The organism is Chromobacterium sp. FG22 (assembly GCF_057809415.1).
The window spans coordinates 169,324-284,666 of record NZ_JBMDJX010000003.1; the positions used below are offsets into that span (position 1 = coordinate 169,324).

Annotated in this window: 94 protein-coding genes and 2 tRNA genes (2 of these 96 only partly in view); 28 read left to right on the forward strand and 68 right to left on the reverse strand. The window is 61.6% G+C overall.

Going from position 1 to position 115,343, the window contains the following annotated elements; translation table 11 throughout:
- The 21 genes from ACODSD_RS04390 to gltB all read right to left on the reverse strand — a co-directional run.
- Nucleotides 1–85, reverse strand: the beginning of a protein-coding gene (locus tag ACODSD_RS04390; protein WP_488876849.1) for a glycosyltransferase family 4 protein. The gene continues 1,049 nt to the left of window position 1, outside the view; 85 of the gene's 1,134 nt are visible here — the first part of the coding sequence; it begins with the start codon at nucleotides 83–85; its stop codon lies off the left edge, out of view.
- A 70-nt stretch (nucleotides 86–155) separates the two neighbouring features.
- Nucleotides 156–1,292 carry a UDP-N-acetyl glucosamine 2-epimerase gene (locus ACODSD_RS04395; RefSeq protein ID WP_488876850.1) on the reverse strand — a complete coding sequence of 379 codons (1,137 nt, stop codon included), beginning with the start codon at nucleotides 1,290–1,292 and terminating at the stop codon, nucleotides 156–158.
- Nucleotides 1,293–1,294: 2 nt separating this feature from the next.
- On the reverse strand, nucleotides 1,295–2,428 hold the full coding sequence (gene wbjC / locus ACODSD_RS04400; protein ID WP_488876851.1) for a UDP-2-acetamido-2,6-beta-L-arabino-hexul-4-ose reductase: 1,134 nt from the start codon (nucleotides 2,426–2,428) through the stop codon (nucleotides 1,295–1,297).
- Between the two features lie 4 nt (nucleotides 2,429–2,432).
- Entirely contained in the window at nucleotides 2,433–3,461 is a 1,029-nt protein-coding gene (locus tag ACODSD_RS04405) for a polysaccharide biosynthesis protein (RefSeq protein ID WP_488876852.1), read from the reverse strand.
- A gap of 173 nt (nucleotides 3,462–3,634) precedes the next feature.
- A complete protein-coding gene (locus tag ACODSD_RS04410; RefSeq protein WP_488876853.1) occupies nucleotides 3,635–4,918 on the reverse strand; it encodes an O-antigen ligase family protein in 1,284 nt (427 codons plus the stop codon).
- Nucleotides 4,919–6,691: 1,773 nt separating this feature from the next.
- Entirely contained in the window at nucleotides 6,692–7,588 is an 897-nt protein-coding gene (locus ACODSD_RS04415) for a glycosyltransferase family 9 protein (protein WP_488876854.1), read from the reverse strand.
- Nucleotides 7,585–8,586 (reverse strand): glycosyltransferase family 2 protein, encoded by a 1,002-nt coding sequence (locus ACODSD_RS04420; protein WP_488876855.1) that lies wholly within the window; start codon nucleotides 8,584–8,586, stop codon nucleotides 7,585–7,587. The genes ACODSD_RS04415 and ACODSD_RS04420 overlap by 4 nt, the downstream gene beginning before the upstream one ends.
- A 132-nt stretch (nucleotides 8,587–8,718) precedes the next feature.
- Entirely contained in the window at nucleotides 8,719–9,729 is a 1,011-nt protein-coding gene (locus ACODSD_RS04425) for a glycosyltransferase family 2 protein (protein WP_488876856.1), read from the reverse strand.
- A gap of 5 nt (nucleotides 9,730–9,734) precedes the next feature.
- Nucleotides 9,735–11,054, reverse strand: coding sequence for a polysaccharide biosynthesis protein (locus ACODSD_RS04430; protein WP_488876857.1), 1,320 nt, complete (start codon nucleotides 11,052–11,054; stop codon nucleotides 9,735–9,737).
- Nucleotides 11,055–11,259: 205 nt separating this feature from the next.
- Nucleotides 11,260–12,351, reverse strand: coding sequence for an NAD-dependent epimerase/dehydratase family protein (locus ACODSD_RS04435; RefSeq protein WP_488876858.1), 1,092 nt, complete (start codon nucleotides 12,349–12,351; stop codon nucleotides 11,260–11,262).
- Complete coding sequence (gene dmpG, locus ACODSD_RS04440) at nucleotides 12,344–13,378, reverse strand: 4-hydroxy-2-oxovalerate aldolase (RefSeq protein WP_488876859.1); 1,035 nt, start codon at nucleotides 13,376–13,378, stop codon at nucleotides 12,344–12,346. Before dmpG ends, ACODSD_RS04435 begins: the two co-directional genes overlap by 8 nt.
- Entirely contained in the window at nucleotides 13,375–14,268 is an 894-nt protein-coding gene (locus ACODSD_RS04445) for an acetaldehyde dehydrogenase (acetylating) (protein WP_488876860.1), read from the reverse strand. Before ACODSD_RS04445 ends, dmpG begins: the two co-directional genes overlap by 4 nt.
- Before the next feature lie 32 nt (nucleotides 14,269–14,300).
- A complete protein-coding gene (locus ACODSD_RS04450; RefSeq protein WP_488876861.1) occupies nucleotides 14,301–15,350 on the reverse strand; it encodes an NAD-dependent epimerase/dehydratase family protein in 1,050 nt (349 codons plus the stop codon).
- Between the two features lie 11 nt (nucleotides 15,351–15,361).
- Nucleotides 15,362–17,179: a thiamine pyrophosphate-binding protein gene (locus ACODSD_RS04455; RefSeq protein WP_488876862.1), complete on the reverse strand. Its 1,818-nt coding sequence runs from the start codon at nucleotides 17,177–17,179 to the stop codon at nucleotides 15,362–15,364.
- Between the two features lie 19 nt (nucleotides 17,180–17,198).
- Nucleotides 17,199–18,554, reverse strand: a complete 1,356-nt coding sequence (gene rfbH, locus ACODSD_RS04460; protein ID WP_488876863.1) for a lipopolysaccharide biosynthesis protein RfbH — start codon at nucleotides 18,552–18,554, stop codon at nucleotides 17,199–17,201.
- Complete coding sequence (gene rfbG, locus ACODSD_RS04465) at nucleotides 18,551–19,633, reverse strand: CDP-glucose 4,6-dehydratase (protein WP_488876864.1); 1,083 nt, start codon at nucleotides 19,631–19,633, stop codon at nucleotides 18,551–18,553. The genes rfbH and rfbG overlap by 4 nt, the downstream gene beginning before the upstream one ends.
- Nucleotides 19,618–20,397: a glucose-1-phosphate cytidylyltransferase gene (gene rfbF, locus ACODSD_RS04470; protein WP_488876865.1), complete on the reverse strand. Its 780-nt coding sequence runs from the start codon at nucleotides 20,395–20,397 to the stop codon at nucleotides 19,618–19,620. Before rfbF ends, rfbG begins: the two co-directional genes overlap by 16 nt.
- Nucleotides 20,398–20,416: 19 nt before the next feature.
- A complete protein-coding gene (locus tag ACODSD_RS04475) occupies nucleotides 20,417–21,421 on the reverse strand; it encodes a 2Fe-2S iron-sulfur cluster-binding protein (RefSeq protein ID WP_488876866.1) in 1,005 nt (334 codons plus the stop codon).
- A gap of 332 nt (nucleotides 21,422–21,753) precedes the next feature.
- Nucleotides 21,754–22,122, reverse strand: a complete 369-nt coding sequence (locus ACODSD_RS04480) for a MarR family EPS-associated transcriptional regulator (RefSeq protein ID WP_488876867.1) — start codon at nucleotides 22,120–22,122, stop codon at nucleotides 21,754–21,756.
- Nucleotides 22,123–22,477: 355 nt separating this feature from the next.
- Nucleotides 22,478–23,890 carry an FAD-dependent oxidoreductase gene (locus tag ACODSD_RS04485; RefSeq protein WP_488876868.1) on the reverse strand — a complete coding sequence of 471 codons (1,413 nt, stop codon included), beginning with the start codon at nucleotides 23,888–23,890 and terminating at the stop codon, nucleotides 22,478–22,480.
- Between the two features lie 98 nt (nucleotides 23,891–23,988).
- Nucleotides 23,989–28,437, reverse strand: coding sequence for a glutamate synthase large subunit (gene gltB / locus ACODSD_RS04490; protein ID WP_488876869.1), 4,449 nt, complete (start codon nucleotides 28,435–28,437; stop codon nucleotides 23,989–23,991).
- Between the two features lie 282 nt (nucleotides 28,438–28,719).
- Between gltB and ACODSD_RS04495 the strand changes: the two genes are divergently transcribed.
- From ACODSD_RS04495 to ACODSD_RS04505, 3 genes are all read left to right on the forward strand, one after another.
- On the forward strand, nucleotides 28,720–30,240 hold the full coding sequence (locus ACODSD_RS04495; protein WP_488876870.1) for a phospholipase D-like domain-containing protein: 1,521 nt from the start codon (nucleotides 28,720–28,722) through the stop codon (nucleotides 30,238–30,240).
- Between the two features lie 433 nt (nucleotides 30,241–30,673).
- Nucleotides 30,674–32,929, forward strand: coding sequence for an Orn/Lys/Arg family decarboxylase (locus tag ACODSD_RS04500; RefSeq protein ID WP_488876871.1), 2,256 nt, complete (start codon nucleotides 30,674–30,676; stop codon nucleotides 32,927–32,929).
- Between the two features lie 105 nt (nucleotides 32,930–33,034).
- A complete protein-coding gene (locus ACODSD_RS04505) occupies nucleotides 33,035–34,468 on the forward strand; it encodes a sensor histidine kinase (RefSeq protein WP_488876872.1) in 1,434 nt (477 codons plus the stop codon).
- Nucleotides 34,469–34,624: 156 nt separating this feature from the next.
- On the opposite strand, the gene ACODSD_RS04510 is transcribed toward ACODSD_RS04505, so the two are convergent.
- Complete coding sequence (locus tag ACODSD_RS04510) at nucleotides 34,625–35,254, reverse strand: LysE family translocator (protein ID WP_488876873.1); 630 nt, start codon at nucleotides 35,252–35,254, stop codon at nucleotides 34,625–34,627.
- A 62-nt stretch (nucleotides 35,255–35,316) separates the two neighbouring features.
- On the reverse strand, nucleotides 35,317–35,706 hold the full coding sequence (locus ACODSD_RS04515) for a DUF488 domain-containing protein (protein ID WP_107800619.1): 390 nt from the start codon (nucleotides 35,704–35,706) through the stop codon (nucleotides 35,317–35,319).
- 107 nt (nucleotides 35,707–35,813) lie between these two features.
- Here ACODSD_RS04515 and ACODSD_RS04520 point away from each other — a divergent pair, with 107 nt between their 5' ends.
- A complete protein-coding gene (locus ACODSD_RS04520; protein WP_486635891.1) occupies nucleotides 35,814–36,425 on the forward strand; it encodes a LysE family translocator in 612 nt (203 codons plus the stop codon).
- A gap of 5 nt (nucleotides 36,426–36,430) precedes the next feature.
- Entirely contained in the window at nucleotides 36,431–36,880 is a 450-nt protein-coding gene (locus ACODSD_RS04525; RefSeq protein ID WP_253313698.1) for a GNAT family N-acetyltransferase, read from the forward strand.
- Nucleotides 36,881–36,899: 19 nt separating this feature from the next.
- On the opposite strand, the gene ACODSD_RS04530 is transcribed toward ACODSD_RS04525, so the two are convergent.
- From ACODSD_RS04530 to ACODSD_RS04540, 3 genes are all read right to left on the reverse strand, one after another.
- Nucleotides 36,900–37,682 (reverse strand): ferredoxin--NADP reductase, encoded by a 783-nt coding sequence (locus ACODSD_RS04530; RefSeq protein ID WP_253313697.1) that lies wholly within the window; start codon nucleotides 37,680–37,682, stop codon nucleotides 36,900–36,902.
- Nucleotides 37,683–37,762: 80 nt separating this feature from the next.
- On the reverse strand, nucleotides 37,763–38,818 hold the full coding sequence (locus ACODSD_RS04535) for an NAD(P)H-dependent flavin oxidoreductase (protein ID WP_488876874.1): 1,056 nt from the start codon (nucleotides 38,816–38,818) through the stop codon (nucleotides 37,763–37,765).
- Between the two features lie 55 nt (nucleotides 38,819–38,873).
- Nucleotides 38,874–40,019, reverse strand: coding sequence for a trans-sulfuration enzyme family protein (locus ACODSD_RS04540; RefSeq protein ID WP_488876875.1), 1,146 nt, complete (start codon nucleotides 40,017–40,019; stop codon nucleotides 38,874–38,876).
- Nucleotides 40,020–40,253: 234 nt separating this feature from the next.
- On the opposite strand from ACODSD_RS04540, the gene ACODSD_RS04545 reads away from it, so the two are divergent.
- The gene (locus tag ACODSD_RS04545) at nucleotides 40,254–42,008 is read left to right on the forward strand and encodes an AMP-dependent synthetase/ligase (RefSeq protein WP_227105015.1); all 1,755 of its coding nucleotides are present in this window, start codon (nucleotides 40,254–40,256) and stop codon (nucleotides 42,006–42,008) included.
- Between the two features lie 52 nt (nucleotides 42,009–42,060).
- Here the strand turns inward: ACODSD_RS04545 and ACODSD_RS04550 are convergent, their stop codons facing one another.
- From ACODSD_RS04550 to ACODSD_RS04600, 11 genes are all read right to left on the reverse strand, one after another.
- A complete protein-coding gene (locus ACODSD_RS04550) occupies nucleotides 42,061–42,723 on the reverse strand; it encodes an amino acid ABC transporter permease (protein WP_488876876.1) in 663 nt (220 codons plus the stop codon).
- Between the two features lie 77 nt (nucleotides 42,724–42,800).
- Nucleotides 42,801–43,574 (reverse strand): transporter substrate-binding domain-containing protein, encoded by a 774-nt coding sequence (locus ACODSD_RS04555; protein WP_231580992.1) that lies wholly within the window; start codon nucleotides 43,572–43,574, stop codon nucleotides 42,801–42,803.
- A 139-nt stretch (nucleotides 43,575–43,713) separates the two neighbouring features.
- Nucleotides 43,714–44,691 carry a Wzz/FepE/Etk N-terminal domain-containing protein gene (locus ACODSD_RS04560; RefSeq protein WP_488876877.1) on the reverse strand — a complete coding sequence of 326 codons (978 nt, stop codon included), beginning with the start codon at nucleotides 44,689–44,691 and terminating at the stop codon, nucleotides 43,714–43,716.
- 113 nt (nucleotides 44,692–44,804) lie between these two features.
- The gene (gene ychF / locus ACODSD_RS04565) at nucleotides 44,805–45,896 is read right to left on the reverse strand and encodes a redox-regulated ATPase YchF (protein WP_227105018.1); all 1,092 of its coding nucleotides are present in this window, start codon (nucleotides 45,894–45,896) and stop codon (nucleotides 44,805–44,807) included.
- 76 nt (nucleotides 45,897–45,972) lie between these two features.
- The gene (gene pth, locus ACODSD_RS04570) at nucleotides 45,973–46,554 is read right to left on the reverse strand and encodes an aminoacyl-tRNA hydrolase (protein ID WP_107800629.1); all 582 of its coding nucleotides are present in this window, start codon (nucleotides 46,552–46,554) and stop codon (nucleotides 45,973–45,975) included.
- 90 nt (nucleotides 46,555–46,644) lie between these two features.
- Nucleotides 46,645–46,932: a 50S ribosomal protein L25 gene (rplY, locus tag ACODSD_RS04575; RefSeq protein WP_043589895.1), complete on the reverse strand. Its 288-nt coding sequence runs from the start codon at nucleotides 46,930–46,932 to the stop codon at nucleotides 46,645–46,647.
- Nucleotides 46,933–46,992: 60 nt separating this feature from the next.
- Complete coding sequence (locus ACODSD_RS04580; RefSeq protein ID WP_043589892.1) at nucleotides 46,993–47,976, reverse strand: ribose-phosphate pyrophosphokinase; 984 nt, start codon at nucleotides 47,974–47,976, stop codon at nucleotides 46,993–46,995.
- Between the two features lie 88 nt (nucleotides 47,977–48,064).
- Nucleotides 48,065–48,139 (reverse strand) — tRNA-Gln (locus tag ACODSD_RS04585).
- 7 nt (nucleotides 48,140–48,146) lie between these two features.
- Entirely contained in the window at nucleotides 48,147–49,004 is an 858-nt protein-coding gene (ispE, locus tag ACODSD_RS04590; RefSeq protein ID WP_488876878.1) for a 4-(cytidine 5'-diphospho)-2-C-methyl-D-erythritol kinase, read from the reverse strand.
- Between the two features lie 52 nt (nucleotides 49,005–49,056).
- Nucleotides 49,057–49,596, reverse strand: a complete 540-nt coding sequence (lolB, locus tag ACODSD_RS04595; RefSeq protein WP_488876879.1) for a lipoprotein insertase outer membrane protein LolB — start codon at nucleotides 49,594–49,596, stop codon at nucleotides 49,057–49,059.
- Nucleotides 49,596–51,353: a tetratricopeptide repeat protein gene (locus tag ACODSD_RS04600; RefSeq protein ID WP_488876880.1), complete on the reverse strand. Its 1,758-nt coding sequence runs from the start codon at nucleotides 51,351–51,353 to the stop codon at nucleotides 49,596–49,598. The genes lolB and ACODSD_RS04600 overlap by 1 nt, the downstream gene beginning before the upstream one ends.
- 78 nt (nucleotides 51,354–51,431) lie before the next feature.
- Here ACODSD_RS04600 and mutM point away from each other — a divergent pair, with 78 nt between their 5' ends.
- Together mutM and ACODSD_RS04610 are read left to right on the forward strand one after the other, a co-directional pair.
- Nucleotides 51,432–52,247, forward strand: coding sequence for a bifunctional DNA-formamidopyrimidine glycosylase/DNA-(apurinic or apyrimidinic site) lyase (mutM, locus tag ACODSD_RS04605; RefSeq protein ID WP_107801968.1), 816 nt, complete (start codon nucleotides 51,432–51,434; stop codon nucleotides 52,245–52,247).
- A gap of 40 nt (nucleotides 52,248–52,287) precedes the next feature.
- Nucleotides 52,288–53,103 (forward strand): lysophospholipid acyltransferase family protein, encoded by an 816-nt coding sequence (locus tag ACODSD_RS04610; RefSeq protein ID WP_107800633.1) that lies wholly within the window; start codon nucleotides 52,288–52,290, stop codon nucleotides 53,101–53,103.
- Nucleotides 53,104–53,176: 73 nt separating this feature from the next.
- On the opposite strand, the gene ACODSD_RS04615 is transcribed toward ACODSD_RS04610, so the two are convergent.
- The 4 genes from ACODSD_RS04615 to ACODSD_RS04630 form a co-directional block, all read right to left on the reverse strand.
- Entirely contained in the window at nucleotides 53,177–54,331 is a 1,155-nt protein-coding gene (locus tag ACODSD_RS04615) for an SGNH/GDSL hydrolase family protein (protein ID WP_488876881.1), read from the reverse strand.
- Nucleotides 54,328–55,365: an SGNH/GDSL hydrolase family protein gene (locus ACODSD_RS04620; protein ID WP_488876882.1), complete on the reverse strand. Its 1,038-nt coding sequence runs from the start codon at nucleotides 55,363–55,365 to the stop codon at nucleotides 54,328–54,330. Before ACODSD_RS04620 ends, ACODSD_RS04615 begins: the two co-directional genes overlap by 4 nt.
- A 79-nt stretch (nucleotides 55,366–55,444) precedes the next feature.
- On the reverse strand, nucleotides 55,445–56,650 hold the full coding sequence (locus tag ACODSD_RS04625; RefSeq protein WP_486635901.1) for an MBOAT family O-acyltransferase: 1,206 nt from the start codon (nucleotides 56,648–56,650) through the stop codon (nucleotides 55,445–55,447).
- Nucleotides 56,651–56,954: 304 nt separating this feature from the next.
- The gene (locus ACODSD_RS04630) at nucleotides 56,955–57,776 is read right to left on the reverse strand and encodes a symmetrical bis(5'-nucleosyl)-tetraphosphatase (protein ID WP_107800637.1); all 822 of its coding nucleotides are present in this window, start codon (nucleotides 57,774–57,776) and stop codon (nucleotides 56,955–56,957) included.
- Nucleotides 57,777–57,905: 129 nt separating this feature from the next.
- Here ACODSD_RS04630 and ACODSD_RS04635 point away from each other — a divergent pair, with 129 nt between their 5' ends.
- Nucleotides 57,906–59,921 carry a UvrD-helicase domain-containing protein gene (locus ACODSD_RS04635; protein WP_227105030.1) on the forward strand — a complete coding sequence of 672 codons (2,016 nt, stop codon included), beginning with the start codon at nucleotides 57,906–57,908 and terminating at the stop codon, nucleotides 59,919–59,921.
- A gap of 520 nt (nucleotides 59,922–60,441) precedes the next feature.
- Here the strand turns inward: ACODSD_RS04635 and ACODSD_RS04640 are convergent.
- Complete coding sequence (locus tag ACODSD_RS04640) at nucleotides 60,442–61,053, reverse strand: c-type cytochrome (protein WP_488876883.1); 612 nt, start codon at nucleotides 61,051–61,053, stop codon at nucleotides 60,442–60,444.
- Nucleotides 61,054–61,322: 269 nt separating this feature from the next.
- Here ACODSD_RS04640 and ACODSD_RS04645 point away from each other — a divergent pair.
- Nucleotides 61,323–61,399, forward strand: a tRNA-Arg gene (locus tag ACODSD_RS04645).
- A 177-nt stretch (nucleotides 61,400–61,576) separates the two neighbouring features.
- Here the strand turns inward: ACODSD_RS04645 and ACODSD_RS04650 are convergent.
- The 8 genes from ACODSD_RS04650 to ACODSD_RS04685 all read right to left on the reverse strand — a co-directional run bounded on the left by ACODSD_RS04650 (nucleotide 61,577) and on the right by ACODSD_RS04685 (nucleotide 73,700).
- Complete coding sequence (locus ACODSD_RS04650) at nucleotides 61,577–63,439, reverse strand: ABC transporter ATP-binding protein (RefSeq protein WP_107800640.1); 1,863 nt, start codon at nucleotides 63,437–63,439, stop codon at nucleotides 61,577–61,579.
- A gap of 192 nt (nucleotides 63,440–63,631) precedes the next feature.
- On the reverse strand, nucleotides 63,632–63,823 hold the full coding sequence (locus ACODSD_RS04655) for a hypothetical protein (protein ID WP_048409471.1): 192 nt from the start codon (nucleotides 63,821–63,823) through the stop codon (nucleotides 63,632–63,634).
- A gap of 368 nt (nucleotides 63,824–64,191) precedes the next feature.
- Complete coding sequence (locus tag ACODSD_RS04660; protein ID WP_107800641.1) at nucleotides 64,192–65,079, reverse strand: NUDIX hydrolase; 888 nt, start codon at nucleotides 65,077–65,079, stop codon at nucleotides 64,192–64,194.
- A gap of 176 nt (nucleotides 65,080–65,255) precedes the next feature.
- Complete coding sequence (gene recD / locus ACODSD_RS04665; protein ID WP_488876884.1) at nucleotides 65,256–66,953, reverse strand: exodeoxyribonuclease V subunit alpha; 1,698 nt, start codon at nucleotides 66,951–66,953, stop codon at nucleotides 65,256–65,258.
- A 64-nt stretch (nucleotides 66,954–67,017) separates the two neighbouring features.
- A complete protein-coding gene (locus ACODSD_RS04670) occupies nucleotides 67,018–67,746 on the reverse strand; it encodes a substrate-binding periplasmic protein (protein ID WP_253313687.1) in 729 nt (242 codons plus the stop codon).
- Complete coding sequence (gene pap / locus ACODSD_RS04675; RefSeq protein ID WP_486635905.1) at nucleotides 67,721–69,205, reverse strand: polyphosphate:AMP phosphotransferase; 1,485 nt, start codon at nucleotides 69,203–69,205, stop codon at nucleotides 67,721–67,723. Before pap ends, ACODSD_RS04670 begins: the two co-directional genes overlap by 26 nt.
- A 113-nt stretch (nucleotides 69,206–69,318) precedes the next feature.
- Nucleotides 69,319–72,912, reverse strand: coding sequence for an exodeoxyribonuclease V subunit beta (gene recB / locus ACODSD_RS04680; protein ID WP_488876885.1), 3,594 nt, complete (start codon nucleotides 72,910–72,912; stop codon nucleotides 69,319–69,321).
- A gap of 71 nt (nucleotides 72,913–72,983) precedes the next feature.
- Entirely contained in the window at nucleotides 72,984–73,700 is a 717-nt protein-coding gene (locus ACODSD_RS04685) for an SDR family NAD(P)-dependent oxidoreductase (protein WP_488876886.1), read from the reverse strand.
- Between the two features lie 136 nt (nucleotides 73,701–73,836).
- Between ACODSD_RS04685 and ACODSD_RS04690 the strand changes: the two genes are divergently transcribed.
- Complete coding sequence (locus ACODSD_RS04690) at nucleotides 73,837–74,532, forward strand: S4 domain-containing protein (RefSeq protein WP_488876887.1); 696 nt, start codon at nucleotides 73,837–73,839, stop codon at nucleotides 74,530–74,532.
- Here the strand turns inward: ACODSD_RS04690 and ACODSD_RS04695 are convergent.
- Entirely contained in the window at nucleotides 74,505–75,671 is a 1,167-nt protein-coding gene (locus ACODSD_RS04695) for a glycerate kinase (RefSeq protein WP_488876888.1), read from the reverse strand. The two genes, ACODSD_RS04690 and ACODSD_RS04695, sit on opposite strands and share 28 nt — an antisense overlap.
- A gap of 37 nt (nucleotides 75,672–75,708) precedes the next feature.
- Nucleotides 75,709–77,028, reverse strand: a complete 1,320-nt coding sequence (locus ACODSD_RS04700) for an MFS transporter (protein ID WP_227105050.1) — start codon at nucleotides 77,026–77,028, stop codon at nucleotides 75,709–75,711.
- 184 nt (nucleotides 77,029–77,212) lie between these two features.
- On the opposite strand from ACODSD_RS04700, the gene ACODSD_RS04705 reads away from it, so the two are divergent.
- From ACODSD_RS04705 to ACODSD_RS04735, 7 genes are all read left to right on the forward strand, one after another.
- Nucleotides 77,213–78,349 (forward strand): sugar diacid recognition domain-containing protein, encoded by a 1,137-nt coding sequence (locus ACODSD_RS04705; RefSeq protein WP_107800650.1) that lies wholly within the window; start codon nucleotides 77,213–77,215, stop codon nucleotides 78,347–78,349.
- Between the two features lie 251 nt (nucleotides 78,350–78,600).
- The gene (locus ACODSD_RS04710; RefSeq protein WP_488876889.1) at nucleotides 78,601–81,165 is read left to right on the forward strand and encodes a hypothetical protein; all 2,565 of its coding nucleotides are present in this window, start codon (nucleotides 78,601–78,603) and stop codon (nucleotides 81,163–81,165) included.
- 93 nt (nucleotides 81,166–81,258) lie between these two features.
- Complete coding sequence (locus tag ACODSD_RS04715; RefSeq protein ID WP_486635909.1) at nucleotides 81,259–81,492, forward strand: DUF485 domain-containing protein; 234 nt, start codon at nucleotides 81,259–81,261, stop codon at nucleotides 81,490–81,492.
- On the forward strand, nucleotides 81,489–82,991 hold the full coding sequence (locus tag ACODSD_RS04720; protein WP_488876890.1) for a sodium:solute symporter family transporter: 1,503 nt from the start codon (nucleotides 81,489–81,491) through the stop codon (nucleotides 82,989–82,991). Before ACODSD_RS04715 ends, ACODSD_RS04720 begins: the two co-directional genes overlap by 4 nt.
- A 5-nt stretch (nucleotides 82,992–82,996) precedes the next feature.
- Entirely contained in the window at nucleotides 82,997–83,620 is a 624-nt protein-coding gene (locus ACODSD_RS04725; RefSeq protein ID WP_227105058.1) for a glutathione S-transferase family protein, read from the forward strand.
- 19 nt (nucleotides 83,621–83,639) lie between these two features.
- Complete coding sequence (locus tag ACODSD_RS04730) at nucleotides 83,640–84,155, forward strand: cupin domain-containing protein (RefSeq protein ID WP_107800656.1); 516 nt, start codon at nucleotides 83,640–83,642, stop codon at nucleotides 84,153–84,155.
- A gap of 1 nt (nucleotide 84,156) precedes the next feature.
- The gene (locus ACODSD_RS04735; protein WP_488876891.1) at nucleotides 84,157–85,539 is read left to right on the forward strand and encodes an FAD-binding oxidoreductase; all 1,383 of its coding nucleotides are present in this window, start codon (nucleotides 84,157–84,159) and stop codon (nucleotides 85,537–85,539) included.
- An 18-nt stretch (nucleotides 85,540–85,557) separates the two neighbouring features.
- On the opposite strand, the gene ACODSD_RS04740 is transcribed toward ACODSD_RS04735, so the two are convergent.
- The 5 genes from ACODSD_RS04740 to ACODSD_RS04760 form a co-directional block, all read right to left on the reverse strand.
- A complete protein-coding gene (locus ACODSD_RS04740; RefSeq protein ID WP_488876892.1) occupies nucleotides 85,558–87,417 on the reverse strand; it encodes a tetratricopeptide repeat protein in 1,860 nt (619 codons plus the stop codon).
- A 278-nt stretch (nucleotides 87,418–87,695) separates the two neighbouring features.
- Nucleotides 87,696–89,573, reverse strand: coding sequence for a methyl-accepting chemotaxis protein (locus tag ACODSD_RS04745; protein ID WP_488876893.1), 1,878 nt, complete (start codon nucleotides 89,571–89,573; stop codon nucleotides 87,696–87,698).
- Nucleotides 89,574–89,971: 398 nt separating this feature from the next.
- On the reverse strand, nucleotides 89,972–91,600 hold the full coding sequence (locus ACODSD_RS04750) for a 3-(methylthio)propionyl-CoA ligase (RefSeq protein WP_264372987.1): 1,629 nt from the start codon (nucleotides 91,598–91,600) through the stop codon (nucleotides 89,972–89,974).
- A gap of 204 nt (nucleotides 91,601–91,804) precedes the next feature.
- Nucleotides 91,805–92,329, reverse strand: coding sequence for a response regulator transcription factor (locus ACODSD_RS04755; protein ID WP_107800663.1), 525 nt, complete (start codon nucleotides 92,327–92,329; stop codon nucleotides 91,805–91,807).
- Nucleotides 92,329–93,606: an ATP-binding protein gene (locus tag ACODSD_RS04760; RefSeq protein ID WP_227105070.1), complete on the reverse strand. Its 1,278-nt coding sequence runs from the start codon at nucleotides 93,604–93,606 to the stop codon at nucleotides 92,329–92,331. Before ACODSD_RS04760 ends, ACODSD_RS04755 begins: the two co-directional genes overlap by 1 nt.
- A 120-nt stretch (nucleotides 93,607–93,726) precedes the next feature.
- Between ACODSD_RS04760 and ACODSD_RS04765 the strand changes: the two genes are divergently transcribed.
- Together ACODSD_RS04765 and ACODSD_RS04770 are read left to right on the forward strand one after the other, a co-directional pair.
- Complete coding sequence (locus tag ACODSD_RS04765) at nucleotides 93,727–95,703, forward strand: TonB-dependent copper receptor (RefSeq protein ID WP_488876894.1); 1,977 nt, start codon at nucleotides 93,727–93,729, stop codon at nucleotides 95,701–95,703.
- Between the two features lie 224 nt (nucleotides 95,704–95,927).
- Nucleotides 95,928–96,329 carry a hypothetical protein gene (locus ACODSD_RS04770; RefSeq protein WP_107800666.1) on the forward strand — a complete coding sequence of 134 codons (402 nt, stop codon included), beginning with the start codon at nucleotides 95,928–95,930 and terminating at the stop codon, nucleotides 96,327–96,329.
- Between the two features lie 261 nt (nucleotides 96,330–96,590).
- Here ACODSD_RS04770 and ACODSD_RS04775 read toward each other — a convergent pair whose 3' ends face one another.
- Both ACODSD_RS04775 and ACODSD_RS04780 read right to left on the reverse strand, forming a co-directional pair.
- On the reverse strand, nucleotides 96,591–97,943 hold the full coding sequence (locus ACODSD_RS04775; RefSeq protein ID WP_227105077.1) for an ATP-binding protein: 1,353 nt from the start codon (nucleotides 97,941–97,943) through the stop codon (nucleotides 96,591–96,593).
- Nucleotides 97,940–98,602: a response regulator gene (locus ACODSD_RS04780; protein WP_107800668.1), complete on the reverse strand. Its 663-nt coding sequence runs from the start codon at nucleotides 98,600–98,602 to the stop codon at nucleotides 97,940–97,942. The genes ACODSD_RS04775 and ACODSD_RS04780 overlap by 4 nt, the downstream gene beginning before the upstream one ends.
- 219 nt (nucleotides 98,603–98,821) lie before the next feature.
- On the opposite strand from ACODSD_RS04780, the gene ACODSD_RS04785 reads away from it, so the two are divergent.
- On the forward strand, nucleotides 98,822–99,652 hold the full coding sequence (locus ACODSD_RS04785; protein ID WP_107800669.1) for a UDP-2,3-diacylglucosamine diphosphatase: 831 nt from the start codon (nucleotides 98,822–98,824) through the stop codon (nucleotides 99,650–99,652).
- On the forward strand, nucleotides 99,640–100,680 hold the full coding sequence (locus ACODSD_RS04790; protein WP_107800670.1) for a glycosyltransferase family 4 protein: 1,041 nt from the start codon (nucleotides 99,640–99,642) through the stop codon (nucleotides 100,678–100,680). The genes ACODSD_RS04785 and ACODSD_RS04790 overlap by 13 nt, the downstream gene beginning before the upstream one ends.
- Nucleotides 100,681–101,188: 508 nt before the next feature.
- Here the strand turns inward: ACODSD_RS04790 and ACODSD_RS04795 are convergent.
- Nucleotides 101,189–101,362, reverse strand: a complete 174-nt coding sequence (locus tag ACODSD_RS04795; protein WP_158274344.1) for a hypothetical protein — start codon at nucleotides 101,360–101,362, stop codon at nucleotides 101,189–101,191.
- Nucleotides 101,363–101,406: 44 nt separating this feature from the next.
- Here ACODSD_RS04795 and ACODSD_RS04800 point away from each other — a divergent pair, with 44 nt between their 5' ends.
- On the forward strand, nucleotides 101,407–102,189 hold the full coding sequence (locus ACODSD_RS04800; RefSeq protein WP_019104206.1) for a ferredoxin--NADP reductase: 783 nt from the start codon (nucleotides 101,407–101,409) through the stop codon (nucleotides 102,187–102,189).
- A gap of 109 nt (nucleotides 102,190–102,298) precedes the next feature.
- Here ACODSD_RS04800 and ACODSD_RS04805 read toward each other — a convergent pair whose 3' ends face one another.
- From ACODSD_RS04805 to xth, 4 genes are all read right to left on the reverse strand, one after another.
- A complete protein-coding gene (locus ACODSD_RS04805) occupies nucleotides 102,299–103,426 on the reverse strand; it encodes a pyridoxal-phosphate-dependent aminotransferase family protein (protein ID WP_488876895.1) in 1,128 nt (375 codons plus the stop codon).
- Nucleotides 103,427–103,643: 217 nt separating this feature from the next.
- Nucleotides 103,644–104,177, reverse strand: a complete 534-nt coding sequence (locus ACODSD_RS04810; protein WP_488876896.1) for a hypothetical protein — start codon at nucleotides 104,175–104,177, stop codon at nucleotides 103,644–103,646.
- Between the two features lie 157 nt (nucleotides 104,178–104,334).
- Complete coding sequence (rquA, locus tag ACODSD_RS04815) at nucleotides 104,335–105,042, reverse strand: rhodoquinone biosynthesis methyltransferase RquA (RefSeq protein ID WP_107800673.1); 708 nt, start codon at nucleotides 105,040–105,042, stop codon at nucleotides 104,335–104,337.
- A gap of 112 nt (nucleotides 105,043–105,154) precedes the next feature.
- Nucleotides 105,155–105,928 carry an exodeoxyribonuclease III gene (gene xth / locus ACODSD_RS04820; protein ID WP_107801970.1) on the reverse strand — a complete coding sequence of 258 codons (774 nt, stop codon included), beginning with the start codon at nucleotides 105,926–105,928 and terminating at the stop codon, nucleotides 105,155–105,157.
- 220 nt (nucleotides 105,929–106,148) lie between these two features.
- Between xth and ACODSD_RS04825 the strand changes: the two genes are divergently transcribed.
- Entirely contained in the window at nucleotides 106,149–106,325 is a 177-nt protein-coding gene (locus ACODSD_RS04825; protein ID WP_158274345.1) for a hypothetical protein, read from the forward strand.
- Nucleotides 106,326–106,535: 210 nt separating this feature from the next.
- Here ACODSD_RS04825 and ACODSD_RS04830 read toward each other — a convergent pair whose 3' ends face one another.
- Nucleotides 106,536–108,569: a M3 family metallopeptidase gene (locus ACODSD_RS04830; protein ID WP_107800674.1), complete on the reverse strand. Its 2,034-nt coding sequence runs from the start codon at nucleotides 108,567–108,569 to the stop codon at nucleotides 106,536–106,538.
- Between the two features lie 59 nt (nucleotides 108,570–108,628).
- Between ACODSD_RS04830 and ACODSD_RS04835 the strand changes: the two genes are divergently transcribed.
- The 3 genes from ACODSD_RS04835 to ACODSD_RS04845 all read left to right on the forward strand — a co-directional run bounded on the left by ACODSD_RS04835 (nucleotide 108,629) and on the right by ACODSD_RS04845 (nucleotide 110,416).
- Nucleotides 108,629–109,174, forward strand: coding sequence for a gamma carbonic anhydrase family protein (locus ACODSD_RS04835; RefSeq protein ID WP_107800675.1), 546 nt, complete (start codon nucleotides 108,629–108,631; stop codon nucleotides 109,172–109,174).
- Nucleotides 109,175–109,176: 2 nt separating this feature from the next.
- Entirely contained in the window at nucleotides 109,177–109,704 is a 528-nt protein-coding gene (locus ACODSD_RS04840) for an RDD family protein (RefSeq protein ID WP_488876897.1), read from the forward strand.
- A 244-nt stretch (nucleotides 109,705–109,948) separates the two neighbouring features.
- A complete protein-coding gene (locus ACODSD_RS04845) occupies nucleotides 109,949–110,416 on the forward strand; it encodes a DUF1842 domain-containing protein (protein WP_043589836.1) in 468 nt (155 codons plus the stop codon).
- Between the two features lie 811 nt (nucleotides 110,417–111,227).
- Here the strand turns inward: ACODSD_RS04845 and ACODSD_RS04850 are convergent.
- The gene (locus ACODSD_RS04850; RefSeq protein WP_227105086.1) at nucleotides 111,228–111,497 is read right to left on the reverse strand and encodes a hypothetical protein; all 270 of its coding nucleotides are present in this window, start codon (nucleotides 111,495–111,497) and stop codon (nucleotides 111,228–111,230) included.
- Nucleotides 111,498–111,821: 324 nt separating this feature from the next.
- Between ACODSD_RS04850 and ACODSD_RS04855 the strand changes: the two genes are divergently transcribed.
- Complete coding sequence (locus ACODSD_RS04855) at nucleotides 111,822–112,229, forward strand: hypothetical protein (protein WP_107800679.1); 408 nt, start codon at nucleotides 111,822–111,824, stop codon at nucleotides 112,227–112,229.
- A 58-nt stretch (nucleotides 112,230–112,287) separates the two neighbouring features.
- Here ACODSD_RS04855 and ACODSD_RS04860 read toward each other — a convergent pair whose 3' ends face one another.
- Both ACODSD_RS04860 and ACODSD_RS04865 read right to left on the reverse strand, forming a co-directional pair.
- Nucleotides 112,288–115,098, reverse strand: a complete 2,811-nt coding sequence (locus ACODSD_RS04860; protein ID WP_488876898.1) for an ATP-binding protein — start codon at nucleotides 115,096–115,098, stop codon at nucleotides 112,288–112,290.
- Nucleotides 115,098–115,343, reverse strand: partial view of a hypothetical protein gene (locus ACODSD_RS04865; RefSeq protein ID WP_488876899.1) — the 3' portion only. The gene runs 516 nt beyond the window's last position; 246 of the gene's 762 nt are visible here — the last part of the coding sequence; its start codon lies off the right edge, out of view; the stop codon is at nucleotides 115,098–115,100. Before ACODSD_RS04865 ends, ACODSD_RS04860 begins: the two co-directional genes overlap by 1 nt.

A 115,343-nucleotide genomic window follows, 5' to 3' on the forward strand; every position in this document is an offset into this window, starting at 1 on the left:
GCCAGGCCTCTTGTTGCCCTGCTGACGGTAGAATCACTGTTAAAACGTGGCCCTGCCGCGCAAACTCTCTGGACAAGTCTCGCAACTGTACCGCTCCAGAGGTTCGAAGCGGGGGAAAAGTATCTGCAATTAGTGCAATTCGCATTGATCTGGGTTCAATATTTTTTCCAAACCACGCGGTTCACGTAGTCTGTGTAGCTATGAATGATCCGCACCACCTTGTCACTAACGTTGGGCATGCTGTAATCAGACACTTGACGCAAGCTGCGAACAACTCCACGTGATTGGCCCTGCAAAATCGACAAACCTTGCCGCACTCGTTCCACTTCCAGGCCCACCATCATCACCGCAGCTTCTTCCATACCTTCGGGACGTTCATGTGCTTCGCGAAGATTAAGCGCCGGAAAATTGAGGATAGAGGACTCCTCATTGATAGTACCGCTATCTGAAAGCACTACCCTCGCCTGCATTTGAAGACTCACATAGTCGAAAAAGCCCAAAGGCTTCATCAGCCGTACCAAGGCATGAAATTTGGCACCGGTAGCATCTACCCTTTTTTGCGTTCTAGGATGGGTCGACACCACCACTGGAAGGCCATAATCTTCGGCGACCGCATTCAACACGGCGACTAACTTGGCGAACGATTTTTCAGACTCGATGTTTTCTTCACGATGCGCACTTACTACGAAGTACTGCTCCGGCAACAAATCGAGGCGATTCAGTACGTAAGATGCCTTTATCTGTGGCATGTAGTAGTGCAAGACTTCATGCATTGGACTACCGGTCTTGATGACCTGATCAGGGGGCAACCCCTCACGAAGCAGGTAGTCACGTGCGATGGCGCTATAAGTGAGATTGATATCTGCAGTGTGATCAACAATCCGGCGGTTGGTTTCCTCAGGCACACGCTGGTCAAAGCAGCGATTACCCGCCTCCATATGAAAAATCGGCACTTTGCGTCGCTTAGCAGGAATTACCGACAAACAACTATTGGTGTCACCCAACACCAACATAGCCTCGGGCTGGACCTGAGCCAGCACACTGTCAACAGCAGTTATGAGGTTGCCGATGGTGTTACCCGCACCGGTGCTGCCATCAGCACTATTCAGGAAAAATTCTGGCTTACGCACACCCAACTCATCAAAAAATACTTGATTGAGTTCGTAGTCGTAATTCTGACCTGTGTGCACCAGCACATGTTCACAATGTGTATCCAGTGCAGCTAGAACGCGCGACAAACGAATGATTTCCGGCCGCGTCCCTACAACTGACATGACTTTAAGTTTTTTCATATTCAAATTTTGCTTGCAACCGTATCAGGTTTCTCACGATCAAAATTCTCATTTGCCCAAAGCATTACCACCATCTCATCACTTCCTATATTCGTAATATCGTGCACCCAACCTGGAATTGTATCGACCACTTGCGGCTTGGCGCCACTTGTCCGCAGTTCAAACAACTCATTCGTTAACAAATGCCGAAAGCGAAACAACGCCTTCCCCTTGATAACAAGAAATTTTTCTGTTTTGGTATGGTGATAATGTCCACCGCGCGTAATACCAGGATGAGCCGTAAAATAGCTGAATTGACCACTATCCGGTGTTTTAAGCATTTCGACAAACATTCCACGCGAATCAGTGTATTGCGGCACTTCATAAGAAAACTTCTCGTTTGGAAGGCTGCTAACGTAGGTGGCATACAGCGCTCGAATTAAGCCCGTACCAACACGCTCAGTCATAAGTGTAGAACGGCAATTACCAAAAGCAGCAACCAGAGTCGCCAATTCACCCAATGTGATGGTGTATTCAGGGTTGACGGTAGCCTGTACATAACCCGATGCAGGAGCCTCTAATGAGGCCAACAAAGCAGTCACCACATCATCAACGTACACCAACCGTAAGTTGGCTGCAGGGTCGTTGATCCAGATAGGCAAGTCACGCGCAATGTTGTGGCAAAACGTGGCAACTACCGAGTTGTAATTGGGCTTGCACCATTTGCCGAACACTCCAGGAAGCCGAAAAACCACGCAGGGATTACCGATTGTCTGACTAAGCGTATGAACTACCCCTTCTGCGGCTAACTTGCTACGCCCATAAGGGTTATCATATTCAGCTTGTATTGAGGATGCCAATACTAAAGGCAAACGACGACCAGTTCTCTTGTATTCTGCCCGTAAAGCACCACAGAGTGCCGCGGTCAATTCCGTGTTTCCTTGAGTAAAAGCGGAAACATCAACGGGGCGGTTCTCTCCTGCCAAGTGAATAACAGCATCAGACTGCTCAATCAGAACAGACAAACTAGCAGTACTGTCGCCACGAACAAATGTACTGATTTCAACATCTGGCAGCTCCCTCATTCGAGCAACAAGGTTCTTACCAATGAATCCATTGGCACCGGTGACTAGAATCCGGCGCTTAATCTTCTTCATCTCATCACTCCTCTGCCTCTGCCTGCTCGCCACTCAACGTAGCTTGAAGGAATCGTAGCTTCATCAACAGCGCCTGCATACCAAGAACATCAAGACGAGTGGTATTATGAGAGTTGTATTCAACCGCTTCAGAAATTTTTAGCTCACCTTGCTCCACAAACTTGCCATAGTTCAAGTCACGTAAATCTGGAGGCACACAGTAATACCCCCCGAGATCCTGAGCCGCAACCATCTCCTCACGGCTAAGCAAAACCTCGAATAACTTTTCACCGTGACGGGTACCAATAATGTTGATAGGGTAATTCGGAACATTAAGCACCTCGGTCAGTGCTTTTGCTAGCAGCTCAATAGTAGCAGCAGGCGCTTTTTGGACAAATATCTCACCTGGCTGGCCATGCTTAAAGGCAAACAAAACCAAGTCAACTGCATCATCAAGCGTCATCATAAACCGGGTCATAGCCGGATCAGTGATGGTAATAGGAAGACCAGCGCGGATCTGATTAGTAAAGAGCGGAATTACCGAGCCACGCGAACACATCACATTGCCATAACGGGTGACATTGATAATAGTTCCACTGCTGCTACGAGACTTAGCTACTGCAACCTTCTCCATCATCGCCTTGCTAATACCCATGGCATTGATGGGGTACACTGCTTTATCAGTACTAAGCACCACCACTCGTTTAACAGCACAGTTGATTGCAGCCTCTAATACGTTTTCAGTTCCCAGTATATTTGTTTTGACAGCTTCAAGCGGGTGAAACTCACAGGAAGGAACCTGCTTGAGTGCTGCTGCGTGGAAGATAAAATCAACACCACGCGTCGCATTCAAAACAGATTGGTAATCACGCACATCTCCAATGTAAAACTTCAGCTTTGAGTTACTGAACTTCTTGCGAATATCATCCTGCTTTTTCTCATCACGACTAAAAATACGAATTTCACGCAATCCAGAATCAAGAAAGCGGCGTAGCACCGCATTACCAAATGAGCCGGTACCACCAGTGATAAGCAACGTTTTGTCGTTAAACATTTAGACCTTTCGATTAGATACACCATGTCGAATGATCGACACACTCAATTAAGCAACGCTTCTATCTGAAATGACTGTTATTTGCAAAACCCAAAAACAATGCATCACCATCACTCAAAAAAAACACCCAAAAAATATCTTAAACCTCTATTTGACAGCGAATACAAAGCCCACTAATGCCTTGCACCACGAGACAAAAAAAAGATACTTAGAATTAAGAAAGCTGACGAGGTACCGATAAATAAAGAACTTTGCATGGGCGTCACCAACCAAGCCATTACCCCCACCACCACCACCAAGTGCAGGTCTTTTTCATAGTTTGAAAAAAACATTCGCACAACATAAAAAACATAAGTCACTACGATCAATAAAAATCCCAAAAACCCAAATTGCATAAGCATTGCCAAGTATTCCAACTCATAATGCCAAAGAAGCCCCGGGTCTCTTACATAATTATATATATATCCACCCATTCCAATACCCCAAAATGGATGATCAACAAAAATCCTCAAAATATATTGAGATTGCTCAATTCTGATACCATCGGACTCGGACTGAACCTGCCCTACGAATCTTTCAGTTAAATTCAAAAAAATATTTTCAATAGATATAATATTCGCACTCACCAGAATTAACATCAACGCACCCAAACCCAAAATTGTACTTCCTGGCTTTTTTCTAATGGCACGCCACACCATATACGCACTAATTAATGCAAAAAACATCATAAAATACCGACTATATGATACCAAAACAAATACAAGGGCAAGCAGCCATGCCAAGGCAACCTTTAACCCAGAATGTTTTCTTACATAAAAGAGAAAAATCACCAAAAAACTCACATCACCAGTATTCTGTATTCGAGGCAACACCCCCATAAAACCACCGAACACATTAACATCATAAGATGCAGAACCAAAAAAATTCTGCATTGTATCATTAATAAAACCGGCTGAGAACACACCAAGCATTGCAGAGATAGCAATAACGACCTTAATCAAAAATCCTAACATGGCGGTAATATAAACCACTCTCTCCAATCTTTCCGACCTAAGCAGCCCATTGTCGTAAAGCACAAAAGCCACTACAACCACTAGAAAAGAAGAAACCATAGATCCCGCTTGACTTAGAACTGACGAATCAAAACCATTAAATACTCCGATCAAACAAGACAAAAAAACCCCAAAAGACAAAACAATCAACGACCATGCGTATCTAACTACAATATAATTTTTAATCAACAATGCAAATGTAGATATAAAAATAAAAAATATCAATACTGTACTCTTTACAGGCACAGGCCCAATATACGCAGCACCCGCTGCAAAGAACAACATCCAAATACATAGCACAAACTCAATCAACAACGGCAATAAATTATTATTCTTACTCACCATTGACCCATCATAACACCTATCGAAATCTCCAGAGTGAGTCTGGACAGCTTCTGAGTTCATACAATCCATCCTATTATGAACAATTCATTTTATGTAGGAATACCTAACATAGATTATACGATTACTCGAAAAACATACTTCCACAGCATGCACCGAATTTAACAAGAAAGACCTTCAGATACTTTCACGACAACATTGAATCTCTTTGGGCGACAAATTCTCGCTTAAAGCACTACTGCACGCATCAGAAGACAATAACCTCACCCCAAACACTCCAAAATCACCATCATCGCAAAATACTCGCACAGTTGAAATTACATACAGAACATCGCGAGCACATCCAGATGTGGGCAAGCCCTTTAGCGATGATGTGATTGTGCTGCAGCAGATACCCAATTAGCACCTTCTTCACTCCGGCTTCTGTACTAGAGTCCGATCTTGCTCAAGTTATGCTTTGCAAGCTACTGATTGATAGCTCTTATCACGAAAACGCCCTGACTCATATTGCAAACATAGAAATACTATCGAAATACTAGCAGTCATACGTGCCGCTGGCCTCAACCCCAAGCTTGCAGATCAGCTTGAATCTGTTGTCTACATTCAAGTCTGATTTGCCATGTATCGCGGCCCAAATCACACCAAAGCCCTGACAACATTTCTTAAGCCCCCACCCAAGTCGGCAGCATGGTTCCAAAAAATTCGAACCTTTGCTAACACAATTCTTGAGCAGTTCAGACCTCAATTTTACCAATCGGTGCCCCACCCACCTGCCATTAAAGCATCCGGCATTCTACTTGTCTGCGAGTTGTCAAGCAGTACTCAAACAGCGCTCAACACACACCTAATCGCCCCCTCTCACTACAAGCATACTTTTACTTATTGCACAGTGTGGCCTGCGAACTTACGACATTGCCTATCAAGCTTCCCTGTAAGTATCATCTGGTATCGCTTTCCGTAACACACTCAAGATCACGTGGGCCGCAATCCCATTTTAGGGCCTTGCTTTGCACAAGCCCCTACACCTCGCCAGTTGATGGTTACTAACAGATGACTCTATCCTGGATTTCCAGCAAGTACTTGCCGCCAAGATAGACATTTTACAAATCCTAAGCATTGAAAGATGTTAGTATTAGTGTGAACTGCTGACTCAAAATCACACAAACTACTAACACCATGACGCCTCGAACAATAAACTAAGTTCGACTAAGGAACTTCAGTGTTCAGAGAATCACCGACCGACACCAACCAATAAGTCAACTAACCTAACCTTAAATCTTGCGTAGTTCAATTGCATTGAATTTTTTGGCAGGCATCTGAGTGGTTGACGTGCGGTGTACTTGCATAAGCAAACGTCAATTCCTTATCAACGCTTTGGCTCAAAGATAAACGTCCAGAAAGTTACCCAAATCTTCTCGAACCAGAGCAAGCACCCAAAATTTTTACAGAGATGGCTCCCCGATAGGATATCTAGCAATATCTAATTTCCGCCCTACTTCCACTGCGTAACCAACATTTACCGACTTACCTGATGTGGAAATTCTAATTTGAAAACTACTCGCATCGCCTACCCCTACACCTCAGAGGGAAAACACGCCGTCTGATGAGTAGAGGCTCCCGATACAGACAATGCAGAAGGGATCAGTTGGTAGAGAAAGTAGTTTATACTCTGGCAGCAAAGTACGGCTGCTCACTAACAGCAATATCATTAGAGCGGCCCCTCTCGCCGCCGCATACACTTATAAATCAGTTATGCTCACCACCGGGGAGAATGCCAAAAGCAATCCTTCTTCAAAAGCACAAAGCATTTCCTAAATTACACAAGAACATGCTTCCTCACATCTTTAGGGCATGAAAAAAGCATTGCAATCTCAAAAGCAATTTCGGCACCTCACCAAAGACACCCCAACAGTTATTTTTATATGCCCCAGCTGGCAACCAATATATGTTTGGCACTGGAGAAACAACGAATGCTGGCGTACCTACATACTCTGAAAGATGTGCCGGCAAACTATCAGCAGATATCACGCCAACATAACTCGCCAACTCCATCGCAAGCACCTCAAATCGTCTCGGGATTACCCGCACAGACAGTCCCAAGCTGGAGTCTATAATCTCACCTTCCAATAGCAGTATCTCATAATCCACATTTGATTTTGAACAGGCATTAGTTATTTCCTTAAGCAAGGTTGCAGGAATATTTTTTTCAGCTACTCGACTAAATGGGCAAATCGCAACACGAAACACTCCATTGCCTCCGGAGCGCTTCTTAGAAACACTCCCGACATCAGACACAGGAATATGCTGACAAAACAAACGCTCATAGGCCGTATATATATTATCGGCACTCGGCAAATATAATGCGTCCCGTCCGCCCACAATAAACAATTCCCTCCAAGCTAGTTTCGGCATGACGAGCGTTGAACTCTGGTGAGCACTCTTCAGCGCTTTGCGTAAATTCCAAGCGCTGAATAGACCCGCAGAAAACCCACGCTTCTTTAAGTCAAACAATGCAGGGACATTCCCATCATTTATGCAAAGCACATCAACACTGCAAGATGGCTCCAGCGCTTGACAAAGGTCTTGTAGATAGGGACCAATTAACAAGCGGCACTGGGACTGCACACTAGCCGGCAAACGACGCACTGATGCAACAGCAATAGTCAGATCACCATAACCTTTAATTTGCACGAACGCATAACTTGGCTTTGAAATCATAAGCGTAGCACTCATGATTTTGGTATATAGCGCATTCGCCGGTAAGCGCTTACAAGGGGCCTGAAGATTGCTGGAGGCGCAATAGCAATCAGATAAAAAGCAAATCTCTTAAAATGATTTTTGATACGAAATTTTAAATATCGCTTATATTGACCAAGATCATAGCCCAATTCCGATCGCAACCTCATCGCCAAACGAAGCGATAGCCAGCGATATCGACGCTCCATTCCTAAAGCAGCTTTCTTCATAGACAAAGCAATTGATGGGCATTGAAATACGACAGCATCACACATTGCGCAAAACCCAAAGAATACACCGTATGAATCCCGCTTCCACGTAAAGGTATCGACCCCTTCAACTCGGTTGGCCACACAAGGCCTTGCAATGATCAAAACATCGTCACCGCTCTTGGCCAATATTTCACATATCCGGCCAACGTGGGAGTAGTAACTCCCCTTGTAAGGAATAGATGAACTTCCCGACCAAGCAGATCGATTAATTATGCATGAACCGATGAAACCGACTGCCCACAGGTAGCGCTGTATAAATTCAGCGCTATTCATCATGCCATCAGGTTCATCGAGAGCTTGTCCAAGACGTTCATTGTCCCCAACAAACGAGTAGTTAGCAAAGAGAAATGGAGAGATTTCATGCTGGAGTCTATCATAAACAAGCTGAATCGCCCCGGGCAGAAAATAATCATCTTCACCGACTAACCAGGCATAGTCACAACTGCAAATATCAACTGCTTTTTGGATATTATCGTCAATACCTAGGTTAGTTAGGTTACGATTAATGACCACTCGCTGACAAAGTGTCCGCAATTCCTCATAAACTGCTTCGTTGGTGTTATCTACCGAGTCATCTGATATGAAAATATGCACTGGGCGATCACCAGCTGAACTCAGCACAGATATAACACACCGTTTTAAAAATTCTGGCCGCTTATAGGTTGGAATACAGATACCAAGAGTTTTCATATTATTAAATTTCAAAATAAACGTTACGCCCACTTACCAATTCTTGATCAGCTCAGTCCAACTTCAAAATATACGGAATAGTGCTTACGTGAAAAGGATCTAGGACATTAAAGCTAAACATTCAACCAAGCCACACGCCGAACCAATAGAAAACCCTTCGAAATACTAATAAGCCAATACGCCCACGTGCTTACGCCATTCTCGATGAATCCGATTGATCACACGCCATGTCTGGTAAAAAGGTTGGGCGAACAAGACAGGGAAACGGCCTAATGGTACAAGCAATATCCAGAACAGCAACCTTGACCCCAACTGCCCCCTCATTGCCGGCCATGGATTTTCGGCAGTGTATGCAGTATTTTCTGCTTTTCTCGCCCCCCATATCCTGCCAGGAAGATATCGGGCTACAGCACCATCTATCAGAGCATGGGACAGTGGGCTTTTATCCCCCAAACACTCCTTAACAATCCGAGGAAAGTTAACTGAGAAAACTGACAACAATGGGTAGCCACCACTATTTTCAGTAGTTGCTAACACGCAACGATCTCTTACAAATAGAAAGGGCCCTTCCGTCTTAAGTGCTGGCAGAACCCAACCCAATTGAACAAGTGCACTTCCGTTAAAGCGGTCAAATGATTGTCCTTGAAGAACTGAATTGAGATGTTCGCGATCAATCACCATGCCCGAGATAAAGGTTACCCATATATGTAAAGCCTTCGCGAATGAGAGAGCATCGAGATCAGCAACGCGCAGTTCGCCAACCGACTCCCCCTGGTCAACGCCGCATACAGGGCTCATCCACTCGCTTTGCATGTAAACAAGGGCTGGTTGCCGCGTGCGTAGCAGATTCACAATACGGGCAATGACACCACGCTTGGGAAGATCATCATCTCCAATGATCCAGAACCAGCGGGTGTCCACCTTCTCGACGCAATGACAGAAGTTGCGTTCGGCACCTACATTGGTAGCGTGTCGGTAACTACGCAGTTCCGGCCAAGTCTCTGTGATGCGTGCAACAACTTGAGGAGTATCATCGGGCGAACAATTGTCCGAGACTTGCACGATAACATCTGCGGCAACTACGGCAGTTTCTTCACGTAACGCTCTTAAAAGAATCTCCAAATTGGCGCTGCGTTTGTATGTTGGGACAATAATCGTCAGCAGGGGCGTGGACATGGGAATCAGACTCGAGTTTGTAGATTCGCGTTGTGGCGTGCGCGGTATCGTTTGAACAGTAGAAAAGTCCATGGCAAAGCAACGCATGCACTAATTGCCGCATAACCAAACATCATCCGCGATACGTCTTCACGCAGAAACGATACCATGGCTACCGTCAACATCGCCGAAACCACAGACACTGGCAGCATGGGCTCCTCCCTGTGCGCACGCATATAGACCGCAGCGGCATACACCACCGTGTTGATGGTCGCAGCACAGGCAATCCAGAACAGTGTGGCCGGTGCTGCAATGCGATGGACCGCAGTAATACCAAGCTGAGAGGCAATGTACGTCATCAGCACGATCGTGAAGCCCAATAAACCCGTAGCGGCGGTGGAACGCAGCGCTACAGCCCGGAAAAGCTGGTTTAGTGCAGCAGATTCGCTGCGAGAAACGTACATGGCAAAGGCGGGCGTCTTAGCATTGATCCAGCTTAAACCAAGCGTTGTCACGGCGGAAAATACAGACATGGCCATACCGAGCCGGCCTGCTTCCGCAGCCCCGTGAGTAGAAAAGACTATTGGCGTGAAGATACTAAAGATCAAGTAGCCACAGGCCCAACTAACGGCAATGCGCCACTGCAATGGAAAAATATCGCGACGCCAGCAAATTGGAGACTCTCGCGGAGCGGGGAGCTTAAGCCACCCTCTCCTAGCACGCAACCAAAGTGGCGTACCGCAGGCAGCGGCAAGAGGAACAGTGATGGCAGCCCAAAGACCAGCTCCACTCATGAGTAAAACCCAGAGCAAACCATAACCGCACACAGACTGAAGTAGCCGCAGGTGAGCGACTTGCCCGACCTGCCCGACCCCCTCAATAACGGCCAGTTGCGGACTGAAATATAGGTTGATGGCGGTCAACACAACGGCACTCCCCCAGATCGGCCCCCACTCTCCAATAGGCAGAGCTTCACCGTTGTGCCCAAAGAACAACACTCCTGCGAGCCCACCAAAAATAACGAATAGCGCAGCCGCAACCGCATACCAACGACGCAGTAACGCGATGATGCCAGTCAGGCGTGCCAACCGGTCCGGGGCCCCACTAACTTTACCATTGTCATGGAAGGTAAGATGGGCCGCCTCATGCCCGACTAGCTGGATGATCACCTGACCGAGGCCAAGCTCGAAAAATACCTGCAGGGCCAACAGACTAGCAAAGGTATAGTAATAGCCCTGCTGAGCAGGACTCAGCCAAAGCGGAAGCAGAACCAGCGTAATGGCACCCGCCAGAATGCCCCAGCCCCGAAACAGAACCGTCCGGAACACGTGCATGTCGACGCCCACCAGCGCTCTCAGACGAGACCAAGCCCCTACAGGGGGGGAGGCCGATGGCGAAGCGTGGGACTTCAACGCGCTTCCCCTATCGCTCGCCAAAAACCATCAGCCAAAGATAACGTACCCTTCCGACCGTACATGACAACCCACGACAGATCGTGCAGCAGAGTGCGGACAACTTCTTCCACAATGATCAGATTAGCGACGTAATTCACTATGCACCGATCTCCTGACGCACACGACGCATTACACCTAGACGACGAGCATGCCACAGCATGGCACGCTCAAGAGCAGCCTCGACCTCGAAGGCCTGTCGCAGCCCAAATTCCCTCTGCACTTTTCCCAAGTCAGGGAAGAAGTCGTGACGACGGCCAGTAGCGGCTGGCTGGCTCTTGTAAACAAGTGACGGAGTCGGTACGGTGCGGGCAGCCACCATACCCGCAACTGCGGCGTGACTGATGGGTTGAGCTCCACCAAGGTTGTAAATTTCTCCATCTTGTCCATCAACAAGAATTCGCAGCAGCCAACATGCCGCATCACTTCCATAGAGATAGCTGCGACGAGTGGCACCGTCTCCATGGAGCCTGATATCGTTGCCAGAGAGTGCATCGCGTATGAAATCGTTAGCCGCCCAAGGAGCACCCAATGGCTGATACGGCCCTAAGAAGGTAAAAGCACGGGCAGTACTGACTGGAATCCGGCATTGACTCGCATAGATGCTCACAAGATTCTCAGCGGCTCGTCGCGACTCAGCATATACATTATGTGCGCGGGTAAAATCCAAGACCCCAATATCCTCCTCACCCAAGGCTTGATCTTGCATCTGCCCACCCCGCACCAAGCCAGAGCTGAGATTGACGAAGCGCTGCAACAGTTCCAAACGCGCAGAGGCCGCCAATGAGTACGACATGCCACTTTGTATGGTTTCGTAAACCCGGAGTGGTTCCGATGCATGCACACGTGGATCAGCAATACCCGCTGCGAACAGCACCAACGTTGTCTCCCGCGAAAGTTCGAAGGAGGACCGCACATCCGCAGTTTGTACTCGCACGTCATCCCGACTGGCCAAGTGGGGATGAGCCTGACACCAAGCAGCAGCCGAGCGACCTAACAGATCCACTCGGACTCGCCCCCCTTGTTCGTCGTTCAATGCTGCAACGACTTCTGCGATCCACGTACCGATAAAACCAGTTCCACCAATTACGGCGATTCTGTGCTCGGCTAAGCGAGATACCAAATCCTCCTGGAGCCTTAAAGAGTCCAAACAGTCCCCACGGATACTCTGCTGCAAAACATCGTCATTCATGTTGCCCCCCCTGCTTACGGGACTGTCCAGCTTTAAGCGCCAGCGCCACTTCAAGGATCAAACTCTCCTGCCCTGCCACGGCCTTACGGCGACCTAACTCGAAAAAGATGTCTCGGGGATCGACGCCATGCTCGGCACCGATATGGTTGACCTGTTTAATGAAACCCGAGAACACCCCTGACATGCCGCTGACAATGCTGGTCGATGAGATGTACGGCATCGACTTGACCATCGTCTTCTCAGCCAAGTCGGCCGCATCAAGCATCTTATACAAGTCGATGCCCGTTTCGAATCCCATTTGCTGGAACACGGCCACCAAAACCTCAAGTTGTGCATTACCCGCGCCGGCACCAAAACCACGCGCACTACCGTCGATAATAGTCGCGCCAGCCTCCACAGCCGCAACTGAATTAGCTATACCCATGCCAAGATTATTATGCGCATGGAAGCCGACTGGAATGTTCAGCGCATCCACCAACGTGGAAATGCGACGTGTGACATCGCCGGGTAGATATGCTCCTGCCGAATCCATGATGACTAGCGCTTCGGCACCGTAGGCTTCCATTTTTCGAGCCTCATCCGCCAGAGTCTCAGGTGAAGCCATGTGACTCATCATCAACACGCCGTAGACTTCCTTGCCATGCCTGCGCACATATTCAATATGACGCTGAGTAATATCGGCCTCTGTACAATGAGAAGCAATACGGAACACATCAACGCCCAAATCCATCGCCATGGTAACGTGCCGATGGATTGTACAAAAGCCAGGGATTGCGTGAACCGCCATCTTGGAGCGTGTGAGGTGCTCACGAGCCGTTTTAAGAATGGTCTCATCGCTCAGGGCACACTCACCTACTAGCAGTGATGAGGCCCCAAGACCATTGCCATGTCCCACTTCGACAATCGGTACCCCAGCAGCGTTAGCTGCAGCACAGTATGTCGCAAAATGCTCTTGTGAGATCTGGTGGCGCACAGCATGGTTACCATCCCGTAGCGTCGGGTCGCTGATAAGAATCTTTTTGCTCATGACATTGACTCCATCTGCTGTCGAGCAATACGCTCGGCAATTCCAATGGCCGCACAGTTGATAATGTCTAGATTACCTGCATAACGCGGCAAGTAGTCACCATTACCAAGCACCTTAACAGTGGTCATGATCTTGCCTCCCTCAAGCGTGGGCGGAACAATCAACTGGTAACCAGGTACGTACTGGGTGATACGCTTCATCATCTCCTCAACCGAAGCCTGGATTGCAGGCAGATCGGGGTTAGCGATTTTTGCATAAATCGTGGTCTGCATATCGATGGGGGGATGCGCCGGGTTCAAAATCAAAATTGCCTTGGCCTGGCGAGCGCCACTGAACTTGATCAGAGCCTGTTCCGTTGTCTCAATATACTCGTCCAAGTTGGCGCGAGTAGCTGGACCAGCACTGCGAGAAGCAATGCTCGACACAACCTCTATGTACCCAATGTCATCCTGTACCGCCGCGATCGCGTTGGCTATCGGCACAGAGGCCTGCCCTCCGCAAGTGATCATGTTGATATTCTGCGTATGGCTGCCAATGATCTGCTCGGTATTGATCGCAGGCACACACAGTTCACCTAGCTTAGCGGGGGTCATATCTATGACAACCTTACCGAGTTTTTTTAGCACAGGCCAATGTTCTAAATGAGCTGCGGCCGAAGTGGCGTCGAATACGATATCAATATCATCGGCACGCTGGATAATAGCATCTAGGCCCCGATCCGAAATTGTCACACCCAACTGACTAGCCTTCTGCATACCATCAGATCGCAAGTTACGACCAACGAATAGCACACATTCCAATGCATTCGAGCGCATTACCTTAACCAGCAAGTCGGTGCCGATATTGCCGGTACCAAGAATGGCCACCCGCTGTTTTTTTGATGGGATCATAAGTTTCCGCCCGTGAAAAAAGGCTGCTATATTCAATCCAAAAGAAAACTTTCCACCGTACGGGCAAACCCTACCTCCAAAGAGATATCCGGTTGCCACCCCAGGTGTCTAGCTCGACTAATATCAGGTGAAGCTCTCGATAGCTGGCTGACAAGATACCCCGTATTGCCGACCTGACGTGGTTCGTGATGGACTTTTTGAACTCGTGATGGAAATAACTTCATTAACAGATGAGCCAAGCCCGCAATGGAAATCTCGGCATCAGGATTTCCAATATTATAAGCTGTACCTGTCTGACCCAGCAGCAATATGGAAAAAAAGCCTGCAACAGCGTCACTAAGATAGCAAAAGGGCCGGATAGCAGTTCCATCACTCTTGAGCACAATGTCACGCCTTGAGACAACGTCTGAAACGAAATCGGCGAAAACGCGTCCATCAGTCAGATCCATGCCAGGACCGTAGGTGTGAAATGGACGGACGATTTTTGCGGCAACCCCATATTGATGTGCCCACGAAACACACATGGTTTCCCCCAAACGCTTACTCTCTCCGTAGCAGGCCCTAACAGTGGTCGGATCAAGAAAACCATAATCACTTTCTGCCAGCAATCCATCCCCGCTACGGGGAACGCCATACACCTCACCACTGCTGAAAAACAAAAAGGATTCACTACTGCTCTTATACGCATGTTCCAGCATATGGGCTGTGCCAAAAGTATTGGCCCCCAAAGTCCCAACAGGATCGCTTCCATAAAATTTTGGACTCGCCTGGCTTGCCGCATGAATAACAAAATCAGCTTTAGCCAAGGACTCCGGCAACTGATTGACAATGTCGTGCGCAATCAGTTCCAGCCCTAAATTTTGCAAATGTCCCAAACGACTCATAGCGCGTTGCGGTGAACGCACCAATCCCGTTATTCTAGTACCTGCACCATTTCTATTACGTGCAGCCAGAACTTCCACCATATAAGCAGGAAGGAACCCTCCTGCACCAGAAATCAACACATGCTTACCATCGAATTGATCCCACGGTAACGGGTGCATCAATATCGACTCAATATCTTCTTGAATGATTCGACTCATCTCGAATCTCTTCAACGTAGTGACTCGGACTTCGGGTGAATGCCAACTAGCATTGCCGACCTCAACTCCGAAAGCGTGATGAGCGGCGACAGGTCCTCCAATGGCGGCGACACCAATGCGCCTTGCTGTGTCGATGCCACGGATAACTTCGGAACAAAAGGCTGTTCGGGGTGCATAAACACCTCACAAATCACCGGACCGTCAAAGGCTTGAACTTGAGTTAGCACATCATCGCACTCCTCCCACGTTCGAATCTGAAAGGCAGGTATATCGAATGCGGCGGCAACTTTGCTGAAATCTGGGCACGAAACGCCGGAGCTTTTACTTGTACCGACATAACCTGCCTTACTGAATAGGGCATTCTGGGTGTGCTTAATCATCAAATAGCCATCATTATTGAAAATGAATAGCTTGATCGGTAGATGATGATGTGCAATAGTTTGCAACTCTTGTAAATTCATCATCATTCCACCATCACAGTTCAAGCACATCACTTCGCCACGGTTGTTCGCAAAAGAGACTCCTATCGCGGCAGGTAACCCATACCCCATCTCGCCCAAACCCGTACTTGTCATCAGCCGCTGCCCCGGCTTGAACTTGAGCACTTGATGTCCGCATAACAGTGCAGTGCCCATATCCGTAACTACCACCTGATCTTCTTTGAAGAAGTGATTCAGACGCTCCATAAAGCGATAGGAGTTGATATAACCCTCGGAGTCTGCGTGCTCAGGACCAACCCACGGAAACTGTTCCTGATATTGAGCGCATTGCGCAAGCCACTCAGGCTTGATACCTATACCGCCCATAGCGGCCCGTCGAAGAGCATCGATAAAGGCACCGGCATCAGCATGAATGAATTCGCGCGCACGAGCCCCCAGCTTCGCGCCCTCGGCCTCATCAATGTCTACTACGTCGATCTGTGCACCTCGCGCGAGTTCCGACAGGTCATATCCCACCTGCGGAATTGCCATGCGGTTACCGATGGACAGAACGTAGTCGCTATTCTGCAAGACGAAATTGGCTGAACGCTGGCCATAAACACCCGCTCGACCGATAACTCGAGGATGATGAGAGTCGAGCATGTCAATGCCGGCCCAACTGACCAAGACCGGAATGTCTAGCTCATCGATCAGCGCGATCAACTGCTGTGTGGCTCCGGCCAAGCGGATGCCGTGGCCGAGCCACAACACTGGACGCCTCGCTGCACGTAGCGCCTCAACCACACGAGCCACTGCGTCATCCTTGGGCGCAAGCCTCTCCGATTGGTCGGGTTCGAAACGAGCCAACGACGCTATATCTATGCGGGTCGATTGAACACTCATGGGAATCTCAACCCATACCGGGCCAGGCCGACGATCCAGTGCGATATGGGCAGCCTTTTCAAGCTCATATAACACGTGCTCAGGCTCAGTCACACGAGTAGCATACTTGGTCACCTTCTCGACCATCTGCACTGAATCGTACCCCTGCACCCCCCACATCCGCAGAGGGTTCTCGGGAAAGCAGAATTTACCGTTCTCATTGCCCGCAATCACCAAACCGGGGATGGAGTCAGCCCAAGCCGAAACAACCCCAGTCACACCATTGGTGGAGCCCCCACCAGTGGTGAGCAACGCCGCAGCCAGCTTGCCGTGCGTACGGTAGTAAGTTTGCATCGCCATCGTAGCCGCCTGCTCATGGTGGACGCAGACTATCTCGGTGTACCCCCGTCGAGTGATCGACTCAAACAGGTGAACATTGCCAGCACCAATAATACCAAACGCATGTCGAATGCCCATCTGTTCCAACAACAGGGCAATCTGATCACTGACCTTAGCTTCGTCAATCATGTCTTGTCTCGCTCTATTGTTAGAAGTTAACGCCGAAGAACTCTTCCAGCTTGTCCGCGATGTAATCCAGTTGCTCTTGACCCAGCGCTGGGAAAGTACCCAACCAGAAAGTCTGATTCATTACGACATCTGTATTGAACAAATCACCACTCACCCGGAAGTTGCGACCAGCCATATAAGGCTGTTTCGTCAAATTGCCTGCAAACAGCAAACGCGTGCCAATCTTGTTCTCCTCCAGAAAGTTGATCAGGTCGGCGCGTTTCACCCCTGCGCTATCCTTCACGATCAGAGGAAAGCCAAACCAAGACGGCTCACTATTTGGCGTTGCTTCCGGCAGATGCAGGAACTGCTCGACGCTAGCCAGCCGGTTTTTCAGATAGGCAAAGTTGGCGCGGCGTTTGGCGATGAATTCTTCTACACGATCCATCTGCGCCAGCGCGCAGGCAGCCTGCATGTCGGAAATCTTCAGGTTGTAACCGAGATGGCTGTAGGTGTACTTGTGGTCATAACCATCGGGCAGATCCCCGCCGAGGTCTTTTTTCGTCCAACAGAAGCGCTTATCGCAGGTATTGTCTTTGCCAGGTGCGCAGTAGCAGTCGCGGCCCCAGTCGCGGAAGGACTCTGCAATCAGCTTGAGATCGGGGTTATTGGTGAATACTGCACCGCCCTCACCCATCGTAATGTGGTGTGCGGGGTAGAAACTCAACGTGGCGATATCGCCGAAAGTGCCGACCAGTTGGCCATTGTAGGTTGCGCCCAAGGCATCGCAGCAATCCTCCACCAGCCAAAGATTGTATTTCTTGCACAGAGCCGTCACCACTTCCAGATTGAAGGGATTGCCCAAGCTATGGGCCAGCATGATGGCTTTGGTCTTGGAGGTGATGGCTGCTTCAATCTTGCTGGCGTCAATGTTGTGCGTGGCAAGATCCACATCAACAAACACCGGGACGGCACCAAACTGGAGGATAGGGTTGACCGTTGTCGGGAATCCGGCTGCCACGCCGATGACTTCGTCCCCCTGTTTGATGGCACGATCTCCCAGCTTGGGACTGGTCAGTGCCGAGAATGCCACCAAGTTGGCAGAGGAGCCGGAGTTCACAGTAATCAGATACTTCACTCCCAGAAACTTGGCCAGCCGCTCTTCAAACATGGCATTGAAACGACCGGTCGTCAGCCAGCCATCGAGTGAGGCATCCACCATCAACTGCAGTTCTTTTGCACCGATGACCTTGCCCGAAACCGGAACTGCACTTTGGCCGGCTACAAAGGGTTTGGGCGCGTGGGCGATTTCAGCGTATTGCTGCACTAGCTCACTAATTTGCGAGCGGAGTTTATCGAGTTGCGGCTGGAAATTAACGGTAGATGCTGTACTCATTTTTTACTCTGATATTGTGTGATTTGATCAAGGCAACAAGCGCGCATATCTGCGCCGGACAACCAGGCCTGATGCCAGTCAGTAATGCGGGAAAGCGCCATTTGCAACGGCCATAGTGGCGACCAACTCAGGCGTTGCCGTGCTTTGGAAATATCCAACTTAAGGTAGCTGGCCTCATGCGGGTGATCACCCGCCTGCAAAGACCATGTCGCGCCCCGCCCCCAAGTTTCGCAGAGTTGCTCGACTATCCATTGAACGGGACGTGCATCTTCATCGCAGGGACCGAAGTTCCAGCCCTCCGCATCTGCTTGACCATTTTCGTACAACCGCTCTGCCAGCAGGAGGTAGCCCGACAGCGGTTCCAGCACATGCTGCCAAGGACGAATGGCATGTGGATTGCGAATCTGAACGGGTTGCTGTTTTTCCAAAGCACGAAGGATGTCCGGCACCAGCCTATCCAATGCCCAATCGCCACCACCAATGACATTGCCTGCTCGCGCCGTCGCCATGGCAATGCCTTCATTCTTGAGAAAGGACTTTCGATAGGCACTACTCACCAGTTCAGCACAACCCTTGCTATTCGAATACGGATCATAACCGCCCATCGGCTCATCTTCTCGATAGCCCCAGAGCCATTCCTTGTTCTCGTAGCATTTGTCAGTGGTGACATTGACGATTGCCCGAACACTGCCAGCCTTACGTGCAGCCTCTAAAACATGCACGGTGCCCATGACATTTGTGGCATAGGTTTCAACAGGCTGCTGATACGACAGACGAACCAAAGGTTGTGCTGCCATATGGATCAGAATTTCGGGCTGAAAGTCTGCAACTAACGCACAGATTTTTTCATAGTCGCGGATATCTACGACCTGATGATCCATGCCCTCAGCCACTCGGGCTACATCAAACAGTGCAGGTGTCGTGGGAGGCTGAAGCGCGATACCTCGCAGTTCGGCGCCCATAGCCTGAAGCCAGAGAGAGAGCCAACTACCTTTAAAGCCAGTATGCCCCGTCAACAGTACGCGTTTGTTACGCCAGAACTCCGGCCTGGTTTGCTGCGATATCACTTCGAACCCCATTTTTTCCAGGGGGCCTTGCCACTTATCCAGAGTTCTTCCAGCAAGTGCTTGTCCCGCAGCGTATCCATAGGCTGCCAGAAACCCTGGTGTTCATAGGCCATAAGCTGCCCATCCTCAGCCAGCTGCGTCAACGGCTCTTGCTCCCAGACGGTACTATCGCCTTTGATATATTCCAGCACTTTAGGACTCAAAACAAAGAATCCCCCATTAATCATGGCGCCATCACCCTTCGGCTTTTCCTTGAAGCTCATGACTTGATTGCTCTGAATGTCCAGTGCGCCAAACCGTCCCGGCGGATAGGTCGCCGTCAATGTGGCAGCTTTTCCATGCTGACGATGGAAAGCAATCGTCGCTGAAATATCAATATCACTGACACCATCACCGTAGGTAAAACAGAAGGCTTCTTCGTCCTTCACATAATCAGCCACCCGGCCAAGGCGACCACCTGTCATGGAATCATCCCCGGTGTCAACCAGTGTCACTTTCCAGGGTTCGGCACGCTTTTCATGAACATGCATGCTGTTAGCTTGCATATCAAACGTCACATCCGACATATGCAAGAAGTAGTTCGCAAAATACTCTTTAATAAAGTAACCCTTATAACCACAGCAAATAATAAAATCATGTATGCCATGATGAGAATACATTTTCATGATATGCCAAAGAATCGGCTTACCACCCACCTCCACCATTGGCTTAGGACGAACAGATGTCTCTTCGCTCAGTCTCGTGCCGAGCCCACCTGCAAGAATCACTGCCTTCATTTTAGCCCTTTCTATTCGATCAATTACTTGCCGAGCACACAAAGGCATCGGAGTAAAACCGCTTAGCTGGTAATCCAGCATCTGTAAGCATTTTTTTGGCGCCGTGGATCATTGCATCAGACCCACAAGCATAGAGTGCCACGTTACTCCAATCAGACACCAAATCAAGCACCACATTTTGGATGTAGCCTATTTTACCGGCCCAGCCTTCATGCACACGAGACAGCACAGGAATATAGTTGTGCTCTCCTGCAATATTGGACATATCCAGATAAAAATCGTTGAGTTTACGCCCACCCCATAGCACCGTCACAGAATTAGGCTTTCTTTCAATCGGCAAATATGTAATTGACTCCAGCATAGCCTTAACTGGAGCAATGCCCGTACCAGTAGCGAGGAAGTATATATCGATATCCGCGATATCTCTTAACAAAAAGGTACCAAGCGGGCCATTAAGACGCAGAAGATCCCCCACCTTAGCCTGATTGAACCAGTATTGGCTCAGCACCCCCCCATCAACCTCGCGAATATGGAGCTCTAGCAGTTTTTCAGAAAAATTGGAATTGGCTAACGAATAGCTACGCCGCACACCACCAGGACCAATCACATCAATATACTGCCCCGGAATGAATTCAAAGTTTGCTGCAGGAGGGAGACGTAACAAAACCTTGACAACATCTGTGGCAAGTCTTTCCAGGAGAAATATACGGCAAGGCAAGGTCTTGGGTACGGGAAAAGCAATACCACCTAGATCATCAACTTCAAGCTCGATATCTGATTGAGCAGATCGCGCACAAGTCAAAATCCACCCTTCTTCCAACTCCTCAGGAGTAAGACCTGCTTCATCCAGCAAAGGAAATGTTGAGCCACTCAGGACCTTTGCCTTGCAAGTACTACAACGGCCAGTTCGACAGCTATAGGGAAGTCTTAACCCGGAGGCCGTTGCAGCATCCAATAGTGAAGTATTTCCCTCAACTTGAAACTGACGCCCATCTACTAGTTTAGCGGTTGTCACAGCAGCCATTTACTCCACACTGACATTGACGTCGTAACCATTTATATTAATCAACATATACTTTTGCATATTTTCACACCATCCAAAATCTGAACTCCACGTACAATAGCCCCCCTCCGCGCCCCGGCAAGCTAAGATGTATATTTTCTGCGAATTCAACATTGGCACCTACTCCACAATAACCTTAAAACCAAACAATACCATCTCACTCTGATATAACAACCTAACTTCGCTCAAATAATTGCAGTCCGAATGGCCGCCAAATTTAGACAGAAAAGCCAGTTCGAGCAAGCAATCACAAACAAATACCTGAAACACAAAAAATAGTAGCCGCTACAATATTAACCATGTTTCTTGTGCACTTTAATCATTTGAATTTCGACTTCTGACTTAAGCACTTCAATTTCAGCCCTCAGCGCCTCATACTCCTCAATCTTGCGCTGCAAGAAACCATGCGCAATAGCAGCCTTTTCAGCAATACCACTTGGCGTAAGAATATAGACGTAACCAAATTTATTCTTTGAATGACCAAAGTTCTTCATTTTCACCAAGCCCTTTTCAATCAGAGCCTTCAGGCAATAATTCAGCCCACCTACACTGATGCCTAGTCTATCTGCCAGCTCTCGCTGAGTGAGGTCCGGATTTTCTTGCAGGATACGCATAACTCTAAAATAGGTATCTTCCTGCAATCTTGCTTGGCGGCTGGTCATACAATCTAGACGTCTATCCAATATGAAAAAAACAATTCCAAATACGCGCCCATCATATCCCACTCTAAAAAGGCAATTTTTGACACGTCGAAAGTATGTTCTGTAAGAACTTGAACATTGTACTCAATATCATACTAAGGAGGCTACATTATTAGAGCTCCCCCACAAAGAGTTGACACGGATCTAGGTTCATTGCTCATTACGAGCCTAATGGACGATCACAAGCAAACACAAGGCATAACGAAAATAGTCTGAAGCCGCACCCGTTGCCACAAGCGAATATCTCAATGATGTTCATAACACAACATTATCAATGCGCAGCAAATCATGTACTCTCAGTCACTACTTCCTGCGACTAAACATCTAGGTATCCCAACATCCCTTCCGCCGCCTGTCGCCCGTCAAATACTGCTCTAACCACCAAGTCTGCACCACGAACCATGTCACCACCGGCAAAGATCTCGGGGTTTCCAGTCTGGTATTTATATGCACCATGCGCAGCAGCAAGGACACGAGCATTGGGAGCGGTGGCGATGCCCTGCCTTTCCGCCCATGATGCTACTTCCACTTGGAAACCGAAAGCGATGATAACTTGGTCGCATTCTACGATTGCTTCACTACCGGGCACAATCTCGGCGATACGGCGGCCTTTGAGGTCGGGTTCGCCCAAGTTGGTTTCGACCAAAGTCACAGCTAGGGCTCCACCTATCGTCGCTTTGATGGAAACCGGCTGCCGATTCCACAAAAACTCTACACCTTCTTCGCGCGCGTTGGCGACCTCGCGCTTGGAGCCCGGCATATTCGCCTCATCTCGACGGTAGGCACAAATCACGCTTTTCGCGCCCTGGCGTATCGCGGTGCGATTGCAGTCCATCGCGGTATCCCCCCCACCCAACACCATGACGCGTTTGCCTTGCATCGTGATCGGCTCTTCGCCATCCGGCAGCGTGCCCAGTCCTTGGCGCACATTATTGATCAAGTAAGGCAGGGCTTCCAACACTCCGGGCAAATCCTCTCCAGGAAAGCCGCCCTTCATATACTTGTACGCGCCCATGCCCATGAAGATGGCGTCGTATTGTTCCAGCAACTCTTCTATCTGGATATCCTTGCCGATCTCGGTGTTGAGCACAAACTCCACCCCCATGCCCTCCATGATCTCGCGGCGGCGCTTGATCACGGATTTTTCCAGCTTGAACTCCGGAATGCCAAAGGTCAGCAGGCCGCCGATTTCCTCGTAGCGGTCAAACACCACCGCCTTGACGCCATTGCGCACCAATACGTCGGCACAGGCCAGGCCGGCCGGGCCGGCGCCGATTACTGCGACTTTCTTGTCCGTCCACACCACCTTGGACATATCCGGCCGCCAACCAGCTTTGAAGGCCTCGTCGGTAATGTATTTCTCGATGCTGCCGATGGAAACCGCCCCGAAGCCGCCCTGGTTCAGGGTGCACGCGCCTTCGCACAGACGGTCCTGCGGGCAGACCCGGCCGCAGATTTCCGGCAGGCTATTGGTTTTGTGCGACATTTCCGCCGCCTCGAACAGACGCCCCTCTTCCACCAACTTCAGCCAGTTGGGGATGTAGTTGTGCACCGGGCACTCCCATTCGCAGTACGGGTTGCCACAGGACAAGCAGCGGCCGGCCTGGTCGGCCGCGTCCACGCTGTGCAACGGCTGATAGATTTCTTTGAATTCGATCTTGCGCACCGTGGCGTCCACCTTGTCGCCGGGGTTGCGCGAAAGCTTCATGAATTGGAAAACATCGCTCATGGTTGTTTCCTGTCTTGCTGGGCCCGTCGCCCGCAGGCGCCCGGGTTTTGAATGAGGTATCGGCGGAACGGCGCCAGGGCCGCCCCGCTCTGCGCGTCTTAGTCCTTGAGCAGGCTGTCTAGCTTGGCCGCCTTGGGTTTGACCAGCCAGAAGTAATCGACGTAATCGTCGAAGTTCTCCAGCATCGCTTTGGCCGTCTCGGAACCGGTCAACTCAACGTGCTTGGCGATCTTTTCCAATAGATAGGCGCGATACATGCCCATGGCTTCGCCGTTGATCAGGTGGATGTCGATCAGCTCGTTGTTATAGCGATAAGCGAATTTCTCATTCGGGTCGTAGACGAAGGCGAAGCCGCCGGTCATGCCGGCGCCGAAGTTGTAGCCGGTTTCGCCCAGCACGATAACGCTGCCGCCGGTCATGTATTCGCAGCAATGGTCGCCGGCGCCTTCGATGACGGCCAGCGCGCCGGAGTTGCGCACGCCGAAACGCTCGCCCGCCACGCCCGCGGCGAACAACTGGCCGCCGGTAGCCCCGTACAGACAGGTATTGCCGATGATGATGGACTCGCCCGCCCGGTATCCCGCGTTCTTGGGCGGATAGATGGTCACCCGGCCGCCGGCCATGCCCTTGCCCACATAGTCGTTGGCGTCGCCTTCCAGTTCCAGATGCAGACCGGACGCGTTCCATACGCCGAAACTTTGCCCGGCGCTGCCGCTGAACTTGATCTTGAGACAGCCGAACGGCAGGCCCGCCGCGCCGTGCACGCGGGCGATCTCGCCGGACAGGCGCGCGCCGATGGAGCGGTGGGTATTCTCGATCGGATAGCTCAGCTCCAACATCTGTTTATTGTGGATGGCGGACAAGGCGTCCTGCAGAATGGCTTCCGCCAGCTCGCCCTTGTCGAAGGAGGGATTGCTGGCGCTGACGCAGAAACGCGGCTCGCTGTCCGGCACCCGGCCTTGCGACAGCAGCGGCGACAGGTCCAGCTTCTGCTGCTTGTCGGTGTCGCCGGCCGTCAGGCTCAGCAAGTCCATCCGGCCGATCAGTTGCTCCATATTGCGCACCCCCAGCTTGGCCATCCACTCGCGGGTTTCGCGCGCGATGAACAGGAAGTAGTTCATCACCATTTCCGGCAAGCCGGTGAAGTACTTGGAGCGCAGCTTGATTTCCTGAGTGGCCACGCCGGTGGCGCAGTTGTTCAGATGGCAGATGCGCAGGTATTTGCAACCCAACGCCACCATGGGGCCAGTGCCGAAGCCAAAGCTCTCCGCGCCCATCATCGCCGCCTTGATCACGTCCAGGCCGGTCTTCAAACCGCCGTCGGTCTGCACCCGCACCCGGCCGCGCAGGCCGTTGGCGCGCAGCACCTGCTGGGCTTCGGACAGGCCCAGCTCCCATGGGGAGCCGGCGTATTTGACCGAGGTCAGCGGCGAGGCGCCGGTGCCGCCGTCGTAGCCGGAGATGGTGATCAGGTCGGCGTAGGCCTTGGCCACGCCTGCGGCGATGGTGCCGACGCCGGGTTCGGCCACCAGCTTGACCGACACCAGCGCGGACGGGTTGACCTGCTTGAGATCGAAAATCAGCTGCGCCAGGTCTTCAATCGAGTAAATGTCATGGTGCGGCGGCGGCGAGATCAGGCTGATGCCTTCCTTGGCGTGGCGCAGCCGCGCAATCAGGCCGGACACCTTGTCCCCGGGCAGCTGGCCGCCCTCACCCGGCTTGGCGCCTTGCGCCACCTTGATCTGTAGCACTTCGGCATTGACCAGGTAATGCGGCGTGACGCCGAAGCGTCCCGAGGCCACCTGCTTGATCTTGGACATCTTCTCGGTGCCGTAGCGCGCGGCGTCTTCGCCGCCCTCGCCGGAGTTGGAACGGCCGCCCAGGCGGTTCATCGCGATCGCCAGCGCTTCATGCGCCTCAGGCGACAAGGCGCCGAGCGACATCCCCGCGGAATCGAAGCGCTTGAGGATGGCCTCCACCGGCTCCACTTCGTCGATGGAGATAGGCTCGCCCAGCGGCTGCACCTGCATCAGGTCGCGCAACATCGCCACCGGGCGCTGGTTCACCGCCTCGGCGTATTGCTGATAGGCCTGGTAATCGTCGTTCTGCACCGCTTTTTGCAGCAGGGTCACCACATCGGGGTTATAGGCGTGGTATTCCTCGCCGTGCACGTACTTGAGCAAGCCGCCCTGGGAGATCGGCCGCATCGGGTTGAAGGCGAAACGCGCCAGCTTGCGCTGATCGTCCTCGAAGTCGGCGAAACCCGCGCCGGACACCCGCGACACCGTGCCCTTCAGACACAACTCCACCACTTCCTCGTGTACGCCTACCGCTTCGAACAGCTGCGCGCCGCGATAGGAGGCGATGGTGGAAATGCCCATCTTGGACAACACTTTGAGCAAACCCTTGTTGATGCCCTTGCGATAGTGCTGCAAGGCTTCGTTGAGCTTGAGTTTGACCTCGCCGCTCTGCACCAGCTCGATGATGCTTTGATAAGCCAGATAGGGGTATACCGCGGTGGCGCCGTAGCCGATGATGCAGGCCATCTGGTGCGCGTCGCGCACCGTGCCGGTTTCCACCAGGATATTGGTCTTGCAGCGCAAGCCGCTGTCGATCAGCGCGTGGTGCACCGCGCCGGTGGCGAACAGCGCCGGGATGGGCAGGCGCTGAGGCGTCACATGGCGATCGGACAGCACCACGATGACCGTGCCCTCCTTGACCGCGTCCACGACATGCCGGGTCAGCGTCTCCAGCGCCTGGCGCAAGTCGGTTTCGCTGGGGTCGTAGCACAGGTCGAAGGTCGTCGCCTTCAGATAAGGCTCCGGCCGCGTGGTGACGCGGGTGAATTTCTCGTGCGACAGCACCGGGGAGCGCACTTCCAGCCGCTTGGCGTGCTCGGCGCTCTCCTCGAACATATTGCGTTCCGGTCCGAACACCGTGTTCAGCGACATCACCACCGCTTCGCGGATCGGATCGATAGGCGGGTTGGTCACCTGGGCGAATTGCTGGCGCAGATAGTCGAAGGGCGAGCGCACTTTCCGGCTCAGCACCGCCATCGGCGTATCGTCCCCCATCGAACCCACCGCCTCCTGGCCGTCCTCGGCCAACACGCGCAGGATTTGGTCTCGCTCTTCAAAGCTGATATTGAACAGCTTTTGCAAACGCGCCAGTTCGTCCTTGGACAAAGGCTCGACACCGGCGTCGTCCTCGATCGACAGCTCCAGGTATTTGGCGCTGTCCTTGATCCATTGCCGATACGGCTTGGCGCTCTTCAATTGGGCGTCGATTTCCTCCGGCAACAAGAGCTCGCCGGTGGCCAAATCCGCGGCGAACAGCTGACCCGGCTTGACCCGGCCCTTGCGCACCACATTTTCGGGCTGGTAGTCCCACACCCCCACTTCGGAGGCAATGGTCAGCACATTGTCCCGGGTCAGCACCCAGCGGGCCGGCCGCAGGCCGTTGCGGTCCAACATGCAGGCGGCGTAGCGGCCGTCGGTGAGCACGATGCCGGCCGGGCCGTCCCACGGCTCCATATGCATGGAGTTGAATTCATAAAAGGCGCGCAAGTCCTTGTCGGTGGAGTCGACGTTCTGCCAGGCCGGCGGCACCAGCAGACGCAGGGCGCGGAACAGCGGGATGCCGCCCATCAGCAGGCCTTCCAGCATATTGTCCAGCGACATCGAGTCGGAGCCATCGGTCTGCACGATGGGGCGCACCGCGTCCATGTCCAGATGCGGAGACGCCATGATGCGCTCGCGCGCGCGCGCCCAATGGCGGTTGCCCTGCACGGTGTTGATTTCGCCGTTGTGGGCAAGGAAACGGAAAGGCTGCGCCAGCTTCCACTGCGGCCAGGTATTGGTGGAGAAGCGCTGGTGGAATACGGCCAGGCTGGACTCGAAGCGGGGATCGTTCAAATCCAGGAAGAACTTGGATAGGTTCTCCGGCGTCACCAGGCCTTTGTAGGACAGAGTATGCGGCGACAAGGTCGGCAGATAAAAAAACGGGTCGTCCGCCTTATTGGCTTTCTCAGCCTGGCGACGACCCATGTACAAACGGCGCTGGAACATTAATTCATCCATGCCGAATGGACAGTTAACAAAGACCTGGACCATGGCGGGAAGCGAGGCCAAAGCCGCCTCCCCACAGGCGCTGTCGTCGGTGGGAACCTGTCGGAAACCTGACACCTCCAAACCCTGGGACTCCAGAAACTCGCGCAGGCGGCGCAAGCTGCGCTCTCCCTGTTCCGGATCGGGATGGTGGAACACCAGCCCGGCGGCGTACACTGGCTTCAGCGTCAATCCAGCCGCAGCGGCGACTTCGCGCAAAAAACCGTCCGGCTTGCGAAACAACAGGCCGCAGCCGTCGCCGGATTTGCCGTCGGCGGCCACCGCGCCGCGGTGGGTCAATTTGGCCAGCGAGGAGATGGCGGTTTCCACCAGCCAGTGACTGGGTTTGTCGTCAAGCTGGGCGATCAAGCCAAAACCGCAGCTATCCTGCTCGAAGTCCGGATGGTACAGGGTGCCCTGTAGCCAGCGTTGTCTGTCCATAGCTTTGTCCTGCTTATAATGTGAAACGAATGTTTCGATTCTAAGGGCAAGGAGCTTGACCCTGCAACCGGTTTTTGTGCACCGCATTAGACGATAAAAATCATCATGTTACAGTGATTTTTTTGATTTTTCGATGTCGAAAAATCGTGTTTTCACGGCGGATTAATTGTGATTTTGTGACGCGAACGTTCAATAAAACGACTGTCAAGCCGCCTTGTCAAGGACATCCAAAATGGCGATTTCAACCAAATTCAGTATATTGTCAAACAATAGCCAAATATAATGCCCATTCTGTCCCCCCACCCCGCCAATCAGGAGCTGATCCGTCACCTGGCCGAGCAGGCGTTTTCCCGCTCCGCCGGCGCCCCGCTGGTGGGCGGCAATCAGCTGGAACTGCTCTACGACAGCGTGGAGAACTTCCCGGCTTGGGAACAGGCCATCGCCGACAGCCGGGAATCGATCTTCATCGAGATGTATATCTTCGCCAAGGACGCGTTTGGCCTGCGCATACGGGATCTGCTGATTGAACGCGCGCGCGCCGGAGTGAAGGTCTGCCTGCTTTACGATTGGCTGGGCAGCTGGAAAACGCATCTGGGCAGTTTCTTCAAGCCCTTGCAGGCCGCGGGAGCGGAATTGCGCGCCTACAACCCGCCGTCTCTGACCGCCGGCCTCAGCATGCTGGGGCGCAATCATCGCAAGCTGATCGTGATCGACCGCCGGACCGTCTTCGTGTCCGGCCTGTGCATCAGCTCCAGCTGGGAAGGCCGTCCGGAGCGCGGCCAAGAGCCCTGGCGCGATACCGGCGTCAAATTCAGCGGACCGCTGGCGGCCGACGCGCTGGCGGCCTTCGCCGACAGCTGGGCCAGCTGCGGCGGCCCGCTGTCCGCGGAATGGCTGACGCCGCCGCCATTGGAAAACTGCGGCGCGGTGGCGGCGCGCCTGATCGCCACCACGCCCGCCACCGCGCAAATGATGCGGCTGGACTTGCTGATCGCCTGCTTCGCCCGACGCACCCTGTGGCTGACCGACGCCTACTTCATGGGCACCAGCATGTATCTGACCGCGCTGAAACAGGCCGCGCGCGACGGCGTCGACGTCCGCTTGCTGGTGCCGCGCTCCAGCGACATCGGCTGGATCGCCACGGTGTCGCGTACCCAGTACCGCCCGCTGCTGGAGGCCGGCGTGCGCGTCTTCGAATGGGACGGCCCGATGATCCACGCCAAAACCGCGGTGGCGGACGGCCGCTGGGCGCGCATCGGCTCCACCAACCTCAATCTGTCCAGCTGGCTGGCCAACCGCGAACTGGACGTGGCGGTGGAGGACCAGGCCTTGGCGGAAAAGCTGGCCGAGCGGTTCCTTCAGGATCTGGACCACGCCACCGAAGTGATCCTGGCCGGCCAGCGCCGCCGCCCGACGCTGACCAAGCCGCGGCCCAAGGACTATCACGGCCTGCTGCTGCCGCCGCATACCGCCGCCCTCAGCGGCGCCAGCGCCGCCGCGCGGCAAGCGGCGCGGATCGGCGACGCGCTGGGCGTGGTGGTGCGTGGCACCCGCAATGTCGACGCCAGCGAGGCGTCCGCCTTCCTGACCATAGGCATGGCGCTGCTGATCTTCGCCGGACTGATCGCCTTCTTCCCCTGGCTGGTGGCCGCGCCCTTGCTCTTTTTGCTGCTGCTCAGCGGCGGCGCCATCGTCGCCAAGGCTCTGGGCTTGTACTGGGCCAGGCGTGGCAAAAAACAACAGCCGCCGCCGGCCGCGCCGGCTGGCGAGCAAGATGGCTCGCCCCAGGACAAATTCGATTAAAAACAATCCGTTGACTTGGGCTGATGTCCCCAAGACATCGCCGCCGCATCGCGCCTGGCCGCCGTCAGGCGTTTTTTTCGCGGAAAAAATTTTGCTGCGCAACAACATGACAAGCAAAAGGTCTAAAATGCGCGCTTTCTTGGGATGTTCTCCAGGCCGGCAGACGTGCCGCCCGCGCAGACAGCACAGCGCGAGCCGACTACGGACCGCGGCGCAAAGCGCCCTGTTTTTATTCGCGCCTCAAGGCCAGCCTCCATGGCGGCGGCGGACCCCGGTCTGCCCGTGCGTACAGAACTGCGCCCCAACGCGCACCGAGTGACACCGCAAAGGGTTACAGGTGCCCGCGGCTTCGGCCCTCGCCCACGGCGAGCCGACGGCCCATCCGCGTCCCGCCCCCGCGCGTGTCCGAGTTAACAGCAACAAGGACTCAGGTATGCGTTTTCATTTCCCCATCGTGATCATCGACGAGGACTTCCGCTCGGAAAACACCAGCGGCTCCGGCATCCGCGAACTCGCCGCCGCTATGGAGGCGGAAGGCATGAGCGTGATCGGCTACACCAGCTACGGCGACCTGACTTCCTTCGCCCAGCAGCAAAGCCGCGCCGCCGGCTTCATCCTGTCGATAGACGACGAGGAATTCCACACCGAGGACGCGGCGCAGGAAGCGCTGGGCAAGCTCTACGGCTTCGTCGCGGAAATCCGCCGCCGCAATCCGGACATCCCGGTCTATCTATACGGCGAAACCCGCACCGCGCGCCACATTCCCAACGACATCCTGCGCGAGTTGCACGGCTTCATTCACATGCACGAGGACACGCCGGAGTTTGTCGCCCGCCACATCATCCGCGAGGCCAAGAGCTATCTGGACAGCCTGGCGCCGCCGTTTTTCCGCGCGCTGGTGGATTACGCCCACGACGGTTCCTACTCCTGGCACTGCCCCGGCCATTCCGGCGGCGTCGCCTTCCTGAAGAGCCCGGTGGGCCAGATGTTCCACCAGTTCTTTGGCGAAAACATGCTGCGCGCCGACGTCTGCAACGCGGTGGACGAACTGGGCCAGCTGCTGGACCACACCGGCCCCATCGCCGCTTCGGAACGCAATGCCGCGCGCATCTTCAACGCCGACCACCTGTTCTTCGTCACCAACGGCACCTCCACTTCCAACAAAATCGTCTGGCACAGCTGCGTGGCGGCCGGCGACATCGTGCTGGTGGACCGCAACTGCCACAAATCCAATCTGCACGCCATCATGATGACCGGCGCCATCCCGGTGTTCCTGATGCCGACGCGCAACCATTACGGCATCATCGGCCCGATTCCTAAGTCCGAATTCCAGCTCGACAACATCAAGAAGAAAATTCAGGCCAACCCCTTCGCCCGCGAAGCGCTGGCCAAAAACCCGCAAGCCAAGCCGCGCATCCTGACCCTGACCCAGTCCACCTACGACGGCATTATCTACAACGTGGAGGACATCAAGCATCTGCTGGACGGCGAGGTCGATACCCTGCACTTCGACGAAGCCTGGCTGCCGCACGCCGGCTTCCATGATTTCTACGGCGACTTCCACGCCATCGGCGAAGGCCGGCCGCGCTGCAAGGACAGCCTGATCTTCTCCACCCAGTCCACCCACAAACTGCTGGCCGGCATCAGCCAGGCCTCGCAGATCCTGGTGCAGGACCCGGAGCAACGCCAGTTGGACACCGCTTGGTTCAACGAAGCCTATCTGATGCACACGTCCACCAGCCCGCAGTACTCCATCATCGCCAGCTGCGATGTGGCGGCGGCGATGATGGAACAGCCGGGCGGACAGGCACTGGTGGAAGAATCGCTGGTGGAGGCGCTGGACTTCCGCCGCGCCATGCGCAAAGTGGACGAGGAATACGGCCGCGACTGGTGGTTCAGCGTCTGGGGACCGGACGATCTGTCCGACGACGGCATCTGCGACCCGGCCGAGTGGCAACTGCGCCCGAACGAGCGCTGGCACGGCTTCGTCGGCATTGAGGACGGCTTCAATATGCTGGACCCGATCAAGGCCACGGTGCTGACTCCGGGCCTGGATGTGGACGGCAGTTTCGAAGAGATGGGCATTCCCGCCGCCATCGTCACCAAGTATCTGACCGAACACGGCGTGGTGGTGGAAAAGACCGGGCTGTACAGCTTCTTCATCATGTTCACCATCGGCATCACCAAGGGCCGCTGGAACACGCTGATCTCCCTGCTGCAGCAATTCAAGGACGACTTCGACAAAAACCAGCCGATGTGGCGGGTGATGCCGGACTTCATCGCCCAGCACCCGCAATACGAGCGCGTCGGCCTGCGCGATCTGTGCCAGCGCATCCATCGGCTCTACAGCAAACACGATGTGGCCCGCATCACCACCGAGATCTATCTGTCGGAAATGGAGCCGGCGATGCGTCCGGCCGACGCCTTCGCCAAGATGGCCCACCGCGAGATCGAACGCGTGCCGGTGGAGCAGCTGGAAGGCCGCGTCACCGCGGTGCTGTTGACGCCCTACCCGCCGGGCATCCCGCTGCTGATTCCCGGCGAGCGCTTCAACAAGACCATCGTCGACTACCTGCGCTTCGCCCAAGACTTCAACCGCGAGCTGCCCGGCTTCGAAACCGATGTGCACGGGCTGGTGGCGACGGAACTGGACGGCCGCAGGGTCTACTGCGTCGACTGCGTGAAATGAGAAAGGGCGGCGGCGCTCCGCCGGCGCGCCGCCGCACAATTTCTACACAATAATCCTTAACACACCAGGCTGGCGCGCTCGCGGCGGCGTGCGATAATCGCCGCCATGATGTCATTGGACCGCCGCTACGCCCTCACCGCCTGGCTCTTGCTCAGCCTGGCGGGTTGCCTATGGCTGGGCTGGCGCCAGTTTGGCGCATTGGAACAGCGCTTCCGCCAGGAATCCTTCATTACCCTGCGCCTGCTGAGCCAGAAAGCTTCGCAACACGATGCGGTGCTGGCCACCCTGGCCGCCTCGGAACAAAGCCGTTTGCCCGCCGACATGCTCAAGCGCCTGCAAACCGCCATGCCTCAGCTGAGCGCCATCGGTTTTTGGCGACAACAGCAATGGCATGGCGATCCCAGCGGCCTGCGTCCGCCGCTGGCCTTGCTGTGGCAAGCCCAGCAACAAGGCCAGACCCTGCTCGGCTTCGACGCGCAACAACGCTACTGGCTGCAAAGCCCGGACGGCTGGGCGCTGTTGATCGACCCGTTGCGCATGCTGGTCCAAGCCGAACTGCCCGAGCCGCTGGAAAACATCTCGCTGCAATTGCGCGGCCACCGCATCGAACTGCTGCAACGCAAGGCCGGCGCGTCTGCCAATGATTGGGATCTGAGCCTGGACCGCAAGCTGCCCAGCGCCAGCCAACCCTTCCGCCTGTCCAGCCGCACCGCCTTGAGTTGGGACAGCTTGCCCTGGATGGAAATCCTGCTGTGGAACGCGCTGCTCGCCGCCGTCGCCGTCGCCCTGTACGCCAGACATAGGCAACGCGCTTCTCAACAGCGCCAGCAACAGCAGGACCGTCTGGCCGCTCAAGCCCGGCTCAATACCCTGAATGAAATGATGGCCGGGCTGGCGCAGGAATTGAATCCGCCGCTGACCGCCATCATCGCCAATACCCGCCAGCTGGAACGGACGCTGGACGAGCCCTCGCAACGCGAAGCCGCGCGCGACACCCTGCTCGCCACCGGCGCGCAAGCGCGCCGCGCCGCGGCCCTGATCAGCCGGCTCAGCCGCCTGCTGGCCCATCCCAAAGCGACGGACACCACGCCGCTGGATCCCGACGCGCTGGTGAACTCATTGCTGTTTCTGCGCCAGGCGGAATTGGCGAACCAGAACATCACCCTGGAATGGAATAATTTAAGCCCGGACGAATGGCCGCGCGCGGAACGCACCGCGCTGGAACAGATTCTGCACAACCTGGTGCAGAACGCCTGCGACGCGCTGCAGGAACAAGGCGGCCGCATTGTGATCAGCGGCGAAAGCGACGGCCACAACTACCGTTTCAAGGTCATAGACAACGGCCCGGGCATTCCCGAAACCATCCTGTCCAAGATCTTCCTGCCCTTCTTCACCACCCGCTCGCGCGGCATGGGCCTGGGGCTGCCGCTCTGCGAGACCTTGGCGCGGGCCCAAGGCGGCAAGCTGCACGTGCAAAACGCCGCCAACGGCGGCGTCATCGCCCAACTGATACTGCCCTGGGCCAAGCGCGGCGCCTGAGGCGGCGCGCGTCAAACCCGTTCAAAAATCTGCTGCGCTTCGGCGAGACGGATGGAGCAGGCCGTTAAAAACAAGCTCACAATGCTCATGAGCGCTCGCACATTTCGCTTGCGTTCTCTTCGCCTCGCCCCTGCCCGCAAGGTTTTGAACAGGCTCTCAGCTCTTGCTCGCCAGCGCCAGCCGCAAAGCCAGCCCGCCGAACACCGAAGCCAGCAGCCATTGCGGCAGCCGGCTGTTCCCCAGCCTGTCGCCAAGCGCGCGTCCGAAACGGCTGGCCGCCAGGATGATCGCCCCATTGATCAGCAGGCCGATCGCGTTCAACAAGGTCGCCAACACCATGATCTGCAGCGAGACCGGCCCCGCGGACGGATGCACGAACTGGGGAAACAAAGCCAACACGAAGAGCGCCATCTTGGGATTGAGCAGATTGGTAAGCAGGCCCTGGGCCACGATGCGCGGCATAGACTGCGCGCCCGCGGCGCCCGGCACGCTCAACGCGCTGCGGCTGCGCAGCGTCGTCCAGGCCAGATAGAACAGATAGGCGGCGCCGGCGATGCGCACCGCGTCGTAGGCCAGCGGCGCGTGCACGAACAACTGCGCCAAACCGAAGGCCGCCGCCAGCGCATGGCAATACGTGCCCAGTTGAATGCCCGCCAGGGTGGCGAAGCCGGCCTTGCGTCCCTGGCTGGCGCTGCGGCTGGCGATCAGCAACATATCCGGCCCCGGCGTCGCCGCCAGCGCGACGCAGGCGAGACTGAACAGTAAAAGCGTGGACAAATCAGGCATGGCGGACATTCCGGGCAAATACAAAGCGATATGATACAAGCCGGCCCGGCGGAGTCAAAGCCTCACTCCACCAGCGCCGCGCCGCGCTCCCGCAACAAGGCCCGCAACACCGAGCGGTGACAGCGCGCCTCGTCCTGGCAGTAACAGCCTATGGAAAAGTGGCTGCCGTGCGACAAAGCCGCCAGCAAGTCCAGCTCGCGGCTTTGCTCCGGCGCCTTCATCTCCGCGCGATACGCCCGCTCGAACGTCTGCCATTCGGCTGCGCTCTGCGCCGCCTGCGCCTGTTTCACCAATTCCGCGCTGGGCGCCAGGTTGGGAAACCACACATCGTACCAATCGCCGCTGGCGAAGGCCTCCTTGGGCACGCCGCGCGGCGGCCGCCGCACCGTGCCGATGCGCGTGCCCTCCTGCGGGTGACGCGGACTGCCCAATTGCACCACGCGTATCGTCATCGCTCGTTCTCCAAAACGGCGCGGCCCATGCGCCGCGCGCAACAACATTGTCATCGATGGCCAAGCCTGCGTAGACTAAGGGCCCGCCCCCTACGCGAACAATCCTCATGCAACACTATTCGCTTTATCTGCTGATGGCCGCGGCCACCGTGCTCAGCCCCGGCCCCGGCATTTTGATGACCCTGACCAATTCGCTGCGCTTCGGCCTGCGCGGCACCCTTGGCGGCATTCTCGGCACCGCCTGCGGTTCCTTCATCGTCGCCGGCGTGTCGGCCACCAGCCTCGGCCTGTTGCTGGCCGCGTCGGCGCTGGCCTTCACTGTGATGAAATGGATAGGTGCCGCTTACCTGTTTTATCTGGGCGTCAAACTGCTGCGCGCGCCGGCTTTTCGCTTCGATGAGATCCCAAGCCAGCCGCTCGGCTTTGCCCGGCGCTTTGGAGAAGGCATGGCGGTACAGCTGACCAACCCCAAGTCCATCTTCTTCTTTCTGTCCATCTTTCCGCAGTTCATCGACACTCAGGGGGCCTACGCGCCGCAATTCCTGCTGTTGGTCGGCACCTTCAGCGGCCTGATCATCCTGATCCACACCGTGTACGCGCTCACCGCGCAACGCGCGCGCCGTTGGCTGGCCAGCGACCGCGGCGGCAAATGGGTGAACAAGGCCGGCGGCGCGACCTTCCTGCTGTTCGGCGCCCTGCTCGCCAACTCCAACAGGTAAACGCCATGCGTCTGCAACTGGAGTCGCCGCGACAAGCCGATGTGCTGGCCTTGATAAGCCAGCTGGACGCATACCAGGCCGCGCTCTATCCGGCGGAAAGCAATCATCTGATGGACCCGGCGGCGCTGGAACCGCCACGGGCGCATTTCATCGTCGCTCGCGACGAGAAGCTCGCGGCGGTCGGCTGCGCCGCGCTAGTGCCGCATGAGGATTACGGCGAGATCAAGCGCATGTTCGTGGCGCCGTCTCAACGCGGCAAGGGCGTGGCCCAGGCGCTGCTGGCGCGCCTGGAGCGGGAAGCGCGCTCCGCCGGCCTGTCCGCGCTGAAACTGGAGACCGGCGTGTCCCAGCCTGAGGCGATCGGCCTATACCAGCGCGCCGGTTTCAAGCCCTGCCCGCCCTTCGGCGCCTACCAGCCCGACCCGCTCAGCCTGTTCATGAGCAAGGTTTTATAGGCCGCCCTGGGCGCGTCGGCTACCAACCGTTTTCCAACACCAGATGACCCGGCGCGCTCTGCCGGCTCATCCGGTAGCCCATCTTCATCAATTGCCGGTGGGTATCCTCCACCATGGCCGGGTTGCCGCAAATCATGAAGCGCGAGTTTTCCGGCGACATCGCCAGCCCCGCCGCCCGCTCCAAACCGCCATTGGCCAGCAAGGCCGGGATGCGCTCGTTCAACACGCCCTCCGGCGCGTCGCGCGTGACGATGGGCAAGTATTGCAACTTGTGGCCGTGCTCGTCCCACAAGGGGTGTTCGCTCAGCTCGGCGATGAAATCCTGATAACTGAGCTCAGCGGCATGCCGCACGCAGTGCGCCAGCACGATGCGATCAAAACGTTGCCACTGAGCGGGGTCTTGCAGAATCGACAAATACGGCGCCAAACCGGTACCGGTGGCCAACAACCACAAATCCTTGCCCGCCGGCAAGCGGTCCGCCAGGAAGAAGCCCATCGCCTTCTTGTCCAGCATCACTTCCGCGCCCACCTGCAGCTGCGCCAGACGCGAACTGAACTGGCCGTCCGGCACCACGATGGAATAGAACTCCAGATACTCGTCGGTCACTGCCGAACACATCGAATACGCCCGCCACACCTGACCGCCGTGTTCGCCCAACGGCAGGCCCAGCCTCGCGAACTGCCCCGGCTCAAAACGATAGGCGTCCGGCCGCCGCAAGCGGAAGCTGAGCAGATTGTCCGCCCAGCGCCGCAGCCACAAGATGGGTTGAACCGTGTACTTTTCTTCGATCGCTGTATCCATTGCTCGCCAATACCCAAGTAAATTACTCAAGTATTGTGCTCCAGATCGACGCCGGCTTCAAGCCTGCGCCGCGGCGGCGCTCAACGATAGGCGGCCAGCCATTCCTCGTGCAGCGTGGCGACCAGTTGCCCCGCCGCCAGCTCGCGGCCGGCCGCCACGTTTTCCCCGGCCCACAAGGACAGAAAATCGCTCAGCCCGGCCTTGGCCGCCGCGGCGCGCAAGGGCCCGGTCAAGGCGTTCATCACCGGATACGCCGGCACCAGGTCTTCCTTGTCGGCCATCAACTGCATATAACGGTTGTTCAGGCCGCGCGCGTAACGGCCGGAAAACGCGCGAGTCAAACGGGTGCCGCCGGGCGCGGCCTTGGCCAGCTCGCTTTTCCACAAGGCGGAAATGCCGGACTCCGGGCAACGCAAAAACGCGGTGCCCAACTGGCAGGCTTGGGCACCGTGGCGCATCGCTGCGGCGATATCGCGTCCATGCATGATGCCGCCGGCGGCGATCACCGGCAGCGGCTGGTTCTGCGCCAACTCATAGACCAGCGACAAAGTGGGCCGCAGGCTGTCCTGGGGCCGTCCGATGAAGGTGCCGCGATGGCCGCCGGCTTCCCGACCTTGGGCGCAGATCGCGTCCGCGCCCAGTTCGGCCCAAGCCAGCCCTTCCGCCATATTGGTGGCGGTGCCGATCACGTCTATCTTGGCCTGCTTCAAGAGCTTGAGCTGATGGCGATTGAGAATGCCGAAGGTGAAGCTGGCCGCCGCCGGCTTGGCCTCCAGCAGCGCTTCGAACTGGCGCGCGAACGGCTCGCAGAAGCGCTCAGGGATCTGCGGCGCCGGCAGCCCTAGCTCCCGGTGCAGCGGCGCCAGCCATTCCAGCGCCTGCCGCAAGGCCTCCTCGCTGGGAGCGGGATCGTCCTGCACGAATAGATTGATGCCGAAGGGCTTGTCGGTGAGGCGCCGCACCGCGGCGGCTTCGCTGAGCAGGCGTTCGGGCGGCAGCAGCGCCGCCGCCAGAAACCCCAGGCCGCCGGCCTGGCTGACCGCGGCCACCAAGGCCGGAGAGGTGGCGCCGCCCGCCATCGGCGCCTGAATCAAAGGGGTGTGCAACTGCCAGCGACGGCACAAAGCGGAAGCCATATATTTCCTCGATTACGCCCGCGCGGGCGTCGGTTGAAAGAATAGCGCAGTCAGCTCAGTCCGCCAGAGCCTGCTCCAGATCGGCCAGGATATCGTCGATATCCTCTATGCCTATCGACAGCCTCACCCCGCCTTCGCGAATGCCCAATTGAGCCTTCTGCTCCGGCGGCATGCCGCCGTGCGACATGGTGTAGCTGTGGTTGATCAGCGATTCGACCCCGCCCAGCGATTCGGCCAGCGCGAACAGCCTCAACCGCTCGGCCAAGCGGCTGGCCGCCGCGCGGCTGTCGTCCTTCAGCCAGATGCTGACGATGCCGCCGAAGCGACGCATCTGCCGGCAGGCCAGTTCATGGCCCGGGTGCTCCGGCAGCCCCGGAAAGAACACCCGCTCCACCTTGGGATGAGATCGCAGATAATCCGCCACCCGCTCCGCGTTGTCGCAATGGCGATCCATGCGCAGATGCAGGGTCTTGATGCCGCGCAGGGTCAGGAAGCAATCCTGAGGCCCCGGCACCGCTCCCGCCGCGTTCTGAATGAATTTGATCTCGCGGTGCAGCGCCTCGTCGTTGACGGCCGCCAGGCCCAGCAACACGTCGGAGTGGCCGGCCAGATACTTGGTGGCGGAATGCACGACGACGTCGGCCCCCAAGTCCAGCGGGTTCTGCAGATAAGGCGTGGCGAAAGTGCTGTCCACCGCCACTCGGGCGCCGTGCGCGTGCGCGATCCGGGCCAGTTCCGCGATGTCCACCATGCCCAGCAAGGGGTTGGTGGGCGACTCCAGCCACAGCAGCTTGGTCCGCGCGCTGATCAGCGCCGTCAGGTTCCGGCTATCGCTCAAATCCGCGAAAGTGACCTTGACGCCCGCCGGTTCCATCACCTTGCTCAGCAGCCGGTAAGCGCCGCCATAAAGGTCCGCCACCGCGATCACCTCGTCGCCCGGCTTCAGGCAGGCGCGCAGCACCGCGTCGATGGCCGCCATGCCGCTGGCGAAGGCCAGGCCGTGGCGGGCGTTCTCCAGGCTGGCCAGGCAGGCCTCCAGCGCCGCCCGCGTGGGATTGCCGGTACGGGCGTACACAAAGGGCATGGATTCGCCGACATGGCCGTATTCGAACACCGAAGTCTGGTACACCGGCGGCATCACCGCCTTGCCATGCTCTGCGTTGTCATAGCCGGCATGAATGGATCTGGTTGCAAATTTCACGACTTTTCCTCAAAAAATCATTCACTTGTCCGCCTTGTCGGACAAACCGACCGCAATCAAGCTTCTAGCGCGCCGCAGCCATGACTCTTTCATCATTTTTCGAAAACTTCAAGGAAACCGCCGTTAAAACGGCGACTACTCCCTTGATCTTGACTAAATTTTTAGCAGCTTTGGCTTTACATCCACGCTCTTTAGGACTATTTTGCAGCGTTTCGCATTCAAACAATTGTACGAATGAAGCTAGAACGCGTATTTGACATCCTGCCCCGCCAACTCGAACGCCACCCGCGCACCGACTGCCTCGCCGCCAAAACCGGCAAGGAATGGCGCAGGTTGTCCACCGAGGAAGTCGCGGACAGCGTCAACCGCTTCAGCCTGGGTCTGCTGGAGTTGGGCATCGCCAACGGCGACAAAGTCGCCCTCGCCGCCGACAACTCCATAGAATGGGTGCTGGCCGATCTGGCGCTGCAGCAAATCGGCGCCGTCAGCGTGCCGCTCTATCCCACCATGACCCTTGATGATGCACGCTATATCCTGACTCATGCCGAGGTCAAGCTCGCTTTCGTCGGCAATGCCGCATTGCAACGCAAATTGCATGAGGCGCTGGGCAAATTCAGCTGCCCGATCTACGGCCTGAGCCAGATCGACGGCTGCCCGTCCTGGACCGAAATCCTGGCCCTGGCCAAACCGGAGCGGCAGGCCGAGCTGGAACGCCGCCGCGACGCGATCCAGCCGGACGACGTCTACACCATCATTTACACCTCCGGCACCACCGGACGCTCCAAAGGCGTGATGCTGTCGCACCGCAACGTGCTCAGCACCGTGGTCGCCACCGCGGAATTCACCCGCCTGCCGCACGGAGAATGCCGCGCGCTGAGCTTTTTGCCGCTGTCGCACATCTTCGAGCGCGCCGGGGTCTTCTACTATATGTACAGCAGCGCCGGCGTTTACTTCTCCAGCGTAGAATGCCTGTCTTCCGCGCTCGCCGACATCCGTCCGCACACCTTCAGCGCGGTGCCGCGCGTGCTGGAGAAAGTGCACGACAAACTGGTGGGCAAGGCGCGCGAACTCAGCGGCTTCAAACGCCGTCTTTATCTGTGGGCCGTGGAGCGCGCCGAGCGCTTCGACCCCAACGCCCGCCGCTCGCCGCTGGAAGCCGCCAAGCACGCGCTGGCCGACAAGCTCGTTTACCGCAAGTGGCGCGCCGCGATGGGCGGCGAGCTCAAATGGATCAATGTCGGTTCCGCCGCGCTGCAACCGCGGCTGGCGCGCCTGTTCTGGGCCTGCGGCGTGTCGGTGGCGGAGGGCTACGGCATGACCGAATCCGCGCCGGTGATCTCCGCCAACCCGTTCAACGCCCGGGACACTCGGATCGGCAGCGTGGGCCTGCCCTTGCCCGGCGTGGAAGTGCGCCTGGCCGACGACGGCGAAATCCTGGTGCGCGGCGACAATGTGATGCTCGGCTATTACAAGGAGCCGGGACTCACCGCCGAAGCGCTGAACAACGGCTGGCTGCACACCGGCGACATCGGCGTGCTGGAACACGGCTATCTGCGCATCACCGACCGCAAGAAGGAAATGTTCAAGACCAGCAACGGCAAATACATTGCGCCGCAAGCGCTGGAGAACAAGCTGAAGGAATCCGCCTTCATCGACCAGATCATGGTGGTGGGCGACGGTCAGAAGTACGCGGCGGCGCTGATTGTCCCGCTCTTCGAGAAACTGAAGGAATGGTGCGCCGAACACGGCATCGCCTACACCACCGACAGCGAGATGAGCAGCCACCCCAAGATCGTCGAGTTGATTGACCGCGAGATCAAGCGCTTCAACCGCTACTTCGGCAACTGGGAACACATCAAGAAATTCACCCTGATCGACAAGCCCTGGTGCGTCGACGCCGGCGAATTGGCGCCCACGCTGAAGCTGCGCCGCAAGGTGATCGCCGAACGCTGCCGCGCAATGATAGAAAACCTCTACGCCCCGGCCTGAGCCGGATGCGACAAAGCCCCGCAACGCGGGGCTTTTTGCTTGGAGACGGCGGTCAACGCTTATGGGCCAATTCCAGCCGCCGCTCCACATAACCCTGCACCCGCTCGAAGCTGGCGCTCAGCACCCAGTAGATCGCCGCCGCCGCCAGATAGAGCGGCAAGGGCTGAAAGGTCTGGGCGATCACTTCCTTGGTCGCCAGCATCAATTCGGTCACGGTGATCACCGATACCAGCGAAGTATCCTTGATCAGGCTGATCAGCGAATTGGACAGGCTGGGCACCGACAAGCGCAAAGCCTGCGGAGCGATGATGTGGCGCATGGTCTGCCACCAGCTCAGGCCCAAGGACAGGCCGGCGTCCCACTGGCCGCGGTGCACGCCGGCGATGCCGCCGCGCAGGCTTTCCGACAAATAGGCGGCCACATTCAGCGTCAAGGCCAGAATGCCCGCCGTCACCGGCCCCAACTCGATGCCCGCGCCGGGCAAGCCGTAATAGATGACGAAAATCTGCACCAAGAGCGGAGTGCCGCGCATCGCGCTGACATAGAAGGCGGCCAGTTGCGCCAGGACCGGCACTTGCGCCACTCGCAGCAAGGCCACGACGAAGCCCAGCGCCAGCCCCAGGATCATGGAAACCGCCGCGAACATCAAGGTATAGCCCGCGCCTTGCAATAGCACCGGCAGCGCCGATTCGAACAGGACGATCCAGTCAGTCATTCACGTTTTTCCAAAAAACCGACGCCCCCGCGCAAGCAGGGGCGTCTTGCCCTATCCACTCTGAAATCAACTGCCGCTTATTTCTTGGCCGCCGCAGGCGCTTTCGACACGTCGATGCCGAACCATTTGACCGAGATCTTCTTGAAGCTGCCGTCGGCCTTCATATCGCCCAGCGCCTTGTCTATCGCCGCCTTGAACTGCGGATTGTTCTTGGCGAACGGGATAGCCATCGTTGCCACCTCGCCCACCGGCGCGCCGGCCTTCAAGGGCAACTTGGCCTGCTTGATGGCGAAGGGAATCAGCAAGCTGTCGTTCAGCGCCGCGTCCACGCGGCCGCTGGCCAGATCCTGCAGGTATTCGGGCGCGCCGGGATAGGTTTTCACCTCGATGCCGGCCACGGCCTTGGCCATATCGGCGTAATTGCTGCCCTGGCCCACGCCCAGCTTCTTGCCTTTCAGGTCCGCCAGGCTCTTGAAAACGCGGCTCTCGTTCTTGCGTACGATCAACTGCGCGCTGGAGTAGGTGTAGGGCTGCGAGAAGTCGAACACGTCCTTGCGTTTGTCGGTCACGCCCACCTGATTGACCACGATGTCGAACTTGCCGGCCTGCAAGCCCGCCAGCAGGCCGCTCCACTCCGCCGTGGTGAATTCCGGCTTCACTTTCAGACGCTTGGCGATTTCAGTGGCGATCTCGACATCGAAACCCGTCAGCTGCTGTTTGGCGTCCTTGAAGTTGAACGGCGGGTAAGTGCCTTCCAACGCGATTTTCAGGCTGCCGCGCTGCTTGACCGTATCCAGCAAGTCCGCCGCGAACACCTGGCCAGCCAGGCCCGCCATTACGAGAAGCGTCATCAGCTTGCGCATATCAATATAACCTTTGGTAATTTTGAAAAACAAAATAGTCAAAAGCGAGAATATCACTAGCCGTTGGCGCTGCCAAGTTCTAGATAGAACAATGGCCGCGAAAAACGGCCATGATGTCAACTCATCCTTACTCAGCGTCTTGAAGACGTTTACGCAAAAAAGCCCCCAGCTTACGCCCCAGACCGATCAAGACTGCCAAGGCAAAGCCGCTCAGACCTGCCATCAATACGATCATAGTCCGTTTGGGCCCGGCCTTTTCCAGAGGGGGACTTGCCGGCAACACCACCTGCACATCTTGCGACATCAACGCCCTGGCCACCAAAGCCTGCTTCTGCAACTCAGCTAACGTGGCCTGATAGAAGAACAAATCACGCATCGTAGCCAACTGCCTCGGAGAGATGGACTTGACCTGCGGATTGCTGCGCTCCAATTCCGCGCGCAGTTGCAATAAAGACGACTGTACCGGGCTATTCCCTTCCATTTGCTGAGCGTTCATTTGCGCCTCTAAACGCGCAAAACCCTCAATTACCCGTGCCGACTCACTATTCAGAAAGCCCTCCGCTACTGCGCCCAACTGCTTCTGCTCGCGCCTCGTCTCCAACACTTGGCCTTGCACCACCTTGATCCGCTCCTGCAACACCAAGTATTTCTTGCTCTGTTCCGTCACGTGCAGGCCCAGAATCCGCTGCCGGGTCTGCTCCACCAGGTAGTTGGCAAGCCGGGCGGCAAATTCCGCATCTCCATCTAGGACCGAAACTTCAAGCAAACCGTCTTTGCCCGCCGAGACTCTGAGATTGTCCAACAGGCTGAGCTTGGCCTTGTCCGCGCCAGCTACATCGTAATACTTGGCCAATTCAAAATGAGCCGCCGCCGCGCCCAACATCGCATTGTCCTTCAACACGCTGGCGCCGCCCTGAGGGCCCAGCGGTGCAGGCACTAGGAGTAGGGATGTCGCCGCATACCTGTCTTCCATGTTCAACACGACAGCCACCGCCGCCAGCGCGGCGATGATGGGTAGGAAAACCATCAAACGCCATTGTTCTTTACAGAAACGAACAAGATCAATCAAATCAATGTCATCAACACTTTCAGCTTGGCGTTCCAAAACTTATTCCCTTTTATTTACATCCAGTCGGCACTATTTTGCCGCATCTCAGTAGACTTACAAAAATAAAGGCATGAGCCAGAGCTGCATGCCTTTATTTCAATCCGATAAGATCACACATTAAATAAGAAGTTCATCACATCGCCGTCCTGGACCACGTAGTCCTTGCCCTCGGCCCGCATCTTGCCGGCCTCCTTGGCCTTGGCCTCACCGCCCAGCGCGATGAAATCAGTATAGGCGATGGTCTGCGCGCGGATGAAGCCGCGTTCGAAATCGGTGTGGATCACGCCGGCCGCCTGCGGCGCGGTGTCGCCGATATGAATCGTCCAGGCTCGCACTTCCTTAACGCCTGCGGTGAAGTAGGTCTGCAGACCCAGCAGCTTGTAACCCGCGCGGATCAGACGATCCAGACCAGGCTCTTCCAGACCCAGCGTCTCCAGGAATTCGGCCTTGTCGGCGTCGTCCAGCTCGGCGATTTCGGACTCGATCGCCGCGCACAAGGCCACCACCGGCGCGCCTTCCTTGTCGGCCAGTTGCTGCACCCGCTCCAGCAAGGGGTTGTTGCTGAAGCCGTCTTCAGCCACGTTGGCCACATACATCGCCGGCTTGATCGTCAGCAGACATAGCGGCTTGACCAAGACCATTTCTTCCGGGCTCAAGTCCAGCGAGCGCGCCGGCAGGCCCTGATCCAGATGCGGCACCAGCTTCTCCAGCACCGCGATCAGCGCGCGCGCGTCCTTGTCGCCGGACTTGGCCTTCTTGCCTTCGCGCGTCATCGCCTTTTCCACCGCGGACAGGTCGGCCAGCGCCAGCTCGGTGCCGATGGTTTCGATGTCGGCGATCGGATCCACCTTGCCGGCGACGTGAACGATGTTCTCGTCTTCGAAGCAACGCACCACGTTAACGATGGCGTCGGTCTCCCGGATATTGGCCAAGAACTGGTTGCCCAGGCCCTCGCCCTTGGAGGCGCCCGCCACCAGGCCGGCGATGTCGACGAATTCGACGATGGCCGGCTGGATGCGTTGCGGATTGATGATCTTGGCCAGTTCGGCCAGGCGCTGATCCGGCACTTCCACGATGCCTACATTGGGCTCGATGGTGCAGAAGGGATAGTTGGCGGCTTCGATGCCGGCCTTGGTCAGCGCATTGAACAGGGTGGACTTGCCCACATTGGGCAGGCCGACGATACCGCATTTCAGACTCATGTCCGCATTCCTTCGAATTCTTGAAAAATCTTGTTCTGCCGCAGCATAGCGGCAAGCCGGCGATTTGCCCAGCGGCTCATTTGGCCGCGGTGTGCAATTCCTTCATCGCCGCCGCCATCTTGCCGCCGATGGCCGCCGGCAATTGCCGCAGCGCCTGCTCAATCGCCTCGTCCAGCGCCTGCTGTTCCTCGGCGCGCGGCTTCTTCAGCACGAAATTGGCGACTTCGTTGCGGTCTCCCGGATGGCCGATCCCCAGGCGCAAACGCCAGAAGGCCGGCGAACTCAGTCGCGCGGCGATGTCCTTCAAACCATTGTGGCCGCCGTGGCCGCCGCCCTGCTTGAAGCGGGCCGCGCCGGGCGGCAGGTCCAGCTCATCGTGCACCACGAGGATCTGGTCCGGCAGAATCTTGTAAAAATGGGCCAGCGCCAACACCGCCTGTCCGGACAGATTCATATAGGTCATCGGCTTGAGCAGCCAGACGTCCTGTCCCTCGATGTCCACGCGGGCGACGTCGCCTTGAAACTTGCCTTCCGTGCGCCAGTTGCCCTTATAGCGCCAGCACAACTCGTCCACCAGCCAGAAACCGGCGTTATGGCGCGTTCTATCGTATTCGGCGCCGGGGTTGCCCAGGCCGACTATCAGGCGAATGCCGGACATATTCTCTGTTCCAAATGAAAAAGCTCGTTGCGGGCCGACGGCTAGCAACGAGCTTTTCAACCGTTACCGTCAGACGGCACGGCAGCTAGATTACACGCGAGCGAAGTCGATGTGCATTACTTGCTGTTTGTACGGGTGCATTTGGAACGCAGCCACTTTAACTTGTTCTTTCTGGCCGTCGATCACCAGATCCAGAACGGAAGTGTGGAACGCTTCGTTCTTCAGCGCGTAGTACATGGTGTTGTGGTCCAGAACGATGGATACGGCTTCTTTGGAAGCGCCGTAAACAACGGCCGGAACCTGGCCGGCGTGACGCAGGCGGCGGCTCGCACTCGTACCCGACTCTTCACGCTTGCTGGCGGTATATTCAAAAGACATGGCAAAACTCCAGTTTCAGATTAAAAGCACCCGGCCCGCCGCGACCAGCGGGCCCGATGTTCACGGCAGGCAGGCGCCCGCCGCAACCAGTTCCTCATTGAAGAGGTAGGACACCGATTCTTCATTGTTGATCCGGCGCAGCGTCTCGGCCAGCAGGCCGGCGATGGAGGCCACCCGGATGTTCGGGCAGGCTTTGGCCTCGGCGGTCAACGGGATGGTGTCGGTCACCACCACCATATCGATGTCGGAATTCTTGATGCGATCGATCGCCTGACCGGAGAAAATCGGGTGAGTCGCATAGGCCAGCACGCGCTGGGCGCCGCGCTCTTTCAGAGCGCTGGCCGCCTTGCACAGGGTGTTGGCGGTGTCGATCATATCGTCGACGATCAGGCAGGTACGGCCGGACACGTCGCCGATGATGTTCATCACCTCGGCCACATTGGCCTTGGGACGACGCTTGTCGATAATGGCCAGATCGGTGTTCAAGGCCTTGGCCATCGCGCGGGCGCGCACCACGCCGCCCACGTCGGGGCTGACCACGATCAGATCTTCGATGCGCTGCGAGCGGATGTCCTTCAGCAGCACCGGCGTCGCGTAGACGTTGTCCACCGGAATGTCGAAGAAGCCCTGAATCTGGTCGGCGTGCAGATCGACGGTCAGCACCCGGTCGATGCCGGCGCTGGTCAGCATATTGGCCACCAGCTTGGCGGAGATCGGCACGCGGGCGGAACGCGGACGGCGGTCCTGGCGCGCATAGCCGAAGTACGGAATCGCCGCGGTAATACGACCGGCCGAAGCGCGTTTGAGCGCGTCGGCCATAGTCAGGATTTCCATCAGATTGTCATTGGTCGGCGCACAGGTCGACTGCAGAATGAACACGTCGCGTCCGCGTACGTTTTCCAGCAGCTCCACCGCCACTTCGCCGTCGCTGAACTTGCCGACGTCGGCGCGTCCCAACGAGATATCCAGATGTTTGACTACGTTTTGGGCCAGTTCCGGGTTCGCGGTCCCGGTGAATACCATCAAACTGTCGTATGCCGCCATGATTCGTGTGCCTTAGCTAGATAAAGAAAAAGCGTGTAAGGGATTCTTACACGCTTTTTTCATGCTCTCTCTTATTGAGAGAAAGTCTTGGCTGGGGAGGTAGGGATCGAACCTACGAATGCCGGAATCAAAATCCGGTGCCTTACCACTTGGCGACTCCCCAGTAACCTTTATTCAGCGCTGTCGATCAAGGGATGGACATCGAGTCCTTTTGCTAAAAACCCCTTATATTTTATCGACACCGCCTGATAAACTTTATCGGCTTCGTCTTTAGACTGGCACTCCAGAAACACGCAGGAACCGGAACCAGTCATCAGCGGCGAACCATATTTTCTTAATTCGGTCAGCACTTCATTCACCGCTGGGTACATATTCGAAACAACGTTTTGCAGATCGTTTCGTCGCTGCTGCGTTGTTTCGAGGATTCGCATTATGCCGACGACCCCTACCTCTGTCAACACCTCTTGCGAAAAATTTTGAAATACTTTGCCGGTGGGCACCTGCATCTGAGGGTGAATTACCACATACCATGCCGGCTTCAATTTGATTTCATTCAGTTTTTCGCCAACGCCGGTGGCCAGCGCGCTGCGCCCGAAAATAAACACCGGAACGTCCGCGCCCAGCTTCAAGCCCAGTTCCTGCAAAGTCGCCCGCGGCAGATTCAGTCCCCACATACGATTCAAGGCCAGCAAAACGGTGGCGGCGTCGGAGCTTCCGCCGCCCAAACCGCCGCCCATCGGTATCTTTTTGTCCAGACGAATGGCCACGCCCAGCCCGCACTGGGCATGGGCCTGCAATAGACGCGCCGCGCGCACCGTCAAGTCCTGCTCCGGGTCCACGCCGGCGATCGGCGTCTCCAGCACGATGCGGCCGTCGTCGCGCAAGGCCAGCGACACGGTGTCGCTGAAGTCGACAAAGCGGAACACCGTCTCCAGCAAATGATAGCCGTCCGGGCGCTTGCCGACGACGTGCAATAAGAGATTGAGCTTGGCCGGGGCCGGAAAGTCTTGGAATACGGGGGAACTCATCAACAGAACACCATGGCAATCATTAGAAATAATACGGAGGAAGCGACGCGCGTCAGCGCCAGTCGCGGGTCACCACTCTGACCGTCAAACCGTCTCGGGCCAGATCCACGCGCTTGGGATAGCGCTCGCCGGACTCGGCCTCGCGCACGAAGCGGATGCGCCAACCCTGCTGCAGCAATTCGCCGTCGGGTCGGACTTCGCTCGCCTCGCCCGGCACGGGCATGCCGCGGATCCACCAGGCCAGGCCGGACAGCGGCAGCGGCCAGCCCAGGGTTTTCTCGGTCAGGCTTTCCACATCCGCAGCCTGCCAGGCCTTGCCGTCCGCCAGCAAGGTGACGCCGCCGGCATCGCGGATCACTTCGGCCACGGTATTGCCCAGCGGCGAGTTGATCGCCAACTGATCGCGCTCAGGCTGGTGCCGCCAATCGAAGTTGGCGACATGCCCCTTGCCGTCCAGATTCACCGACAAACGCCCGCTGACCGCGAAGGGCTGGTCCGCGGACTGCGTCGCGGTGGGCATGAACACCGCCTCGCGCGTCGCGCAACCGGTGAGCGCAAGAGACAGGGCCAGGATCAGAGCGCTCCACTTCATCAATGGGCCCCCAGACGGCGCATGGTTTCGCGCAGCACATCATGTTCCGGACTCGCCTCCAGCGCCTTGTTCCACACCGCCAACGCCTCGTCCTTCTTGCCCAGCTTCCACAACACCTCGCCCAGATGCGCGGCCAGTTCCGCGTCCGGCAACAGCGCATAGGCCTTCTGCAGCGTTTTCAAGGCGGCGTCCAGGCGGCCCAGCTTGTATTGCGCCCAGCCCAGGCTGTCCAGAATGGTGGGATTGTCCGGCTCGCTCTTCAGCGCCTTTTCGATATAGCCGAGCGCTTCCTGATGGCGGCTGGTGCGATTGGTCAGGGTGTAGCCCAGCGCGTTAAGCGCCTGAGCGTCGCCGGGCTTTTCCTTCAGCACTTGCTTGAGATCGCGTTCGGCGTTGCCGACATTGCCCAGGCTGTCCGACACCAGCGCCCGCTCGTACAACAACTCCGGCGCCTTGGGCATGCGCAGCAGCGCCTTGCTCAACAAGTCATGGGCCTTGCCGGGCAGCTTGCCCTCTCGCGCCAACTGGGACTGCAGCAAAGCCAGGGTGATCTTCTCCTGGTCGTTGCCGCCCAAGGGCGCCAGACGCGTCAGGGCCAGATCCAGCTTGCCGTCGCCGGCGTCCATGATCGCCAGCCGGCCTTGCGCCGGCAGGAATTGCGGCCCGGCGCCCACCATTTCGTACCAGCCCCTGGCCCCGGCGGCGTCCTGACGCTCCTCGGCGATCTGGCCCAGGGTGTAGCGAATGAAATTGGCCTCCGGATGGCCGGCCGCCAGCGCCTGGCGCAGATGCCGCTCCGCCGCCGGCAGGTCGCGCATCTGATAAGCCATCAGACCGGACGCGTAGAGCAAATCGGGGTTATTGGGATTGCTAGGCAGCAGCTGGTCGAAAGCCAGGCGCGCCTCGGCGAAGCGCTTGGCGCCCACCAGCAGCCGCGGCTTGGCCAGCTTCAGTTCCAGGCCGGCGTTCGGCCGCCGCGCCAGTTCACGCTGCAGAAAATCGATAGCCTGCTCCGGCTGCTCGCGGCGAAGCCGGTCCACCTGCCAGGCCACCGGCAAGTCCCAGGCCGGCGCGATCTGCGCCAGCCTGTCGAATTCGCGGTTCATCGTGGCCTGATCGCCGGCCTCGGCGGCCACGGCCAGGAGCGCGAAACGCGCCTCGGCCAGGTCTGGATAGCGGACGGCGAATTGCTTCACCAGCTCGTAAGCGGCTTGTTTGTCGCTCTGGCGCGAGGTCAGCCGCGCCAGTTGAACGAAGATGGCCGGCGCCCGCTCCGGCTCTTTTTGCAGCAGCGCCTCGATCAGCGGCTTGCTTTCCGCCAGCTTGCCGGCGCGAAGCAGGGTGATGAACAGCTGTTCTCTCGCCGGCACCGAGTCCGGCGCCAGCTCCATCCACAGGGTCAGGGCTTCCGAGGTTTCCTTCAGCAGGCCGGCGAACATGGAGAATTCGGCCGCGCGCTGCGCCAGCCGCGGATCCCGCGTCTGACGCGCCAGTTCCAGATAGGTCACGGCGGAGGCGCCCACCGAGCCGCGCTGGGCGGCGATTTCGCCGGCCACCACGCCATAGAGGATTTCCGGCGTCAGCTCCGCCTTGGGCAGTAGGGTTTCGTCTTCTTTCTGCGTGATCGCGGCCTCGTCGCCGGCCGGTTTGCCGGCATCGACCGACTTCGCCGCGCCCGGGTGCTTGAAATTGGCGCATGCCGACAGCAGCGCGACCATCAGCAAAGGGAGTGTTTTTTTCAGCCGTTGCATTCGCATGGAGTCAGAGACCTGCTTATAAACCTGTTGAATGCGTAGAATAGCATGACCTGTTTTTATCTTCGCGCCATTCTACCCATGCCTGAACTGCCAGAAGTCGAAACCACCCGCCGCGGGATTCTGCCCCATTTATTGAACGCCACGCTGGAGGGCGCCGTGGTCCGCCACGCCGGCCTGCGCTGGCCGGTGCCGCCGGAACTGCACGCCGCCTTGCGCGGCCTGACGATACGTTCCGTCGATCGCCGCGCCAAATATCTGCTGCTGGGCACCGACGCCGGCACCCTGATCATCCACCTGGGCATGTCCGGCAGCCTGCGTTTCTTGCCGGCCGACACCCCGCCGGAGAAGCACGACCACATCGATCTGCTGCTGGGCCCCAATGTGCTGCGTTACCGCGATCCCCGCCGCTTCGGCGCGGTGTTGTGGCATGTCGGCGCCATCGAGCACCACCCCCTGCTGCAAGCGCTGGGACCCGAACCGCTGTCCGACGGCTTCGACGGCGACACCCTGATCCGGGCCGCGCAACGCCGCGGCAGCGCGGTCAAGCTGATGCTGATGGACAATCACGTGGTGGTGGGCGTCGGCAATATCTACGCCAACGAGGCGCTGTTCCACGCAGGCATCCATCCCGCCCGCGCCGCCAACGCGGTGCGCGACGGAGAATACCGCCGGCTGGCCGAGGAAATCCGCAGCGTGCTGAACCGCGCCATCCAGGCTGGCGGCAGCACCTTGCGCGACTTTGTGCACAGCGACGGCAAGCCGGGTTATTTCCAACAGACTTATATGGTGTACGGCCGTCAGGACCAGCCCTGCCGCCAATGCGGCACGCCGATCCGGCATTTGCGCCAGGGCCAGCGCAGTTCCTACTATTGTCCGCTATGCCAGCCATGCTAGAGTTACGGCCTCAACCTTGCGCACCGAGCCTCAAAGCATCTTGAAGTCAATCGCCACAACCTCTTTGCTCACCCGGATAGGACGCGTCGCGCGCCTGTTCGGCCACCTGGCCGTCGGTGTTTTCATCCTGGCCACCCGTTATTCTCGGCTGGCCCACGCCGAGCGCGCCGTCGTCACCCGGCGCTGGGCCGCTCACGCGCTGAAGATCCTCGGCATCAGCGTGCGGATCCACGGCGTCAACCCCGGCTTTTACCCGCCCAACACCCTGCTGGTGGCCAACCACATTTCCTGGCTGGACATCTTCGTGCTCAATAGCTGCACGGTGTCCCGCTTCGTCGCCAAGCGCGAGCTCCGCTCCTGGCCGGTGCTGGGCTGGCTGGCGCATCTGGGCGGCACCCTGTTCATCGACCGCAGCAAACGCAAGGACGCCAGCCGCGTTTACAAGGCGCTGGCCCACGCCATGGAAAACGGCGCCTGCATGGCGGTCTTCCCCGAGTCCACCACCTCGGACGGCCTGGCCTTGCTGCCGTTCAAGGCCTCGCTGTTCGAAGCCGCCCTGCTTTCGCGCGGCACCGTTCAGCCGGTCGGCCTGCGCTATTACGGCGCAGACGGCGAACAGACGCTGGAGCCGGCCTTCATCGGCGACCTGACCTTCTTGCAAAGCGTGCGCAAGGTGCTGGCGATGCCGGCGATGGAGGTGGAGGTCAGCTACGGCCAACCGCTAAAAGCCTGGGAAAACGGCCTGGATACCCGCTTCGCGCTGGCGCAGCAGGCGCAGCAGGAAGTGGCGCGCGCGCTGCGCCTGAGCCCGCCTCCGGCCGCGGAAGCGGCACAGGAACCGGCTCGGCAACACTGAGCACCTGCTGCGAATCCTCGCCAATGCAAAAGCCCCCGTTCCGGGGGCTTTTCTCATCCAGCGCCGACTACGCTCACAGGTTGAGCCGCGCCATCAGATTATCGAACAAATCGTCGGCCAGCTTGGCATAGCCCTGCTGCGAGAAATGCACCATGTCCGGCCGCGCCAGCTGCTGAGCCTGCCAGCGCTTCATGCTGCAAGGCCCGCCCATCGCCTGCTCCCAATCCCAATACAGCACATGGCTGTCGCGCGCGACTTTCTGCTGGATGCGCTTGACCGCCGCCAATTGCAGCGGACGGCCCGGCGAGCACTCCTTGCTGGCCGCGCCGCGCTTGCGCGCGGCGTCCTGCGCGCCCAGCATCAGGATGGCCGCCTGCGGCAGATCGCGGCGCACGGTGTTGATCGCCGCCTGCAGATTGAGCTGGTACTCGATCAGGTCCAACCTGTCGTCAAAGGCCTCGTTGACGCCGTAGGCCAGGATCACCAGGTCGCTGTTTCGCTCCGCCAGCTGAGCGCTCCAGCTCTTGCCCCAGCGCTGCCAGATCGACAGCTGGGCGCCGTTGCTGCCTATGCTGTCCAGCACCACGCCGGGCGCCAGCCGCTCCAGCTCGATGCCGCCCAGCTCCACCGCCGGCAGCGCGCCGGCGCGCACCACAAAGGGGAAGTACAGCTTCTGCTCCACCGTCTGCCAGCCCCTGCCCGCCTCCGGCGGATTCAGTTTGCGGCTGCCGTGGCCGTCATCCACTTCCAGCGCGCCGGCGCCGTCCTGAGCCGCCCGCACGCGGAAGCGCGCGCGCCACAGGCCGTCCAGCGGATTGCGCGGCAGTACGCTGATGGCGGCGCCCGGCCGCTGCGCCTGAGCGATATAACCGCCCAGCGGGAAGTCCGGATCGCCGTCTTTTCGGCTATTGATCAGCGTCCAGCCCTCGCTGCGCGCCATCACCAGCGCGTGGCGCTGGCCCGGCACCGCCATCGGCGGCGTCCAGCCGATGCCGGCGTCGCCGAACTTGGCCTGGAAGCGCTCCCGCAGCGTACCGGTCAGATAGTCGGCCGCGGTATGCGAATCCCCCAGCTGGGTGACGCGCACCGGCTGCACGGCGGTGGAAATCGCCTTCAGCCGCGACGCCAGCCTCGCCAGATTGATCTCGCCGAAATCCTGCACCGGCGCGGCCAGCGCCGATGCCGCCGCCAGCCAGCAGGCCAATGCCCCGCTGATTCTCAACTTCATTCAAACCTCAATTCTGCCAACACGCGCCGCGCCAGCAAGACCTGGCCCTGACGGGTGAAATGAATGCCATCGGCGGTGCGCACCGCCACTTCGCCCTGATCGGGCAAGGTCATGAACTTGGTGAACGTTTCGTCCTCGCTGCCCAAGGCCTCGCGGGTGGACAGATAGCGCTGACCCGCGCCTTCCACTTCCTCGCGGAAGACGCCGTTAATGTACTGCACGCCGCGATTGAGCTTGTCCTTGCCCATATTCGGCGCGCCCAGCCACAGCAATTGCGTCCCATGCTTGCGGGCCGAGGCCAGGATGGCGCGGATGCGTTCGCGGTAGCGCTGTTCCCACTCCTCGGAGGCGAAACGGATGTAGCGGCTGCCGCCCACCATGTCCCAAGTATCGTTGGCGCCCAGGAAGACCACCACCAGACCGGTGTCGGGATTCGCCGCCAACTGCCGCTCTATCGTGTCCGGCCAGCTGAAGAAATCCGGATAGGTCAGACCGGTGCTCTGCTTGCTGAGATCCAGCGCCTTGATCTGGTGCAGCTTGAACAAGGGACGCAGCAAATGCGGCGCCACGCCCTGCATCATGGAGTCCCCGGCCAGCAACACCTTCTGCCCCGGACGCAGCAAGATGCGGGCGTCCTTGGGCACCGCTTGCTGCGGCGGGGCCGACGGCGGCCGCGGCGTCGGGGCCGCGTTCGGCAAGGCCGCCGTTGCCGTTGTCTGCACCGCCGCCGGCTCCGCCGGCGCGCTTGCCGGCGGCAATGCCGGCCTCAGGCAGCAGGCGTTGAAATAGGCGATCATCTCGTCGTCCCAACGATCCAGCCGGCTCAGCAGCCCTCGGCTCTGATCGCGAAACTCCCGCCCCAGTTCCGCGCCCAAACGCCAGACGCTCAGCTCGGACAAGGCTTCCAGCTGGCTGGGACGGTGAAAGGTCTGCCGCCAATAGGCGTTGATCGAGCTCTGCTCGATCCAGCACAGCAGCAGCATGCTGCTGCCTAGGATGGCCAGGGCCTGACGGATGGCGGAACGGGCGATCATTTGACGCTTGCCTCAATGCGGTAAGGAATGAAACGCGCGGCGGCGGATGCGCAGCCGCGCCGGCACGACTAAAACACGGTTAAAACTGGTAATAGATAAAACCCGGAATGCCCGGCGGCGACACCACGATGATCAGCAAGGCGCAGCCGGCCAGCAAGCTGGGCTTGCCCCACCACGGCAGGCGGCCCAGTTGGGCGATGCCGCGTTCGCAAACCGCGCCCAGATGAGGCAGCGCGACAAACGCCGCCGCGCTCAGCGCCAGAAAGCCCGGCGCGTTCAGCGTCAATTCCTGGCCGGTGCCGGCCATGGCCTCCAAAAAGCTCCAGGCGTCCTCCAGCGACGCGGCGCGGAAAAACACCCAGGCCAGGCAAACGTAATGGAAGGTCAGCAGCCGCGCCAGCCAGGCCCAGCGCCGCGTCAGCGCTTCCTTGCCCAACAGCCGGTCCCCCAGGTTCAAGCCCACCACGCCCAGGCCGTGCATGCCGCCCCACACCAGGTATTTCAGGCTGGCGCCGTGCCACAGGCCGGACAGCAGCATCGCGGCCAGCAAATTGAGCTGGGCGCGGGCAAAGCCCAGCCGGTTGCCGCCCAAGGGGATATAGACGTAGTCGCGAATCCAGCTGGACAGCGACATATGCCAGCGCCGCCAGAAGTCGCGCAGATTGTGCGCCAGGTAGGGCGCGTCGAAATTGCGCGGCAACTGGATGCCCAGCAATAAGGCCAGGGCGGTGACCAGATCGGTGTAGCCGGAGAAATCCAGATAGATCTGGAAGGCGTAGGCGTAGAAAGCCGCCCAGACCTCCAGCGCGTGATAGGTTTCCGGCGCGCTGAACACCGGGTCCACCCAGGCGCTGGCCAGCCAGCCGGCCAGCCACAGTTTCTTGGCCAGGGCCAACACAATCAGACCCAGTGCGCGATCCAGTTGCAGGATGTGGCGACGCGCGCCGCTGCGCAGCTGCTCCAGCAGACCGGTGGCGCGACAAATCGGCCCAGCCAACAAGGTGGGAAAGAACGCCAGGAACAAACCCAGCTCCCTGGCCCGGGCGAAACGCAATTCGCCGCGATACAGGGACACCAGATAACTGACCGATTGAAAGGTGTAAAAGGAGATGCCCACCGGCATCAGGAAATCCACCGCCGGCAATATCGCGGCGATACCCAACGCATGCAGCCCCGCTTGCGCGCTTTCGCGGAAGAAATCGAAGTATTTGAATATCGCCAGATTGCCCACCGCCATCAGCAAACCCGCGCGCAACCAACGCTTGGGCCGGACGGAATCAAGCATCCGCGACGATATCAGGGTCAATAACAGGGTATAAACGGCAAGAATCAGCGCAAATCGCCAATCAAGCTTGGCATAAAAGGCGTAACTGCCCAATAACAGCAAACCATTCTGCCAATCCGTGCGCTTGCGGCACAGCCAATACAGGGCGAAAAAGGCGAGGAATGCCAGCGCGAACTCAATGGAAAGGTAACTCATACAAATAAAAAAACGGCTCTGGCAAGAGCCGCGATTATGACAGCCATAGGGCCTGGCTGACTATGGCTTGTCGATATTTTATTTACGGCGGCGCAGCCGCCCATACTCTTTAGGCGGTGATTTCGCGATAAGCCGAACACGGCAGGGAGAATAAGGCCTGGTCCCCCAAACGCATCGCGGTCAGGCTGCCGCCCCACAAACAACCGGAATCAATCGCCACCACGTCGTCGGTGATATGCACGCCCAGCGCCGACCAATGGCCGCAGATAATCGGCATCTCGCCCTGCCAGCGCCCCGGCGCCTCGAACCAGGGCGTCAGCCCGGCCGGCGCGTTCTCCAGCTCGCCCTTGTAATTCAGATCCATCTCGCCGTCGCGGTTCAAGAAACGCATCCGGGTCATCGCGTTGACGATCACGCGCAGACGGTCGGAGCCGCGCAGCTCCTCGTTCCAGCGCGTCGGCCGGTTGCCGTACAGCCGAGACAGGAATTCGCGGTGCTTGGGGCCGGACAAGCCGGCCTCCACTTCCTCCGCCAGATCCAGCGCGCGGTCTATGCTCCACTCCGGCAGCAGGCCGGCGTGCACCATCGCGTAGCCGTGGCCGGCAATCATCATAGGCTGGCAGCGCAGCCAGTCCAGCAGCACCTTGCCGTCGGCGGCGTTGAGAATGTCCAGCACCGTGTCGCTGCGATGCAGCTTGCCGAAACCCTCCGCCACCGCCAGCAAATGCAGATCGTGGTTGCCCAGCACGATCTCCACCTGATCCTGATGCTGGAACACCCAGCGCAGCACTTCCAGCGATTGCGGCCCGCGATTGACCAAGTCTCCCGTCAGCCACAGGGTATCCTTGCCGGGATTGAAATCGATTTGCCGCAGCAACTGCTGAAACGGCTGGAAACACCCTTGAATGTCGCCAATAGCGTAGATGGCCATATGCACCTCATAAGTGGCGGATCGATCTGAGACGTCATCCGCGGATAGCGCCATGATACCGCATGCTACAATGCACTGGCTGAGTTACCGATTTACTGCGCCCCGCCGGGCCCCTTCCCCCATACCGCCATGTCCGCTCCCTTGCTCAATCCGCCGCAGCGCGCGGCGATCCAGTATCTTGACGGCCCCTTGCTGGTGCTTGCCGGCGCCGGCTCCGGCAAAACCCGGGTCATCACCTTCAAGATTTCGCACCTGATCCGCGAAGGCGGCATCAATGCGCGCAATATCGCCGCCATCACCTTCACCAACAAGGCCGCGCGCGAGATGCTGGAACGAGTGGGCAAGCTGATGACCCCGGCGGAGATCCGCGGCATCACCGTTTCCACCTTCCATTCGCTGGGCATGCAGATCCTGCGTCAGGAAGCGCCGCACCTCGGCTATAAGCCTCAGTTCTCCATCCTGGACGCCTTCGACGCCGGCAAGATCATCTCCGACATCCTGAAGACCACCTCCAAGGATGAGGTGCGCAAGGTGCAGAGCCAGATCTCGCTGTGGAAAAACGACCTGAAAACGCCAGACCAGATGCTGCTGGAAGCCCAGGGCGCGTGGGAAAGCGTCTGCGCCTCCACTTACGTCGCCTATCAGGACACCTTGAGCGCCTACCAGGCGATGGACTTCGACGACCTGATCCGCCTGCCCGTGCAGTTGTTCCAAAGCAATGAAGACGTGCTGCAGAAGTGGCAGAACAAGCTGCGCTACCTGCTGATAGACGAATACCAGGACACCAATACCTGCCAGTACCAGCTGGTCAAACTGCTGACCGGCTTGCGCGGCATGTTCACCGCGGTGGGCGACGACGACCAGTCCATCTACGCCTGGCGCGGCGCCAATATGGAAAACCTGCGCTTGCTGCAAAGCGACTTCCCCAAGCTCAAGATCATCAAGCTGGAGCAAAACTACCGCTCCACTGCCCGCATCCTGCGCGCGGCCAACTCGGTGATCTCCAACAATCCCAAGCTGTTCGAGAAACAGCTGTGGAGCGAACTGGGCCTGGGCGAACCCATCCACGTGGTTCAGTGCAAGGATGAAGAGCACGAGGCGGAAACCGTGGTGCAAAGGCTGCTGGCGCACAAGTTCGAATACCGCACCGAGTTCAAGGACTACGCCATTCTCTATCGCGGCAACTATCAGGCGCGCATCTTCGAACAAGCCTTGCGCAATCAGCGCATCCCCTACCAGATGGCCGGCGGCCAAAGCTTTTTCGACAAGCCGGAAATCAAGGACATGCTGGCCTATATGCGCTTGATCGCCAATCCCGACGACGATCCGGCCTTCATTCGCGCGCTGACCACGCCCAAGCGCGGCGTCGGCGCCGCCACGCTGGAACGGCTGGGCGCCTGGGCCGGCGAACGCGGCAAAAGCCTGTTCGCCAGCGCTCATGAGGAAGGCTTCCGCCTGCAAGTGCAAAAGGCCCAGCTGGAGCCGCTGGAGCAGTTCTGCGACTTCATCGCCAATCTGCAATACCGCGCCACCCGCGAGGACGGCGGCCCGCTGGCGATGGAGATGATGCAGGCCATAGGCTACGAGGCCTGGCTTTACGATAGCGAGGACAGCCCGCGCATCGCCGAAACCAAGTGGAAAAACATCCTGGAAATGGTGAGCTGGCTCAGCCGCAAGGGCGAGGACAGCGGCAAGAACCTGGTGGAGCTGACCCAGACCATCGCGCTGATCACCATGCTGGAAGGACGCGAGGAAGGCGAGGTGGACGCGGTTAAAATGTCCACGCTGCACGCGTCCAAGGGTCTGGAGTACCCGTATGTTTTCCTGGTCGGCACCGAGGAAGGCATCCTGCCGCACAGCGAATCCGTCGACAACGGCATGGTGGAGGAAGAACGCCGGCTGATGTACGTCGGCATCACCCGCGCCCAGCGCATGCTGACGCTGACCTATTGCGTCAAACGCAAGCGCGCCGGCGAATGGCAGTTCGTCGAACCGTCCCGCTTCATCAGCGAGATCAACGGCGACGATCTGCGCCACTTCGGCAAACCCGGCGCCGAGCCCATCGTCAGCAAGACCGAGGGCAAATCGCGGCTGGCCAGCCTCAGCGCGATGCTGGCCAATAAGGAAAAGCCGGCCGAATCCTGAAAAGCCGAGCAAGCCCTGCCCGCGTGGAGAATAGCGCGCGGCGTCCGCCGCTTCGGCATGCCCAGATGACCATGGCCATCTCGCGCTCTCAGTCGCTTGCCTTGTCGCGCGCAGGCTCGCCAGGCTTTGAACAGGCGCTGAGCACCCACACCAAGGCGCGAGAACTTTCGCCTGCGACGCCGGTCCATCCTGGCTGGCGCGACGCGCAAAAGAAAATGGCGCCAGCGGCGCCATATGAAGAATGAGGAACATCTCTGGGTGAAGCGAAAGTGGAAAGCCACTGAATCCCCACACCAAGCCGCGAAGCGCCTGACGCTTCACGACCTAAACAGATGGGCTCATCATGCACCATGCGCCCCGCCAGAGCACCTGTCCCTTGTTACAGCGGGGTTTTGTTGACATAGCACATTGCCATTTCATCCGGTCAAAATTTTCCCAAAAACATAGAAACCCCCAATTTTGGGCGATAAAAAACGCCTTGCAACCGTGCAAGGCGTTTTTTGCTGCGTTGATCCGCGGCTTATTTGGAATTATTCACCATGTACTCAACGGCGGAGCGGAACTCGGCGTCGCTGCCGGTATAACCGCCTTTGGCCGGCATCGCGTTCAAGCCCTTGATGCCGATCTTGACCACTTCGTCCAGACCCGGCTTCAGACGTTCGGCCCAGGCCGCCTTGTCGCCGAACTTCGGCGCGCCAGCGATGCCGGCCGCGTGGCAGGCCATGCACACGCTGTCGTAGATTTTCTTGCCCACCACGGCCGGGTCCGCAGCCGCGGCCGCGCCGCCTGCGCCGCCCACCGGCGGTTCGGTGAACTTTCCGCCCGCGGAGTTGCCCATATAGGCTACCGCGCGCTTCACTTCGTCATCGCTCAGGTCGGTGGCGCCGCCCTTGGCCGGCATCGCGTTGAAGCCCTGCAGCGCGTGCAGGGTCAGCGTGTCCCAGCCCTTGGCGATGCGCGAACCCCAGGTGGCGGTGTCGCCGAACTTGGGCGCGCCGGCCAGGCCGGTGCCGTGACAGGAAATACAGATGCCTTTATATACCTGTTCGCCAGTGCGCATTCCCGGAGGCGCGTCGCTGGCCTTGGCTTCGCCGACCGGTTTCAGGCGAGACGCAATGGCCTCCTTGGTCATTACTTCGGCATCCACGTTGTAACCGCTGGTAGCCAACTTGGCCAAAAGCCAGATTGCCACTACAAGAAAGACAACGACGCCAACCAGCACTTTGATGACCTGGCCGGGAGCCATTCCGTTCTCATTACTCATTACGAGCCTCGCCTGGAATTAATGACATTTAAAATAGGATAATTATACGGTAAGCCTGAAGGCAAGGCAAAACCATACACTGGACTCGGGTAAGGAAGTTGCGCTATGATGCGGGCCTGCCTCAAAGCAAGCACAGCGCACCCGTAGCTCAGTTGGATAGAGTGTCAGTTTCCGAAGCTGAAGGTCACAGGTTCGATCCCTGTCGGGTGCGCCACAACATCTCAGTATTTTCCGTTTTTCCGCTTTTTCCCATTATTTTTCCGCGACGCGCGCCGAAACCGTGTTTTCGTCTAAACGCGTCCTGCGTCGCCGCAGCCGTCTTCCCGTCTCCGCAATGAAAAAAGCGGGCCGCTTGCGCGTCCCGCTCTCTCGCCTTGGCCTTGGCTCGGCCTCAGGCCAGCGTCGCCACCGGCTCCGCTGCGTCGTCGTCCTCTTCGCCGAGGAAGCCCCCGCTCTGATGCGCCCACAGCCGCGAGTACAGGCCGCCCTTGGCCAGCAGGCTGCGGTGGTCGCCCTCTTCCACGATGCGCCCCTTGTCCAGCACGATCAAGCGGTCCATCGCCGCGATGGTGGACAGCCGGTGGGCGATGGCCACCACGGTCTTGCCCTCCATCAGCCGATACAGACTGCGCTGAATCGCCGCTTCCACTTCCGAATCCAGCGCGCTGGTGGCTTCGTCCAGCAGCAGGATGGGCGCGTCCTTCAACATCACCCTGGCGATGGCGATGCGCTGGCGCTGGCCGCCGGACAGCTTGACCCCGCGTTCGCCGACATGAGCGTCGTAGCTGACGCGTCCCTTGGGATCGGTCAAGGTCAGGATGAAGTCGTGCGCCTCCGCGCGGCGTGCGGCGGCTTCCATCGCGGCGTCGTCGGCGTCCGGCCTGCCGTAAAGCAGGTTGTCGCGCACCGAGCGGTGCAGCAGCGAGGTGTCCTGCGTCACCATGCCCACCTGGGCGCGCAGGCTGTCCTGCGTCACCCGCGCGATATCCTGGCCGTCGATCAGAATGCGGCCGCCGTCCAGATCGTAAAAGCGCAGCAAGAGATTGACGATGGTGGATTTGCCCGCGCCGGAGCGGCCGACCAGGCCGATCTTTTCGCCCGGGCGTATCGTCAGCGACAGCTGTTCGATCACGCTCTTGCTGCCGCCGTAGCTGAAATCCACCTGATCGAAACGGATCTCGCCCTGCTTCACCGCCAAGGGCTTGGCGTCGGCGCTGTCATTGACCAGCACCGGGCGCGACAGGGTGGCGATGCCGTCCTGCACCGTGCCCACTTGTTCGAACAGCGAAGCCATCTCCCACATGATCCAGTGCGAGATGCCGTTCAGGCGCAGCGCCATCGCGGTGGCCGCCGCCACCGCGCCGACGCCGACTTCGCCCATGCTCCACAGCCACAAGGTGGCGCCGGCGGTGCTGGCGATCAACAACATGCTCAGGCTGTGGTTGATGATTTCGAAGCCGCTGATCAAACGCATCTGGCGATAGGCGGTGGCCAAGAATTCCTGCATCGCGCCGCGGGCGAAGCCGGCCTCGCGCTGAGCGTGCGAGAACAGCTTCACCGTGGCGATATTGGTGTAGGCGTCGGTGATGCGGCCGGTCATCAGGCTGCGCGCGTCGGCCTGGGCGGTGGCGGCCTGGCCCAGACGCGGCACGAAGAAGTACAGCGTGGCCACGTACAAGGCCAGCCAGGCCAGGAAGGGCCACAGCAGACGGCTGTCGAAACTGCCGACCACGGCGATCATGGTGACGAAGTAAATCACCACGAACACCAGGATGTCGGCGACGATCATCACCGTTTCCCGCACCGCGATCGCGGTCTGCATCACCTTGGCGGAGACCCGCCCGGCGAATTCGTCCTGATAGAAATTCATGCTCTGCCGCAGCAGGTGGCGGTGGAAATTCCAGCGCAGCAGCATGGGGAAGTTGGCGGACAGGCCCTGGTATTTGATCAGCGCCTGCACGGCGATCAGCAAGGGACTGGCCAGCAGAATGCCCGCCAGCAGCAAGAGATTATGGCGTTGCGCGTCCCATAACAGTGCGGGCTTGACCGCGCTCAGCCAGTCCACGACGGAACCGAGCATGGAGAACAGCAAGGCCTCGAAGGCGCCGATGCCGGCGGTCAGCAAAATGACGGCCGCAATCAGGCCGCGCAGGCCGCGGGTACAGAACCACAAAAATGGGAAAAAGCCCTTGGGAGGTTGGGCCGGGGACGTGTCGGGATACGGATGGATCCGCTTTTCGAACCAGTTGAACAAAGATCGCTCCAGTGCAGAGGCCGCCTCTTGAGCCGCGCCTGCTTTGGGTTTAATGGGAAGTAGGACAATAGCCAAGCGCTGAAAATCGCGCAATGGAAAGTTGGCGTCGACCATGCCCGCATTTGTCATATTCAGCCAATAAACGCGAACAGGGTTGATTTGTAGGCAACTACATTGGCTAAAACGCGACAGTCAGCACAACTCCTCGAGCTTTTCCGTCTTGCGGCTGCGCAGGTCCACCACGCGGTGAATCTCGATGCGCAGCTGGCCGCGATAAACGTTCCACATCACCAGCGCGGCCCGCCGCGCTTGTTCCTGGCTGGGATGCAGCGGCCCGCTGTCGTCAACGCCGAACTGCTCCGAGATCAGTTTCAAACGATACATCCCCCTTGCGCCCCCCAAGGCCGCGGCGTCCGCTTTCACCGCCGGCAAAAAGTGAGAAACTCGCCATGCCGATGTTTCCTTGATTTCGCCAAAAACAAACCATTGACATAATTTTACGCGAAGCAAGCGCCGTTTCGCGGACGGCGGCGCTTAACGACACGAGTATTTGACGCGGGAAACAGCGCGGGCCAAGGGCCCTTGGCATTTATTGACGGATTTTTCCGCTCTTGAGAATGATTCTACCCATTACCGGCGGCATCAGGCAAAGATTCCTGAATTAATTCACGCAGATGTAATATAAACGGATAGAACAATAGCGAGAGAGCCGCGCCGGCCACTGTGAAGAGCGTCCCGGCGCGGCAAGGGAATCAGCAGGAGGTCAAGGCGTGCACATCGCTGCGCTGAGGGTGGCGGATGCGCGCCAAGGCGGCGTCTATCGTCGGGGTGCGCTCTCCCCAATAGCCGTGGCGCGCCAGACAATCGCTGGCGACCAGGGCCGCGTCTATCATGAAGCGCTCTTCCAACAGCAGGCGTTCCACTTCGGCGAACGGCGTCAGGATGTGCTCTGCCACCTCGCCGTCCTGGTTACAGGGCGTCTCCCCCGCATCCAGCCACAGATCGAAAGCGTAAATCCATTCGCGGTGCAGGCCGCGCTGCACCGGGCGCTCGGCCAGCAGCAAGCTGGATTGCGGCAAATCCCGCACCTGCTCGCGGCGCACGCCGGCTTCTTCCCACCCCTCGCGCTCCAGCGCCAGTTCTATGGTTTCGCCGGCGGCGACGCCACCGCCGACCAGGTTGTCCATGCGATTGGGGTCCACCGCCTTGTGCGGGCTGCGGCGCCCCACCCACATCCGCACTTCGCCGGACGGCAAACGGGTCAGCCCGTTCAGGTGCACGGCGCGGCTGGTCAGGCCCAGCGGGCGGAAAGCGGCGCGTTCCAGCTCGAAATACGGGGAGCCGTCGTGGCGGAAGGCGGTGAAGTTCTCATTGCGCCAGCCATTGAGCCAGCCGGCTTGCTGCCAGCGCCGCGCCGCCTGCGCCAGCGCGTGGCTGATGCTGCGGTAGCTGCCGTCCAGCCGGCAATGCAGTTTCTGGTATTGCTCCTCGAACAGCTGCGATTCGCTGTTCAGCAAGCGTTCCTTCCACGCCGCGTTGACCCAGCCCAAGCGCTCTTTGCCGATGTACAAAGGCGTGAACTGCTGACGATCAAAACGGGTGATCTTGTCGAGATAGGCCAGAACCGCATCCACTTGCATTGCCGACTCCGCTGCGATGTGTTTCGGGAAGGCTGCATCTTAGGATGCTTCTTGGGCTTTGACTATATCTGGCGTAACAGCCGGCAAATAAACAGATTATTTTGCGTTGGGATGTTGCGGAATTGTCTCGGCGGCCGCTTCGGCAAACCTTCCATTCAGACCATTTAACGACTTTGTCATTTCAATTTATCCGCCAGCCCCGAGTAACGCTGCGGCGCCGCGACGGCCGCCTGTTCCCACACCGGCTGCGCGCCGGACACGAGGAAGCGCTCCCGCGCCCGGGTGATCGCGGTATACACCAGCGCCCGGTTCAACAAGGGCCCCGCCGCTTCCGGCAACTGCAGACAGACCTCGCCGAACTCGGACCCCTGGCTTTTGTGCACCGTCATCGCGTACACGGTGTCGTGCTGCGGCAGCCGGCCGGGGGCGAATTCGCGCCAGCCGTCGTCGTCGCCGGGAAAGGCCACGCGCAAGCCAGCCTCGCGCTGCACCGTGAAGCCGATGTCGCCGTTGAACAGGCCCAGGCCGTAATCGTTCTCGCTGATCATCACCGGCCGCCCCGGATACCAGTCGCGGCCGGCCGGCTTGTCGCCGTCGGCCTCCAGTTGCCGCTCCACGCGCAGATTGAAGGCCTCCACCTGCCGCCGTTCCGCCGCCAGCAGCATGAAGCCGGCGAAAGCCTGCTGCCGCTCGGCCAGCGGCGCGTCCGCGCGCACCGCCCGCCAATACGGCCGCCAGCGCGCCAGCACCTCCGCCGCCTCCAAGGCCGGCACCGCTTCCACATCGCCCCACTCCGGGTCCTGCAACACCGCCCAACTGCCGACGCCGTCGCCCGCGTTCACCCGCCGCGCCAGTTCGCCGATGCCGGAATCGGTGCCGAAACGATGGCTGTGGGTCAGCAACGCCACGCAATCGGTGAGCTTGCCGCCCGCGCCCGGCGTCGACGGCAGGGTTTCGCCGCAGTTCGCCCGCAGCCAGTCCAGAGTATCCGGACGGTAATGGATGTCGGCGCACAAATCGCCCAGCACCGCGCCGGCGTCCACCGAGGCCAGCTGATCGCGGTCGCCCAGCAGAATCAGCCGCGCCTGCGACGGCAAGGCCTCCACCATGCGCGCCATCAAGGACAGGTCTATCATCGACGCCTCGTCCACCACCAGCACGTCCAGCGGCAAAGGATTGCCGGCGTGATGGCGTGGCGCCGCCGCGCCCGGGCGCAAGCCCAGCAAGCGGTGCAGCGTCTGCGCCTGCTGCGGCAATTGCCGCAGCGTATCCTCGGCCAGGTCCAGCCGCGCGCGCGCGCCGCGCACCGACTCCGACAGCCGCGCGGCGGCCTTGCCGGTGGGCGCCGCCATCGCCATCACCAGCGGCCGCGGCGACAGGCCGGCGAGCAAGGCCAGCAGCTTGAGCACGGTGGTGGTCTTGCCGGTGCCCGGACCGCCGGAAATGATCATCAGGCGCTGACGCGCCGCCAGGGCCGCCGCCAGCTTCTGCCGGTCCGGACCCGCCGCGGACGCCGCGCCGAACAAAGCCTCCAGCAAAGGGCGCAAGCGCGCGCCGTCCGGCGCCGGTCCCGGCTCGGCCAACGCGGCCAGGCGCTCGGCCAGCCGCGCTTCGTCGAACCAGTGGCGGGCGAAATACAGCCGGCCGGCCGCGTCCAGGATCAGGGGCGCGTAGTCGCCGGGGCGGCCGACCAGCGCGCTGCCCTGCAAGGCCTTGCGCTCCGGACGCTGCGCCAGCGGCAGGCAGACATGGCCGGCCTGATTGGCGCTGGCCAGTTCGTGGATCAACGCCAACGCGGCCTCGTCCACGCCGGGATCGAGACGGGCGAACAAGTGGGCGAGTTCGGCGGGCAACAGGGCTTGCTGGACAGACATGGCTTGGAATCCGGATGCTTTGCGCTCCGCGACGCGGAGCCGGAATGGGTAGACTCGAAGCGCTTCAGCGCAATTTGCCGCTATCTTGCAGCTGCTGAATCGCCTTGTCCAATTGCGGCAACAGTTGCCGATATTGCGGATGCAGGCGCAGCATCACCGACACGCTGCCCACGACGTCGCCCGCCGCGCAGGGCTGCGCCTCCGGCGCGCGGTTCAGCAGCAAGTCCAGCTGACGCTGGCTCAAGACGATGGCCTGCATGCTGCCCTGGCGCAGACCGCTGATCAGATCGCTTTCGCTGGCGGCCTCCACCCGCTTGAATTGCCCGCTGGCGAAACCGGCTTCCAGCACGGGGTAGCTGCGCCCCTGCAGCACACCCAGACTCAGGCCGCTGAGGCTGGCCGGCGCCGCGCCCTTGCGCCGCTTGCCGGGGGCGAAGCACAGCCGCAGAGTCTGCACGTCGATGGGCCGGGTGTAGAAACCGGCCACCGGCGACAGCGCGCGCCAGGACGGATTGACGCCCACTTCCACATCCACCTTGCCCACCTCGAACAATTGCTGCAGCCGCGACGACGGATAGTACTCCAGTTCGAAGCGGACGCCGCTGTGCCGGCCGATCAGCTCCAGCGCGGCGCGGTACTGGGTGGCCAGCGCGCCGTCCTGGGCGCTGTACAAAGGGCCGAAGCTGTCGTTGGCCACGCCGGCGCGCAAGCCGGGCGCGGCCGCGGCCGGCATCGCCAGCAGCAAGGCGATCAGCCGGACGCCGCGCTCAAGCAAGCCGGGCTTCCAGCGCATCGCAAATGGTTTTGAGAATTTTGATGCGGGCATAGTATTTATTATTGGCCTCCACCAGCGTCCACGGCACCTTGCTGGTGCTGGTGCGGTCCACCATATCGCTGACGGCCAGCTTGTAGGCGTCCCATTTGTCGCGGTTGCGCCAGTCTTCCTCGGTGATCTTGAAGCGCTTGAAGCCGGTTTCCTCGCGGCCCTTGAAACGCGCCATCTGTTCGTCCTTGCTGATGGCCAGCCAGAACTTGACGATGACGGCGCCGTTTTCGCTCAGCTGATGCTCGAAATCGTTGATTTCGTAATAGGCGCGCATCCAGTCCGCCTCCTTGGCGAAGCCCTCCACCCTTTCCACCAGCACCCGGCCGTACCAGGTGCGGTCGAAAATGGTGATGCCGCCCTTGCCCGGCATATGACGCCAGAAGCGCCACAGCCAGGGTTTGGCCTTTTCTTCCTGGGTGGGCGCGGCGATGGGCACCACCCGGTAGCGCCGCGCGTCCAGCGCCTGGGTGATGCGGCGTATGCTGCCGCCCTTGCCGGCGGCGTCGTTGCCTTCGAAAGCCAGCACCAGCGAATGCTGAGCAAAGCGCGGGTGACGGGTCAGCCGGTGCAGCCGGCCTTGCAGTTTTTCCAGCTCGGCCTTGTATTCGGCCTTGTCCATGGGCTGGTCCAGTTGCAGGGTGTCCAGCAACAGCTTGTTGTCTATCGGCGCCAGCAGCGGCGGCGCGTCTATCAATTCGGCCTGCGATCCCTGCGCCTGCGCCAGCCGGTTGCGGATGGCGTTGAGCAGGGTGTTGCCCACGGTCAGGCTGCGGTAATTGGCGTCCTCGCCGTCCACCACCACCCAGGGCGCGGCGGCGGTATTGGTCAGCCGCAGGATGTGCTCGGCGGATTTGCGTATCTTGTCGTAGCGCTCGTAATGCTCCCAATCGGTCTTGGTCACGCGCCAACTGCTGGCCGGATCTTTTTCCATCTGCTTGAGCCGCTTGTGCTGCTGCTCCCGGGTCAGGTGGAACCAGAACTTCAGCACCAGCGCGCCGTCCATGGTCAGCATGCGTTCGAAGCGCAGGATGTCGAAGATCTGCTTGTCCAGCGCGTCGCGGTCGCTGCGGGCGAACACCCGGTCGAACAGGGCGTCGGAGTAATAGGAGCCGAAGAACATGCCGATGCGGCCCTTGGCCGGCAGCTGCATCCAGTAACGCCACATCCAGGGCCGGGCGCGGGCGTCGTCGTTGGCTTCGGCGAAGGCCACGGTGTCGATCAGGCGCGGGTCCAGCCATTCATTGATCAGATTCATGGTTTCGCCGCGGCCGGCGCCGTCGAAGCCGTGAATCAGGATCAGCACCGGAAAATCGGCTTTCTCCTTCAAATCGTATTGCAGGTCCAGCAAGGCCTCGCGCAATTTGGGCATGGCTTCCCGGAATGTCTTTTTATCGATGCTATGGCCGATTTCGGCGGATTCGAACATGATGCGTCCTTGTTATTGTCGGTTCGCCCCGGCGCCACTCTCCCCTTCCGGCCGCGTTCCACTTCAGATAGTTCAGCTTAGTCCCATGACCGCGGCTTGCGCACTCCGCATTCCTACGCATGCCCGGCGAACCATTGGTCCAGCGCCTCCAGCAAGGCCGGCGCGGGCTGATCGCTCCAGATCCCGCAAGCGTCGGCGCCGACGCCGCGCAGATAGAGATAACGCACGCCGCCGAAGCGGGCGGCGAAGTCCACGCCTCGCGCGCTGAAATAGCGCCGCAGGGCCACGCAGTAAATCAGGTATTGCAGATAATAATGTTCTTGGGCGATGGACTCCGCCAGCCGCTCGGCGCGATAGTCTTCGCGCCGCCCGCCCAGGTGGTTGGATTTATAGTCCACCAGATAAATGCGCCCGTCGGACTCGAACACCAGGTCCATGAAACCCTTGAGAAAACCGCGCACGGTGGAAAAGTCCAGTTGCGCCGCCGCCGCGCGCAAGGGCGCGGCCAGGCCGTGTTCCGGCGCGGACAGGATGGCGGCCAGCTTAGCCACCTCCAGCCTGGGCGCCGGCAGCATGAACTCCATCTCCACCAGCCGCTTGCCGTCCGGCACCTCGGCCAGTCTCACCCCCGGATCCAGTTCCGCGTTCAGCGTGGCCGCCACCATCTCGCAGCCGGCGTCGGCCCACTCCGGCGCGAAGCCGTGCTTGGCCAAGGCCCGCTCCACCGCCTGCCGCAGGCCGGCGTCGTCCACGCCGAAGCTGATGGTTTCAAAAATCTCGTGCAGGCAGGTGCCAGCCTTGGCCCCGCGCGGAAAACCGAAACGATCCAGGGCCGGCGGCTCCGGCGCTTCCGCCGCCGCCGCGGGCTGCCCCGCGTCGTGGTCCGGGCTCTCCTGCCATTTGCCGGCCGCCTGCGCGTGGGTCAGCGAGGTGAAGCTGGCCACCCGCCACGGCGCGGCCAGCCGGCGCGTGAACGCTTGAGCCTGATAATCCCGCCCCGTTTCGCGCCGCGCGGCCAAGGCCGGCCGCGCGCCGTCCTCCTCCAGCACCGCGCAAGCGCCTGCCGCGGCGGCGTTGGCCGTCGCCGCGAACGCCTCCAGCTCCCGTCTGAGCACGGCGTCGTCCAGTTCCAGCGTTTCCAGCTCCGGCAAGGCGCGCGCGTCGCGGCCGTGCAGCAGCCAGCTCAGCGCCGCCGTCTCCATGCCGCGCACCCAGCCCCAGCACAGGTATTGGCGATATTGCGCCCGGGTCAGCGCCACGTAGAGCAGACGCAGTTTCTCCGCCAACAGTTCGCTGCGCGCAGCCAGTTTCACCTCGGCGTCGGCCGCGGCGTCCGGCGCCAGCCAGGATTGATCCTGAGCGTGGTAGCGCCAGAACGCGGCGTCGCGTCGCTCCAGCGCGCCGCCCCACAAAAAGGGGCAGAAGGCCACCGGGTATTGCAGGCCCTTGGCGGTGTGGATGGTGACGATTTTGACCAGGGCCGCGTCGCTCTCCAGCCGCAGCACCGCCTCCTCTCCGCCCGGCGGCTGCGCCACCCGCGTTTCCAGCCAGCCCAGCAGCGGCGCCATGCCCTGGCGCTGATCGCTCTCTTGCTGCAGCAGTTCGGCCAGATGAGACAGATTGGTCAGCCTGCGTTCGCCGTCCGGCATCGGCAGCAGGCGTTCGGCCACCCGTTCCCGTGCGAAGAAATGCCGCCAGGCGGCCATGAAGCCGCGCTCCCGCCATAGCAGGTGGTCGGCGGCGTTGGCCTGCAGCTGCGCTTCCCAGCGCGCCTCGTCCTCCACCCGGGCCAGCAACTCTCCGGCGTCGACCCCGGCCAGTTCGGTCACCAGCGCCGCGCGCAGCCGCGCCTCGCTGGCCGGCTCCGCCCAGGCGCGCAGCAAGGCCAGCATCTCGCCGGCCTCGCGGCTGGCGAACACGCTCTCCTGGGTCAGCGCCACGCTGGCCACGCCGCGTTCGGCCAAGGACTGGCGCACCCGGTCTCCCTGACGATGGGTGGACACCAGCACGGCGATGTCGCCGCCGGCCAAGGGCCGGCGCGCCTCGCCGGCGACGATGGCGGCGCGGTCGACCACGGCCAGCGCCAGCAGACGCGCGATCTCGTCGGCGCAGGCCTCGGCGGCCCCTTCGGCGGCGGCTTCTCCGCTGGCGGCCTTGCCCTCGGGCTCCGGTCTCAGCCATTGAAAGCAGAACGGCGGCCTGTCGTCGTCGATGTCCAGCCGCCCGCCGGAGGCCGGTTGCGCCGCCACCGGCTGATAGGCGATGCCCTCGATCAGAAACGGCAGTTCCCGCGCGAACAGCGCGTTGACGGTGCTGACCAGCGGAGCCTCGGAGCGGCGGTTGGTGTCCAGCGTGTAATGATGTTGCGCGTCGTTACGCGCCGCCAGGTAGGCGAAGATGTCGGCGCCGCGGAAACTGTAGATCGCCTGCTTCGGATCCCCCACCAGGAAGACCGGCCGCCGCTGCGCGACGAAGCAATGTCGGAAGATGGAATACTGAATGGGGTCCGTGTCCTGGAATTCGTCGATCAAGGCCACCTGGAAGCTGCGCGCCACGTGGGCCGCCAGCAGCGGACCGCTGATCGGGTCGGTCAACGCCGCGCCCAGATCGGTCAACAAGTCGTCGAAACTGCGGCTGCGCTCCCCCACGCGGCGCGCGCTCAATTGTTCATTGGTCCAGGCGATCAGCTCCAGCTTGAGTTGCGCCACCGACAGCGCCACCTCTTCCATATAAGCGTCCCAGGCCCCCAGCCAGGCCTCCGTCAAGGCGAACAAGGGGTGCTCCGGCGCGGCGTGGCCTTTCTTCATGCCCTTGGCCAGCGAGGCCGGCAGCAGCTTGTCCAGCTGGCGACGGCTCTCCTTGTCCAGCACCGGGGTGGTCTCCGGTGTGGCCAGCAGGCCGTCCAGGGCGCCGATGGCGCGTTCGATAATGGCCGGGCTGTAGCTGCGCGCGTTGAAGCCGACGGCGGCGCGCAGCAGATCGGCGGCCTCCGCCGCGCCTTCCGGCCGCGCCGCCAGCGCCCGCCAGCCCCGCTCCACCGCGAGCAAGGCGCGCTCCAGGCCGGCCACGTGCGGCGCTCGCATACGCAGATAGGGCTTGGACAGATAGGGCCGGATGTCCGCCAGCCAGCCGTCCGGCGTTTCGCCGTTGTCCACCAGCACTTGGGCGAGCAAGGGATCGTCCACCACCCGCCTCCGCCAGAAGTCGTCGACGATCTCGATCAAGCGCTCCTCGTCGTCGCTGACCAGTTCGGCTTCGAAGGTCTGGCTGCTTTCAAAGGCGGCGTCGGTCAGCACCCGCTGGCAGAAGCCGTGGATGGTGTAGATGGCGGCGGCGTCGAAGCCGGTGATCGCGGCCTTGAGCCGCTGCGAGGCCTGCTCCCGCGCCGCACCGGGCGGAAAACGCGCCGCCAGCGCCGACAGAAAGGGATCGCCGCCGGCCTCGCCTTCTCCGGCCAGCGTCTGCGCCAGCTCGCTCAAGCGCCGGCGCAGCCGTTCGCGCAGCTCCGCGGTGGCGGCCTTGGTATAGGTCACCACCAGCACTTGATCGACGGTGGGCGGCGGCTGGCCGTCGCGCTCTTCCAGCAATAGCCGGGCGAACAGGGCCGCAATGGTCCAGGTTTTGCCGGTACCGGCCGAGGCTTCGATCAGGTTGATGCCGCTCAGCGGGCAGTTCAGCGCGTCCAGCGCTTGGGGAAGCAGGCTCATGATGGCGACACTTTAATGCGATTCGGCCATTTAAACGACCCGTCATCGGGGCCAGCGTCGCTTGTCCGCATTCAGAAGCGCTCGTCCAGGATAGCGGGCAGGACGATTTCCCGCGCAAAGGAGGCGTCGGACAAATTCAGCAAGGCGCGCGTCAGACTCACCACGTCGTGCAGCGGGATCAGCTGGCCGGCGCCGCGCTCGGCGGCGTGTTCGCGGGGCACGGACAAATCGTCCTCCGTATTGAGGTAGCCCAATTGCAGGCAGGTCACGGCCAGGCGCTGCGCGCGGTACTCCTCCCGCAGCGCGTCGGCCATGCCGCTCAAGGCGAACTTGCTGGCGGCGAAAGCCACTTCGGGACGGCCGCTGCGCGGCAGGCCCGAAGTCGACCCCGTCAGGATGAGCTGCGGCTTGGCTGCGCCCGACATCCGCGGCAGCAGATGTTTGAGCAGCAGAATCGTCGAAGCGATATTGACCTGGACCACTTCCATCAGCTCCAGATCCGAACAGCGGGAAAACGCATAGGAGGACTCAAACGCCTCCCGCTCCCAGATCCCCACATTGCACATCACCACGTCCAGCCGTTCCGGCAGCGCGCTCATCACTTGCTCCACGGCCAGCACCGGCTTGGACAAATCGGCCTCTATCCAGTCCAGCGCAACGCCGGCCGGCGGCTTCAGGTCTTCCGGCCTGCGCCTGGAAACGCCGATCACGCGGTCGCCCTCCCGCCCCAATCCTTCCACAAAAGCCTTGCCAAGGCCCCGGCTCGCTCCAATGATCAGTATATTCACGGCGTCTCCAAAATGAATCTGCGCGGCGGTTCCGCGGCAGTGACAGACGAGAAGGATACCTGATTCGTCAAATTTGTCGGCCACGCCGGCAAAGGGGATAATCGCCGCCCGAACCCCGCATTCAAGGCCTGACACAATGAGCGACACCGCAATCCGACTTTCAAAACGCATGGTGGAACTGGGCCTGTGCACGCGGCGCGAAGCCGACGCCTGCATCGAGCAGGGTCTGGTGAAAGTGGACGGCCAGATCGTCACCGCGCTGGGCAGCCGGGTGGAGCCGCAGCAGCGCGTCGAACTCCTGGGCCGGCCCGACGCGCAGCGCGACGCGGCGGTCACCCTGCTGCTGCACAAGCCGGCCGGCGCCGAGCCGCTGTCCCTGCTGGGCCCGGACAGCCAGATGCCGGGCGACGTCAGCGGGCTGAGCTGGCTGCCGCGCCATCGCCAGCATCTGCAAGGTGTCGGCGCCGTCGCCGACCGCGCCCACGGCCTGGTGGCGCTGACCCAGGACCGCAAGCTGGCGCAGCGGCTGGCCGATTGCCAGCTGGAATTCCTGATCAATGTCGACGCCGCGCCCGCCGCCGCCGAACTGCAACAAAGACAGAGCGGCCTGCGCCCCGGCGGCAAGCCGCCGCGCGAACTCAAAGTCTCGCGCCAGAGCGACCGACAACTGCGCCTGGTGCTCGCGGCGCGCGACGCGCGCTGGCTGGACGATATCTGCGCCGGCCTGGGCGTCAGCCCGCTGGCGCTGCGCTGCATCCGCATCGGCCGGCTGGCGATAGGCCAGTTGGCGGCCGGGCAGTGGCGTTATGTGCCGGACTTCGAGCGTTTCTGAGAACCTAGCTTCATGCCCAGCGCCAGCGCCGCCGCCGCGTTGCGCGCGGCGCGGCTGACATTGTCCGCGGCCTCGGCCAAGGCCTGTTCCTGGCTGCACGGCCGGCTGACCGCGGCGAACACCGCGTCCAGCCCGTGCGCGTGGATCAGCTCGCTGCCCGCGCCCAGACAACCGCCTATCGCCAGCACCGGCACCCCATGACGCCGAGCGACGCGGGCGACGCCTATCGGCGTCTTGCCTTGCACGCTCTGGCTATCGATGCGGCCTTCGCCGGTCACCGCCAGATCGGCGTCGGCCAACGCCGCGTCCAGGCCGACGGCCTCGGCGACGATGGCGCTGCCGGAACGCAGCCGGCCGCCCAGGCAGGCCAGCAGCGCGGCGCCCATGCCGCCGGCCGCGCCGGCCCCGGCCGCCTCGGTCGCGGCCACGCCCGACTCGCCCTCCATCAAGACCGCGAAATGCGCCAAAGCCGCATCCAGCGCCGCCACCATCGCCGGCGTCGCGCCCTTCTGCGGCCCAAACACCGCCGACGCGCCGCGCGGGCCGGTCAGGGGGTTGTCCACGTCGCAGGCCACGTCGATGCGGCAGGCCGCCAGCCGCGGGTCCAGTCCGGACAGATCCAGCCGCGCCAGGCTCGCCAAGGCCGCGCCGCCGGCCGGCAGCTCGCCTCCGTCCGCGTCCAGCAGCCTGGCGCCCAGCGCCTGCAACATGCCGGCGCCGCCGTCGTTGGTGGCGCTGCCGCCTATGCCCAGCACAAAGCGGCGCGCGCCGGCGTCCAGCGCGTCGCGGATCAGATCTCCGGTGCCGTGGCTGCCGGTCAGCAAGGGGTTGCGCCGTTCCGGCGGCAATAAGGCCAGGCCGCTGGCGGCGGCCATTTCTATCACCGCCACGCCGTCCGCGGTCAGCCCGTAGCGCGCGGACAAGGTCTCGCCCAGCGGGCCTCGCGCCGACGCCTCGCGCCACTGGCCGCCCAGGGCGTCCAGCATCGCCTGCACCGTGCCCTCGCCGCCGTCCGCCATCGGCAGCTTGTGGTAGCGGGCGGCGGGAAACACTTGGCGGAAGCCGTCCTCTATCGCCTGGGCCACCTGCAGCGCGCTCAGGCTTTCCTTGTAGGAGTCCGGGGCAATCACGATTTTCATGCGGTTTTCAATCACAAGAGACGACGATGGCAAGATATTAGCGATTGACCAGCCGCGGCGGAATCCGCAGCACCAGCAGCGCGCCGGCCAGCATCACGCCGGACAGAATGTACAGCGCCGGATCCGTGCTGTGAGTCAGGTCCTTGATCCAGCCCACCAGGAAGGGGCTGACGAAGCCGGCCACCTGGCCCAGCGAATTGATCAAGGCCAGCCCGCCGGCGGCGGCCGCGCTGCCGAGAAAGGCGGTGGGCAGCGGCCAGAACATGGACAGGCCGGCCAGCGCGCCCATGGTGGCCAGGCTCAGGCCCAGCATGGACAGCCAGACCGCGCCGCCGCTATTGGCCGCCATCAGCAAGCCCAGCACGCCCATCAGCAGCGGCAGCACCACGTGCCAGCGGCGTTCTCCGCGCCGGTCGCCGGAACGGCCGACCCAGACCATGAAGAAGCAGGCGGCCAGATAAGGCAGCGCGCTGAGCCAGCCGATGACGCCGGCGCTCTGGAAACCCAGGCCCTTGATGATGGACGGCAGCCAGAAGTTGATCGCGTACACCCCCATCTGGATGGCGAAATAGATCGCGCCCAACATCCACACATTGACGTTGCGCAGCACGCTGGCGAAGGACTGCTCCACCGGCCGCTGCGCCGAGCGCCGCGCCTCGTCGTCGATCAGCGCCTGCCGCATCGCCGCTTTCTCTTCCGCGCTCAGCCAGCGCGCCTCGGCGATACCGTCGTTCAGATAGAAATACACGCCCAGGCCCAGCAACACCGTGGGCAGGCCTTGCAGCAGGAACAGCCACTGCCAGCCGGCCAGGCCGCCTTGGCCGGCGGCGAAATGCTGCAGCATCCAGCCGGACAGCGGCCCGCCCAACACGCCGGACACCGGGATGGCCGACATGAACAGCGCCATCACCTGGCCGCGCTTGTCGGCCGGAAACCAGCGGGTGAAGTACAGCACGATGCCGGGAAAGAAGCCGGCCTCGGCCACGCCGGTGAAAAAGCGCAGCGTGTAGAAGGACTGCGGCGTGGACACGAACATCAGACAAGCGGACAAGGTGCCCCACACCAGCATCAGCAAGGCGATCCAGCGCCGCGCGCCCACCTTGTGCAGCATCAGATTGCTGGGCACGCCGCACAGCACATAGCCGATGAAGAAAATGCCGGCGCCCAGGCCGTAGACGGTTTCGCTCAAGCCCAGCGCGTCCAGCATCTCCAGCTTGGCGAAGCCGACGTTGACGCGGTCCAGGTAGTTGAACAGATAACAAACGAAAATGAAGGGAATCAGCCGCCAAACGGCTTTCTTGTAAGCGCCGGCCAGAATGTCCTGCCGCGGCGCGCTCAGGGTATCGCTAGGGTTCACATCCATCTCCTCTGCGCGCGGGGGCTCTCCCTCCGGCGCGTCTCCTTGGTTCTGATGAATATTGTTTTTGTATCGCGTCGCTCATTCTGGTCAGCGCCAACGGAAAATACTTCGTGCAGACGTCTGGTTTATGCGCGGGAATTGCCGGAATATATTATGCAAACGCACAAACCCTGGACGCGCCATGCCCATTCTGACCGCCGAACTCGCGCAGGACATCGTCAGCCGCACCATGCGCATCATTCCGTTCAACGTGAACGTGATGGACGCCCAAGGCGCGATTCTGGGCAGCGGCGACGCAGGCCGGCTGGGGCAGTTGCACGACGGCGCGCTGCTGGCGCTGGCGCAACGACGCACGGTGGAGATAGACGAGGCCACCGCCGGCAAGCTGCACGGCTCCCGTCCCGGCATCAATCTGCCCTTGCACGTGAACGGCCGCATCGCGGGCGTGGTCGGCCTGACCGGCCAGCCGGAGCAGGTTCGCCAGTTCGGCGAACTGGTGCGGCTGACCGCCGAGATGATTCTGGAGCAGGCGCAATTGCAGCGGGCGCTGCAACACGACGCGCGCCAACGCGAAGCCTTTGTGCTGGAATGGATACGCGGCGAGCCCGGCGCGGCGCTGGACGCCTGGGCGCAGCGCCTGGGGCTGCGCTTGGAACAGCATCATGTGGCGCTGAGCCTGCAACTGGACGAAGAGGGCTTGGCCGCCGATCAGGCCCAGGCGGCGCTGCAACAGCTGCAATCGGCGCTGGCGGCGCGCTGGCCGCGCTTGCTGAGCGCGGCCACCGGCCCTTACGAGCTGGTGCTGGTGGAGGCTTGCGAGGAGGAAGGCGAAGCCGAGCGCGAAGCGCTGCTGCAACGCCGGCTGCGCGCGCTGGCCGCCTGGCTGGAAGAAACGGCGGCGCCCGGCTTCCGCCTGGGCATGGGCATTGCGCTGCCGGGGCGGGACGGCGCGGCCCAATCCTGTCTCAGCGCCCGCGCCGCCGCGCGCATCGGCCGGCAACGGCAGCCCAAGCGGCGGGCGCACAGCTATTACGAACTGGCGCTGCCGGTGCTGCTGTCCGGCCTGGATCACGGCTGGCAGGCCCAGCAATTGCGGCAGCCGCTGCAAAGGCTGGAACAGGCCGGCAAAAGCGGACTGCGCCGCACCGCCGAGGCCTGGTTCGCCCACCAGTCCCACCCCGGCGCCACCGCGCGGGCGCTGCACATCCACCGCAACACGCTGGACTACCGGCTGGGCCGCATCGCCGACATCACCGGACTGGACCTGCAGCGTCACGAGGACCGTTTCCGGCTCTACGTCGCGCTGCTGCTGGGGTGACACTCGCTCGTCGACGGCCTCGGCCTCGGGCTACCGGCCGATGCGCTTGAGCCGCGCCGGCTTGGCCCCCTGCTGCGCCAGCGCGATTTCCAGCAAGGTCTCCAGATGCTTATGCGCAGTCCATGACTGCTGCAACGAAACAAGACCAAGACGGCGTATGGACACTTTTTGAGAGGCAGGCTCCAAGCCTGTCTCTAGTATTGCCCCCTGTCGCGATGCCCGAGATCGCCCTCACCGCACAGGACCGCCATATGCCTTCCATTCCCTTCTTCTCAAGTCGCCCCTCCCAGCAGCCTAGCCCGATTGAAGCGCAACTGCTCGCCAACGCAAAAACCCCGGCAGAACGCCGTGAAACGGAAAATCTGTTTGCTCAGGTGAAACAAATACGCAATGCACCCGATTCGTCGGCATCCACGCTTTCGCCCCCCGCCTTTCCCCTCACCTTGAAAAACGTTCTGCTGAGCGGCCTGTATGTCCAGGCCGGGGTCCAACCCCTTCTCAACCGCGAATCGCCATTGCTTCCAGCGTCCTCCGCGCCATCCGCCCTCCCCTCGGCGCTGGTCCAGGCCCACAGCCAGCCCTCTTCCCGCTCCGCGCCTCCACCGCCGGAAACGCCCCTGCTCCGCCAAGCGCGCCACGTCGTTCCCAAACCCAAGACCACGACCACGACCGCTGCGCCTGACGACGTCAAGATCGTTAAGATGTTTGATTTTTCCTGCATGAACGAAGGCGAGAATCTGTCCTTCGCCCAAGTGCTGCGCCAAATCGGCAAAACCTTGCGCAACCCCATCACCGCACTGGCCACGGAAAGCAAGCATGTCGACAGCTGGAGACAGGGCCGCGGCTGCGCCACGTCCGAGGAGATCTCGGCCATCACCGACATCACCGAGAAAGTCGATGCCATCACCTCGCAAGTCCTGACGCTGCTGCCAGGCAGCCAGCCCTTGGCCATCGCGCAATACATCGTCGGCCCTCTGCTGGAGCATGCAGCCAATGATCTGGAAGGCAAACCCACCTCGCGGGAAGAAGAACTCAACCTGTTGCAGCAAGTGACCCAACAAGCCCGCTTCAGCATTGATGGGATGAGCCATGCCGAGCGGCAGCGCTTGCAAACCGCGCCCCAGCCTGGCGGCAAGGCTTCAGGAATAGACCTGCCGGCATTCCATCTCAAAAACGGTCGTAACCACATCAAACTCAAAGCCAACGGCAAACACCATGACGTCGCCTTGTTGGAGAAGGATGGCCGCAGCTTTGCGCAAATCCCGGCCAAGCAGCAGGGAAAGTTCGCTAACCGCGAAGTCTATTTCAACCATCTCGCACAGGAATGGCGCTTGCTGGGCGATGGCAAATTCCGGCACTTCAGCAAGCAGGAACAATTGGCCGCCCATAAACTGGCGCTGGGTCCGCATCACTTGCATCGCTCCAGCAGCGCGAACACGCCTCATGTCTACAGCGTTCACAATTCCTTCACTGCGCAACCGGCACGGCTTGAAGCCATCGAGCTGTTTGGCCGCCTGGTGCCTTACCGTCATGAACTCGCCACCGGCAAGGAATACATCTACGATGCCCGCCGGCCTGACGCCGCGCCCCTGGAAGTGGAAAATCGTCTGGGCGAATGGCATATCAAGCACGGGCTCACGCGACAGGCCACTCCCGAACTGCGCGCGGCCATCACCAAGCACGACATCGCGCCGCTGGCCCTGGACGAGCGCCAGCTTTCCACGCCCAATCACTTCGGCATCCAGCGCACCGGCGATGGCCAATACGTCCTGGCCATCGACCAGCAGTACTACCCCGTTCAACGGCACGGCAAGCAAGTGCAGCTTGGGGACGCCCGCAATCTGCAGATCGAGCTGAGCGCCCACGGCAAGCGCGTCGAGGTGGAATTGGCCAAACCAGCCAGCCGGGACAATCCCGCGTTCAAACTGGTTGACATGCCTATCATCGGCAAGCCGCTGAAAATCCGCGCCGCGCGCAAGGCCATAGGCAAGGCGCTGCCGGTTGCGCAAACCAAAATCGCCAATGCGATCCAGGCCTTGAACCGCTCCGACCTTCGCCCCCAAGTCCAGTTGGCGGAGGAGGCCTATTTCGGCAAAACCTTCCATCAGGACCCGAAACGCTTGGCGCAGCTGGGCAAATATCTGGACCAGATCCAGAGCGATCTGGCGCGCATCGATACCGCCAACTTCAATTTCGACAGCCGGGTCGGCTCTCCCACCACGGTGGCGGAACTCTCCAGGGAGCAATACCAGATGCTGGGCCGCAAGCCCAAATCAAAAATCATCAATGTTGGCCGCGATGGCTTCTACGCCTATTACGAACGGATGGGCAAAAACCCGAGCGCGGTCGCCGATGTACTGATCCACGAGCTGTCGCATGGCGGCCCCAACACGCTGGACTTCGCTTATGTCGGTACGCAAAAGCAGGCCCGCGTCGGCGATGTCGATGTATTCGAACTGATCAACCTCGCCAATAAGCATATCGAGAAGGATAGCCGCTACGGCGGCGCCGACCTGCCGCAGATCGATAACATCAACATTGCGTTCAAAGGGCTCAAGAACGCCGACTCCATCGCCCAGTTCGTCTCCTTCCTGGGCAAGGCGGACAGCGACCCTGCCGGTTTCGAGCGCGACTACCAAACGCTGAAGGCCGCCGCCAACCGCTCTGACCATTTTCAGCAACGCCTGCCGGAAGGCGTGCCGGTAAGCCGCAACCGCCGCTCCATTGAGACCCCGGTCCCATCACTGCCGCCGTTGCTGTTGCTAGTGGAACGACAAAGCGGCCGTTATCACTTGTATCGTCCGCTCGCAGGCTGATTCACCTGGCCCGCCGCCGGGCAGGGTCCGATCTCCCTGCCCGGCCCGCCGATGCGCTAAACTGTTCGGTTTAGACTTCTTGCGTAATCCCTCATGGGCCAGCCCACTGCCACTCCCCCCCTCTCCCGCCGGCTGGCCTGGATCGCCGCCGCCGGCTGCCTTGGCTACTATCTGCTGCTGGCGCTGCGTCCGGCCTGGCTGGAAGCCAAACTCGCCGGCTGGCCGGCGTCCGTTCTGCTGGCGCTGGCCATGTTCCTGCTGTTCTTCCTGCTGGCCGCCGGCTACGCGCTGGCCGCCGGCCGCGCCGACGACTCGGAGCGCGCATGAACCACGCGTCCGCCTTTTTCCTATTGTTCGTGCTGCTGACCCTGGCCATCACCGCCGCCGCCGCGCGGCGCACCGCCTCGGCCGGCGATTTCTACACCGCCGGCGGCCGCATCCGCGGCTGGCAGAACGGGCTGGCGCTGGCCGGCGACTACCTGTCCGCGGCGGCCTTCCTCGGCGCCGCCGGCCTGTATCTGTCCCAGGGCTACGACTCCCTGGCCTACGCCGTCGGCACCCTGGCCGGCTGGCCGCTCTTGCTGCTGCTGTTGGCGGAAAAGCTGCGCGGCAGCGGCTGCTACACCGCCGCCGCGGTGCTGGGCCGGCGCTTCGACCACGACGGGGTGCGGCTGGCCGCCAGCGTCAACTCGCTGACGGTGACGCTGTTCTACCTGATCGTGCAGATGGTGGGCGCCGGCAAGCTGATCGAGCTGCTGTTCGGCCTGCCCTATCTGGCCGCGGTGAGCCTGGTGGGCGCGCTGATGGTGCTCTACGTGGCGCTGGGCGGGATGTTGGCCACCACTTGGGTGCAGATGGTCAAGGCGGTGCTGATGTTCGGCTGCGCGCTGTTGCTGGCCGGCGGCGTGCTGGGGCGCTTCGGCGGCGATCCTGCGCGGCTGTTCGCCGCCGTGGAGGCCTTGCGCGGGCCGCAGGCCTTCCTGCCCAGCCCGGCGCTGAGCGATCCGCTGGAAGTGCTGTCGCTGGGCCTGGGCCTTTGCCTGGGCCTGCTGGGCCTGCCCCATGTGCTGATGCGCTTCTTCACCGTGCCTGACCGCCGCGCCGCGCGCCAGTCCGCCTGCTTCGCCACCGGCCTGATCGCGCTGTTCTTCGCCGTCAACATCGTCATCGGCTACGGCGCGCTGGCGCTGGTGGGGCCGGAGCCAAGCTTCCACGACGCCGCCGGCAAACTGCTGGGCGGCGGCAATATGGCCGCCATCCACCTGGCCACCTTGCTGGGCGGGCCGGCCTGGCAGGGCCTGGTGGCGGCGGTGGCCTTCGCCACCATCCTGGCGGTGGTGTCCGGCCTGGCCATGGCCGGCGCCAGCGCCATCAGTCACGATCTCTACGCGGTCTGGTGGCGGCGCGGCCGCGTCGACGCCCACGCCGAATTGCGGGTGTCGCGCTGGGCCACCGTCGGCCTGGGCCTGCTGGCCCTGCTGTTGTCCACGCTGTTCCAGCAGCAGAACATCGCCTTCCTGATGGGCCTGGCCTTCGCCATCGCCGCCTCGGCCAATTTTCCGGTGCTGTTGCTGGCCCTGCACTGGCCCGGCCTCAGCGCGCGCGGCGCGCTGTGGGGCAGCCTGGGCGGGCTGGCCGCGGCGGCGGCGCTGATCGTGGCCGGCCCGGCGGTATGGGTGGGCGCGCTGGGCCACGCCAAGCCGCTGTTTCCCTACGCCAACCCGGCGCTGTTCTCTGTGCCGCTGGCCTTTGCGCTGGCTTGGCTGGGTTCGCGCCGCGGCGCAACGGCGGTATCATCGGCTAGCGATACTTCTCACCGACCCTGACACTCATGACCACACTGACTCTTTACGGCAACCGACTGTCCGGCCACAGCTACAAGGTGCGCCTGGCGCTGATGCTGGCCGATGTTTCCCATGATTACGTCCATGTGGACCTGGAGCTGCCGCGCGAACAGCGGCCGGAGGATTTCCGCGCCGCCAGCCGTTTCGGCGAAGTGCCGGTGCTGGTGGCCGACGGCACCGCGCTGTGCCAGTCCAACGCCATCCTGCAATGGCTGGCCAATAATTTCGGCCAGCTCAGCGGCGAGCACGGCAGCCGCGAGACCGTGCGCGAATGGCTGAGTTGGGAAGCCAACCGCGTCGGCCTGTCGGTGCCCAATCTGCGCTGGTCGCGGATGAACCGGCTGCCTCAGCCGGAGGTGGAAGCCTGGCTGGAGCAACGCGCGCGCGCCGATCTGGACGCCCTGGACGCCGCCCTGGCCGAACAGCCCTATCTGGCCGGCCAGCGGCTGAGCATCGCCGACCTGTCCGCCAGCGCCTATCTGTGGTGGCTGGCCGACGCCGGCCTGGATATCGCCGCTTGGCCTCAAGTCCGGGCCTGGCTGGAACGCATCGCCCAGCAGCCGGGCTGGCAGCACCCCGATGTGCTGATGGCGCCGGACATTCCCGACTAAGCCCCCACGGAGCCCCGCCATGTCGTCCCGTCCCGATTGCATCCGACACTGGAGCGAGCTGATCGAAGCCCGCTCGCAAAGCTATCCCGACAGCCGGGAGCCGCTGGCGCGCGGCGCGGCGCTGGGCAAGCATTACGGCTTCGCCCGCCTCGGCATCCATCACGAACTGCTGGAGCCGGGCCAACGCACCAGCTGGCCGCACGCGGAAAAAACCGAGGACGAATTCGTCCACGTGCTGGAGGGCGAGCCCGACGTCTGGCTGGACGGCGCGCTGCACCGGCTGCGGCCCGGCGACTCGGTCGGCTTCAAGGCCGGCACCGGCCTCGCCCACACCTTCATCAACAATAGCGATAAGCCGGTGCGCCTGCTCTGCGTCGGCGACGTCAACCGCGACGACAATCAGGTGCACTACCCGCTGCACCCGGCGCGCAACGCCGCCATCGGCCCGCAGCACTGGAGCGACGCGCCCGAGCGCCCGCAGGGCGATCACGACGGCCTGCCCGATCTGCTGCGCGCGGCCGGAGGCCCTTTCTGACATGCACGATTTTCTCCAAGCCGCCGCGTCCCTGATCGGCCCCGCCCATCTGCTGACCGAAGCCGCCGACACCGCGCCCTACACGCTGGACTGGCGCCGCCGCTACCAGGGCCGCCCGCTGGCGGTGGCCTTGCCCGGCAGCACCGCCGAGGTGGCCGAGCTGGTCAAGCTCTGCCGCCGCCATCAGGTGGCCATCGTGCCGCAGGGCGGCAACACCTCCACCTGCGGCGCGGCCACGCCGGACGCCAGCGGCCGCCAACTGGTGGTGGCGATGCGGCGGCTGCGCGCCGTGCGCAAGCTGGACTCGGACAACAACGCCGTCACCGTGGAGGCAGGCGCCACGCTGCGCGAGGTGCAGCTGGCGGCGGAACAGGCCGGACGGCTGTTTCCGCTGTCGCTGGCCTCGGAAGGCAGCTGTCAGATCGGCGGCAATCTGTCCACCAACGCCGGCGGCGTCGCGGTGCTGCGCTACGGCACCATGCGCGAACTGACGCTGGGCCTGGAAGTGGTGCTGCCGGACGGCCGGGTGCTGGACGCGCTGGCCGGCCTGCGCAAGGACACCACCGGCCTGGACCTCAAGCAATGGTTCATCGGCGCCGAGGGACAGCTGGGCCTGATCACCGCCGCCACGCTGAAGCTGTTTCCGCTGCCCAGCGCCCGCGCCACCGCGCTGATCGGCGTGGACGACATCGAAACCGCCATCGTCTGGCTCAACGGCCTGCGCCAACGCTTCGACGACCGCCTCACAGCCTTCGAGGTGATCGAGGCCGACTGCCAACAGGCAATCGAACGCCACCGCCCCGGCCAATTGCCGTTCACCGCGCCGTGGCTGCTCTTGATCGAGCTGTCCGACGGCGGCGACGACGCCGCGCTGAACGAGGCGCTGCTGGACTGGCTGGCCGGGCAAACCCCGCGCGACGGCGTGGTGGCGCAAAGCGAGGCCGAGCGCCGCAAGCTGTGGCTGCTGCGCGAGGAGATTTCGGAAATCCAGAAACAGGACGGCCCCAGCATCAAGCACGACATCGCCGTGCCCACCTCGGCGCTGCCGCAATTGGTGCGCGACTGCGGCGCCGCGCTGCGCCGCGCTTATCCCGGCGTGCGCATCGTCGCCTTCGGCCACGCCGGCGACGGCAATCTGCACTACAACATCAGCTATACCCGGCCCGGCAACGTCGATCTGTTCGACGACGAGGCGGCGGTCAACGCCATCGTCTACGACCACGTCTACCGCCTGGGCGGCACGCTGGCGGCCGAACACGGCATAGGCCAGCTCAAGCCCCAGTGGCTGGAGCGCTACAAGGACCCGCTGGCGCTGGAGCTGATGCGCGCGCTCAAGGCCGCGCTGGACCCGGAGCGGCTGATGAATCCGGGCAAGTGGCTGTGATGGATTGCCCCGCCCCGCTCAACCCTTAAGATCCGGATCGCACGACAAGACGCTCACCAAGCGCGCCAGCGGCGCCGTCCAGTCCCCGGCCTCGCTTTGGCGGAACAGACGATGGCGCGGATACCAGGGCGTGGTTTCGCTCTCCAGCCCCCAGCGCCAGTCGGCGTGCCGCGCCGACAGCAGCAAGGCGCAAGGCAGCCCCAAAGCGCCGGCCAGATGGCCGAAGGCGGTGTCCACCGTCACCAGTCCGTCCAGCTCCGCCAGCAAGGCGGCGCTGGCAGCGAAGTCCGCCAACTCATCGCCCAGGGCCGGCACGCCGCGCGCGCGCAGCCAATCGCGCTCGGCCTGATTCAACTCAGGCTGCAAGGCCAGCCACTGAACGCCGGGCAAGGCCAGCAGGGGAAGCAACGCCTCCGGGCTCGGCAAGGAGCGGCAATGGTCGAACTCGTGCTCCGGCCGGCCGCGCCACACCAGGCCCAGCTTGCGGCCTTCGGCCGGCAAGCGCGCGCGCCAGGCGGCGCGGCCGGCGTCGTCGGCGCGCAGATAGGCCGGCGCTGGCGCGGGCTCCGGCTGCAAGAGGCCGGGCAAACTCATGGAAAACACATGGCAATCGTGTGCCGGCCACGGACCGGCGAGATCGCTTATCGGCAGCCACTCCACCGGCCAGCCCTGCGCTTGCAGCAAGGGCAGCAGGACAGGCCGGCAGGCGACGATCACGCGCGCCGGCCCGCGCCCCAGCAGCAGCGGCAGGTAACGCGCCGTCTGCAAGGCGTCGCCGTAACCCTGCTCGAACCACAGCAGCAGACGGCGGCCGGCCAAGGCCTCGCCGCTCCAGCGCGGTGAGCTCAAGGCCGGCGACGGCGCGGTTTCCAGCCGCGCCTCGTGCAAGGGCCAGCCCTCGCCCCAGCGTCCCTGGGTCAGCAGCAAATAGCCCAGATTGCGACGCAGCCCGGCGTGCAGCGGCTGAGCGTCCAGCCCCGCGCGCAGCGTAGTTTCGGCCTCTTCCCAACCGCCTTGCTGCGCCAGAGCCAGCGCCAATTGCTGATGAGCGTCCGCGTCCGACGGCTCCAGCGCCAAGGCGCGGCGCGCCAGCGGCTCCGCCTCCTCGCTGCGCCCCTGCCGCCACAAACACAGGGCCAGATTGCCCAGCACCTGCGCCTGTTCCGGCGCGCGCTCCGCCGCCGCGCTCAAGCAGGCCTCGGCCTCGGCCCAACGCCGCTGCGCCTGCAACAACAAGCCCAGATTGCTCAGCGCGCCGGCATGGCTCGCCTCCAGCGCCAGCGCCCGGCGCAACAACGTTTCCGCCTCGGCCCGCTCCCCGCGCTCCGCCAGCCTTTGTCCCAGCAGATTGAGCGCGTCCACGTCGTCCGGCGCGCAGGCCAGCGCCCGGCGCAAGCAGTCCTCGGCCTCCTCCGGCCGCAGCCGATACAATAAACGGCCCAGATTGAAGCAATGAACGGCGGACTGCGGCCGCAGCCGCAGGGCCAGCCGATACTGGGCTTCGGCTTCGTCCAGCCGTCCCGCCTCCTCCAGCAAGACGCCCAGATTGCCTTGGCAGGCCGCGTGCTCCGGACGCTGCGCCAGTTCCGCACGGTAATGCGCCTCCGCCTGCGCCAACTGGCCTTGCGCCATCAGGCAGCGGCCCAGATTGTAATGGGCGTCCGGCGTCCGCGGATCGCATTGCAGCGCCTGACGCCAGCACTGCTCGGCCATGGCCAGTTGCTCCAGCCGCGCCGCGCATACGCCCAGCAGATTCCACAATTCGGCGTTGTCGGCCTGGGCCTGCAAGCCGCTTTGCGCGGCCAGCAAGGCGCCGTTCAGATCGCCGGCGGCCAATAAGGCGCCGGCGCGCAAGGCGTGGGAAGTCGGTTCGGTCATAAGTTTTCAGCGCCCAGAACGCAAGCGCCCCGGCCCCGTTCCGATTAAGCGCTTTTTGAAATCAGCGGAATATCGTCTCCCGCATAGTAACCAGCATCTCTCCTTGATGAAAACGCCCTTTGCCGTGCCCCGCCTGAATTTCTTCCACGCGCAGCGGCCTTTTCACTGGGGGGGCGGCAAGAACGCTGCCTGCCGGCTGGATGCTGGGGCCGGCTGAGCCGCCTATGAAAACGGCCGGGGAGCATGCTCCCCGGCCGTGTGTTCTCGCTCTCGCCGTTTTACAAACGGAATTTGTCGAACTCGGCGTTCATCTTGCCGGCATTGAGCGACAAGCCGGTCAGCGTGCTGCTGACGTTCTGCAAGGCGTCGTCGTTTTCCAGCACATGGCCGTTGATCGCCTCCGAGCTTTGCGCAATCAAGGTGGTCGCCTTGTGCTGCTCGCTGGTGGAATCCGAAATCTCGTTCATCTTGGCCACCACGTCCAACATGGACGCGCGGATTTCCTCGATCTTGGCCACCGCTTCGCGGGTCAGCTCCACGCCCTCGTCCACCGCGGCCACGGTCTGATTGACGTCGTTGACCGCGCGGCCGGTTTCGTCGCGGATGGCGCTGACCATATTGGAGATTTCCAGCGTGGCCTGGGCGGTGCGCTCGGCCAGCTTGCGCACCTCGTCCGCCACCACCGCGAAACCGCGGCCCTGTTCGCCGGCGCGCGCGGCCTCGATCGCCGCGTTCAAGGCCAGCAGATTGGTCTGGTCGGCGATGTCGCGGATCACATTGGTGATGCCGGAAATTTCCTGAGAGCGCTTGTCCAGCGAGGACAACATGGTTTCCAGGCCGCGCACCGACTGCACCGTGCCCTCCATGCCGCTGGACAGCCTTTGCATATTGCTGGCGCTGGCCTCCAGGCTGGCGCCGGTCAGGCTGGTCAGCTCGTCGGCCTGGCGCGCGCTGTCGGCGATGTGGGAGATGGACACCGTGATCTGCTCCAGCGTGGCCGCGTTGGACGAGGACACATCGGAAATATGGCGCGAGCTGTCCGCCACGCCGGCCACCAGTTGGCTGGCGTCCTGCACCCCGTTGACCACGCCGGCGGCGTCCTGCTTCAGGCCGCGGAACAGCTGGGCCAATTGGGCGACGAAGGTGTTGAAGGCGCGCGCGGTGGCGGCGATTTCATCCTGGCCGTCGTCCTTCAGCCGCAAGGTCAGATCGCCCTCGCCGTGGGAAATGTCCTCCATCGCGTTCTTCAGCCGCACCAGGCCGGCCAGCATGCGGCCTATCACCAGGCTCGCCAGCGGGATCATCAGCACGAACACCAGCGCGGTCAGGCCGGCGATGGTGTACAGCAGCGTGGTCAGCGGCGCCAGCACGGTGGCGCGGTCCGCCGCCAAGGCCATCACCCAGTTGGTGCCGGGGATTTCCTGCGCCGACAACAGCATGGCCTGGCCGCCGATCTGCACTTCCGACGCCTGGTCGTGGCTGACGATGTCCGCCAGCCGTTCCGGCGTCAGTTCCGGCGCCACGCTGGTGATGGACTTCAGCGCCAGATCGGTTTGCGGATGGGCGATCACCGTGCCCTTCTTGTCCATGATGAAGGCGTAGCCGTTGCCGCGCACTTTCAGGCCCAGCACCGATTTCACCAGCGTGTCCACCATCACGTCGCCGCCCACCACGCCGGCGAAAGCGCCGTTGTGGTTGAAGGGCGCGGAAATGGTCACCGTCAGTTTCTTGGTGGCTTCGTCCAGATAGGGGTCGGTCACCACCGCCTGGCCGCTGTCCTTGGCGCGCTTGTACCAATCGCGGTCGGCCACCTTGTAGTCGGCCGGCGCCGTCCAATCATCGGAAAACAGCGAGCGGCCGTCGGCGTAGCCGGCGTAGTTGACGTTGAAACCGCCGGCCTTGGCGCCGGTCTTGAGGAAGCGGAGGGCGTCGGGCTCGGACGCCATCGTGCTCTGCGCGACAATCTGCTGTTTCTTCTCGCCCAGCCAGGTGGTCACCACCGCGCTTTGTCCCATCAGGCTGGCCTCGAACTCCTGGTCCAGGCCCTGCAATATTTCCGTGCGCATCTGCACGAAGACGATGACCACCAGCACCAAACCAAACAGCGCCATCAATAGCGCGTTCAGGGCGATCAGCCGGCTACGGAGCGATTTCATAACAGTCCTTTTTCTCGCGTGATTGACAACCATGGTTTTGATGCCCCGCCTTGCCGCGCGACACTCCCCTTACCGTTGGCAGCCAATTGTTATTGTTGGTTTATCTTCGGCCAGTTTAACGGATGTAACCCGTTTTAAATATCAAATATGGGTACAGTTGTGACAGATTATGATTTTGTTTGATCAAACACAGGAGCAAGGGAAGACGCGCGCCGGACGGCGGGCAAAAAAAACCCCCTGCGGTTTGACAACGGCAGGGGCCAACACGAGGAAGAAACGTCGTCCGGCGGACCGGCCGACATTTCGAGGGGCTAACACCTCAAAACCATACGGTTTTCAGTGCAGCCGCCACTGTAGCGTAATTACTCTATTCAGTCCAGTCCATTCCGCGACCGACGTCAGGAACGCCAGCGAAAATCGCGGAACTGCTCGCGCAGCCGCACCTTCTGCAATTTGCCGGTGGCGGTGTGCGGCAGCTCCTCGACAAAGGCCACATCGTCCGGCGTCCACCATTTGGCGATCTTGCCTTCGTAAAAGCCCAGCAGCTCCTCCGCCGTGGCGCTGACGCCGGGCTTGAGCACCACCACCATCAGCGGCCGCTCGTCCCACTTGGGATGCGGAATGCCGATGGCCGCCGCCTCCGCCACCGCCGGGTGGCCCACCAGGATGTTTTCCAGCTCGATGGAGCTGATCCACTCGCCGCCGGACTTGATCACGTCCTTGGTGCGGTCGGTGATGCGCATGAAGCCGTCGGCGTCTATGGTCACCACGTCGCCGGTGTTGAACCAGCCGTCGGCGCTGTGGCTGGCATCCAGTTCGCGGCGGAAGTATTGCGACAACACCCACAGGCCGCGCACCTGCAAGTTGCCGAAGGCCACGCCGTCGTGCGGCAGCGGCTTGCCGGCGTCGTCCACGATGCGGAGTTCGACGCCGTAGATCGGCCGCCCCTGCTTGGACAGCAGCGCGTGCAGCCGGGACGGCTCCAGGCCCTCGTGCTTGAGCTTGGGCGTGCCGGTGGTACCGCAGGGCGACAGCTCGGTCATGCCCCAGAGCTGGCGCATTTCCACGCCGTGCTCGGCCAGTTGTTCGATCATGCTTTCCGGTACCGCCGATCCGCCGGCGATCACCCGCTTCAGGGAATGCAGCTTCAGATGGTTCTTCTGGCAATGCTGCAACAGCATCATCCACACCGTCGGCACCCCGGCGGTGACGGTCACCTGCTCGCTCTCGATCAGCTCGTACAGATTGACGCCGTCCAGCTTGGGTCCGGGCAGCACCAGCTTACTGCCGTTCATGGTGCAACTGTAGGGCAGACCCCAGGCGTTGACGTGGAACATGGGCACCACCGGCATCACGCAGGCGCGGGCCGAGATGTCGAAACTGTCCGGCAAGGCGCTGCCATAGGCGTGCAGCACGGTGGAGCGATGCGAGAACAGCACGCCCTTGGGGTTGCCGGTGGTGCCGGAGGTGTAGCACAGGCTGGACGCGGCGTTTTCGTCCAGCAACGGCCACTGGTACTGGTCGCTGTGGCTGTTGACCAGGTCTTCGTAGCACAAGAGATTGGACAGCGGCGTCTGCGCCGGCATATGCGCCTTGTCCGTCATCAGCACGAAGGCTTCCACCGTGTCCAGTTGCGGCGCGATCTGCTCCACCAGCGGCAGGAAGCTCAGGTCGAACATCAGCACCCGGTCTTCCGCGTGCTGGACGATCCAGGCGATCTGTTCGGCGAACAGCCGCGGGTTCACCGTGTGGCACACCGCGCCGTAGCCGGACACGGCGAAGTAGGTCTCGTAATGGCGGTAGCCGTTCCAGGCCAGGGTGCCGACGCAGTCGCCCTGGCGCACGCCCAGCGCCGCCAGCGCATTGGCCAGTTGGCGCGCGCGCCGCGCCGCCTCGCGGTAGGTGTAGCGATGGATGGGCCCCTCCACGGTGCGCGACACGATGGGCGTGTCGCCATGGTAGGTTTCGGCGTGACGCAGCAAGTCGGAAATCAGCAAAGGCCGGTCCATCATCTGTCCGCGAAGCATGGTAGTCCCCTCCATTGGCATGGTTATGGACATTCACCATACGGCGGCTAGAGTGGACGCTCCAATCAATTTTTCTGATGGCGCGGCCAAGCCGGATTTATACCCCCGTCATGACCCGGTAATTGAAGAACAAAGACCGCTACAATCCGCATCCAGCCCATTGGCGCCGGGCCGCCGTGCTGTAGCAATGCAACAGGCCTGGCTTCAACTCTTCACCGGCTTCTTCGCCAGCATTCGCTGCAAAGTGCGCCTGTGCATGTTCAAGGCGCGGGCGGTGGCGGAGATGTTGCCGTCGTTTTCGCTGAGCACCCGTTGCAGATGCTCCCAGGTCACCCGCCGCAGCGACATCGGCTGCGGCGTCAGCGGCAGCTCGGGATTGGCCTGCTGCTGTTCGAAAGCGGCCAGGATTTCGTCCACCGTCGCCGGCTTGGCCAGATACTGCACCGCGCCCAGCTTGGTGGCCTCCACTGCGGTGGCGATGCTGGCGTAGCCGGTCAGAATCAAAATGGCGCTGCGCGGGCAGGCGGCGAGCAAGGCCGGCAGCAGACGCAGCCCGCTGTCGCCGTCCAGGTTCAAATCCAGCACGATGCGCGCCGGCGCGTCGCCGGCCAATTCCAAGGCCTGCGCGGCGGTTTGGGCCGCCGCCACTTCAAAACCGCGCCGGCTCAGGGAGCGCGCCAGAATGGCGACGAAGGCCTCGTCATCGTCCACCAAGAGAAAATCCAGCATCAGGCTCCTTCCTTATCGTCCGCCAGCAAGGGCAGGCGCACCTGCGCGTGCACGCCGCCCTCCGGCCGGTTCAGCAAACGCAGCGAACCGCCCAGCCGCGCCAGCGTCGCATGGCTCAGCATCACGCCCAGGCCCATGCCCACCGGCTTGTCGGACGGCAGCGGGGTCAGGCCGGCGCGCTCCAGCTGCTGCTCGGTCAAACAGCCCTGATGATTGACGATGTCCAGCAGCAAGGCCCCCTGCTCCAGCCGCGCCGCCACCGTCAGTTCGCCGCCGCCGGCTTCGGCCGCGTTGTTGATCAGATTGAAAAACGCCGGCCAGAACGCCGGGTCCAGCGTCGCCAGCGGGTCCGGCCCGCGCGGCGTCTGCCAGTCCAGCCTCACGTCCGGCCGCAGCGAGCGCCAGCCGGCCAGGCGCTCGGCCAAGGCCGCGAACAGCGCGGTCTCCCCCGGCGCGGACTCCGAACCCAGCTTCAAGCGCGCCAGCGCGCTGCCGCAGTTGGCCAGCTGCGCCTTCATCAGCAGCAAGTCTTCCATCAGCTCTGCGTCCCGCTGCCGCGTGGCCAGCAACTCGTCCACCAGCAGCGTCATGGTGTTCAAGGGCGTGGACAACGAGTGGGCGGCGCCGGCCGCCTGCATGCCCACCGCCAGCAATTGCTCGTCGCGCAGCTGAGTTTCCCGCGCCGTCGCCAGCGCCGCCTCGCGCAGGGCCAGCTGCCGCGCCAGCCAGGACACGAAGCCGGCGATCAACAGCGCCGACAGCGCGAAGCTCAACCACATCCCGGTCAGATGCATGGAGAAGATGTGCAGCGCGTTGCCGTGGTCCACCGGCCAGCTCAGATGCCACTCGAACAGCAGGCCGTAGGCGGCGACGCTGGCCAGCGCCAGCGCCCAGGCGAACAGGCCCGGCGACAACAGCGCGGCGAACAGCACCGGCGGCAAAAACAGCGAAGCCAGCGGATTGGCCGCGCCGCCGGTGAAGGCCAGCAGCTCGGTCAGCACCAGCACATCGGCGGACAAGCCCAAACGCAAGGCCAGCAAGGGGTCGCCGCCGCGGCGCAGCCACCACGGCAGGCAGACGTTGACCGCGGCCAGCGTCAGCAGCGCCTGGGACAGCAAAGGCCAGGGCAGGTAGACGTGCTGCCACCAGCAGACCAAGGCCACGGTGGAGCCCAGCAGCAGCATCAGCCAGCGCAGCCAGCCTATCAGCCGCGCCGAGCGCGCGATGTCAGCGGTCAGGCCCAGGCGGGGGGAGGAAACGGGGAATCCGGCAATCATGGCCGACACTTTATCACCATGCGCCGAACAGGGGCGCTGCGACACTTTGCCGCATTGGGCCGCTGCAACTCGCAACTTAGAATTGTCACCTCTAAATTTGTTAACGTTAGTTTCTAAAAAATGACTAAAAAACCGTATTTGCTGCCGATTCCCCTGGCGCTCGCCGTCGGCCACGCCTTTGCTCAGGAACTGCCGGAATTCCGCGGCGAGGAAGTGCTGGTCACCGCCACCAAGGCGGAACAGCCGCTGAAAATGTCGGTGGACCCGCGCGCGCCGCGTCAGCCGCTGCCCTCCGCCGACGGCGCCGGCCTGCTCAAGGGCCTGCCCGGCTTCAACGTGATCCGCAAAGGCGGCGCCTCCGGCGACCCGCTGCTGCGCGGCCTGGGCGGCTCCCGCCTGGCCATTCTCGCCGACGGCAACTTCGTGTTCGGCGGCTGCGGCGGCCGCATGGACCCGCCCACCGCCTATCTCTATCCGGACGCCTATGACGAGGTGAACGTGGTCAAGGGCCCGCAAAGCGTCAAGCTCGGACCCGGCCTGATCAGCGGCGGCGTCAACTTCGAACGCAAGACCAAGCGCTTCGACGAGGCCGGCGTGCGCTTCAACGGCAGCCTGACCGGCGGCAACGCCGACCGCAACGACGCCTACGCCGACGCCGCCTTCGGCTCCAGCCTGGGCTATGTGCGCGCCATCGCCAGCCGCAACCATGGCGGCGATTACAAGGACGGCAAGGGCAATAAGGTCCACTCCAGCTTCGACCGCGACAGCCAGACCCTGATCGCCGGCCTGACACCGGACCAGGACACCACGCTGGAACTGGCGCTGGACCGCAGCCGCGGCCAGGCCGCCTACGCGGACCGCGGCATGGACGGCAGCAAGTTCGACCGCGACGCCTGGAGCTTCAAGGCCGAGCGCCGCAACCTCAGCGGCTGGCTGGACGCGCTGCGGCTGCAACTGGGTCACAGCTATGTCGACCACGTGATGGACAACTACTCCCTCCGCCCGCAAACCGCGCCGGCCAGCCGTTCCGCGATGAACCCGGACCGCAGCGCCGACACCGGCCGCCTGGCCGCCGACATGGCCTTCGGCGACTGGGAAGTCAGCGCCGGTTTCGACTGGCTGAGCGACCGCCACCGCAGCCGCATGGGCAAAGGCGTCAATGCCGGCCAATACGCGGACCAGCCGCGCGCGCCCAACCAAAGCTTCGACAATCACGGCGTCTACGCCGAGGCCAGCCACCCGCTGGGCGCGGGCGGCAAACTGATTGCCGGACTGCGCCGCGACCAGACCCAGGCGGTGTTCGAGGCCAAGGCCGCCGCCATGGGCAAGCCGGCCCAAGCGCGCCAGGAAACCCAGTACCAGCTCAACGCCGGCTTCCTGCGTTACGAACACACGGCGGGCAGTTGGACCCGCTACGTCGGCCTGGGCCAAGCCGAACGCGCGCCTGACTTCTGGGAGCGCAACAAGAACGACAGCCTGAACAGCGAAACCAACCGCCAACTGGACGCCGGCCTGCTCTACCGCGACGACAAGCTACAAGGCTCGCTGTCCGCCTACGCCAGCCGCGTGCAGAACTTCATTCTGGTGGAAGGCGACGCCGGCGCCATCGGCGGCAAGGCCCGCAATATCGACGCGCGCCGCTACGGCTTCGAAGGCGACCTCAGCTGGCGCTTCGCGCCGGAATGGACACTGTCCGGCAGCCTGGCCTGGGTCTGGGCCGCCAATCTCGATGAAAACCGTCCGCTGGGCCAGACCCCGCCACTGGACGCCAAGGCGGCGCTGAAATGGGACAACGGCAAATACGCGGCCGGCCTGACCGTGCGCGGCGTGCAGCGCCAGGACCGCGTGGCGCCCGGCCAGGGCAATATCGTCGGCACCGACATCGGCGCGACCCCGGGCTTCGGCGTGGTGTCGCTGGATGGCGGCATGAAGCTGAACAAACACGCCAAGCTCTTGTTCGGCGTCGACAACCTGTTCAACAAGGCCTACGCCGAAAGCGTCAGCAAGGGCGGCGCGATGGTGGCCGGCTACGACCGCACCCTGCAGGTCAACGAGCCGGGCCGCACAGTGTGGGGTCGCGTGCAACTTCAGTTCTGAGAACGTGTTTACGATCTTGCGAGCGAAGGCGAGACAAGGCGAAAACCGCGGAGAAAGCGGGGTGTACACACGGTATATGAGCATTTCGACGTTGTGCTCGCCGCGCCACGTCTCACGACGCGCAGCAGATCGTAAACAGGCTCTGAGCGCGCGGCCTCTCGCCGCCATGCCTCCAGTCTGCTAGGCTGGAGGCCTTTTGCCACCGCCCAAACCTCGACCGCCGGATGAAAACGCCCTATCTGAAAATACTCGCCTGCGGCCTGACCCTGTTCATCCTGCTGGGTCCGCTGGTGGCCTTGCTGGCCAGCGGCGTGGTGCCGATGATGGCTTATTTGATGGGCGCGATTCCGGCGCTGGGCTTCGGCCTGCTGCTCTGCCTGCTGCGCATGCTGCTGGCCCGGCCCATCGCCGGCTGGCAGCAAGGCTGGCCGCGCTGGCTGCTGGCCCTGGTCGCCTTCCTGCCCGGCGCCTTCAGCGGCAGCGTGGTCACCTTCGTCTACGCCCGGCTGGCCGAGCCGCTGCTGTACAACGACCTGATGAACCTCTATCTGGGCGCGATGGCCGGCGGCGTCTGCAACGCGCTGTTCTGGCTGATGCGCTTCGGCGCGCCTAAACGCCCGAGCTAGACAAAAAGAAAGCCCGCCGAAACCGGCGGGCCGCAACCAAATGTAGAACGCTGGCTGCGTCAGGGCCAGCATCGCCAGCATAGCCGGATTCCCCCTCTGCTCCCATGCGGCGAATTGCCGCAGTCCCAGAGCCAGCTCAAAGCCTCGCCTGCAAGACGAAAACGGCTGAGAAAGCGGAACGCACGAGTGCCGCATGAGCGTTTCGAATGCTGCGCTCGCCGCGCCACGTCTCACGAAGCGCAGCGGACTTTGCACCGCTTCTCAGCGCCGCCGCAAGCCGGCCTCCAGCCCGCCGCCGTCTCGCTTGGCCAGAATCAGCCGCAGGCCGTGCAGCTCCGCCACCCGCTCGACGATGGACAAGCCCAGCCCGCTGCCGACCACGTCCTGGCCCGGCGGCCGGAAGAAGCGCTCGCGTATCCGTTCCAGCCATTCCGCCGCCACGCCCGGACCGCGGTCCAGCACGCTGACCGAGTCCTCGGCCAGCACCAGCCGCGCCTCGCCGCCCTCGGCGCCGTAGCGGACGGCGTTTTCCAGCAGATTGCGCAGCATCAGGCCCACCAGGGTTTCGTCTCCGTTCAAGGGCAAGACCCGTTCCGGCACGCAGCGCCATTCGGTTTCCAGCCTCACCCCCTTGAGCGCCGCCTCCGCCGCCATCTCCGCCAGCACGCGCTCGGTCAAGGCCGCCCAGGCGATGGGCTCGCCCTGGCGCGGCGCGTTCAAGGGGTCCAGGCGCGACAGGGCCAGCAACTGCTCCACCAAGCGCGTGGCGCGGTCTATGCCCAACATCAATTGCCGCATGGCGTGCCGGCGGCGGCCCTCGTCCGGCAGCAGCTCCAGCACCTCGGCCTGCACTTTCAGCGCCGCCAGCGGCGTGCGCAGCTCGTGCGCGGCGTCGGCGGTGAAGCGGCGCTCGTGTTCCAGCGTGGCCGCGATGCGGGCGAACAAGGCGTTCAGCGCGTCCACCAGCGGCAGCACCTCCCGCGGCACCTCCCGCGACACCGGCTCGCTGTCGTCCGGCGCGCGCTGGGCGATGCCGGCGGCCAGGCGTTTGAGCGGCCCCAGCTCGCGGCGCACCGCCAGCAGGATCAGCAGCAGCATCACCGGCAGGCCCACCAGCCACGGCAGCAGCTGGGCGGACACCACCTTCAACACCATCTCGTGGCGCAAGCCCTGTTTCTGACCCACCGCCACCAGCCGGGAACCGTCCGGCGCGGCCAGATAGATCAGCCGCCAGTTGTGATCGCTGTCCTTGCCGCGGTAATCGTAGAAGCCGCGCCGCTCCGGCTCGAAGTCGAAGCGACGGCCGCGGCCGTCGCTAAGCAAGAGATTGCCGCGACGGTCCCAGACCGCCAGACCGAAGTCGTCGTTTTCCAGCTGCCCCTTGTCGGCGTGCTTGAGCAGGTGCTTGAGCTTGGGCAGCTCGATCAGCGAATTCTCGCTGACCTCCACCAGCAACAGCTGGCGGGCGAACTGCCCCATCTGGGTGTCGAACAGCTCGTCCACCTCCTCGTGCGCCAGCCAGGCCGCAGTGGCGGAAGCCACCAGCCAGATGGCCGGCACGATCAGCAACAGCAGCAGCAATAGCCGCGCCTGCAGGCTGCGCGGTCCCCTCATGCCGGATCTCCCAGGGTGTAGCCCACGCCGCGCAGGGTGCGGATGAAGGCGCTGCCCAGCTTCTTGCGCAAATGGTGCACATGCACCTCCACCGCATTGCTTTCCAGCTCCTGGCCCCAGCCGTAGAGCTTGTCCTCGATCAGCTCGCGCGGCAGCACCCGCCCCTTGTGGCTGAGCAGCAACTCAAGCAGCGCCAGTTCGCGCGCGGTCAGCTCCAGCGGCGCGCCGTCCAGCGTGGCCGCGCGCGCCACCGGATCCAGACAGAGGCGGCCGTGCCGCCATTCCGGGTGGCTCTGGCCGTGGCGGCGCCTATGCAGCGCGCGCAGCCGCGCCGCCACCTCGCTCAGCGCGAACGGTTTGACCAGATAATCGTCGGCGCCGGCGTCCAGGCCGCCGACGCGGTCCGCCAGCGCGTCGCGCGCGGTCAACACCAGCACCGGCACATCCTGGCCGCCGCGCCGCCAGGCGGACAGGATGTCCATGCCGTCCATGCCCGGCAGCCCCAGGTCCAGCACCACCGCGTCGTAGGGCGCGGCGCTCAGCGCCGCCAGCCCCTGCTTGCCGTCGCGAAACCAGTCCGCGACAAAGCCCAGCTGCTCCAGGCCGATTTTCAACCCGTCGCCGATCTGAGCGTCGTCCTCCACCACCAAAACCCGCATATCCGTCTCCCCGTCGCCGGACGTTCAAGGTCCCGGCAGCCTAGCGCGCTCTCGCCGCCGTCACAAGCGCCGCCGCAATGCCCGATTGCAACAGAGCGCGCTTAAGACAATCTTAAAGGCCCCGCTCAAGAAATTTCATCGCGTCGTCACCGAAATCTCACGCGACTGTCACCTGCCGCTGTCAGCATCGCCAGCAGTCCACAGGCCGACGGAGCCGCCATGCAGCCAGACCCCGCCCCCGACAGCGCCCGACAACTGCGCGCGATCTGGATTTCCGACGTCCACCTCGGCACCTCCGGCTGCCGCGCCGACCACCTGTTGGACTTCCTGCGCTGCCACGAATCCGAATACCTGTACCTGGTCGGCGACATCGTCGACGGCTGGCAGCTGAAAAAATCCTGGTACTGGAAGCAGAGCCACAACGACGTGGTGCAAAAAGTGCTGCGCAAGGCGCGCAAGGGCACCAAGGTGATCTACGTGCCCGGCAACCACGACGAGGCGGCGCGCCAGTACGCCGGGCTGGACTTCGGCGGCATCGCCATCCGTCAGGAGGCCGAGCACCGCACCGCCGACGGCAAGCGGCTGCTGATCCTGCACGGCGACGAATTCGACGGCGTGATCCAGTACGCCAAATGGCTGGCCTATGTCGGCGACACCCTCTACACCCTGATCCTGGAACTGAACCGCGGCTTCAACTGGGCGCGGCTGAAACTGGGCCTGCCGTACTGGTCGCTGTCGCAGTACCTGAAACACAAGGTCAAAAACGCGGTCAACTTCATCAGCAATTTCGAAACCATTCTCGCCGGCGAAGCGCGCCGGCGCGGCTACGACGGCGTGATCTGCGGCCACATCCACAAGGCCGAGGTGCGCGACATCGACGGCATTCTCTACGGCAACAGCGGCGACTGGGTGGAAAGCCTGTCCGCGCTGGTGGAACACGCCGACGGCCGGCTGGAAGTGCTGTACTGGACCCAAATGGGACAGCCGGCCGCCGCCTTGCAAGCCCAAACGGCGCAAGCCGACCACAAGGAGACGACATGCGCATCCTGATTGTCACCGACGCCTGGCTGCCCCAGGTCAACGGCGTGGTCCGTTCGCTGACCGAAACCGCGCGCGAACTGGCCGGCTTCGGACACCAGGTGGAAATGATCACCCCGCAGGCCTTCCGCACCCTGCCCTGCCCCACCTACCCCGACATCCGCCTGTCGCTGTTTCCCTACCGCAAAGTGGCCGACCGCATCGCCGCCTTCGCGCCGGACGCCATCCACATCGCCACCGAAGGGCCGCTGGGCCTGGCCGCGCGCCGCTATTGCCTGCGCCACGGCCTGGCTTTCTCCACCGCCTATCACACCCGCTTTCCGGAATACGTGCACGCCCGCTGCCGGCTGCCGCTGGCGCTCAGCTACGCCTGGATGCGCCGCTTCCACAACGCCGCCCATTGCGTGATGGTGCCCACCCAGTCCATCGCCGACGATTTGAGCGCCCGCGGCTTTCACAACGTCAAGCTGTGGAGCCGCGGCGTGGACACCGCGCTGTTCAGCCCCGGCCCGCGCGAGCGGCTGGACGGCACCGCGCCGCCGCGCTTCGTCTACATCGGCCGGGTGGCGGTGGAAAAGAACATCGAGGCCTTTCTCAAGCTGGAGTTGCCGGGCAGCAAATGGGTGGTGGGCGACGGCCCGCAGCTGGCGCGGCTGAAGCAGCACTATCAGGACGTCCACTTCGCCGGCATCTTTCCCCAGCACGAGCTGGCGCGCTTCTACCGCGCCGCCGACGTCTTCGTGTTTCCCAGCCTGACCGACACCTTCGGCCTGGTGCTGCTGGAGGCGATGGCCTGCGGCACGCCGGTGGCCGCCTACCCGGTGGCCGGACCGCTGGACGTGGTGGGCGACAGCGGCGCCGGCGTGCTGGACGCCGACCTGCGCGCCGCCTGCCTGAAGGCGCTGGAACTGGACCGCGGCCATGTGCGCGCCGTCGCCGAGCGCTACTCCTGGCAGGCCGCCAGCCGCCAGTTCGAACAACATCTGCGGCCCGCTCGGCTGGCGCTGGACGCGCCGCTGGCCGACCCTAAGGCCAGTTGAGACCGCCGCCCGCCGGCTTGCATTGGGAACGGCAGCGTCTATAGTGGAATGGTCAACACGACAGGGAGGGTTCCGAATGCTTTCATGGCAGTATGCCGGCGGCCATCCAGTTTTCCACGCGTTGAGCATTGGCCAATAAACACGGCCAGCCAAATCGGCACAGTCCGCAACGCCAAGCCAGCCTCCAAGACGGAGCGCATGCAACACCGGCCAGGCCGGTCCGCCAAATCCAGAGTCAATAAACTTGTGATTACCGTTTGTCGATTTGCCCATTAAGAAAGAAGCGGTTGGTCTTTCTGTGATGTCCATCAAGGACACGGTGCGCGGCAAGCTGCCATGATGGCGGCGCCGCCACGACACGGCATCGTCGTAGCGCTGTCTTGTACAGCCCGCTCTTTGGTAACGGCCTTGCGGTAAAGCGGTGGTCGTGCGGTTCTGCAAGGGTAAAGCGCATAGTCTTTCTCTGTAAGTTGTCCGAGAGGGCGTCCCGCCACGGTGACGCCCTCTTTCATTGCGTCGCGGACAAATAACGCGCAGCGATAAACACATCAGAAAACAATCGTTCGGCGGCGACGGCAATGTCGGTTAACATGCTGTTCCAATTGAATTTAACGTCGATATCGCCGGCCTTGCCCAGTAAGAACAAGCGGCGAAGCGACAAACCGGTTAAAATCGGCCCCATACTTTTCGAGCTTCTACTTCATAAATTAGCGAGCAGCAAACCTTATGTCCTCTCCCAACCTGACCTCCGAAAAGGTCCTGTCCGTCCATCACTGGAACGACACCCTGTTCAGCTTCACCTGCACCCGCGACGCCGGCCTGCGCTTCATCAACGGCCAGTTCGTGATGATAGGTCTGGAAGTCAACGGCAAGCCGCTGATGCGCGCCTACTCCATCGTCAGCTCCAACTACGAAGAACACATGGAGTTCTACAGCATCAAGGTGCAGGACGGTCCGCTGACCTCCCGCCTGCAGCACCTGAAGGTGGGCGACACCGTGATGATCAGCAAGAAGCCCACCGGCACCCTGGTGCAGGACAATCTGCTGCCCGGCAAAAACCTCTACCTGCTGTCCACCGGCACCGGCCTCGCCCCCTTCATGTCCATCATCAAAGACCCGGACGTGTACGAGCGCTACGACAAAGTGATCCTGACCCATGGCGTGCGCTGGGTCAGCGAGCTGGGCTACCACGACTACATCACCAAAGAACTGCCGGAAAACGAATTCTTCGGCGAGATGGTGCGCGAGAAACTGATCTACTACCCGACCGTGACCCGCGAGCCCTTCCGCAATCAGGGCCGGCTGACCGACCTGATCACCAGCGGCAAGCTGTGCGCCGACATCGGCCTGCCGCAAATGAACCCGGAACACGACCGCGCGCTGATCTGCGGCAGCCCGTCCATGCTGCACGATCTGTGCGAGATCCTGAACGGCATGGGCTTCAAGGAATCCCCGCGCATGGGCGAACCGGCCGACTACGCGATCGAACGCGCCTTCGTCGAAAAATAAGCCGATCCGCCTCCCGCGGCAGCAAAAACGCCATCCTTCGCGGATGGCGTTTTTCATCTCCCGGCGGCGCGGCGCGCGCTGACGCGCGCCCGCCGGACACAGGCCGCGCTTACTTCAACACGCTCTCCAGCGCCTTCAGGCACAGCGCCACGTTCTCGCGGCGCGCGCCGTAGCCCATCAGGCCGATGCGCCAGGCCTTGCCGGCCAGATCGCCCAGGCCGCCGCCTATCTCCAGGTTGTACTCCTGCAACAGACGATTGCGCGTGGCCGCGTCGTCTATGCCCTCGGGAATATAAACCGCGTTCAGCTGCGGCAAGCGCGCCGCGGCGTCCACCACGAACCTCAGCCCCAGCTTCTCCAGGCCGTCGCGCAGAATCAGATGCATGTCGCGGTGGCGCCGCCAAGCCGCCTCCAGGCCCTCGCCGGCCAGCTGGCGCAGCGATTCGTGCAGCGCGTACAAGGCGTTCACCGGCGCGGTGTGATGGTAGCTGCGCTTGCCGCCGCCCCAGTAGGCCATCACCAGGGTCTGGTCCAGGAACCAGCTGGGCACCGGGCTTTGCCGCGCCTGCAGCTTGTCCACCGCCGCCGGCGAAAAAGACAAGGGCGACAAGCCGGGCACGCAGGACAGACACTTCTGGCTGCCGGAATACACCGCGTCCACGCCCCATTCGTCCACGCGCAGCTCCACCCCGCCCAGCGAGGTCACCGCGTCGACGATGCTCAGGCAGCCGTGGCGTTTGGCCAGCGCGCACAGCGTCTTGGCGTCGGACAGCGCGCCGGTGGAGGTCTCGGCGTGAACGAAGGCCAGGAAGCGCGCGTCCGGATTGGCTTTCAAGGCGCTCTCCACCGCGTCCGGATCCACCGGCTGGCCCCAGGGGCTGTCCACCAGCACCGGCACCGCGCCCAGCCGCACCACGTTCTGGCGCATGCGCTCGCCGAACACGCCGTTGCGGCAGACGATGACCTTCTCGCCCGGCTCCACCAGGTTGACGAAGCAGGCCTCCATGCCGGCCGAACCCGGCGCCGACAGCGCCACCGTCATCGGGTTTGCGGTCTGGAACGCGTATTGCAGCAGGCTTTTCACCTCGTCCATCATGCCGACGAACAGCGGGTCCAGATGGCCGACGGTGGGGCGGGCCTGGGCGGCCAGCACTTCCGGATAAACGTCGGACGGGCCCGGCCCCATCAGAATGCGGCGCGGCGGCAGGAAGGCGTAAACTTGCGGGGCGGCTAGCATGGAAGCTCCTTAAGCGCGAAATCAATGGACGAAAGCGGTTTCAAGCCGGGGCATGCGGCCGGCATCGAAGCGTTTGAGTGTAACAGCATAAGGCCGCCGGGCGCGCCTGTCCTGCCGGCGGTCCCGTTCAAAAAGAAAAAGGAGGCCGCGGCCTCCTTTGAGTCTTGGCCTCCCTGAGGGGCCTGTTTTTTTTAGCGAGCCAGACGCGAGGTCCGGTTTATTTGGCAGCCGATGCAGCGGCCTTCTTGGCCTTGCCGGCGTGCTTCTTGTGTTGAGCGGCCTTTTTCTCTACTTTCTTGGCCGGAGCGGAGGCCTCGGCCTTGGCGGCCTGGGCTTTCTGCGCCGGAGCGGAAGCGGCTTTTTTAGCGTGCTTTGCGTACGGCTTTTTAGCGGCGTGCTTCTTGGCCGGAGCGGAAGCTTCAGCCTTGGCGGCCTGGGCTTTCTGGGCGGCGGCGGAAGCGGCCTTCTTCGCATGCTTGGCGTGCGGCTTCTTGGCGGCGTGCTTGGCCTTGGCCGGAGCGGACGCTTCGGCCTTGGCGGCCTGGGCTTTTTGCGCCGGAGCGGAAGCGGCTACCTTTTCGCCTTTCTTGGCGTGGTGGATCTTGGCCGGGTGCTTTTCAGCTTTCTTGGCGGCCGGAGCCATTTTAGCTGCCGGAGCGGAAGCGGCCGGCTTGGCGGTTTCGGCGGCGAAACCAGCGGCGGAGCTCAGGCCGAAAGCGGCGGTCAGGGCAAGCAGAGTCAGTTTGTTCATGATGCATCTCCAGTTTCAGGCTTGGGAGCCTTGGGCTCCCGTTCACCGATCACATCGCGCCGGATTCGGCGCTTCCTTGAGACGTATCCTAGCCCTGCCCCCGTCCCGGGTCTGTTAGTCGCTTGTAAGCCCGTGTAACGTCAAGTACGGCGCGCCCTCAAGGCTTCCTCTTCGCCGTCGTCACCTGGTACACCCCGCCGAACAGGGTGCGCTTGCTCCAGTCGAAGCCGTCCGCCTCTTGCGCGTAGTCGCGAATCTCATGGTTCCACAAGGCCTCGGCGAACGGCTCCAACACGCGGTTCACCCATTTGAGCAGCCAGCCTATCGGCTGCCACGGCTTGGGCCTATGGTAGTCGACGAAGACCGCGCGGCCGCCGGGCGGCACCTGGGACAGCATATTGTCGACGATGGCGCGCTTCAGATGATCCGGCACCTCGTGCAGCAGGAAGAAACTGCAGATCAAGTTGAAATCGTCGGACTCCAGCCGGTGGTTGCCGGCGTTGGCGCGCACCACCGCGGCCTGAGGGCGATCGCGCAGCTTGCGCTCGGCGTGCTCTATCTGCACCGGCGTGATGTCGGTGAGCACGAAACGCCCGTCCCCGCCCACCCGGTCCGCCGCGCGCTGCACCAGGTCGCCGTAGACATGGGCCACCTGCCACACCTTGTCGCCGGGGCGGATCTGCTCCAGATAGGCGCGCATCAGCCTTTGATCGTTGAAGAACAACAAGACGCGCACCACCAGGTTGCGATCCAGCCAGCCGGCCTTGCGCGGGTTGACGTAAGCCCAGTCGTACACCTGGGTCATGTATTCCGGCACGCCCTCGTAATACGGGTCTACCGGCAGTTTGGGGTGGTTTTGGGTCATCGCGCAGCCATCTGAAAGCAAGAAAGCTCCAGACTAGCAAAACCGGCCGGCGATATTTTTGAGGCAAGCCAAGAAAGCTGGCGGATAGGCCGGCCGCGGCCGGCCTTTAGGCTCAATCGGCCAGGGTCAGCACCACCGGGGTGTGGTCGGACGGACGCTCCCATTTGCGCGGCGCCTTGTCGATCACGCATTCCAGCGCGCGCGGCTTCAAGGCGTCGCTGACCAGGATGTGGTCGATGCGCACGCCCTTGTTGCGACGGAACATCATCGCGCGGTAATCCCACCAGCTGTACTGCTTCTCCTCCTGATTGAACAGGCGGAAGCTGTCGCTCAGGCCCAGCGCGATCAGGCGGCGGAAGGATTCGCGTTCCGGCGTGCTGCACAACACTTGTTCGTGCCAGCTTTCCGGGTCGTACACATCGCGGTCTTCCGGCGCGATATTGTAATCGCCCAGCAACAGCAGCTGCGGGTGGCGTTGCAGCTCCGCGGCGACATAGCGCTCCAGATTGGCCAGCCACTCCAGCTTGTACGGATACTTGGGCGAATCCACCGCCTCGCCGTTGACGAAATAGCCGCAGATCACGCGGATGCCGTTCACCGTGGCGGCGATCACCCGGCGCTGCTCGTCGCCGTAATCGGGGATGCCGAGCACCACGTCTTCCAGCTCCAGCGGCGCGCGCACCAGAATGGCCACGCCGTTGTAGGTTTTCTGGCCGAACCAGGCCGCGCGGTAGCCGGCCGCTTCGATCTCGGCCAAGGGAAACACGTCCTGATCCATTTTCAGCTCTTGCAGGCAGAGCACGTCCACCGGGCTGTCCGACAGCCATTGGATCACCTGCGGCAGGCGGACCTTGAGGGAATTGACGTTCCAGGTGGCAAAACGCATCGGCGGGCTCTCCAAATGTTTTTCATGCAAAGGCCGACACCATAACCGCAGCGCGCGGCACTGCCAAGCTTTGGGCGGCGACAGTCGATGGCGTCGATTATTTGATGCTTGATTAAACAAAAGTGTTTAAACAAATAAACAACAGCCGGACGACGGGAATTTGCCAAGGCCCGGAACCCCGGCCTATGATCGAAAGCGTCGTCGTAACCGGAGCAAGTTCTTGACTATCAAGCACAAGCAGCACGACGCGCAACAGGCATTATGCCCGACGCGCAACCCCAACCGCCCTCGTCTGGCGCCGTTGACCCCGCCGTTCTCGATGCGGACCCCTACCTTCCAGCACCGCCACACCCTGCAGCCGCTGACGCCGCCCGCCAAACCAGAGCGGGACGACTGAATCTTTTTAGCCGCGCGATCCGCGGCAAAAAAAAGGCGCCTCCGTCTACACGGAGGCGCGCAATAGACACTATATCAATCTACCCTGATATGCGTCTGGCTCGCTTGCTGCTCTGGAGATAACCCACTGAGCAAAAAATTAGAGCCGCGGCGCTTCACAAGAGTTCCGACAAAGCCCTGAATATTTTTCCCTCAGCATAAAACGGCCGTTTCAAACTGTTTCCACCATGCCGGAATGGCGCAGCAAGGCGTCGATCTGCGGATCGCGGCCGCGGAAGGCGCGGAAGGATTCCAGCGCCGGTCGGCTGCCGCCCACCGCCAGGATCTCGTCCCAGAAGCGCTTGCCGGTGTCCGCATTGGCGCCGCCGGCCTCCTCGAAGGCCGCGTAGGCGTCCGCGGACAGCACTTCCGCCCACTTGTAGCTGTAATAGCCGGCCGAATAGCCGCCGGCGAAAATGTGGCTGAAGCTGTTGGGGAAGCGGTTGTAGGCCGGCGGGAAGTTCACCGCCACCTCGCCGCGCACCTCTTCCAACAGGGCCAGCCAATCGCCCTTGTCGGCGTCGAAGACGCTGTACAGCTGCAGGTCGAACAGCGCGAACTCCAGCTGGCGCACCGTGGCCATGCCGCTCTGGAAGTTCTTGGCCGCCAGCATCTTGTCGAACAGCTCGCGCGGCAAGGTCGCGCCGCTGTCCACATGGCGGGTCATGCCCTGCACCACGTCCCATTCCCAGGCGAAGTTCTCCAGGAACTGGCTGGGCAGCTCCACCGCGTCCCATTCCACGCCGTTGATGCCGGCCACGCCCAGTTCGTCGACGCGGGTCAGCATATGATGCAGGCCATGGCCGAACTCGTGGAACAAGGTGATCACTTCGTCGTGGGTGAACAGCGCCGGCTTGTCGCCCACCGGGCGGGTGAAGTTGCAGGTCAGATAGGCGATCGGGGTCTGCACCTGGCCGCTCTTGCGGCGGCGGCCACGCGCGTCGTCCATCCAGGCGCCGGAGCGCTTGCCGTCGCGGGCGTACAGGTCGAAATAAAAGCTGCCGACCAGTTGGCCGTCCTTGTGGATGTCGAAGAAGCGCACGTCCTGATGCCAGACCGGCGCACTGCTAGGCCGCACCTCGATGCCGAACAGCGTGGACACCACGCCGAACAGGCCGGGTAGCACCTTGCTTTCCGGGAAGTACTGCTTCACTTCTTGCTCGGAGAAGGCGTAGCGCGCCACGCGCAGCTTTTCCGCGGCGTAGGCCAGATCCCAGGCTTCCAGCTTGGCCAGGCCCAGTTCGGCGGCGGCGAAGGCCTCCAGCTCCTGGCGGTCCTTGACCGCGAACGGCTTGGCGCGCGCGGCCAGATCGCGCAGGAAGGCGATCACCTGTTCCGGGCTTTCCGCCATCTTGGTGAACAGGGACAGTTCGGCGAAGTTGGCGAAGCCCAGCAGCTGGGCCTCCTCGCGCGCCAGTTTCAGCTTTTCGCGGATGATGGGGCTGTTGTCGCGTTCGGCCGGGCCGAACTCCGACGCGCGCTGCACATTGGCCTGGTACAGCTTTTCGCGCAGCGCGCGGTTGTCCGCGTACTGCAGCACCGGGAAGTAGAACGGGAATTGCAGCGTGATCTTGTAGCCGCTCTTGTCGTCGCCGGCCGCGGCGGCGGCGAACAGTTCCAGCGAATCCTCAGGCACGCCGGACAGCTCGGCCTTGTCCTCGATATACAGGCTGAAGGCGTCGGTGGCGTCCAGCACGTTCTGTTCGAACTTGGCGGACAGCTCCGCCAGCCGCGTCTGGATGGCGGCGAAGCGCTCTTTTTCCGCCTGCGGCAATTCCGCGCCGGACAGGCGGAAATCGCGCAGATCGTTGGATACGATCTTCTTGCGCGCCGCGCTATAGCCGGCGTGCTCCGGGCTGGCCGCCAGCGCCTTGAAGCGGGCGAACAGCTCCAGGTTCTGGCCCATCTCGGTCCAGAACTCGGAAATTCTCGGGATATTGCTGTTGTAGGCCTCGCGCAACTCCGGCGTGTTCACCACCGCGTTCAGATGGCCCACCACGCCCCAGGCGCGGCCCAGATGCTCGGTGGCGTCGGTCAGCGGATCGACGAAGCTTTCCCAGCTGGGCGCGCCCTGCTCCGCGGTCAGCCGCGCCACCGCGGCGCGCGCGGCGGACAGCAATTCGTCGATGGCGGGGGAAATGTGCTCCGGCTTGATCTCCGCGAAACGGGTCAGTCCGGAAAAGTCCAGCAAGGGGTTCTGGCTCATATTGGCATCCTGTGGGGGTATGATAGGAACTTTACCCGATTTCAGATGAGGACAGACCGATGAAAAGCAATATCCGCCCTTATGACGGGCATCAGCCGCAGATCCACGACAGCTGCTACATCGACCCGGCTGCCGTGGTCATCGGCGAAGTCTCGTTGGCGGAGGGCGCGTCGGTCTGGCCCTGTGCGGTGATACGCGGCGACGTCAACGCCATCAGCATAGGCGAGAACTCCAACATCCAGGACTTCGCCATGCTGCACGTCAGCCACAGAAGCGCAGCGGACCCCGTCGGCGCGCCGCTGGTGATAGGCCGCAACGTCACCATCGGCCACCACGTCACCCTGCACGGCTGCACCATAGGCGACGAAGTGCTGGTCGGCATCGGCAGCATCGTGCTGGACCGCGCGGTGATAGAGCCGCGGGTGCTGATCGGGGCCGGCAGCCTGGTGCCGCCGGGCAAGCGGCTGGAGTCCGGCTATCTTTATCTGGGCAACCCGGTCAAGCAGGCGCGGCCGCTGACCGACAAAGAGCTGGCCTATTTCCAATACTCCGCCGAACACTATCTGCGCGTAGCGGCTAAGCACAAACCCAATCTGGAGGATTGAAGATGCAAGACGGCGCCGAAGAACTGGAATACGTCGGCTTCTGGCTGCGGGTGCTGGCCAGCCTGATCGACACCCTGCTACTGTGCCTGGCGCTGGCGCCGGCGATCTGGCTGCTGGCCGGCGGCGGCGGCGAAACCCGCCGCGTGGCGGAAAGCGGCGACGGCTGGATGATGCAGGCCTTCATGATGCAAGGCGGCTTCGAGTTGAGCCCGCTGGCCGGCCTGATGGTCAACTGGGTGCTGCCGGCGGCGGCGGTGCTGGCTTTCTGGTGGTTCAAGAGCAGCACGCCGGGCAAAATGCTGCTGGGCGCTCGCATCGTGGACGCCAAAACCGGCGCGCCGATGACGCCGGGACAGGCGGCGCTGCGCTATCTCGGCTACTTCGTATCCTGCTTCCCCTTCTTGCTGGGCCTGATCTGGGTGGGCCTGGACGCACGCAAACAAGGCTGGCACGACAAGATCGCCGGCACCGTGGTGGTGCGGGTCAAGCGCCTGGGCAAACAGCCTGTGCGCTTTGAGCAACAAGCCTGATTTTCCCTCGCGCCGCCGGCCCCGGCGGCGCGCTTTCCTGCCCCTCCCCTCCCTAAGCCCGCGCGCAAGCCCCATCTCCTCTTTATTTCCAACTGCCATTAAGTACGGCAGAAAATAAAATCAAAGGTTATATAACTACAGGGCAGCAGCGGTTACCGCCGCGGCTCGCACATCGCCATTGGGCCTGGGCGTCCCACCGGGCGCTCCAACTTCTCTGATGTTATTGATCTCAAGGAGTCCAAACATGACTATCGATCGCGATCAAAAATCCGGCCTGTTCATCGTCAGCTACAACGTCAACAAACCCGGCCAGGCGGGCGGCCTGAACCTGCGGCTGGATCTGACCGTGTACACCCCGTCGCGCCATATCACCGGCCGCGCCACCATCACCCACGCCACGCTGCAGCCGCTGGTGTTCGAGCACCCGATCCAAGGCCGCTACGAAGAGCAGGGCCGCGATATCGAACTGCATCTGGTGGGCGCGCCGCGCCTGCACGAGCAGCACGCGCAAAACCAGGCCCACGCGGCCGGCCACGCGCTGCTGGAACAGTTCTTCTTCGACGGCCAACTGAAAGACGGCTGGCAAGCCGGCAACAACTCCAAGGCGCGCTACGCCTTCTTCCAGAACCAGCAATGGCACGAGCAGCTGGGTCAGGAAGTGCGCCTGGCGGATGAAATCAACAACGCGATCAAAGCGTTGAACCTGCGCTAAGCGCATGCGCCCGGCCCATGGCCGGGCCATCCATCAGTACCCGAAGCCCGCCCCCAGGCGGGCTTTGGGCGTCTTGACGCGGACTCAGGGACGAAGCGGCAAGCGGCAGCGCAGTCATGGCCGGGCCTCCTCAGAGTGCGGAGACGGCAAGGGGGACGGTAATAAGAAATGAGACAAATAGCGGATGAGCATGGGGCCTCCTTCTTCGAAAAGATCGGCCCGGCACCCGTTTCCACTCGGGTGGCGGGCAGGCGGCAGGGGTGGAAAACCGACAAGAAGGCAATCGGCAGGCGCTAGGCCTCCCTGCCACCCCCCGCCTTGCAGACGTGGAATGGCTCAGACGCGCGCATACAACGCGTCTGCCTTCTTAACAGCAATACGGGTTTCCACTCCCGGTGCTGCTATGGCGGCAGCACGGCAAGGATTGTTGCTTGCCTATCCATCAGGGTCAAGGCCATGGCGGCCACTGTTCCCGGCTAAGCAGCGAGAACTCCACCACACATGGGGAAAAACAGGCATGTGACAGGGTTAGCGAACCGGCGCACTGAGAACCGGCAGACCATCAAGGTCTCCCTGCCACTGCCTGCCATAGGAAACACAACTACGTTGCTTTAAATAGATGCGAGAAAACCACTCTCGACAAAGGAATCAATACATTTAGGGCGCCAAATCCGGTTCCGCCAATTGAACGACACGACCAAGATTGTACTTGCCGGTTCATCAGGGCCAAAGCCATGGCGATCAGCGTAAAAATAACACCCCGCCTGGGCGGGGTGTTGGCCTGCAATGGACGAAGGGGCGCGGGAGTCCTTTACCCGTCGCCCTCTTCCCGTCCATCCTCGACATCGTCCTGAGCCGGGAAGAACACATGCTTGAAGACGGCCAGCCGCACCGGGTCCAGCCGCCTTTCCGCGACGCCCAGCACCGCCTCGGGATCGAAGTCATCGCTGGCCTCGTAAACGAAAAACGGCTCCTCATCGTCAAGCTCGTACACCGCAATCCTCAAAACGCCGTTCGGGCGCAGTTCCAGCTTGAGTTGCGCCATGGGGATGGCGCTGCTCACCAAATCGCGTTCTTCCATTTCAAACCTGCTTTCCCACAACGCTCATGCCTCCCTCTCAGCATAGGCCAGAGGCGGCGGGACGCCATCCGCCGTCCAAGCGCGGCCCGCCGCGCAAACGCCTCATCAGCGCTTTCTCGCCGCCCGGCCTTAAGGACTGGCATGCGGCGCTTGCTGATAGCCTCGCGCTCGCCTATCTTCACAATCCAAATGGCATTTAAAGACGAAAGATAATTGCCATTTGTATAAATAGGCGACATTTAAGCGCCATTTCACGACGCTAACGCCTCGCCGGCAAGGCCGCTCGCTTGCCGACGGTTCTCAACCATCACCCAAAGGAGCGCCATGCATCCCCCACTCAACTTCCTGTTCCGCCGCGTCGCGGCCTTGCTCGCCGTCAGCGCGCTGTCGCTGACCGCCGGCGGAGCGCTGGCAGCCAATATCAGCGGCAGCCTGCCCAATTACAAGGACAGCGGCATCACCTTCAACTACGTGGAGCAAAAAAGCGGCGGCTCCGGCCCCGGCGCGCGCGGCATTCGCATTTACATCGCCGGCGGCCGCGACCAGAGCTATAAGTTCAGCCCCAATCCCCACGACGATCCCTGGTATAACAAGAACCAGATCAAATTCTACCGGCAAGCGGCCGAGGCGCTGGCGGACGCCTACCTCGCCAAGAAGCCGAACCCGGCCTTCCCGCGCTACGGCTTCAAGTCCACGATCAACGGCATCGAGTACAGCTACAACCAGCCGTGAGCGACAGTGGCCCGCCCAATAGAAAACAGCCGCCCCTAGGGGCGGCTGCGCAGTCTGCTCAAGCCGGTTCGCCGCCGTCCGCGCGGCGGCGGGTTTGCAGAATGGGCGGCGCCCATTGCTCTCCCGGCCGCTTCTTGCGGGTGGCCAGCGTCAGCTCCGACGGCGCGAAGATATTGATGTTGTGGGTGTTGGGCGTGGTGATCAGGTACTGCGCCTCGGTGGCTTTGAGGAAGCCGGCGACGCGGTCGATGTTGAAGATGTCCAGGTGGGCGAACGGCTCGTCGATGAAGACGAAGCCGGACGGGTTGGACTCGTCCATCATCAGGCCGATCAGCAGGATCAGCGACTTCATCACCTGCTGGCCGCCGGAGGCTTCGCCGTCGTTCATGCCCATCAGGCCCTTCTGGTCGAAGTTGAACTTGAGCACCAGGCCGGCCTGGGCCAGCGCCGCGTCGTCGTTGGACAGCTGCGGCAGTTCCACCTCCACCTGGATGCCGGCCAGTTCGCCCAGGCGCTTGACGTTCTGACCGTAGACGCGGACGGTGGCGCGCAGCTTGCCCATATAGGCGGCGCGCGCTTCGTCGGTGAGTTCGCGCGAACGGTCCACTTCGCTCTGGCGGCGCTGACGCTCGCGGTCCAGGCCGGTCAGGTCTTCCACCAGTTTGTCCTTCAGGGCCAACACGGCTTCGTCCTGCTCCCAGTCTCCGCTTTGCAGCCGCTCTTCCAAGTAATTGAGCTGGTGCTTGGCGTCGGCGGCGGTGTCGAACTCGCTTTCGAACGCCGCGACGTTATCCGCCGCCAGCGCCGCATCGGGCAAGCGCTCCGCCCATTCGCGCAGCTCGGACAGCAGGCGGCGCACCTGGCGGCGCGCCTGCTCCACTTCCTGCTGTTTTTGGCGGAAGGCGGCCAGGCTGTCCTGTTCGCGCTGGCAGACGCGGTCGTGCGCCAGCCTTGCGTCGCTGTAGCGTTGGTCGGCGGCTTCCTTCTCCGCGCTGACCAGGCCCAGCGCCGCGCCCAGGCGGGCGATTTCGCTTTCCAGCCCCTGCTTGCGCGTTTCCAGCGCGGCGAACTCTTCGGCGCGGCTGTCCAGCTGGCGGATGGCGTCCATGCCGCCCAGGTATTCGGCCAGGCCGGCGGCTTCGCGCGTGGCGGCCACCAGCCGCTCTTCATCGGCCAGGATGCGGGTGTTCAGCGCTTTCAATGCCTCGCGCACCGCCAGCAGCCGCGATTGGCGGGCGGCTTCGCCGAAGGCGAACTCATGCGCCGGCACGCCGATGTGGCGCGCGCCGCGGCGTTCGCGGAAATAGCCGTCGCGGGTGATCCAGTCGCCGCTGACGTCGGCGCCCTGCTCGGCGCCGTCGACGCGGCTGACGCTGTTCAATTGCCGATACAGCCATTCCGGCGCGTCGGCGGAGAAGCGCACCACTTCCATCAGGCTACCGGCGTTGGCGCGCGGCGGGCTGCTGCGCTCCGGCACCACGAAGTGGCGGTAGCGCAGTTTCTCGCCGATGCGCCAGGCTTCGCGGCGGTCGGATTCGCGCTCCAGCAGCACCACGTGGCGATAGCCGCGCAACAGCGCTTCCACCGCCGCCTGCCAGTTGGGGTCCAGCACTTCCACGATGTCGGACAACATCAGGTGGCCGATGCCGGCCTCGTCCAGCGCGGCCTTGAACTGGCGCACGTCTTCCGGCGCGCGGCCGCGGCCTATCTCCAGCGCCTCCAGGTGCTGGGAGCTGTCCTGGCGCTGCTTTTTCAGTTCGCGCAGGCCGTCTTTCAATTGCTCGGCTTCGCCGCGCAAGGCGGAGAGCTTGTCGGCCAGTTGGGCGGCGTCGGCGCCGTATTCCTTGCTGGCCAAGGCTTGCAGCCGGTCGCGCTCCTTGAGCTGGCCGGCCACGCCGGCGTGTTCGCCCTTGGCCGCCATAAAGGCTTCCTGCGCGCCGACGCGGGCGGTTTCGGCCGCCTTGCGCGAGGCGTCGGCGGCCACTTCCGCCGCCTTGAGCTTGGCCACCAGTTGCAAGGTGTCGGCATGCTCGCCCTGGGCCTGGTTCAGCGTGTGGAAGTTGCCGCGGTAGTTTTTCCAGACATTGCCGAGCGCGGACTTGGCGTCCAGATAGGCCAGCACCGGCAGCGCCTCGTCGCGCAGCCGGGCGATGCCGGTTTGCAACTGCCGCCATTCCAGATAGCGGTTGGCGCGGGTCTTCATGGTTTCCACCCGCGTCTGCAGCGCTTCTTCCTGACGGCTCAGCGATTCCAGCTCCAGCTCGGTGGCGCGCTGCTCGTCGCGGGCGCGCTGGTAGTTGTCCAGCACGTCCTTGTCGCCGAAGACCTGGAACACCAGGTCCAGCAGTTGGCGCGGGCTGTATTCGGTGAGCTTGTCGGTATCGCCCTGTTCCAGCGCCAGCACTTCGGCCACCGCCGGGGTCAGGCCGGCCATTTCCAGCCGGCGGCGGTATTCCTGCACGCCCATCCATTGGGCCTGGCCTTCGGCCAGCTCCAGCGGCACGTCGCCGTCCAGGATGGCGTAGTGGCGCACCCAGTCCCCGCCCTGTTTCTTGACCCGGCACAGCAGGGTGACGGCGTCCGCGACGATGGGGAAGAAGGGCGTCGGATACAGGCCGCCGCTGGGGCGGCGCGGATTGTCCACCACGCCGCGCAGATAGGCGAAGGGTTCCTTATTGTTGCGAACGTAGCGCTTGTAATCGCGCTTGCCCGAGCATTTGATCGCCAGCAGGGTGCGCATCGCGTCCAGCAAGGTGGTCTTGCCGGAGCCGTTGGGGCCAATGATGGTGACGATCTGCGCGTCCAGCGGCACGGTCAGCCGCTGCCAGAAGTCCCAGTGCACCATTTCCACCGATTTCATCTGGAACATCAGCGCGTCTCCTCGTGGGCCGCGTCGTCGAGCGGCAGGTCAAACAGCGGGCCGGCGGAGTCGTCCGCCTCCGCGGCGGCGTCCAGGCCGTCCTCGGCCGCTTCCGCGCGCTTGTCGGCCAGCGCGTCGCGGCCTTCGCGGCGCAGCAGCACGTCGGCCAGCGCGCCCTCGATGATGCGCGGCGCCAGCTGGGCGTAGTCGATCATCAGGTCCAGCATCGGCCCTTCGTCCAGCCAGCGGTTGCG

Excerpts from the sequence above, each read along its gene's own strand:
- ACODSD_RS04550 (WP_488876876.1), bottom strand. The coding sequence starts at position 42,723 with ATGACTGACTGGATCGTCCTGTTCGAATCGGCGCTGCCGGTGCTATTG.
- ACODSD_RS04415 (WP_488876854.1), bottom strand. The coding sequence starts at position 7,588 with ATGAGTGCTACGCTTATGATTTCAAAGCCAAGTTATGCGTTCGTGCAA.
- ACODSD_RS04830 (WP_107800674.1), bottom strand. The coding sequence starts at position 108,569 with ATGAGCCAGAACCCCTTGCTGGACTTTTCCGGACTGACCCGTTTCGCG.
- ACODSD_RS04780 (WP_107800668.1), bottom strand. The coding sequence starts at position 98,602 with ATGCGGGTTTTGGTGGTGGAGGACGACGCTCAGATCGGCGACGGGTTG.
- ACODSD_RS04775 (WP_227105077.1), bottom strand. The coding sequence starts at position 97,943 with ATGAGGGGACCGCGCAGCCTGCAGGCGCGGCTATTGCTGCTGCTGTTG.
- dmpG (WP_488876859.1), bottom strand. The coding sequence starts at position 13,378 with ATGAGCAAAAAGATTCTTATCAGCGACCCGACGCTACGGGATGGTAAC.
- ACODSD_RS04760 (WP_227105070.1), bottom strand. The coding sequence starts at position 93,606 with ATGATTGCCGGATTCCCCGTTTCCTCCCCCCGCCTGGGCCTGACCGCT.
- ACODSD_RS04785 (WP_107800669.1), top strand. The coding sequence starts at position 98,822 with ATGCAGCCAGACCCCGCCCCCGACAGCGCCCGACAACTGCGCGCGATC.
- ACODSD_RS04495 (WP_488876870.1), top strand. The coding sequence starts at position 28,720 with ATGCCCATTCTGTCCCCCCACCCCGCCAATCAGGAGCTGATCCGTCAC.
- ACODSD_RS04515 (WP_107800619.1), bottom strand. The coding sequence starts at position 35,706 with ATGACGATACGCGTGGTGCAATTGGGCAGTCCGCGTCACCCGCAGGAG.
- ACODSD_RS04840 (WP_488876897.1), top strand. The coding sequence starts at position 109,177 with ATGCAAGACGGCGCCGAAGAACTGGAATACGTCGGCTTCTGGCTGCGG.
- ACODSD_RS04670 (WP_253313687.1), bottom strand. The coding sequence starts at position 67,746 with ATGCGCTGGAAGCCCGGCTTGCTTGAGCGCGGCGTCCGGCTGATCGCC.
- ACODSD_RS04855 (WP_107800679.1), top strand. The coding sequence starts at position 111,822 with ATGCATCCCCCACTCAACTTCCTGTTCCGCCGCGTCGCGGCCTTGCTC.
- ACODSD_RS04795 (WP_158274344.1), bottom strand. The coding sequence starts at position 101,362 with ATGGGGCCGATTTTAACCGGTTTGTCGCTTCGCCGCTTGTTCTTACTG.
- ACODSD_RS04545 (WP_227105015.1), top strand. The coding sequence starts at position 40,254 with ATGAAGCTAGAACGCGTATTTGACATCCTGCCCCGCCAACTCGAACGC.
- ACODSD_RS04410 (WP_488876853.1), bottom strand. The coding sequence starts at position 4,918 with ATGAACTCAGAAGCTGTCCAGACTCACTCTGGAGATTTCGATAGGTGT.
- ACODSD_RS04770 (WP_107800666.1), top strand. The coding sequence starts at position 95,928 with ATGAAAACGCCCTATCTGAAAATACTCGCCTGCGGCCTGACCCTGTTC.
- mutM (WP_107801968.1), top strand. The coding sequence starts at position 51,432 with ATGCCTGAACTGCCAGAAGTCGAAACCACCCGCCGCGGGATTCTGCCC.
- ACODSD_RS04710 (WP_488876889.1), top strand. The coding sequence starts at position 78,601 with ATGCCTTCCATTCCCTTCTTCTCAAGTCGCCCCTCCCAGCAGCCTAGC.
- ACODSD_RS04630 (WP_107800637.1), bottom strand. The coding sequence starts at position 57,776 with ATGGCCATCTACGCTATTGGCGACATTCAAGGGTGTTTCCAGCCGTTT.
- ACODSD_RS04800 (WP_019104206.1), top strand. The coding sequence starts at position 101,407 with ATGTCCTCTCCCAACCTGACCTCCGAAAAGGTCCTGTCCGTCCATCAC.
- ACODSD_RS04500 (WP_488876871.1), top strand. The coding sequence starts at position 30,674 with ATGCGTTTTCATTTCCCCATCGTGATCATCGACGAGGACTTCCGCTCG.
- rquA (WP_107800673.1), bottom strand. The coding sequence starts at position 105,042 with ATGACCCAAAACCACCCCAAACTGCCGGTAGACCCGTATTACGAGGGC.
- ACODSD_RS04835 (WP_107800675.1), top strand. The coding sequence starts at position 108,629 with ATGAAAAGCAATATCCGCCCTTATGACGGGCATCAGCCGCAGATCCAC.
- ychF (WP_227105018.1), bottom strand. The coding sequence starts at position 45,896 with ATGAGTCTGAAATGCGGTATCGTCGGCCTGCCCAATGTGGGCAAGTCC.
- ACODSD_RS04555 (WP_231580992.1), bottom strand. The coding sequence starts at position 43,574 with ATGACGCTTCTCGTAATGGCGGGCCTGGCTGGCCAGGTGTTCGCGGCG.
- ACODSD_RS04725 (WP_227105058.1), top strand. The coding sequence starts at position 82,997 with ATGACCACACTGACTCTTTACGGCAACCGACTGTCCGGCCACAGCTAC.
- ACODSD_RS04425 (WP_488876856.1), bottom strand. The coding sequence starts at position 9,729 with ATGTCCACGCCCCTGCTGACGATTATTGTCCCAACATACAAACGCAGC.
- ACODSD_RS04790 (WP_107800670.1), top strand. The coding sequence starts at position 99,640 with ATGCGCATCCTGATTGTCACCGACGCCTGGCTGCCCCAGGTCAACGGC.
- ACODSD_RS04805 (WP_488876895.1), bottom strand. The coding sequence starts at position 103,426 with ATGCTAGCCGCCCCGCAAGTTTACGCCTTCCTGCCGCCGCGCCGCATT.
- ACODSD_RS04435 (WP_488876858.1), bottom strand. The coding sequence starts at position 12,351 with ATGAATGACGATGTTTTGCAGCAGAGTATCCGTGGGGACTGTTTGGAC.
- ACODSD_RS04810 (WP_488876896.1), bottom strand. The coding sequence starts at position 104,177 with ATGAACAAACTGACTCTGCTTGCCCTGACCGCCGCTTTCGGCCTGAGC.
- ACODSD_RS04625 (WP_486635901.1), bottom strand. The coding sequence starts at position 56,650 with ATGCTTGATTCCGTCCGGCCCAAGCGTTGGTTGCGCGCGGGTTTGCTG.
- ACODSD_RS04750 (WP_264372987.1), bottom strand. The coding sequence starts at position 91,600 with ATGCTTCGCGGACAGATGATGGACCGGCCTTTGCTGATTTCCGACTTG.
- wbjC (WP_488876851.1), bottom strand. The coding sequence starts at position 2,428 with ATGAAGAAGATTAAGCGCCGGATTCTAGTCACCGGTGCCAATGGATTC.
- ACODSD_RS04445 (WP_488876860.1), bottom strand. The coding sequence starts at position 14,268 with ATGATCCCATCAAAAAAACAGCGGGTGGCCATTCTTGGTACCGGCAAT.
- ACODSD_RS04730 (WP_107800656.1), top strand. The coding sequence starts at position 83,640 with ATGTCGTCCCGTCCCGATTGCATCCGACACTGGAGCGAGCTGATCGAA.
- ACODSD_RS04455 (WP_488876862.1), bottom strand. The coding sequence starts at position 17,179 with ATGATTGACGAAGCTAAGGTCAGTGATCAGATTGCCCTGTTGTTGGAA.
- ispE (WP_488876878.1), bottom strand. The coding sequence starts at position 49,004 with ATGAGTTCCCCCGTATTCCAAGACTTTCCGGCCCCGGCCAAGCTCAAT.
- ACODSD_RS04405 (WP_488876852.1), bottom strand. The coding sequence starts at position 3,461 with ATGTTTAACGACAAAACGTTGCTTATCACTGGTGGTACCGGCTCATTT.
- ACODSD_RS04860 (WP_488876898.1), bottom strand. The coding sequence starts at position 115,098 with ATGTTCCAGATGAAATCGGTGGAAATGGTGCACTGGGACTTCTGGCAG.
- ACODSD_RS04735 (WP_488876891.1), top strand. The coding sequence starts at position 84,157 with ATGCACGATTTTCTCCAAGCCGCCGCGTCCCTGATCGGCCCCGCCCAT.
- ACODSD_RS04660 (WP_107800641.1), bottom strand. The coding sequence starts at position 65,079 with ATGCAAGTGGATGCGGTTCTGGCCTATCTCGACAAGATCACCCGTTTT.
- rfbG (WP_488876864.1), bottom strand. The coding sequence starts at position 19,633 with ATGGGGTTCGAAGTGATATCGCAGCAAACCAGGCCGGAGTTCTGGCGT.
- rfbF (WP_488876865.1), bottom strand. The coding sequence starts at position 20,397 with ATGAAGGCAGTGATTCTTGCAGGTGGGCTCGGCACGAGACTGAGCGAA.
- ACODSD_RS04475 (WP_488876866.1), bottom strand. The coding sequence starts at position 21,421 with ATGGCTGCTGTGACAACCGCTAAACTAGTAGATGGGCGTCAGTTTCAA.
- ACODSD_RS04705 (WP_107800650.1), top strand. The coding sequence starts at position 77,213 with ATGCCCATTCTGACCGCCGAACTCGCGCAGGACATCGTCAGCCGCACC.
- ACODSD_RS04525 (WP_253313698.1), top strand. The coding sequence starts at position 36,431 with ATGCGTCTGCAACTGGAGTCGCCGCGACAAGCCGATGTGCTGGCCTTG.
- ACODSD_RS04505 (WP_488876872.1), top strand. The coding sequence starts at position 33,035 with ATGATGTCATTGGACCGCCGCTACGCCCTCACCGCCTGGCTCTTGCTC.
- rfbH (WP_488876863.1), bottom strand. The coding sequence starts at position 18,554 with ATGAGTACAGCATCTACCGTTAATTTCCAGCCGCAACTCGATAAACTC.
- pap (WP_486635905.1), bottom strand. The coding sequence starts at position 69,205 with ATGTTCGAATCCGCCGAAATCGGCCATAGCATCGATAAAAAGACATTC.
- ACODSD_RS04655 (WP_048409471.1), bottom strand. The coding sequence starts at position 63,823 with ATGTATCGTTTGAAACTGATCTCGGAGCAGTTCGGCGTTGACGACAGC.
- ACODSD_RS04535 (WP_488876874.1), bottom strand. The coding sequence starts at position 38,818 with ATGGCTTCCGCTTTGTGCCGTCGCTGGCAGTTGCACACCCCTTTGATT.
- ACODSD_RS04600 (WP_488876880.1), bottom strand. The coding sequence starts at position 51,353 with ATGCGAATGCAACGGCTGAAAAAAACACTCCCTTTGCTGATGGTCGCG.
- ACODSD_RS04510 (WP_488876873.1), bottom strand. The coding sequence starts at position 35,254 with ATGCCTGATTTGTCCACGCTTTTACTGTTCAGTCTCGCCTGCGTCGCG.
- recD (WP_488876884.1), bottom strand. The coding sequence starts at position 66,953 with ATGTCTGTCCAGCAAGCCCTGTTGCCCGCCGAACTCGCCCACTTGTTC.
- ACODSD_RS04745 (WP_488876893.1), bottom strand. The coding sequence starts at position 89,573 with ATGAAATCGCTCCGTAGCCGGCTGATCGCCCTGAACGCGCTATTGATG.
- ACODSD_RS04755 (WP_107800663.1), bottom strand. The coding sequence starts at position 92,329 with ATGCTGGATTTTCTCTTGGTGGACGATGACGAGGCCTTCGTCGCCATT.
- ACODSD_RS04695 (WP_488876888.1), bottom strand. The coding sequence starts at position 75,671 with ATGAAAATCGTGATTGCCCCGGACTCCTACAAGGAAAGCCTGAGCGCG.
- xth (WP_107801970.1), bottom strand. The coding sequence starts at position 105,928 with ATGCGTTTTGCCACCTGGAACGTCAATTCCCTCAAGGTCCGCCTGCCG.
- ACODSD_RS04480 (WP_488876867.1), bottom strand. The coding sequence starts at position 22,122 with ATGACCAGCCGCCAAGCAAGATTGCAGGAAGATACCTATTTTAGAGTT.
- ACODSD_RS04740 (WP_488876892.1), bottom strand. The coding sequence starts at position 87,417 with ATGACCGAACCGACTTCCCACGCCTTGCGCGCCGGCGCCTTATTGGCC.
- ACODSD_RS04640 (WP_488876883.1), bottom strand. The coding sequence starts at position 61,053 with ATGACCAAGGAGGCCATTGCGTCTCGCCTGAAACCGGTCGGCGAAGCC.
- ACODSD_RS04845 (WP_043589836.1), top strand. The coding sequence starts at position 109,949 with ATGACTATCGATCGCGATCAAAAATCCGGCCTGTTCATCGTCAGCTAC.
- ACODSD_RS04715 (WP_486635909.1), top strand. The coding sequence starts at position 81,259 with ATGGGCCAGCCCACTGCCACTCCCCCCCTCTCCCGCCGGCTGGCCTGG.
- ACODSD_RS04720 (WP_488876890.1), top strand. The coding sequence starts at position 81,489 with ATGAACCACGCGTCCGCCTTTTTCCTATTGTTCGTGCTGCTGACCCTG.
- ACODSD_RS04635 (WP_227105030.1), top strand. The coding sequence starts at position 57,906 with ATGTCCGCTCCCTTGCTCAATCCGCCGCAGCGCGCGGCGATCCAGTAT.
- gltB (WP_488876869.1), bottom strand. The coding sequence starts at position 28,437 with ATGGACAGACAACGCTGGCTACAGGGCACCCTGTACCATCCGGACTTC.
- ACODSD_RS04485 (WP_488876868.1), bottom strand. The coding sequence starts at position 23,890 with ATGAGCGATGTTTTCCAATTCATGAAGCTTTCGCGCAACCCCGGCGAC.
- ACODSD_RS04615 (WP_488876881.1), bottom strand. The coding sequence starts at position 54,331 with ATGAAGTTGAGAATCAGCGGGGCATTGGCCTGCTGGCTGGCGGCGGCA.
- ACODSD_RS04620 (WP_488876882.1), bottom strand. The coding sequence starts at position 55,365 with ATGATCGCCCGTTCCGCCATCCGTCAGGCCCTGGCCATCCTAGGCAGC.
- pth (WP_107800629.1), bottom strand. The coding sequence starts at position 46,554 with ATGTCCGGCATTCGCCTGATAGTCGGCCTGGGCAACCCCGGCGCCGAA.
- rplY (WP_043589895.1), bottom strand. The coding sequence starts at position 46,932 with ATGTCTTTTGAATATACCGCCAGCAAGCGTGAAGAGTCGGGTACGAGT.
- ACODSD_RS04450 (WP_488876861.1), bottom strand. The coding sequence starts at position 15,350 with ATGAGTCGAATCATTCAAGAAGATATTGAGTCGATATTGATGCACCCG.
- ACODSD_RS04395 (WP_488876850.1), bottom strand. The coding sequence starts at position 1,292 with ATGAAAAAACTTAAAGTCATGTCAGTTGTAGGGACGCGGCCGGAAATC.
- ACODSD_RS04520 (WP_486635891.1), top strand. The coding sequence starts at position 35,814 with ATGCAACACTATTCGCTTTATCTGCTGATGGCCGCGGCCACCGTGCTC.
- recB (WP_488876885.1), bottom strand. The coding sequence starts at position 72,912 with ATGAGCCTGCTTCCCCAAGCGCTGGACGCGCTGAACTGCCCGCTGAGC.
- ACODSD_RS04850 (WP_227105086.1), bottom strand. The coding sequence starts at position 111,497 with ATGGAAGAACGCGATTTGGTGAGCAGCGCCATCCCCATGGCGCAACTC.
- ACODSD_RS04530 (WP_253313697.1), bottom strand. The coding sequence starts at position 37,682 with ATGGATACAGCGATCGAAGAAAAGTACACGGTTCAACCCATCTTGTGG.
- ACODSD_RS04765 (WP_488876894.1), top strand. The coding sequence starts at position 93,727 with ATGACTAAAAAACCGTATTTGCTGCCGATTCCCCTGGCGCTCGCCGTC.
- lolB (WP_488876879.1), bottom strand. The coding sequence starts at position 49,596 with ATGAAGTGGAGCGCTCTGATCCTGGCCCTGTCTCTTGCGCTCACCGGT.
- ACODSD_RS04580 (WP_043589892.1), bottom strand. The coding sequence starts at position 47,976 with ATGGCGGCATACGACAGTTTGATGGTATTCACCGGGACCGCGAACCCG.
- ACODSD_RS04690 (WP_488876887.1), top strand. The coding sequence starts at position 73,837 with ATGAGCGACACCGCAATCCGACTTTCAAAACGCATGGTGGAACTGGGC.